Annotated in this window: 110 protein-coding genes (2 of these 110 cut by a window edge); 46 read left to right on the forward strand and 64 right to left on the reverse strand. The window is 38.1% G+C overall.

Features of this window, described 5'->3' with window-relative positions; genetic code table 11:
* The 10 genes from AC1RJ8_RS03770 to AC1RJ8_RS03815 form a co-directional block, all read right to left on the reverse strand.
* Positions 1-1,614, reverse strand: partial view of a trifunctional glycoside hydrolase family 18/polysaccharide deacetylase/glycosyltransferase family 2 protein gene (locus tag AC1RJ8_RS03770; protein WP_493008027.1) — the start only. The gene continues 1,686 nt to the left of window position 1, outside the view; only the first 1,614 of its 3,300 coding nucleotides appear in the window; it begins with the start codon at positions 1,612-1,614; its stop codon lies beyond the left edge, outside the window.
* A 539-nt stretch (positions 1,615-2,153) separates the two neighbouring features.
* Entirely contained in the window at positions 2,154-3,023 is an 870-nt protein-coding gene (locus AC1RJ8_RS03775; RefSeq protein ID WP_492952580.1) for a pirin family protein, read from the reverse strand.
* Between the two features lie 70 nt (positions 3,024-3,093).
* Positions 3,094-3,624 carry a YceI family protein gene (locus tag AC1RJ8_RS03780; protein ID WP_492952581.1) on the reverse strand — a complete coding sequence of 177 codons (531 nt, stop codon included), beginning with the start codon at positions 3,622-3,624 and terminating at the stop codon, positions 3,094-3,096.
* 188 nt (positions 3,625-3,812) lie between these two features.
* The gene (locus tag AC1RJ8_RS03785; RefSeq protein ID WP_029274727.1) at positions 3,813-4,400 is read right to left on the reverse strand and encodes a Crp/Fnr family transcriptional regulator; all 588 of its coding nucleotides are present in this window, start codon (positions 4,398-4,400) and stop codon (positions 3,813-3,815) included.
* A 12-nt stretch (positions 4,401-4,412) separates the two neighbouring features.
* Positions 4,413-4,571 carry a FeoB-associated Cys-rich membrane protein gene (locus tag AC1RJ8_RS03790; RefSeq protein WP_082458743.1) on the reverse strand — a complete coding sequence of 53 codons (159 nt, stop codon included), beginning with the start codon at positions 4,569-4,571 and terminating at the stop codon, positions 4,413-4,415.
* Positions 4,572-4,830: 259 nt separating this feature from the next.
* Positions 4,831-6,018 (reverse strand): hypothetical protein, encoded by a 1,188-nt coding sequence (locus AC1RJ8_RS03795; protein ID WP_492952582.1) that lies wholly within the window; start codon positions 6,016-6,018, stop codon positions 4,831-4,833.
* Between the two features lie 169 nt (positions 6,019-6,187).
* Positions 6,188-7,015, reverse strand: coding sequence for a type 1 glutamine amidotransferase (locus AC1RJ8_RS03800; protein ID WP_492952583.1), 828 nt, complete (start codon positions 7,013-7,015; stop codon positions 6,188-6,190).
* 7 nt (positions 7,016-7,022) lie between these two features.
* Positions 7,023-8,123: a carboxylate-amine ligase gene (locus AC1RJ8_RS03805; protein WP_029274724.1), complete on the reverse strand. Its 1,101-nt coding sequence runs from the start codon at positions 8,121-8,123 to the stop codon at positions 7,023-7,025.
* A 29-nt stretch (positions 8,124-8,152) separates the two neighbouring features.
* On the reverse strand, positions 8,153-9,310 hold the full coding sequence (locus AC1RJ8_RS03810; RefSeq protein WP_492952584.1) for an ATP-grasp domain-containing protein: 1,158 nt from the start codon (positions 9,308-9,310) through the stop codon (positions 8,153-8,155).
* A 113-nt stretch (positions 9,311-9,423) separates the two neighbouring features.
* Positions 9,424-10,131, reverse strand: coding sequence for an esterase family protein (locus AC1RJ8_RS03815; protein ID WP_029274721.1), 708 nt, complete (start codon positions 10,129-10,131; stop codon positions 9,424-9,426).
* A 182-nt stretch (positions 10,132-10,313) separates the two neighbouring features.
* Between AC1RJ8_RS03815 and AC1RJ8_RS03820 the strand changes: the two genes are divergently transcribed.
* On the forward strand, positions 10,314-11,126 hold the full coding sequence (locus AC1RJ8_RS03820; protein ID WP_492952585.1) for an alpha/beta hydrolase: 813 nt from the start codon (positions 10,314-10,316) through the stop codon (positions 11,124-11,126).
* A gap of 4 nt (positions 11,127-11,130) precedes the next feature.
* On the opposite strand, the gene AC1RJ8_RS03825 is transcribed toward AC1RJ8_RS03820, so the two are convergent.
* The 3 genes from AC1RJ8_RS03825 to AC1RJ8_RS03835 form a co-directional block, all read right to left on the reverse strand.
* Complete coding sequence (locus tag AC1RJ8_RS03825; protein WP_492952586.1) at positions 11,131-12,039, reverse strand: hypothetical protein; 909 nt, start codon at positions 12,037-12,039, stop codon at positions 11,131-11,133.
* A gap of 2 nt (positions 12,040-12,041) precedes the next feature.
* Positions 12,042-13,478, reverse strand: a complete 1,437-nt coding sequence (locus AC1RJ8_RS03830) for an MBOAT family O-acyltransferase (protein ID WP_492952587.1) — start codon at positions 13,476-13,478, stop codon at positions 12,042-12,044.
* 131 nt (positions 13,479-13,609) lie between these two features.
* A complete protein-coding gene (locus tag AC1RJ8_RS03835; RefSeq protein ID WP_492952588.1) occupies positions 13,610-14,287 on the reverse strand; it encodes a TIGR02117 family protein in 678 nt (225 codons plus the stop codon).
* Positions 14,288-14,421: 134 nt separating this feature from the next.
* On the opposite strand from AC1RJ8_RS03835, the gene AC1RJ8_RS03840 reads away from it, so the two are divergent.
* On the forward strand, positions 14,422-14,871 hold the full coding sequence (locus AC1RJ8_RS03840; RefSeq protein ID WP_492952589.1) for a VOC family protein: 450 nt from the start codon (positions 14,422-14,424) through the stop codon (positions 14,869-14,871).
* A gap of 3 nt (positions 14,872-14,874) precedes the next feature.
* Here AC1RJ8_RS03840 and AC1RJ8_RS03845 read toward each other — a convergent pair whose 3' ends face one another.
* Entirely contained in the window at positions 14,875-15,234 is a 360-nt protein-coding gene (locus AC1RJ8_RS03845) for a DUF4180 domain-containing protein (protein ID WP_492952590.1), read from the reverse strand.
* Positions 15,235-15,550: 316 nt separating this feature from the next.
* Between AC1RJ8_RS03845 and typA the strand changes: the two genes are divergently transcribed.
* The 5 genes from typA (at position 15,551) to AC1RJ8_RS03870 (ending at position 22,185) form a co-directional block, all read left to right on the forward strand.
* Positions 15,551-17,356 carry a translational GTPase TypA gene (gene typA / locus AC1RJ8_RS03850; RefSeq protein ID WP_057931394.1) on the forward strand — a complete coding sequence of 602 codons (1,806 nt, stop codon included), beginning with the start codon at positions 15,551-15,553 and terminating at the stop codon, positions 17,354-17,356.
* A 513-nt stretch (positions 17,357-17,869) separates the two neighbouring features.
* Positions 17,870-18,796, forward strand: coding sequence for a lysophospholipid acyltransferase family protein (locus tag AC1RJ8_RS03855; RefSeq protein ID WP_492952591.1), 927 nt, complete (start codon positions 17,870-17,872; stop codon positions 18,794-18,796).
* An 88-nt stretch (positions 18,797-18,884) separates the two neighbouring features.
* Positions 18,885-19,799: a lysophospholipid acyltransferase family protein gene (locus AC1RJ8_RS03860; protein WP_492952592.1), complete on the forward strand. Its 915-nt coding sequence runs from the start codon at positions 18,885-18,887 to the stop codon at positions 19,797-19,799.
* 40 nt (positions 19,800-19,839) lie between these two features.
* Entirely contained in the window at positions 19,840-21,027 is a 1,188-nt protein-coding gene (locus AC1RJ8_RS03865) for a serine hydrolase domain-containing protein (protein ID WP_492952593.1), read from the forward strand.
* 114 nt (positions 21,028-21,141) lie between these two features.
* The gene (locus tag AC1RJ8_RS03870; protein WP_215130037.1) at positions 21,142-22,185 is read left to right on the forward strand and encodes a hypothetical protein; all 1,044 of its coding nucleotides are present in this window, start codon (positions 21,142-21,144) and stop codon (positions 22,183-22,185) included.
* 191 nt (positions 22,186-22,376) lie between these two features.
* Here the strand turns inward: AC1RJ8_RS03870 and AC1RJ8_RS03875 are convergent, their stop codons facing one another.
* The 4 genes from AC1RJ8_RS03875 to AC1RJ8_RS03890 form a co-directional block, all read right to left on the reverse strand.
* Positions 22,377-22,937, reverse strand: coding sequence for a type 1 glutamine amidotransferase domain-containing protein (locus tag AC1RJ8_RS03875; protein WP_492952594.1), 561 nt, complete (start codon positions 22,935-22,937; stop codon positions 22,377-22,379).
* Positions 22,938-23,135: 198 nt separating this feature from the next.
* Positions 23,136-23,882 carry a glycosyltransferase family 2 protein gene (locus AC1RJ8_RS03880; protein ID WP_492952595.1) on the reverse strand — a complete coding sequence of 249 codons (747 nt, stop codon included), beginning with the start codon at positions 23,880-23,882 and terminating at the stop codon, positions 23,136-23,138.
* Positions 23,883-24,017: 135 nt separating this feature from the next.
* A complete protein-coding gene (locus AC1RJ8_RS03885) occupies positions 24,018-25,109 on the reverse strand; it encodes a PDDEXK nuclease domain-containing protein (RefSeq protein ID WP_492952596.1) in 1,092 nt (363 codons plus the stop codon).
* A gap of 8 nt (positions 25,110-25,117) precedes the next feature.
* Positions 25,118-26,398: a glycosyltransferase family 4 protein gene (locus AC1RJ8_RS03890; RefSeq protein ID WP_492952597.1), complete on the reverse strand. Its 1,281-nt coding sequence runs from the start codon at positions 26,396-26,398 to the stop codon at positions 25,118-25,120.
* A gap of 174 nt (positions 26,399-26,572) precedes the next feature.
* Between AC1RJ8_RS03890 and AC1RJ8_RS03895 the strand changes: the two genes are divergently transcribed.
* The 3 genes from AC1RJ8_RS03895 to AC1RJ8_RS03905 all read left to right on the forward strand — a co-directional run bounded on the left by AC1RJ8_RS03895 (position 26,573) and on the right by AC1RJ8_RS03905 (position 32,297).
* Entirely contained in the window at positions 26,573-29,770 is a 3,198-nt protein-coding gene (locus AC1RJ8_RS03895; protein WP_492952598.1) for a S41 family peptidase, read from the forward strand.
* 214 nt (positions 29,771-29,984) lie between these two features.
* Positions 29,985-30,734 (forward strand): class I SAM-dependent methyltransferase, encoded by a 750-nt coding sequence (locus AC1RJ8_RS03900; RefSeq protein WP_492952599.1) that lies wholly within the window; start codon positions 29,985-29,987, stop codon positions 30,732-30,734.
* Between the two features lie 6 nt (positions 30,735-30,740).
* Positions 30,741-32,297: a rhomboid family intramembrane serine protease gene (locus AC1RJ8_RS03905; protein WP_492952600.1), complete on the forward strand. Its 1,557-nt coding sequence runs from the start codon at positions 30,741-30,743 to the stop codon at positions 32,295-32,297.
* Here AC1RJ8_RS03905 and AC1RJ8_RS03910 read toward each other — a convergent pair.
* Positions 32,294-33,745, reverse strand: coding sequence for an alpha-L-fucosidase (locus tag AC1RJ8_RS03910; RefSeq protein ID WP_492952601.1), 1,452 nt, complete (start codon positions 33,743-33,745; stop codon positions 32,294-32,296). The genes AC1RJ8_RS03905 and AC1RJ8_RS03910 overlap by 4 nt on opposite strands.
* Positions 33,746-33,909: 164 nt before the next feature.
* Here AC1RJ8_RS03910 and AC1RJ8_RS03915 point away from each other — a divergent pair, with 164 nt between their 5' ends.
* Complete coding sequence (locus AC1RJ8_RS03915) at positions 33,910-34,587, forward strand: hypothetical protein (protein ID WP_492952602.1); 678 nt, start codon at positions 33,910-33,912, stop codon at positions 34,585-34,587.
* 119 nt (positions 34,588-34,706) lie between these two features.
* Here the strand turns inward: AC1RJ8_RS03915 and AC1RJ8_RS03920 are convergent, their stop codons facing one another.
* The 6 genes from AC1RJ8_RS03920 to AC1RJ8_RS03945 form a co-directional block, all read right to left on the reverse strand.
* A complete protein-coding gene (locus AC1RJ8_RS03920; RefSeq protein WP_492952603.1) occupies positions 34,707-35,474 on the reverse strand; it encodes a ThuA domain-containing protein in 768 nt (255 codons plus the stop codon).
* 37 nt (positions 35,475-35,511) lie between these two features.
* Entirely contained in the window at positions 35,512-35,946 is a 435-nt protein-coding gene (locus tag AC1RJ8_RS03925; RefSeq protein WP_492952604.1) for a low molecular weight protein-tyrosine-phosphatase, read from the reverse strand.
* Between the two features lie 2 nt (positions 35,947-35,948).
* Entirely contained in the window at positions 35,949-36,371 is a 423-nt protein-coding gene (locus tag AC1RJ8_RS03930; protein WP_492952605.1) for a hypothetical protein, read from the reverse strand.
* 116 nt (positions 36,372-36,487) lie between these two features.
* Entirely contained in the window at positions 36,488-37,294 is an 807-nt protein-coding gene (locus AC1RJ8_RS03935; RefSeq protein WP_492952606.1) for a S1/P1 nuclease, read from the reverse strand.
* Position 37,295: 1 nt separating this feature from the next.
* Positions 37,296-37,808 (reverse strand): fumarate hydratase, encoded by a 513-nt coding sequence (locus tag AC1RJ8_RS03940; RefSeq protein ID WP_492952607.1) that lies wholly within the window; start codon positions 37,806-37,808, stop codon positions 37,296-37,298.
* 7 nt (positions 37,809-37,815) lie between these two features.
* The gene (locus tag AC1RJ8_RS03945; RefSeq protein WP_492952608.1) at positions 37,816-37,998 is read right to left on the reverse strand and encodes a hypothetical protein; all 183 of its coding nucleotides are present in this window, start codon (positions 37,996-37,998) and stop codon (positions 37,816-37,818) included.
* Between the two features lie 22 nt (positions 37,999-38,020).
* Here AC1RJ8_RS03945 and AC1RJ8_RS03950 point away from each other — a divergent pair, with 22 nt between their 5' ends.
* Positions 38,021-38,182 (forward strand): hypothetical protein, encoded by a 162-nt coding sequence (locus AC1RJ8_RS03950; RefSeq protein WP_492952609.1) that lies wholly within the window; start codon positions 38,021-38,023, stop codon positions 38,180-38,182.
* Positions 38,183-38,361: 179 nt separating this feature from the next.
* On the opposite strand, the gene fumC is transcribed toward AC1RJ8_RS03950, so the two are convergent.
* Positions 38,362-39,759 carry a class II fumarate hydratase gene (gene fumC / locus AC1RJ8_RS03955; protein ID WP_492952610.1) on the reverse strand — a complete coding sequence of 466 codons (1,398 nt, stop codon included), beginning with the start codon at positions 39,757-39,759 and terminating at the stop codon, positions 38,362-38,364.
* Between the two features lie 199 nt (positions 39,760-39,958).
* Here fumC and rsgA point away from each other — a divergent pair, with 199 nt between their 5' ends.
* A complete protein-coding gene (gene rsgA, locus AC1RJ8_RS03960) occupies positions 39,959-40,879 on the forward strand; it encodes a ribosome small subunit-dependent GTPase A (RefSeq protein ID WP_057931375.1) in 921 nt (306 codons plus the stop codon).
* A gap of 88 nt (positions 40,880-40,967) precedes the next feature.
* Positions 40,968-41,921: a Smr/MutS family protein gene (locus AC1RJ8_RS03965; RefSeq protein WP_492952611.1), complete on the forward strand. Its 954-nt coding sequence runs from the start codon at positions 40,968-40,970 to the stop codon at positions 41,919-41,921.
* A 197-nt stretch (positions 41,922-42,118) separates the two neighbouring features.
* Here the strand turns inward: AC1RJ8_RS03965 and AC1RJ8_RS03970 are convergent, their stop codons facing one another.
* From AC1RJ8_RS03970 to AC1RJ8_RS03990, 5 genes are all read right to left on the reverse strand, one after another.
* The gene (locus AC1RJ8_RS03970; protein WP_492952612.1) at positions 42,119-42,811 is read right to left on the reverse strand and encodes a pirin family protein; all 693 of its coding nucleotides are present in this window, start codon (positions 42,809-42,811) and stop codon (positions 42,119-42,121) included.
* Positions 42,812-42,813: 2 nt separating this feature from the next.
* The gene (locus tag AC1RJ8_RS03975) at positions 42,814-43,320 is read right to left on the reverse strand and encodes a hypothetical protein (protein WP_492952613.1); all 507 of its coding nucleotides are present in this window, start codon (positions 43,318-43,320) and stop codon (positions 42,814-42,816) included.
* 71 nt (positions 43,321-43,391) lie between these two features.
* On the reverse strand, positions 43,392-44,120 hold the full coding sequence (locus AC1RJ8_RS03980) for a dioxygenase family protein (protein WP_492952614.1): 729 nt from the start codon (positions 44,118-44,120) through the stop codon (positions 43,392-43,394).
* Between the two features lie 126 nt (positions 44,121-44,246).
* Positions 44,247-44,954 carry a LytR/AlgR family response regulator transcription factor gene (locus tag AC1RJ8_RS03985; RefSeq protein WP_492952615.1) on the reverse strand — a complete coding sequence of 236 codons (708 nt, stop codon included), beginning with the start codon at positions 44,952-44,954 and terminating at the stop codon, positions 44,247-44,249.
* On the reverse strand, positions 44,954-46,066 hold the full coding sequence (locus tag AC1RJ8_RS03990; protein ID WP_492952616.1) for a sensor histidine kinase: 1,113 nt from the start codon (positions 46,064-46,066) through the stop codon (positions 44,954-44,956). Before AC1RJ8_RS03990 ends, AC1RJ8_RS03985 begins: the two co-directional genes overlap by 1 nt.
* Positions 46,067-46,255: 189 nt before the next feature.
* Between AC1RJ8_RS03990 and AC1RJ8_RS03995 the strand changes: the two genes are divergently transcribed.
* The 11 genes from AC1RJ8_RS03995 (at position 46,256) to AC1RJ8_RS04045 (ending at position 60,038) form a co-directional block, all read left to right on the forward strand.
* Positions 46,256-46,555, forward strand: coding sequence for a hypothetical protein (locus AC1RJ8_RS03995; RefSeq protein WP_492952617.1), 300 nt, complete (start codon positions 46,256-46,258; stop codon positions 46,553-46,555).
* 139 nt (positions 46,556-46,694) lie between these two features.
* On the forward strand, positions 46,695-50,171 hold the full coding sequence (locus tag AC1RJ8_RS04000) for a preprotein translocase subunit SecA (protein ID WP_492952618.1): 3,477 nt from the start codon (positions 46,695-46,697) through the stop codon (positions 50,169-50,171).
* A 384-nt stretch (positions 50,172-50,555) separates the two neighbouring features.
* A complete protein-coding gene (locus tag AC1RJ8_RS04005) occupies positions 50,556-50,999 on the forward strand; it encodes an SPOR domain-containing protein (protein ID WP_492952619.1) in 444 nt (147 codons plus the stop codon).
* Complete coding sequence (locus AC1RJ8_RS04010) at positions 50,986-52,170, forward strand: M20 metallopeptidase family protein (protein ID WP_492952620.1); 1,185 nt, start codon at positions 50,986-50,988, stop codon at positions 52,168-52,170. Before AC1RJ8_RS04005 ends, AC1RJ8_RS04010 begins: the two co-directional genes overlap by 14 nt.
* Positions 52,171-52,268: 98 nt before the next feature.
* Positions 52,269-53,210: a hypothetical protein gene (locus AC1RJ8_RS04015; protein WP_492952621.1), complete on the forward strand. Its 942-nt coding sequence runs from the start codon at positions 52,269-52,271 to the stop codon at positions 53,208-53,210.
* A 177-nt stretch (positions 53,211-53,387) separates the two neighbouring features.
* The gene (locus tag AC1RJ8_RS04020; protein WP_492952622.1) at positions 53,388-54,956 is read left to right on the forward strand and encodes a serine hydrolase; all 1,569 of its coding nucleotides are present in this window, start codon (positions 53,388-53,390) and stop codon (positions 54,954-54,956) included.
* Positions 54,957-54,972: 16 nt separating this feature from the next.
* The gene (locus AC1RJ8_RS04025) at positions 54,973-55,632 is read left to right on the forward strand and encodes an SGNH/GDSL hydrolase family protein (protein ID WP_492952623.1); all 660 of its coding nucleotides are present in this window, start codon (positions 54,973-54,975) and stop codon (positions 55,630-55,632) included.
* Positions 55,633-55,854: 222 nt separating this feature from the next.
* The gene (locus tag AC1RJ8_RS04030) at positions 55,855-56,154 is read left to right on the forward strand and encodes a GIY-YIG nuclease family protein (RefSeq protein ID WP_492952624.1); all 300 of its coding nucleotides are present in this window, start codon (positions 55,855-55,857) and stop codon (positions 56,152-56,154) included.
* 282 nt (positions 56,155-56,436) lie between these two features.
* A complete protein-coding gene (dnaG, locus tag AC1RJ8_RS04035; protein WP_492952625.1) occupies positions 56,437-58,416 on the forward strand; it encodes a DNA primase in 1,980 nt (659 codons plus the stop codon).
* Between the two features lie 196 nt (positions 58,417-58,612).
* Complete coding sequence (locus AC1RJ8_RS04040; protein ID WP_492952626.1) at positions 58,613-58,978, forward strand: YraN family protein; 366 nt, start codon at positions 58,613-58,615, stop codon at positions 58,976-58,978.
* Entirely contained in the window at positions 58,956-60,038 is a 1,083-nt protein-coding gene (locus tag AC1RJ8_RS04045; protein ID WP_492952627.1) for a glutaminyl-peptide cyclotransferase, read from the forward strand. Before AC1RJ8_RS04040 ends, AC1RJ8_RS04045 begins: the two co-directional genes overlap by 23 nt.
* A gap of 90 nt (positions 60,039-60,128) precedes the next feature.
* Here AC1RJ8_RS04045 and AC1RJ8_RS04050 read toward each other — a convergent pair whose 3' ends face one another.
* From AC1RJ8_RS04050 to AC1RJ8_RS04060, 3 genes are all read right to left on the reverse strand, one after another.
* Complete coding sequence (locus AC1RJ8_RS04050) at positions 60,129-60,659, reverse strand: DUF4251 domain-containing protein (RefSeq protein WP_492952628.1); 531 nt, start codon at positions 60,657-60,659, stop codon at positions 60,129-60,131.
* Between the two features lie 96 nt (positions 60,660-60,755).
* Positions 60,756-61,391, reverse strand: coding sequence for a hypothetical protein (locus tag AC1RJ8_RS04055; RefSeq protein WP_492952629.1), 636 nt, complete (start codon positions 61,389-61,391; stop codon positions 60,756-60,758).
* 92 nt (positions 61,392-61,483) lie between these two features.
* Positions 61,484-61,822, reverse strand: a complete 339-nt coding sequence (locus tag AC1RJ8_RS04060) for a TfoX/Sxy family protein (RefSeq protein WP_492952630.1) — start codon at positions 61,820-61,822, stop codon at positions 61,484-61,486.
* A 101-nt stretch (positions 61,823-61,923) separates the two neighbouring features.
* Here AC1RJ8_RS04060 and rnhB point away from each other — a divergent pair, with 101 nt between their 5' ends.
* Complete coding sequence (rnhB, locus tag AC1RJ8_RS04065; protein WP_492952631.1) at positions 61,924-62,532, forward strand: ribonuclease HII; 609 nt, start codon at positions 61,924-61,926, stop codon at positions 62,530-62,532.
* A gap of 22 nt (positions 62,533-62,554) precedes the next feature.
* Complete coding sequence (locus tag AC1RJ8_RS04070; protein WP_492952632.1) at positions 62,555-63,757, forward strand: glycosyltransferase family 4 protein; 1,203 nt, start codon at positions 62,555-62,557, stop codon at positions 63,755-63,757.
* A gap of 12 nt (positions 63,758-63,769) precedes the next feature.
* On the opposite strand, the gene AC1RJ8_RS04075 is transcribed toward AC1RJ8_RS04070, so the two are convergent.
* Both AC1RJ8_RS04075 and AC1RJ8_RS04080 read right to left on the reverse strand, forming a co-directional pair.
* Positions 63,770-64,021 carry a hypothetical protein gene (locus tag AC1RJ8_RS04075; protein WP_492952633.1) on the reverse strand — a complete coding sequence of 84 codons (252 nt, stop codon included), beginning with the start codon at positions 64,019-64,021 and terminating at the stop codon, positions 63,770-63,772.
* Between the two features lie 17 nt (positions 64,022-64,038).
* Positions 64,039-64,899 carry a tetratricopeptide repeat protein gene (locus AC1RJ8_RS04080; protein WP_492952634.1) on the reverse strand — a complete coding sequence of 287 codons (861 nt, stop codon included), beginning with the start codon at positions 64,897-64,899 and terminating at the stop codon, positions 64,039-64,041.
* 307 nt (positions 64,900-65,206) lie between these two features.
* Here AC1RJ8_RS04080 and gcvT point away from each other — a divergent pair, with 307 nt between their 5' ends.
* Positions 65,207-66,286, forward strand: coding sequence for a glycine cleavage system aminomethyltransferase GcvT (gcvT, locus tag AC1RJ8_RS04085; protein ID WP_492952635.1), 1,080 nt, complete (start codon positions 65,207-65,209; stop codon positions 66,284-66,286).
* 74 nt (positions 66,287-66,360) lie between these two features.
* Positions 66,361-67,080, forward strand: a complete 720-nt coding sequence (locus tag AC1RJ8_RS04090) for a 2-phosphosulfolactate phosphatase (protein WP_492952636.1) — start codon at positions 66,361-66,363, stop codon at positions 67,078-67,080.
* A gap of 136 nt (positions 67,081-67,216) precedes the next feature.
* Here the strand turns inward: AC1RJ8_RS04090 and AC1RJ8_RS04095 are convergent, their stop codons facing one another.
* From AC1RJ8_RS04095 to gldB, 4 genes are all read right to left on the reverse strand, one after another.
* Positions 67,217-68,134, reverse strand: a complete 918-nt coding sequence (locus AC1RJ8_RS04095) for a hypothetical protein (protein ID WP_492952637.1) — start codon at positions 68,132-68,134, stop codon at positions 67,217-67,219.
* 73 nt (positions 68,135-68,207) lie between these two features.
* Positions 68,208-69,002, reverse strand: coding sequence for a M12 family metallopeptidase (locus tag AC1RJ8_RS04100; protein ID WP_492952638.1), 795 nt, complete (start codon positions 69,000-69,002; stop codon positions 68,208-68,210).
* A gap of 316 nt (positions 69,003-69,318) precedes the next feature.
* The gene (locus AC1RJ8_RS04105; RefSeq protein WP_492952639.1) at positions 69,319-70,089 is read right to left on the reverse strand and encodes a patatin-like phospholipase family protein; all 771 of its coding nucleotides are present in this window, start codon (positions 70,087-70,089) and stop codon (positions 69,319-69,321) included.
* Positions 70,090-70,204: 115 nt separating this feature from the next.
* Entirely contained in the window at positions 70,205-71,239 is a 1,035-nt protein-coding gene (gene gldB, locus AC1RJ8_RS04110) for a gliding motility lipoprotein GldB (RefSeq protein ID WP_492952640.1), read from the reverse strand.
* Between the two features lie 30 nt (positions 71,240-71,269).
* Between gldB and AC1RJ8_RS04115 the strand changes: the two genes are divergently transcribed.
* Complete coding sequence (locus AC1RJ8_RS04115; protein WP_492952641.1) at positions 71,270-71,944, forward strand: porin family protein; 675 nt, start codon at positions 71,270-71,272, stop codon at positions 71,942-71,944.
* A 63-nt stretch (positions 71,945-72,007) separates the two neighbouring features.
* Entirely contained in the window at positions 72,008-73,648 is a 1,641-nt protein-coding gene (locus tag AC1RJ8_RS04120) for an NAD+ synthase (RefSeq protein WP_492952642.1), read from the forward strand.
* A gap of 90 nt (positions 73,649-73,738) precedes the next feature.
* Here the strand turns inward: AC1RJ8_RS04120 and AC1RJ8_RS04125 are convergent, their stop codons facing one another.
* The 8 genes from AC1RJ8_RS04125 to rsmI all read right to left on the reverse strand — a co-directional run bounded on the left by AC1RJ8_RS04125 (position 73,739) and on the right by rsmI (position 80,146).
* A complete protein-coding gene (locus tag AC1RJ8_RS04125; RefSeq protein WP_492952643.1) occupies positions 73,739-74,422 on the reverse strand; it encodes a hypothetical protein in 684 nt (227 codons plus the stop codon).
* Positions 74,423-74,547: 125 nt separating this feature from the next.
* Positions 74,548-74,964 carry an OsmC family protein gene (locus AC1RJ8_RS04130; protein ID WP_086548955.1) on the reverse strand — a complete coding sequence of 139 codons (417 nt, stop codon included), beginning with the start codon at positions 74,962-74,964 and terminating at the stop codon, positions 74,548-74,550.
* A 185-nt stretch (positions 74,965-75,149) separates the two neighbouring features.
* A complete protein-coding gene (locus AC1RJ8_RS04135) occupies positions 75,150-75,899 on the reverse strand; it encodes a M57 family metalloprotease (RefSeq protein ID WP_492952644.1) in 750 nt (249 codons plus the stop codon).
* 140 nt (positions 75,900-76,039) lie between these two features.
* Positions 76,040-76,546: a signal peptidase II gene (gene lspA, locus AC1RJ8_RS04140; protein WP_492952645.1), complete on the reverse strand. Its 507-nt coding sequence runs from the start codon at positions 76,544-76,546 to the stop codon at positions 76,040-76,042.
* Between the two features lie 7 nt (positions 76,547-76,553).
* The gene (locus AC1RJ8_RS04145; protein ID WP_492952646.1) at positions 76,554-77,015 is read right to left on the reverse strand and encodes a DinB family protein; all 462 of its coding nucleotides are present in this window, start codon (positions 77,013-77,015) and stop codon (positions 76,554-76,556) included.
* Positions 77,008-78,636, reverse strand: a complete 1,629-nt coding sequence (lnt, locus tag AC1RJ8_RS04150) for an apolipoprotein N-acyltransferase (protein WP_492952647.1) — start codon at positions 78,634-78,636, stop codon at positions 77,008-77,010. The genes AC1RJ8_RS04145 and lnt overlap by 8 nt, the downstream gene beginning before the upstream one ends.
* A 104-nt stretch (positions 78,637-78,740) precedes the next feature.
* Positions 78,741-79,394, reverse strand: coding sequence for a PH domain-containing protein (locus AC1RJ8_RS04155; protein WP_492952648.1), 654 nt, complete (start codon positions 79,392-79,394; stop codon positions 78,741-78,743).
* A gap of 38 nt (positions 79,395-79,432) precedes the next feature.
* The gene (gene rsmI / locus AC1RJ8_RS04160; RefSeq protein ID WP_057931335.1) at positions 79,433-80,146 is read right to left on the reverse strand and encodes a 16S rRNA (cytidine(1402)-2'-O)-methyltransferase; all 714 of its coding nucleotides are present in this window, start codon (positions 80,144-80,146) and stop codon (positions 79,433-79,435) included.
* A gap of 98 nt (positions 80,147-80,244) precedes the next feature.
* Between rsmI and serS the strand changes: the two genes are divergently transcribed.
* The gene (gene serS, locus AC1RJ8_RS04165; protein WP_492952649.1) at positions 80,245-81,516 is read left to right on the forward strand and encodes a serine--tRNA ligase; all 1,272 of its coding nucleotides are present in this window, start codon (positions 80,245-80,247) and stop codon (positions 81,514-81,516) included.
* 198 nt (positions 81,517-81,714) lie between these two features.
* Here the strand turns inward: serS and AC1RJ8_RS04170 are convergent, their stop codons facing one another.
* The 5 genes from AC1RJ8_RS04170 to fabV all read right to left on the reverse strand — a co-directional run bounded on the left by AC1RJ8_RS04170 (position 81,715) and on the right by fabV (position 86,136).
* Entirely contained in the window at positions 81,715-82,029 is a 315-nt protein-coding gene (locus AC1RJ8_RS04170; RefSeq protein WP_029277363.1) for a seryl-tRNA synthetase, read from the reverse strand.
* Positions 82,030-82,125: 96 nt separating this feature from the next.
* Positions 82,126-82,812, reverse strand: coding sequence for an SIMPL domain-containing protein (locus AC1RJ8_RS04175; protein WP_477607859.1), 687 nt, complete (start codon positions 82,810-82,812; stop codon positions 82,126-82,128).
* 588 nt (positions 82,813-83,400) lie between these two features.
* A complete protein-coding gene (locus AC1RJ8_RS04180; protein WP_029277369.1) occupies positions 83,401-83,853 on the reverse strand; it encodes a cold-shock protein in 453 nt (150 codons plus the stop codon).
* Positions 83,854-84,284: 431 nt separating this feature from the next.
* A complete protein-coding gene (locus tag AC1RJ8_RS04185; protein ID WP_492952650.1) occupies positions 84,285-84,824 on the reverse strand; it encodes a GNAT family N-acetyltransferase in 540 nt (179 codons plus the stop codon).
* A 118-nt stretch (positions 84,825-84,942) separates the two neighbouring features.
* A complete protein-coding gene (gene fabV, locus AC1RJ8_RS04190) occupies positions 84,943-86,136 on the reverse strand; it encodes an enoyl-ACP reductase FabV (RefSeq protein WP_492952651.1) in 1,194 nt (397 codons plus the stop codon).
* A gap of 388 nt (positions 86,137-86,524) precedes the next feature.
* Between fabV and AC1RJ8_RS04195 the strand changes: the two genes are divergently transcribed.
* The gene (locus tag AC1RJ8_RS04195; RefSeq protein WP_492952652.1) at positions 86,525-87,232 is read left to right on the forward strand and encodes a DUF2490 domain-containing protein; all 708 of its coding nucleotides are present in this window, start codon (positions 86,525-86,527) and stop codon (positions 87,230-87,232) included.
* A gap of 85 nt (positions 87,233-87,317) precedes the next feature.
* Entirely contained in the window at positions 87,318-88,208 is an 891-nt protein-coding gene (locus tag AC1RJ8_RS04200; protein WP_492952653.1) for a hypothetical protein, read from the forward strand.
* Positions 88,209-88,383: 175 nt separating this feature from the next.
* On the opposite strand, the gene AC1RJ8_RS04205 is transcribed toward AC1RJ8_RS04200, so the two are convergent.
* From AC1RJ8_RS04205 to AC1RJ8_RS04235, 7 genes are all read right to left on the reverse strand, one after another.
* On the reverse strand, positions 88,384-89,172 hold the full coding sequence (locus AC1RJ8_RS04205) for a hypothetical protein (protein WP_492952654.1): 789 nt from the start codon (positions 89,170-89,172) through the stop codon (positions 88,384-88,386).
* A gap of 91 nt (positions 89,173-89,263) precedes the next feature.
* Complete coding sequence (locus tag AC1RJ8_RS04210; RefSeq protein WP_492952655.1) at positions 89,264-90,154, reverse strand: archaemetzincin; 891 nt, start codon at positions 90,152-90,154, stop codon at positions 89,264-89,266.
* Between the two features lie 379 nt (positions 90,155-90,533).
* The gene (locus tag AC1RJ8_RS04215; RefSeq protein ID WP_492952656.1) at positions 90,534-90,986 is read right to left on the reverse strand and encodes a DUF1572 family protein; all 453 of its coding nucleotides are present in this window, start codon (positions 90,984-90,986) and stop codon (positions 90,534-90,536) included.
* Positions 90,987-91,307: 321 nt separating this feature from the next.
* Positions 91,308-92,039 carry a head GIN domain-containing protein gene (locus AC1RJ8_RS04220; protein WP_492952657.1) on the reverse strand — a complete coding sequence of 244 codons (732 nt, stop codon included), beginning with the start codon at positions 92,037-92,039 and terminating at the stop codon, positions 91,308-91,310.
* Positions 92,040-92,306: 267 nt separating this feature from the next.
* Complete coding sequence (locus AC1RJ8_RS04225; protein ID WP_492952658.1) at positions 92,307-93,959, reverse strand: M1 family metallopeptidase; 1,653 nt, start codon at positions 93,957-93,959, stop codon at positions 92,307-92,309.
* Between the two features lie 74 nt (positions 93,960-94,033).
* Positions 94,034-95,899: a CocE/NonD family hydrolase gene (locus AC1RJ8_RS04230; protein ID WP_492952659.1), complete on the reverse strand. Its 1,866-nt coding sequence runs from the start codon at positions 95,897-95,899 to the stop codon at positions 94,034-94,036.
* A gap of 182 nt (positions 95,900-96,081) precedes the next feature.
* Entirely contained in the window at positions 96,082-97,953 is a 1,872-nt protein-coding gene (locus AC1RJ8_RS04235; protein ID WP_492952660.1) for a CocE/NonD family hydrolase, read from the reverse strand.
* A gap of 240 nt (positions 97,954-98,193) precedes the next feature.
* Here AC1RJ8_RS04235 and AC1RJ8_RS04240 point away from each other — a divergent pair, with 240 nt between their 5' ends.
* From AC1RJ8_RS04240 to AC1RJ8_RS04265, 6 genes are all read left to right on the forward strand, one after another.
* Entirely contained in the window at positions 98,194-99,030 is an 837-nt protein-coding gene (locus AC1RJ8_RS04240) for a DUF6515 family protein (RefSeq protein ID WP_492952661.1), read from the forward strand.
* Positions 99,031-99,268: 238 nt separating this feature from the next.
* The gene (locus AC1RJ8_RS04245; protein WP_492952662.1) at positions 99,269-100,429 is read left to right on the forward strand and encodes an esterase-like activity of phytase family protein; all 1,161 of its coding nucleotides are present in this window, start codon (positions 99,269-99,271) and stop codon (positions 100,427-100,429) included.
* A gap of 25 nt (positions 100,430-100,454) precedes the next feature.
* A complete protein-coding gene (locus AC1RJ8_RS04250) occupies positions 100,455-101,120 on the forward strand; it encodes an HAD family hydrolase (RefSeq protein ID WP_492952663.1) in 666 nt (221 codons plus the stop codon).
* A gap of 44 nt (positions 101,121-101,164) precedes the next feature.
* A complete protein-coding gene (locus AC1RJ8_RS04255) occupies positions 101,165-101,782 on the forward strand; it encodes a DUF2306 domain-containing protein (RefSeq protein WP_492952664.1) in 618 nt (205 codons plus the stop codon).
* Between the two features lie 26 nt (positions 101,783-101,808).
* Entirely contained in the window at positions 101,809-102,360 is a 552-nt protein-coding gene (locus AC1RJ8_RS04260; RefSeq protein ID WP_492952665.1) for a Crp/Fnr family transcriptional regulator, read from the forward strand.
* Positions 102,361-102,424: 64 nt separating this feature from the next.
* A complete protein-coding gene (locus AC1RJ8_RS04265; RefSeq protein ID WP_492952666.1) occupies positions 102,425-102,778 on the forward strand; it encodes a bleomycin resistance protein in 354 nt (117 codons plus the stop codon).
* A gap of 94 nt (positions 102,779-102,872) precedes the next feature.
* On the opposite strand, the gene AC1RJ8_RS04270 is transcribed toward AC1RJ8_RS04265, so the two are convergent.
* Entirely contained in the window at positions 102,873-103,505 is a 633-nt protein-coding gene (locus tag AC1RJ8_RS04270) for a response regulator (RefSeq protein ID WP_492952667.1), read from the reverse strand.
* Positions 103,498-105,513, reverse strand: a complete 2,016-nt coding sequence (locus AC1RJ8_RS04275; protein ID WP_492952668.1) for an ATP-binding protein — start codon at positions 105,511-105,513, stop codon at positions 103,498-103,500. The genes AC1RJ8_RS04270 and AC1RJ8_RS04275 overlap by 8 nt, the downstream gene beginning before the upstream one ends.
* A 146-nt stretch (positions 105,514-105,659) precedes the next feature.
* Between AC1RJ8_RS04275 and AC1RJ8_RS04280 the strand changes: the two genes are divergently transcribed.
* The 6 genes from AC1RJ8_RS04280 to AC1RJ8_RS04305 all read left to right on the forward strand — a co-directional run bounded on the left by AC1RJ8_RS04280 (position 105,660) and on the right by AC1RJ8_RS04305 (position 113,001).
* Positions 105,660-106,058, forward strand: a complete 399-nt coding sequence (locus AC1RJ8_RS04280) for a hypothetical protein (protein WP_492952669.1) — start codon at positions 105,660-105,662, stop codon at positions 106,056-106,058.
* A gap of 312 nt (positions 106,059-106,370) precedes the next feature.
* Positions 106,371-107,777, forward strand: a complete 1,407-nt coding sequence (gene lpdA / locus AC1RJ8_RS04285) for a dihydrolipoyl dehydrogenase (protein WP_086548980.1) — start codon at positions 106,371-106,373, stop codon at positions 107,775-107,777.
* Positions 107,778-108,166: 389 nt separating this feature from the next.
* Positions 108,167-109,714 (forward strand): choice-of-anchor I family protein, encoded by a 1,548-nt coding sequence (locus tag AC1RJ8_RS04290; RefSeq protein ID WP_492952670.1) that lies wholly within the window; start codon positions 108,167-108,169, stop codon positions 109,712-109,714.
* Between the two features lie 502 nt (positions 109,715-110,216).
* Positions 110,217-111,035, forward strand: a complete 819-nt coding sequence (gene thiD / locus AC1RJ8_RS04295) for a bifunctional hydroxymethylpyrimidine kinase/phosphomethylpyrimidine kinase (RefSeq protein WP_492952671.1) — start codon at positions 110,217-110,219, stop codon at positions 111,033-111,035.
* Positions 111,032-111,685, forward strand: coding sequence for a TenA family protein (locus AC1RJ8_RS04300; RefSeq protein WP_492952672.1), 654 nt, complete (start codon positions 111,032-111,034; stop codon positions 111,683-111,685). Before thiD ends, AC1RJ8_RS04300 begins: the two co-directional genes overlap by 4 nt.
* A gap of 110 nt (positions 111,686-111,795) precedes the next feature.
* The gene (locus tag AC1RJ8_RS04305) at positions 111,796-113,001 is read left to right on the forward strand and encodes an MFS transporter (protein ID WP_492952673.1); all 1,206 of its coding nucleotides are present in this window, start codon (positions 111,796-111,798) and stop codon (positions 112,999-113,001) included.
* Positions 113,002-113,573: 572 nt separating this feature from the next.
* Here the strand turns inward: AC1RJ8_RS04305 and AC1RJ8_RS04310 are convergent.
* Together AC1RJ8_RS04310 and AC1RJ8_RS04315 are read right to left on the reverse strand one after the other, a co-directional pair.
* Positions 113,574-114,377 (reverse strand): hypothetical protein, encoded by an 804-nt coding sequence (locus AC1RJ8_RS04310; protein ID WP_492952674.1) that lies wholly within the window; start codon positions 114,375-114,377, stop codon positions 113,574-113,576.
* 203 nt (positions 114,378-114,580) lie between these two features.
* Positions 114,581-115,343 carry the final stretch of an efflux RND transporter permease subunit gene (locus AC1RJ8_RS04315; RefSeq protein ID WP_057931304.1) on the reverse strand. The gene runs 2,432 nt beyond the window's last position, so 763 of the gene's 3,195 nt are visible here — the last part of the coding sequence; the start codon falls outside the window, past its right edge; the stop codon is at positions 114,581-114,583.

The following is a 115,343-nucleotide window of genomic DNA, read 5'->3' on the forward strand; positions in this document are numbered from 1 at the left end:
TGTGCTATGGCCGGTAACTGCCTCTATTAATCGACGGGTAGCATTTAGCTCGAATTTTACCCGTCGTGGCCCAATGGCCGACATATCAGGATGGAAGAAAGTATGGTTTCCAATTTCATAACCATCATTATATTCCTGTCTTAGCAATTCCATATTCTGCTCAGCCATAATGCCAACCACAAAGAAGCAGCCAGGTACTTTTTCCCGTTTCAAAATATTTAATACCTGGGGTGTATAAACAGGGTCTGGCCCATCATCAAAGGTTAAAGCGATTTTCTTATCGGCCTCTCCAAACCTTTTAATTACATATTGCTCCGGAAGTCGGATATACTTTTGATCGGCAATAGAAAAGTTATCTTTGTTTAAAGTGAACTTTACACTACCGGGTGCTGGGGTAGAAATCAGGTCCAGAATTTCACCATCGCCCAAATAAGAGATTCCACCCATATTTAACGAAGCAATTTTGCGTAAATCGAAGGGTTTTTTCTTTAGCGTATCCAAACTAAGGTCGTTAGAAATAAAAGACCATAAGCGTTTGTCTTCCGAACCTAAACGCCATAGGGCTATACCAGCAATATCCCAATCATCAGCCTTGCGGATTAGATTAAAATAGGTTGCCGCATCTGTAAAGTAAACTTCATGTTTAATTCCACTGCCATCGTTGTAAGTGTAGTTTAAATTGGCAGAAGCAGGATTGTAGTTTATTTTGCTTTTGTAATTAACTGCCATTGTCATGGCCTGCTCGTAAGTAACCGGTTGCCCAATGCTATTTTTGGGCCAATCGTAACCGTAGCAAGCCAAAGCAAGGATTACTTTGCCGGCATTAACTTTACTGCAAATATCATCAAGCTTTTCTTCTACCCATTCCTGATGGGAAATATCGCCCGCATTACTTTGTTCAGTATGCTGATCATAAGCCATTAATACGAGGTAATCATTATATTTTTGAAGAATTTCTGGCTTATAATCGTCGTTTTCGGGGGAAATATCTTGAGAAACGATCAATTTTTCGGCATGAAACTGCTTGTATAGATTTTCCATAAAAGCGTTAAAACTATCGCTATTTTGAAGGTTGAGCTCTTCGAAATCTATGTTAATTCCACTATATCCATATTTTTTGGTGATCGCTATAAGATCGTAGATCAATTTTTGCTGAGCCGATTGATCGTTTAATAATCTTCTTACCGCAGCACCATCCCAATGATCTTTATTATAATTTGAAACCACCGCAATAGCCGATTTTTTGCCGGCATGTATTACTTTTAAAGCTGCAGTATCTACTTTATCTACAATAGAATCACCATTTAAAAAGAACGATTCTGTAGCCACCATATCCAAATGGCTGATGTTGCGTTTTAAATCTGATATTGATGATTCTTTACTTGCTGCCCAGCTTACATAAAATGCCATATTGATGCGCTTGCTGTTACCACGATGGCTTAAAATACGGAGTTCGCGATCTTTTTTGATCTTTTGCAGCCTAGATTTTTCGATGGCGAAATCCTTATACTGCTGTGATTTTTTTAACTTCTCTAATTGTTTTTGTGTTAACGGTGTATTTGTGTTGATAAAAGGCAAATTGGGTGCCTCTACCGAAGACAGTGTGTATACCACGCAGATGATTGCGATAATGAAGACTAAAAAAAACGTACGGCTTACCCATGTAAATGTATGCCAGCGTCTTTTGGTCTCAGTTTGAAATATTTGTTTTCCGGACATTTTTCTGTTCTGATTTATTAATCAAATGTCACTAACGAATATGAAGATTGTATGAATGATTAATTGGAATGGTTAAGAAGGTTGATGGTTTGGCCTGTTTTAAAATGCTAATTTATCTCTCTATTTATCAGGTGAATAGGTGGACTTCTGGGCCTTTACATCATTAAGGATTTAGGGTAGTTAAGGTTTTCTTGCATAAGTTAAAATGCGACAAGAGGAAACGAAAAAAGCATTGTCATCCTGAGCCTGTCGAAGGACAAATGTTTTTTGTTTTCGACTATTAAAGGTCTTCGACAGGCTCAGACTGACAACATTTATGCTTACTTAATGATATGGGGTTATTCTGCAAAATGTATCTACAAAAAAAGCCAGCATTTTTTAAAATTTGCTGGCTATTTTTAGCTATTTAATATGATGGATGGACGATTTTCTGTTTACTCTTCTAAATAACCAAATCTGCCCTGGTTATAATCTTCAATGGCCTGATGGATTTCTGCCTGGGTGTTCATTAAGAACGGACCATATTGGACAATCGGTTCATCTATAGGTTCACCACTTAGAACCAAAATCACGCTGTTTTCTAGCGCTTCGACCTTAATCTCTTCACCTTTGTTTTTGAAGTGGATAAAATTATCTGCTACTGCAGTTTCCGATCCGTTGATTTTGATCGAGCCTTCAATCACTATAAATGCGGTATTAAAATGCTCAGGAAAATTAAAAGTAGCTTCACCACCATTATTTAGCCTGGCATTATAAAGTTCTATGGGAGTAAAGGTATTTGCATTGCCTTTTATGCCATTATAATTACCAGCAATGATCTCGATTTTTCCACCATTTTCGGGAAGATCAAAATGAGCCATATCGGCCTGTTTAATTGCCTGATAGCCAGGTTTACCCATTTTATCTTTGGATGGCAGGTTAACCCAAAGCTGAACCATTTGAAAAGGACCTCCAGCTAAGCTGTAGTTCGGTTCATGGTATTCTTTATGTAGTACACCACTTGCAGCGGTCATCCATTGTACGTCGCCCGGGTAAATCACCCCGCTGTTTCCAGCGCTATCGTGATGGGCAACCGCGCCATGATAGGCAATAGTTACCGTTTCGAAGCCTCGATGTGGATGTACCCCAACGCCTCTTGGTTCTTTCCTGGCAGAAAATTCGATCTTTGAGCCATAATCCATTAAGAAAAACGGACTCATGTTGATTTTATATCCACTTGGGAAAAAATTGTGTACCCTAAAGCCATCGCCAACCATATGTGGCGCTGGCGCTTTTAGTACTTTTTCTATTTGTTTTGTTTCCATGATTGGAACCTTTCTGTTATGCGTTTTGCATTTGGCGGATAATCCACGCTTATCGCCAAACGCTTATCACTTATGCATTTTTTACAAACTGTAATTCGCCTAAAATGCGAACTTCTTCACTTACCATTACGCCACCGGTTTCTAATGCCGCATTCCAGGTTAAACCGAATTCTGAACGGTTAATTTTTCCACTTAAAGTAAATCCGGCTTTGGTATTTCCCCATGGATCGGTAGCAATACCGCCAAATTCTGCAGTTAATTTTACAGGTTTGGTTTCGCCTTTAATGGTTAAATCACCTTTAACGATATAATCGCTGCCATCTTTTTCTACTGAATTAGATTTAAATTCGATGTGTGCAAATTTTTCAGCATCAAAAAAATCACCGCTTTTTAAATGGTTATCGCGGTCAGTATTTCCGGTATCAATTGAACCGATGTCACCTTTGAAAGAAATTTCTGCATTTTCAAATTCATCACCATCGGATGATAACTCTGCTGAGAAAGATTTTAAACTACCGGTTACAGTAGTAATCATTAAGTGTTTTACTTTAAATTGTAATTCGCTGTGGGTTGGATCTAATGTCCATTTTGTAGTTGCCATATCTTTTGTTTTTTGAGATGTTTAATATTTACAACACAAAAGTACAGCGCAGGTTTTTACTACAGATTGATGTATGGTAAGAAAGGGAAATAATTGAATGACAGAATGATTGGGTTATTGAATGAGAAATTGAGAGAAGGATCGAATATTGGGATTTAGCCAAGACATTCATTCATTCAAAACTCAGTCTAAGGTCTGAAATGTTTATTGGCCAGTTCCTTTCTCACACGGCTTAGCGATTCGGGGGTAATGCCCAGATAGGAGGCAATCATCCATTGGGGTACGCGAAGGGTAAGGTTAGGGTAAAGTTTTATAAAATCGAGGTATCTTTCTTCGGCCGTAGCACTTAACAACATATTAATTCTTTTCTGCATAAAGCGGATCGAATTGTTGAGTAGTTTAATTTGCATGGGTTGCAAACATGGTACTTGCCTGGCGGCTTCTTCCATGAAATTGTTGGGCATTAACACGGCTTCGGTTGCTTCGATGGCATCGATAAAAAATATTGAAGGCTCATTATTCATATTGTTGCGATCAGAAACCAACCAGTTTTCGGGGGCGAACTGAAGGATATGTTCTTTGCCTTTCGCATCAATTGAGTACGCGCGTAATAGGCCTTTGCCTACAAAATATCCATGTTTAAAATTATCGCCAGTATATTGAACTATTTCGTTTTTCTCGAATTTTTTAACCTTTAAAACAGATGATATGCTTTCGAACTGCTCATCAGTTATCTCTATTTTTTCCTGTAAGTATTTTTGGAACTGATGAATCATAAAGGTGGGATGTTATTTTTTTACGGGCTTAATATCGGAAAAATCTACACCACATTTACAATTACCCCCACATCCATCTTTTTTTACCTGTAAAGATTTAAAAACCAAACGGCCAACATATACCAATGCTACCGCAAAAAGTAAAAAGACTAAAATCGTTTGAATATCCATACTACAAATATAAAGGGTTTTAGGGGGAAGGTGTTCAGATGAATGTAAATTATTGACGTACGGTTTTACCACAGAGGAAACCGAGTTTTTTTACCGAGAATAGGTGAATTATTATTCCTTTCGCTATAATTCATGTATCCACGAACTTTTTGTTTTGCCACAGAACACACTAAAGGATCATATCTGTGTGTTCCTCTATGTCTTATTCTTTGTGATCTCTGTGGTTAGTCTTCGCGCGCTTTGCGGTTAGACTGAAGAACTATTCCTCAATAAAGCCAACCGTACCGCCAACCCAATCGAAATCGGCGTTGTAGCGTACACCAATCATTTTTCCTTTGCTTAACCTTGCCAAATTAATGCAAAGCTGTGGTTCACCACCATCAGGCCATAAGTACATCATCCTTACTTCGGCCTTTACGCCGCCATCTGGTGCCTGTACAGCTGGCTCGTAATTTACTTTTCTTTGTAAAATCCAGTTTTCGGGATCCTTTATATTGGTGATGTCCGTTTCGCTTACATCGATAATTACGCCCATGCCGGCGAAAGAGAATAATGGCTTAAGTACATAGTTTTCTAGATCTTCAGGGATAATCTTTATCTCGTTTAAAAAACGTGTTTCAGGTACAAATTCGCTTTTCAAGAAAGGCATGGTGTATTTGCTGATGCGATAGAACCAGTTGGGGTGTGTTACCCATTCCACGTCCAGCTCCTCACGCGGATCGAAACTGTTTTTAAAAATCTCGGTGTTATTGGCCACTTCATCAAAAATCAGGCGGTTATAAATTCTTTTCAACTGGATCTGTTTCCCATCTTCTTCGTAAAAGAGCTGTTTGCCTACTTTTTTAATGTCTTCCAGTGCCAAAATTTTAATGCCCAACATTTTTTGGGTCACAAAAAAATCGATGGCCGTTTTCTGGTTAGCTGCATCTACATCCATCAGGGCTACTTCTTCTGGTTGATGGGAGCCAATAATGACTTCTTTAAGCAACTTAATATACCCTTGTTCGTTAAAGCCGTTTAAGAAATGATTAACCGAATGGTCTATTTCAAAACTCGCTTGAAAAGTTTTAGCCAAATGATGCTGAAAACCGTATAGAGAAGGGAATCCCTGCATTTCGATCAGCATGGGGGTAAGTTCTCCGTGTCGATTTTTACAAATGCCAAAATCGAAGGTTAAAAAGTGGGGCTGTTCATTTTCATTGGGCACATTCCAGCTTACAGGAATTGATTTTTGCGTTAGTTCCTTAAAGTTAGGTTGCTTTATTAAGTTTATGATTTCTTCACCCGCTGCAATCAACTTTTCTTTTAACGCTTTAGGTACAAAAACAGGCGTTTCTGCCACACGAAAAGGGATTGGTGGATAGCCATTTTGCAATTCGATAAGGAAGTTTTGATACTTCTCTTCGGTAAACTGCTGGTTATATTTTTGGCGTTGTGAGGGTATCATAATTTAGGTATTTGGTTCTTATTCCTGAATCGTCATTGCGAGTTTCCGATCTTTCATCGGAACGAAGCAATCTATTCTGTTCTTAATTATAAAAAAGATTGCTTCACCCCTTGGCTCATACAACGCTACAGTTCGCAATGACGGCCGACTGAAAAATTAACGTTTGATGCTACACCATTTGCAAATCACCAATTGCTTTTTGTAAGAAATTAGGTAAAATAACACTTTGGGTAAGCACAATTCTTGCCGGATCGTCTAAACTGTTCAACATATCCAGGTATTTTTGTTCCCCGTGCATATCAACTATTGCTTTTTTCTTTTCGTCCTGAAGCAAATACATTTTCATGCCTACCGGATCAGCTTCTGGATGGAATTGCGTACCGATGATTTCATCGGAAAAGCGGATCGACATCATGCAGCGTTCTAAATCGACATGTTTACGTTCTTTTTCGATGGCTAATAATTTAGCGCCTTTTTTCTCAAAAGCAGCAAAATCTGGCTCGATCACTTGCCAATCTCTGCTGTCGACCGAAAAGAAAGGGTTGGTGATGCCATTAAAAATTTCGTCTTTTTCTCCATCTTCTGTTAAGGTAATCGGGAAAATACCAAAAGCATTCGATCGTCTTTCGGTTACGTTACCCAATGCATATTTTCTACAAGCCAACTGGAAGGAATGGCAGATCAAAAAAGCATACTTTTTTCTTTCGTCATTTTTACGGTTAAAAGCTTCTATCTGATCTAAGAGATTAAAGAAATCATTTTCCCATTGCTCGCCCTTACTTTCAATCGGACTCCCTGGGCCACCACTAGAAATATAAGCATCATAATCAATGCCTGGTATTTCTCCTTTTTGCCTTAAATCAAATATATCAAAGGTTAAATCGATATTGTTATCGTTTTTAAAACGGGATAAAATTTCCTGAATCCCCCGCATACCCTGATTAGGTGCGCCGTTATTCATGTCAATAACGGCCACCTTTAAGCTATTTTTATCCATTATAAAATTACTTTGCGCCTATAAGTGTTTGAGTAGTAATGTAATCTACTACCGCCTCAAAGTTACCAGTTTGTTGGTAAACTGCCAACTGCCGGTCTGCACCTGTGCCATGCTCCAATATTTTATGCACATAATTAATGTCATCACGGCAGCCTAAATCATCCACCACATCATCCACAAAATCCAATAATTCTAAAATAAGGTTGCGGCAGTTTACTTCCATTTCTTTCCCGAAATCGATTAGGTTCCCATCAATTCCATAACGGGCAGCTCGCCATTTATTTTCATTAATTAGTGCTCTCGAATAGCTGATAAACTCCATATTCTGCAAACGCAGTTTGTACAGTTTGGCGCATAAGGCTTGAAATAATGCCGTAAAAGCCATCGTTTCATCAATCAGCATCGGGCAATCGCAAATGCGGAACTCAACGGTATCGAAAAACGGATGCACACGGATATCCCACCAAATTTTCTTCGCATTATCCATGCAATTGGTTTTGATGAGCAGTTTTACATAATTATCGTAATCCTCGATGCTGTTAAAAATATCAGGAATGCCCGTACGGGGAAATTTATCGAAAATTTTAGTGCGAAAAGATTTGTACCCTGTGTTTCGCGATTCCCAGAATGGAGAATTGGTAGATAAGGCAAAAACATGTGGTAAAAAATACCTCACCTGGTTGGCAATATGAATGGCCAGCTCGCGAGATTGAAAACCTACGTGTACGTGCAGGCCAAAAATGAGGTTAGAACGTGCAGCCTCCTGTAGTTCGTTCACAATTTCATTATAACGGGGATGTTCTGTAATTAACTGCTTTTCCCAATGTGAGAAGGGGTGTGTACCAGCGGCCCCAATCCTTAAGCCTTGCTCTCCGGCGAGCTGTGACACGGTATAACGCAGTTGAGAAATCTCTTTACGTGCTTCGGTGGTGGTTTTACAAATTCCGGTTCCAACTTCTACCACAGCCTGGTGCATTTCTGCCTTAACCTGGTCTTTGTGGATCTTCTGTGCAGCCTCTACAATTTTTTGGTCGTGAGAAGTAAGCTCTCTGGTAACGGGATCAATTACCATATATTCTTCTTCTATGCCCAGCGTAAACTCGTTCATCCTAATATTGATTAAAATTTAAATCCCAATTATTTTTTTGGCGCAGCTTTTTTAGGTTTTGCTGGTGTTTTTTCTGCTGTTGCCGATTTTTTTGGTGTAGCTTTAGCCTTTTCTGTAACGGTAACTTTCTTTGGCGCGGCCGCTTTCGGGGTAACTTTCGCAATTAATGGTTTGCCACTAACCGACGATTTAATGTATTCGCCCCAGGTTAAATTATCTTGTCCGTCTTTTTGTGTTTTAGCCCTTTCAATGGCATAATTTGCCGTAGTTTCCACTACCCAGTCAAAATTTTCCTGACCAACACTTTTAATATCAGCATCGGGGGCAGGATTACAGAAATCAATTGCAATAGGCACTCCATCACGCACTGCGAATTCTACCGTATTGAAATCGTATCCTAAATACTTACATAGTTTTAAGGTGTATTCTTCTACAGTTTTAAGCAGTTTTGCATCTGGCGATTTGCCTTCAGTGGCATAACGTAAGTGATGCGGATTACGAGGGTCATACTGCATAATACGGACATATTTGCCGCCAATGCAATAACACCTGAAATACTCTTCAAAAATGATTTCTTCCTGCAAAAGCATCACCAATTGTTGTGTGCCACTGTGTTTATCAAAAAAATCTTCTTTATCATGAAGTTTATAAACATCTCTCCAGCCACCACCGTCATAGGGTTTCATATAGGCCGGAAAACCAGTGTATTCAAAAATGGCATCCCAATCTAAAGGCATGGTTAAATTAGAAAAAGATTCTCCCGTGGTTCCTGTGGGATGCTCTCTTGATGGAATTAATGCTGTTTTGGGTACCGGTACGCCAATCTGTTCGGCCAACACATTATTGAAAAACTTCTCGTCGGCACTCCACCAAAATGGATTGTTGATTACGGCAGTTCCGGTAATTGCGGCATTTTTTAATGATGCGCGGTAGAATGGTACATCTTGTGAAATACGATCAATGATTACCGAATAACCTAATGGTGCATTCTGAAATATTTTGTCGATTTTGACTGCTTCGGCGGTTATACCCTTTTCTGCTTTTTGATTGATTCTTTCGATTACGGCTTCAGGAAAAGAGCGTTCCTGTCCAAATAAAATCCCTATTTTTTTCATCGTTTTAAATTTGTCTTTCAATGGTGATGAAGCGATCATGAGCAGTGTTGCTGGTTGTACTTGTTTGCTCATGATGGTTTCATTGGTAAACTTTAGTTTAAATGTTTAACTGGTTAATCGGTTAATTGTTTGATAATTATATCCTAAATCGAATCGGGACTTAAGATTGCCGACTTTGGACTAAACTAAAGCTGTGCAATATAATCTGGAAACATTTCCCTCCAGATGGGCCAATCGTGATCAGCATTTTGTCTGATATCAAGCCAATGGTCTATGCCCTTCTTGTTTAAAATATCGGATAAACGCTCATTATCTGGCCTGCACATATCACGATCTGTTGTGCCCAAAACAATTTTCATATAATGCAGTTCGGGGTTACTATTGTTCAGCAGGTAATCAACCGGATTATTGAAATAGACATCATCATTATAAAAACCATCCAACTGGCCAGAAATATCGAAAGCGCCGCTCATACTGAACATATGGCTAACCAGCCAGGGATGCCTGAAGGCGAAATTAGCAGCATGATAGCCCCCGAAACTACAGCCAGCAGTAATAATTTTGCTGTGCCCGGTTTCATGCCTTGCCAAAGGGGCTACTTCTTCCAGTAAATACTTGTCGTACCAGATGTGGTTTTTAACCCTGTCGGCAGGATGAATACTTTTGTTGTACCAGCTTAATTTGTCGACACCATCGGGGCAATAGATCTTAATTTTTCCTTCATTGATAAATCCCTCAACAGAATCTATCAGTTTGAAATCCTTGTTTTCAAAATATCGACCCATGCTTGTCGGGAACAGTAGGATAGGGATACCACCGTGACCAAAGATGAGCATGTCGATTTCGCCACTTAAATTCGGGCTGTACCATTTCTTATGTTCTTCTTTAACCATAATAAAAATTGAATGATTTAAGGTATAAATTAAAATCTACAAAAAGAATAGTTTAAGCAGTAAAATGATGCAGATTAAAGGCGTATTGTAAAAATTAACCCATGATAATTAATAGTTTACGGAGATTTGTACCTTTGCACCCTAATTCTGAGGCGATAGCCATGTGATAGGCGATTTTGATTATGATGTACACCACAATTTTATCGGTAAAAGTTAATACCAGTAACTTTAAAATACCCTCAGCTTATTTAAAGCATGAGGTAGAAATAGATATTTATACACCCGAAGGTATTTTAGGGAATGAGAAAATAGAGCTTCTTTTATTAAATGATGGACAGGATGTGGCCAAAATGGATTTTAGCCGGATTTTGGAAGAAGCCCATCATGGCAAAAGAAACCACAGGTTAATTGTTGTGGCCATTAAAGCATCAGAAGACCGATTAATGGAATATGGTGTTGCGGATGTTCCCGATTTTAAAGGACGTGGAGCGAAAGCTAACCTATACACTGATTTTGTGATGAAAGAGCTTTTACCTTTTGTTAAAAAGAAAATTGCAATGCCGATAACCGGTAAAGTAGGTTTCGCGGGGTTTTCTTTGGGTGGTTTGTCTGCTTTTGATATTGCCTGGAATAATCCTTCTGCTTTTGATGCCATCGGTGTTTTTTCTGGAGCATTTTGGTGGAGAAAAAAAGACCTGAGCGAAGGGTATACTGATGCAGATCGCATTATGCATGCAAAGCTAGAAAGCACCTCTACCAGGCCCGATATGAAATTCTGGTTAATGACCGGAACGGAAGATGAGAAAGCTGATCGGAATAAAAATATGATCATCGACTCGATAGATGATACGATCGATGTGGTTAAAATACTTCTGAATAAAGGTTATAAACGACCTGAAAATGTTTTTTATTACGAAAAAGTCGGTGGCAAACACGATGTTCCCACCTGGGAAAGTGTAATGCCTGCCTTTTTAGATTGGGCATTTGAGGTTTAGCGGATTATATCTTAGCCAAAAGCGCATTCATTTTTAAACTGAGTTTCTTAGCCCCGATTTCGTTAAGGTGATCGCCATCATAAAAATCCTGCGCATGGAATGAACTATCCTGCAAAAGATTAAAGTACCTGACTGTGGAGTGAAAAGTATTCAGTTTTTTAATGGTAGAAAGCGTAGTCTTCAACTGGTTTTTGCTTAAATGCGATACATAAGATTTATAAGCCGGACTGGTAAACAATACCACCTTAATATGTTTATGCTCTGCAAAGGCGATAATTTCATCCAGTAAATGCAGGTTAGTTGGGTATTGCAGATTATCTTTCGCAGTATGTCTTGCAGCGGCAGTTGCGCCACTTTTGACTAAATCTTTGTGGTTAATAGACTTGTAGCTCGATCCCCAACCCAGGTTACTACAACTAATGTCATTTTCGCCCTTTAAGTAGTGATTGTACAATCGACTCAAATTGATATCAAGTTTGTTGCTTAATATTTCAGTACTGTTGAATATTTTATGATCGGTATTGATATCGTAATAAATGCGATAATTTTTTGCCCGCCATGCTTCAGGGCTGTTTTCTAATCGGCCATAAAACGAAAAGTAATCAACAGGAATAACGATATATTTTAAATTGGTCCATTGGTCGCTATATTTTTTTAAAATCTCCAGATCATAGTCGAAAGATTGTGAAATATAACTCGCATTAAAGCTTGATTTAATGTACTTGGGGTTAATACCATAATACACATGGGAGCTGCCCATAAATAAAATGTTTACCTCTTTAGCGTGGTGATCGAGATAGCTTTTTTTATACTCGTAATCGTTTGGAATCCTTCGGATCAAAACTTCGCAAAAAACAGCCAGAAAGATAATTGGAAGCAGAAAGATGGCGATAGATTTAGTGAATTTTTTCATAACTAAAATTGAAAGTAAATGAATTGTTGTTCGGCGCCTGCGAAAAAGAATATCACCAGAACAAGGCCGTAATAAATGCCCCATCTTACTGGTTTTGGCCACGACAAGGCAAATTTGGCAATGGCATATTGCTCCATCCTGCCATTCCATTCGATTAAAATAAATAAAGCCAGTAATAGAAATAGTTTAATTGGCAGTATTTGAGGAATGGAGAAAAATGATTCGGAACCAATGGTTGATATGATATTAAAAGCATGCTGAACAGAATTTGCCCTGAAAAAGATCCAGGTGAAAACGGTTAAACCAAAGGTTAATATAATCGCTGCTAATTCTTTTATACTTGGAAATGTCTTTCCCTGTGCAACGGTATTCAAGTTCGATCGGTTAGTGTTAAAAACAATCGAGGGCATAATATACAAGGCATTTAGCAATCCCCAGATGATGAATGTCCAGTTGGCCCCATGCCAAAAACCACTTACCAAAAAGATGATAAACGTGTTCCGTACTTTTATCCAGGTTCCACCTTTGCTTCCGCCTAAGGGGATGTAGAGATAATCTCTGAACCAGGTGGATAGCGAGATATGCCACCTACGCCAAAATTCGGCAATATCCCTGGAAAAATAGGGGTAGGCAAAGTTTCTTAACAGCTCTATCCCAAATAAACGTGCTGTACCCAGGGCAATGTCTGAATAGCCAGAGAAATCGCCATAAATCTGAAAGGCAAAAAGAATGGCACCCAGCAATAAAGTGCTGCCGGAATATTCACCGGAATGATTAAAAATCATATTGGCATAATTGGCACACTGGTCGGCAATGACGATTTTTTTAAACAAGCCCCATAAAATCTGTCGTAAACCATCAATCGCCCTGCTGTAATCAAAAGATCTTTCTTTTTTGATCTGAGGAAGTAAATGCGTTGCCCGTTCTATGGGCCCGGCAACCAGTAGGGGAAAAAAACTCACAAATAAAGAATAATCGATAAAGTTCTTTTCTGCCGGTATACGGTTCTTATAAATATCGATTACGTATGACAGGCCATGAAAAGTGTAAAATGATATACCAACAGGTAAAATGACTTTTAATGTCCATGGGTTTACCTGAAGGCCAAAATTTGCAATAGCATCAGCGAAAGAATCGGCGAAGAAATTATAGTATTTGAATACGCCTAAAAAACCGAGATTAATGGAAATACTCAGCCAGAACCAAAATTTTTTAGTCCTGTTATTTTTGCTTTCCGTCATTTTTAACCCGGTGAAATAATCCAGTAAGGTGGAAAAAATGAGCAGGAACATAAACCGCCAATCCCAGCAGGCATAAAAGAAATAGCTTGCAGTCAGCAATAATATATTTTGAGATCTTAAACGTTCTTTTCCCAAAACCCAATACAGTATAAAAACTATGGGCAGAAAAGCAGCAAAGCTAAAAGAGTTGAACAGCATAGCGTTAAGGTTAATACTTCGTTTAAGAATAAAATTAACGCTTTGTGCTGTCTGATTAATGCGGCGAGTAAATTTGTACGCAGAATTGCTTAAAGGTGTAAAATACCTGTATAGTTATTCACGGTATTTTATCACTGGTATTTTAAAAAAATACCAGTGTCGAAAATGGTCCACAAACAGCTTCTTTGCCCGCACGCTTTTAATGCTGCATTTGCCCAGGTATTGCAGGTTTTAAAAATGCTGTAACTTCCCTTTGCCTCGTAAAAGGCATCACCAATATCATAATGGATGCTTGATTTAACGTTGACCAAATGTCCGGTTTCGTCTTTTTTGAAACTATTTAAAATGTAATCGATCAGTTGTCGGTATTGCGCCTTGCTGATGATAATTTTCTTACAGCTCGCATCTTCCCGTATATTTTTGTAATAGGTGGTGTGCATGGCAGATGTACTCAGTCCAGAGATCGCCCTTAAGCCGTTACTCAGTTTAAGGTCAGAAAATTCTGGCGTTTCGAGGTAGAATTTTTTATCGCCCCAGCCCAAAGCCAGGTATTGATAAGTGCTATCGGCTTCAAGTGTATTTTGGTAACTGATTTCTTTTGTCCAGTTCATTTCTGCACTAACAGCCGGAACGATGATATCGGTGTGTACGCCGTTAGTCATAATATATATGGCAATTTCTTTAGCGTTTGAAGGATTGGCGTTTATGGTAATGCGTGAGCAACAAAAGGCAATCAGAAAATAAAGCCCAATCAATGCGATAAAAGTAATGCTGCACCTGCCTGCATATTTTAAAAACCTTTTGCTCATTTCGATCGTGTTATTTATTCTTAATGCAGCATTTGAGTTTTGGTAACCCATTCGGCTTCAGATATCGATTTTATTGATGGCAGTATCGAAAAACATGATTTTTTGTGCCTATAACTTATCTCTACCTTCACTATATGATAAAAGGACTGTTTGAAACACATATTTATGTAGAAGATTTAGCCAGGGCGATTGATTTTTACAGTAATACATTGGGCTTAACGATGTGCCATTACGAAGAAGAACGCAAAATTGCCTTTTTCTGGATCGGAAAACCCCAGCAAGCCATGTTGGGGATCTGGGAAAAACCTAAAGACGAAATCGATATCAGGCACTTTGCCTTCAGCTGTGATCTAGATGATGTATTGAATAAATCTGTCAGCTTTCTCCGATCTAAAAACCTGAAGCCCTATAACTTTCTTAAAAGTGGAAGCTGCGAACCAATGGTTTTCGCCTGGATGCCTGCTTTGGCCATTTACTTTAATGATCCTGACGGACATGCATTGGAGTTTATTGCCATTTTAGAAGGAAAGGCAAGGCCAGAGCTAGGCGTAATCTCTTACGGGGATTGGTTAAGCATATCATAAACTTCATCCAGCTAGCTTTGTTAGGGCTTCAGTCGTCGAACCCAAAAAATTGATGTGTTTGCCCTTATTGCTTTCGTAAATAAAATCTTTAATGCTTTTGCTTTGATATGGGGTAAAATCGCCTATAATTGCGAGGCTTACCCGGTAATTTGAAAACTTTTGGAGAATTTCTCCTGCTATTCCATTTTTCAGGTCGAAGAAAGCAGGTGTAATGTTCTGTTCGTGTATCATAATTTTATCAAATCCCTGGTAGTATAGGTTTCCCAATAAGTCTAATCCATCGGCTGCATTATTAATAATTATTTCTTCTGAAAGAACTTCGGCAATATTGGCATTGTTTAACGTGTGCGATTCAATTTTCATCTGTTGATTTTAATAGGCAGGTAAAAGTAATGATATTCATAATATAAAAATTATGCTTTTAACAGGAGAATCTGGTTAAAAATCTGTTAATTATGTTCTACAACTGAATCTAAAACTAAATTTAGTTTAAGCTTGCTCAGGATTTTCTAACAATCCGACGGAAAGGTAAGGGCTGTAATAAAGGTGAAAAATATGGTATTCGCTTTTCTGTTTAAAATGAGATAATTACAACATTATCATCATATTAAATAGTAATAGATATAGTAGAAAATCCATTTCAAAACACTATCTTTGCGCCAAATTTGAGGCGCATTTTATGCAAAAGATTAGAAATATAGCTATTATAGCACACGTTGACCACGGCAAAACTACTTTGGTTGATAAGATTTTACATTCTTGTTCTATTTTTCGTGACAACGAACAAACAGGAGATTTGATATTGGATAACAACGATTTGGAGCGCGAGCGTGGCATCACGATTGTATCTAAAAACGTATCCGTTCAGTACAAAGACGTAAAAATTAACATTATTGACACTCCTGGTCACGCGGATTTCGGCGGTGAGGTAGAGCGTGTTTTGAAAATGGCAGATGGTGTACTTTTACTTTGCGATGCTTTTGAAGGTGCAATGCCTCAAACGCGTTTCGTAACGCAAAAAGCTTTAGCCCTTGGTTTAAAACCAATTGTGGTAGTAAACAAAGTGGATAAAGAGAACTGTCGCCCAGAAGAGGTTTATGAGCAGATTTTCGAATTGTTCTTTAACCTTGAAGCAACTGAAGATCAGTTGGATTTCCCTGTAATTTACGGTTCATCTAAACAAGGATGGATGAGTACCGATTGGAAAGTGCCAACTACTGATATTTTCGCTTTATTAGATGCGGTTGTGGCTAACATTCCACCTGCACCAATCAACGACGGTACTTTACAGATGCAGATCACTTCGTTAGATTATTCATCTTTCGTAGGTCGTATCGCAATCGGTCGTGTACACCGTGGTACAATTAAAGAAAACCAACCGGTTACTTTAATTAAACGCGATGGTAAAATCGTAAAATCAAGAGTAAAAGAACTTTATACTTTCGAAGGTTTAGGTAAAATCCGTACTACAGAAGTAAGTTCTGGTGATATTTGTGCAGTTGTAGGTATTGATGGTTTTGATATTGGCGATACAATCGCTGATTTTGAGGCACCAGAACAATTACCGGTTATCAGCATTGATGAGCCAACGATGAACATGTTGTTTACCATTAACAACTCTCCATTTTTTGGTAAAGAAGGTAAATTAGTAACCTCTCAGCGTATTAAAGAACGTTTGTATAAAGAGATGGAGAAAAACTTAGCTTTAAAAGTTGTTGAAACAGCTTCTCCTGATGCTTGGTTGGTTTATGGCCGTGGTATTCTCCATTTATCTGTATTAATCGAAACGATGCGTCGTGAAGGTTATGAGATTCAGGTAGGTCAGCCTCAGGTTATCATTAAAGAAATTGATGGTAAGAAACATGAGCCAATTGAAACTTTAATCGTTGATGTTCCAGGCGAAGTTTCTGGTAAAGTAATCGAATTGGTAACTCAACGTAAAGGTGAGTTGTTAATTATGGAGCCAAAAGGCGATTTACAACACTTAGAATTCGAAATCCCTGCACGTGGTATCATTGGTTTACGTAACAACGTTTTAACTGCTACTGCTGGTGAGGCAATTATGGCACACCGTTTCAAAGCTTACGAGCCTTGGAAAGGTACAATTCCTGGTCGTTTAAACGGTGTATTGGTTTCAATGGAAAAAGGACAAACTACTGCTTATTCAATCGATAAGTTACAAGATAGAGGCCGTTTCTTCATCGATCCAGGAACTGATGTTTACGAAGGTCAGATTATGGGTGAGCACATCCGTGATAACGATTTAGTAGTAAACGTGGTAAAAGGTAAAGCATTAACCAACATGCGTGCTTCTGGTACTGATGATAATACCCGTATTGCACCGGCAATTAAATTCTCTTTAGAAGAAGCTATGGAATATATCCAGGCTGATGAGTATATCGAGGTTACGCCGCAAAGCATGCGTTTACGTAAAATCTTCTTAACAGAACAAGAACGTAAAGTTAAAGGAAAGCAATTCGCTTAAACCCTAAATCCCCTAATGGGGACTTAAAATATATATCAAAAAGCCCCGATGTAAATCGGGGCTTTTTTGCGTTTAAAGGTTTTATTGGGGTTGACAACTTAATAGTAAGAACCCCTGAATTTGTCAATTGAAGGAATTAGATTCTTAGGCGGTGATAAAAATAATAAGGAAAGCAGTTTCAGTACATTTTTTAATGTTAGTCCTTCTTTCCGCTAAATCCCCGATGAAGAATCGGGGGATACCGCTGCAATAAGGTTTAGAATCGTTAGGGTTGTGCTAATAGGTTGGGTTGGTAATTCGTCTGATCACCAAAGTTGCGGGTTCTAATGGCAAGTGGAGAACAACATCAGACAAGTCGTTGCTGGCCAGTTAAATTGTTAATCAAATGCGCGATTTTTTGTCAATGTATTTTCATAAAACCTATGGGAATAAAAAACTAACAATTATATGGCAATTAATTTTGCGCTCAGCTTTAATTTTGTGTTTTTGCAAGCAAACTAATCATCCCACCTCATGATTAATAAAGGGTTATCCAAAATGGGTATATTTTTATTAAATATGCTCTCTCTTTTGCCGCTATTTATTTTATACAGATTGGCGGATGCTTTTTATGTGTTAATATTTTATGTTTTTGGCTACCGTAGGAAAGTGGTTAAAGAAAATCTTGTTAATGCATTCCCCGAGAAAAATACTGCTGATATCAATGCCATAGAAAAACGTTTTTATAAATTTTTCTCCTCACTTTTTATTGAGGTGATTAAAATGAAAAGCATTTCTAAAAAGGAATTAAATAAAAGGGTAAAATTTAAAAATACCGACCTGGTAGAAGCTTATCTCAAAAATAACGAAAGTGTGCTTTTCTGTTCATCACATTATGGCAATTACGAATGGGTGTGCATGGCTATCGGATTAAACTTTTCTGGCAAACATTACCCAATTTATAAACCGTTGAGCAGCGAAGCTTTTGATAACTGGTTTTTGACGATGAGAAGCAAATTTGGTAACCATATGGTGTCGATGCGTCAAACTTTAAGGGCTATTCAATCGAGTAAAAATGAACCGACCATGTTTACTTTTGGAAGCGATCAGGCGCCTTCAAAAGATGAATCGAACTACTGGACGACCTTTTTAAATCAGGAATCTTCCATCCAGTTAGGGGTTGAGAAAATTGCCAGAAAAACAAACCGACCAGTGTTTTACCTCAAAATAAATTATTTAAAAAGAGGATATTACGAAGTAGATTGTGTGCCGATCTGTTTAAACCCAGCAGAAACTGCTGAGTTCGAAATCACCGAAATGCATACGCACTTTTTAGAGGATATGATTAATGAAGCACCTTCATATTGGTTATGGAGTCACCGCAGATGGAAATATAAACCTGAACAAAAGATTTCAGAAATCATCAAAAAAGATCAGAACATAATGGATGCCATGGCTTAGCTAATCCATTTGTCTAAATATGAAATCTAACATTTTCGTGGCATAATTTTTTAAGGTGCTTTTTAAATTAGCACTTTAAATTTCTGGTATGATTAAAAAGGGGATTTCCCATTTGGGAATATTTTTTTTAGGCGTATTATCTCTGCTTCCATTATCTGCTTTATACATTTTGGCCGATGGAGCTTATTTACTACTGTATTTTGTTTTCGGCTACCGGCGTAAAGTTGTTCGGAAAAATTTATTAAATGCGCTTCCTGATAAAACATTAGAAGAAATTTTGGTTATCGAAAAACGCTTTTACCGATACCTGGCTTCGCTGGTCTTCGAGATTATTAAAATGGGCAATATCTCAAAAAAAGAAATCGAAAGGCGTTTCATATTTAAAAATAAAGCACAGGTTCAGGAATATTTAGATCGGGGAGAAAGTGTATTAGTCTGTTCAGCACATTATGGAAACTGGGAATGGGGTACCTTAGGTATTGGGCTCAATTTTTCTGCAGATCATTATCCTATTTATAAGCCCTTAACCAATCCAGTTTTCGATACTTGGTTTAAAAAAGTACGAAGCAAATTCGGTAACAAATTAATTGCCATGCGACAAACCATGAGGGCTTTGCAGGCGAGTAAAGATAAACCGAGCATATTTAGTTTTGGGAATGACCAGGCACCCTCGAAAGACGAATCACATTATTGGACAAACTTTATGCATCAGCCCAGCTCGGTTCAGTTAGGGATTGAAAAAATTGCAAAACGTACCAACCAGCCTATCTTTTATTTCAAAATCAAGGTGCTTAAACGAGGCTTTTATGAGGTAAATTGTGTGCCTCTCTGTTTAAATCCGGCCGGGACCGCTGAGTTCGAAATTACTGAAATGCACACCCGTTTTTTGGAAGAAATTATCAGGGCAAAGCCCGAGTATTGGTTGTGGAGCCATAAAAGGTGGAAATATAAACCTAAACATCAACTTCTTTTTACCACAAATGAATTGCTAAAGCAGGCATAATTTCCTAAATATTTTATATTTGTTGGGATAACGCCTACCCATGAAAACTTTCAAAAAAATACTCTTAATTCTGATTTATTCATTTTTTTTATCGCTGTTTGCGCTATTTCTTTGGAAGCCCTACCTGTTAAGCGTGTTAAAAAATAGAACACCTGGTGCCGAAACATATAAAATTTTCCCGCAGGAAATTTCGCATAAAAGCGATTCTGCCTTTCATTTTATCAGATCGGCCAGGCGACGGAACGATTTAGATACACTTCATGTCCTGGACGGAAATAATCAATCTATTCCATTGAAAGAATATTTAAAAAATGGGCAGATCAATGTTTTTATCGTGATCAGGAACGACAGTGTTTTATACGAAAAATATGATAAGGGTTATCGTGATAGCACCTTAACCACCATATTTTCTGGTGCCAAAAGCATGATTTCTATTATGATCGGGCAAGCATTAAATGATCATAGCATTAAAAATTTAAACGATAAAGTAACCCAGTATATTCCCGAATTAAAATCGAATTCCGCCTTTGAAGAGATCACATTGAAAAACCTTTTAGATATGAAATCGGGGCTCGAATTTCAGGATGCACTGGGGGGCATTGTTAAGGCATTTTTTTCTGATGAAGCCAAATATTATTATACGGATGATATGAAAGCCCAACTGATGAAAGTTAAACTGGTAAATAAACCCGGCACGGTTTGGAAGTACAAAAGTATCGATCCGATTTTATTGGGTTGGGTTTTGCAAAAGGCAACTGGTAAATCGGTGGCTCAATATTTCGAAGCCAATGTATGGAAACAGATGGGAACACAGTATAACGCAACCTGGGGATTGGATCAGGTTAACGGTTTAACAAATACCGCGAGCCGTTTTCAGGTGACTGCTATCGATTTCGCTAAAATTGGCCGGTTGTATTTAAATAAAGGCAAATACAACGGCAAACAGGTCGTTCCAGAAAGCTGGGTAAATCAATCGATAAATATAGGTTCAGAAAAACCTGCATCGGCAAAAGGCTGGCAAAAATCAGCCCATCACTATCTCTGGTGGATTCCACAAGAAGGCGATAAGGGCGATTATGCTGCTGAAGGCATGCTGGGCCAAAGGTTATACATTGATCCGAAAACGAATACCATTATTGTTCAGTTTGCCGATCATGGTGCAGGGAATTATCCTTACCGGAAAATCAGCAGGTATTTGAGTGCATTGCCGTTTAGTTATCCGAAGTAACCGCAAAGCTCGCAAAGGAAATGGAGCGCAAAGAACGCTACAGACTTTTTCTTTCTTCGCGTAAAACTTAGCGGCCTTTGCGGTTAATTTTTTAAAATAGTACATTGCCGCTGCATGGAAAACAACGATGTAAGAATTTCGAAAAAGAAACCGATTTTTCCGGTAACGCCTGCTTTGCAGAAATATTTACGTACTTACCAGCGCGAAGCGAAATTGCCCATCGGTTATAACGATTTAATGCAGTTTAACGAAGCTTTCCCTTTAATGGATAAGTTTGGTAAAGATTCGCTCTGGGAAGGCCCGATATATGCACAGGATTTAATTGAAACTTTGCATGATGGTTTAAAGGAAATTTATGCAAACTTAAAAGCATCTGGCAATCTGCGGATTGTGGAGCATAAGTACATCGATAAAATAGAATATTGCACCTTCGGAAATACCCATCCATTTCGTATCCGCATTGTAAATCGTTTAAATGATGTTTACGATTATTTCTACATTAAAAAAGCCGATGCTTCGCGTATATATGGCCTGGAAATGGAAGAAATCCTTTCGCCCAATCAGGTAAATTATCTTGTTGATGGGAATACCTTAGTGGAAGAACATATTGCGGGGATTCCGGGTGATGTTTTTACAAAAGGACAATTATACACACCTGAATTTAATCCAACCCGTATTGCAAAAGAGTTTGTAAAGTTTAACGAACGTTGTTTAATTATGCTTTTGGGTGATATGCGGGCGTATAATTTCGTAGTACAGATAACACCCGATTTTGATGATATCCAGTTTCGTATCCGTGCAATAGATTTCGACCAACAGTTTTACGAAGGAAATTTAAAGGTTTATCTGCCCCAGTTTTTTAAAGAGAATTTACCTTATGTGAAAATGAGCATGGAGCAGCTGACGGAGAAAACCGTACTCCAATATCAACAGGAAGAACGTTCGTCGATTGTGCACAGGGTTAGGAGCGAACGCCATCGATTAACTGATCTCCGCGACGTTTCGAACAAAGAAGAACTCACCACACCAGAAAATATCGCGCTGCTAAAACAGAGTATGAGCGATTATTTTAAGGATACAAATTATTTGCGCTGTAAAACCATGACCGATATTATTGAATTAAACATCAAAAATATTATTAGGCAGGTTAAATTGTAAAGTGCCGTGGTGTCAGATGTTAGTGTGGTTGGATGTTACCATGCGACACTGAAAAGGATTAAACAAGGTAATTCTGTTTTATGGAGAATAACGCTCGTCAGATGGTAACATCTGACGGCACCAAATAAATAAAAACGGCTGACAATTTGCCAACCGTTTTTGAGTGAATCTAGAAAGAGCGTCCAAAGTTTTTAGGCGTGCTGCCCTTCGTGAACACCTTCGGCAAATTCCTCTACAATTTTATCATTAAAAGCTGGTAAATCTTTTGGTGTACGGCTCGTAACCAAACCTTGGTCTACAACCACTTCCTCATCCGACCAAAGTGCACCTGCATTGATCAGATCCTGTGAAATGTTTTTTACTGAAGTAAGTTTTCTGCCTTGAACCACATCTGCATTAATTAGGGTTTGAGGCCCATGACAGATTGCCGCAACTGGTTTCCCATCGGCAAAGAAAGATTTTACAAATGCTATCGCATCTTCGTTAACACGAAGCTGATCAGGATTAATAACACCGCCCGGTAGTAGCAAGCCATTATAATCTTCGGCATTTGCTTCAGAAATGGTTTTGTCTACATCAACTTCTATCGACCAATGATCATGGTCCCAGGCTTTTATTTTTCCACTTTTTGAGGAGATAATGTGAACGGTTGCGCCCTCTTCTTTTAACCTTTTAACTGGGTCGGTTAATTCTACTTCTTCAAATCCGCTTTCTGTAAGTACAGCAATAGTGCGGTTACTTAATTGTCCCATAATCTTTAAATTTTTAATAGGTGATGTATTAAAGACAGTTAGGGAAAATTATTGTTTTTAAAAATTTGAGATTGCCATATTAATTAACCCGATCGTCATGCTTCCCGAATCTTCGGGATCAGCATCTTTAAGGTAATAATACTGTCTAGCTGGATAGATTCTGAAACAAGTTCAGAATGACGACCTGCTGGAGATTGGTTAATCGTTGGTTCTACGGTGTTTTACAAAATACAAAGCTAAATTACCTGCAATGATAATATGATTAAAGATATTCGGTACTAAACCATAATATTTGGTGAAGATTTTAAACCGCTCTTTTAAGCTTTCGCGGTGTTTTTTCTTACTCATGCCACCAACCAGGTATTTGGCTACATAACGGTGAACATTAACAATATTCGAGGCTTTTTTTGCTGCTTTGATAATCCAATCAATATCTGAGCTATACTTATAAGTTAAATCGTATGGTGTAATAATGCTGCGGCGGATATAAATGGCTTGGTGGCTAATGTTCATGCCGTATTTAAAGCTGGTCCAATCAAACTCTTCGGGTGCCTCGTGCCTTCTGCGGCCTAAATTTTCCCAGTTATCATTGTACATTTCCGTTTCTCCGTAATAAATATCGGCACCAGGGGCAGAGGCAAAAACATCTTCTACTGTTTGTTCATCATAAATCTCATCACCTGAGTTCATAAATAAAACATAATCGCCTGTTGCTAATGCTAAACCTTTGTTCATGGCATCATAAATCCCTTTATCGGGTTCTGATACAATTTTTGTAATCTGATCTTTATAACGTTCCACAACCTGCAAAGTGCCATCAGTTGATGCGCCGTCTATTACAATATATTCGATTTTTTCATAGGTCTGTTTAAGGATAGATTGAATGGTACGTTCGATATCGCGAACGTTATTGTATACAATGGTGATGACAGTTAGCTTTGGCAAGGGATGCTTTTTTGGATTGGAGTAAATTTAATAAAGATTGTGCGAATTTTCTGCCTCAATATGAAAATGAAATTGGGGAAACATTTGACGTGCAAACCAGAGAATTAAACTAAAATTTATCGTGTTCTTAAGCAGTTAATCCATTAACTTTTTGAGGGTTTCTACATCCGGTAATAAGCCTTTATAAGCAGATGGTAGCACCTTACTGGTTTTGTAGGTAGAAACACCCATTGCTTTGTTAAAATCTCTGAAAGAGAACTCCACCACTTTGTTGTTTTTTTCTTTACATAAAATGATCCCTATTGAGGGCTGTTCGTGAGGTTGCTTTATATATTCATCCAGAGCTGAAAGGTAGAAATTCATTTTGCCCATATATTCTGGCTTAAATTTGCCGGTTTTTAACTCAAAAACCACCAGGCACTGTAAACGGCGGTTAAAAAATAAAAGGTCTAAAAAATACTCTTCTTCTTCTACGATCAACCGGTATTGATTGCCAATAAAAGCAAAATCAGAACCTAATGACATTAGAAACTTTTTAACATTATGTACTATTTCACTTTCTAAAACCCGCTCATCATTTTCGTCAGCATCTTCAATGTTGATGAAGTCCAATAAGTATTCATCTTTGAAAGTCTGCAGTGCTTTTTGCCTTATGTCATCATTAGAAATTGTATTCGAAAAATTGTTTGGCAGTTTTCCGGTTTTTTGAAAAGTCTGGTTGTTGAGATGGTTTTTTAAGGTGCTTAAACTCCAAAATTCAGAAGTGGATTTTTGTATGTAATATCTTTTTTCATCTAGAGATTTTGTGTTTAAAATGATTTCTAGATGGTGTGAAAAACTTAGGTTAAAAAAACTGTTTTCTATTTGGTCCGACACTGTCGGTCTAAATTTAATGTCCTTTAAATCAATGTTTTGTAATTGGCCCGACAGTGTTGGACTAATTAGCGAATGCTCTTCCCATGATTCAAAAAACAAACGCATCCGTTTCATATTCGTTGCTGAAAATCCTCTCAATCCCGGTAGTTCATTTTGTAAATCATTGGAGAGGTTTTCTAAAACTTTAGCACCCCATTTTTCTTCTTTAATTTTAATTGAAATAAACTTCCCAACGGCAAAATACAGCGTTAAAAGTTCTTTGTTTACTAAAGTTGCGGCACGATAGCGACTTTGTAAAATGGCCGACTTCAGGGTCTTAATATTATCGAGATAACTTTTGCCTGGTTCCATGGTAAGTTTTACTTCGGCTGTAAATCAATCAATGTTTCGTAAAGATGGATATGCTCCGCAGCGATTACTTCTTCCGAGAAATCGGTTAAAATACTCAATCTGGCCGCCTTTTGGATTTCTTCTTTATTCGGGCGGTGGTATAGCCATTCAATGCCGTTAGCTAAATCTTCCGCATTTTGATACTCGGCCAGGTAACCGTTCTGCATGTGTTTCACCATATCCGGAATCCCTCCCGTAGTAAAGGCAACAACAGGCGTGGCACACGATAAACTTTCCATCACTGTATTGGGTAGATTATCTTCGAGAGAAGGCGTAATAAAAACATCGGCGGCCGAATAACATTTTGCCAAATGATCGTCTTTATTAATGGTACCCAAAAATGTAGTTTTGAAAGGAAATTCGGGCATTTCTGCATTTTCCTTATTACCGAAAATAACCAGTTCAATATTTTCTTTTTGTATTCCTGCTCTGCGCGAGAGGATTTCTAAAGCTTCGATTAAATAGGGGGTTCCTTTATGTTTGTCGTTTTTTGAGGGCATAAATCCGCTCATCAAAACAAATTTATCAGGATTGATCTTTAAGATTTTTTTTGCCTCCGATTTAACATAAGGTTTAAAAATTTTTGTTTCAATTGTATTCGGTATAACTGTAGTTTTCCGCGTGCCCAACAAACTACTGAACTTTATCGATGCAGCCATCCATTTGCTAGGTGCCACAATGTGAAAATTCAATTCAGTATATGCCTTTTGTTTACGTACCCAGGTTTTATGAGAAATATCATTTTTGCCGCTTATTTTTAAAATCGGGCAGTTGCCGCATTGCTGGTGAAAATTTTCGCACCCATAACGCACGTGGCACCCACCTGTAAAAGCGTTACTATCATGAAAAGTCCATACAATTGGCTTTTCCAGTTCATCAAGCTGGGCTAAAAACTTAGGATTAAGAAAGCCGTGGTTTATCCAATGTAAATGGATAACATCGGCATTTTTAACATCGGGGTGGCTAATTACCGAACGGCCAAACCACTGCAAACTGAAAGGCGTCTTTATTGATTTGCTTAACCATTTTGAATAATATCTTTCGGATAGGATATTGTAAATGGCTTTCGCTTTTTGAAAAGGCGACTTGCTAAAGGTATCTATCTTCGGGTTTTGACCAAATTTATAGTAAACCAATACTTTTGAATCGATTCCACTGGCCTTTAAGGCATCACTTAAGCGCAAACAGGCACGCCCTGCTCCGCCATTTCCATCATAGGTATTTAGGTGTACTACTTTCAAATCAATCAAAAATACATTTTATTGTTTACGAATATAAAATCTGTTGCGTAATTTCATCTTAATATTTTTTATCGCTTTTTTATTGTAGGATGTTCCCTTTAATGTCTAAAATAATAGTCCCAAAGTTTGATGGTTATTTTAAACAAGCCGGGTTAAGGCATCCAAAGCCAAACAAAATAAATCATGATCAAATCGCTGTTGAAATCGCTTGCAACATTCGCATTTTTGTTGCCCATTCATTCATTTGCTCAAGGGCAAACCTACTTTGCTGCATACCCTGCTTTAACGCCCGATGCACAAACAATAGTATTCAGCTATGATGGCGATATCTGGAAAGTACCTGTAAAAGGAGGGGTAGCCTCCAGGGTTACCGCCATGCAAGGGGAAGAAATTAATCCGAAAATATCTCCTGATGGGAAATGGATGGCTTTTTCATCCAATCAGTTTGGTAATTACGACGTATATGTTATGCCTTTAACCGGTGGTGATATTAAACAATTAACTTTTAACGACGCTGCAGATGAAGTAGATAACTGGAGCTGGGATTCAAAAACAATTTATTTCACATCTGGTCGCTATAATTCTTTTTCGAGTTATAAAGTAAGTGTAAACGGTGGTACGGCCGTTCGTTTATTCGATAATTATTTCAATACTACGCACCATATTGCCGAATCGCCAAGTGGTGAACTGTTTTTTAACGATACCTGGGAGAGTTACCGATTTGCAAACCGCAAACACTACAAAGGAGCCTACAATCCAGATATCCAATCGTACAACCCAAAATCGAAAAGTTATAAAAGTTATACCGATTATATCGGGAAAGATTTCTGGACCAGTGTTGATCAAAAAGGGAATGTCTTTTTTGTATCAGATGAGGGCAATGAGGAATACAATCTGTACACTTTTATTGGTGGCAAGAAAACAAGCCTGACTAATTTTGATACTTCCATTAAACGCCCCTTTGTTTCGGCCAATGGAACTACGGTTGTGTTTGAGAAGGATTATCAATTGTACACCTACGATGTAGCTTCGAAGAAAACCGAGAAAATCAATATCAGTACTTCGCGTAACCAAGTGTTGAGTAAAGAGCAGGAGTACGATGTTCGCGGAAATATTTCGGCTTTTGATGTTTCTACTGACGGGAAAAAAATGGCTTTTATTTCACGTGGTGAAGTATTTGTAAGCGATGCAGACGGAAAATTTATCCGTAAGATTACCAACAGTGGTGAACGTGCTTTAGAATGCAAATGGCTGGCCGATAACAAAACAATTCTATTCAGTCAAACGGCAAATGGCTATCAAAACTGGTTTACCATTACTGGTGATGGAAAAGGATCTGTAAAACAGCTTACAAAGGATAAAGCAAATGTACGCGATATTACCTTGAACAAAACTAAAACCATGGCGGTGTACCTGAGCGGCAGAAACGAACTCAAGCTAATGGATCTTAAAACTTTTGATGCTAAAACGTTGGTGACCGACGAGTTTTGGGCCCTACAAAGCGCTGCGCCAAGCTTTTCACCTAATGATGAATATGTACTTTTTACGGTATACCGGAATTTCGAGCAGGACATTATGGTACACAGCATTAAAGGCAATAAAACCATTAATTTAACCAATACAGGTGTTACCGAAACAGGGCCTGCATGGTCGCCAGATGGCAAGTATATTTTCTTTACCAGCGCCCGTACCAAGCCTTCTTACCCAACGGGAATGCAGAATGCGCACATTTACCGGATGGCATTGAACAATTATGATGAACCTTACCGTTCTGATAAGTTTGATGACCTGTTTAAAGAAACCAAACCTGCACCAACTGAAATTAAGCCTGCAATAACTGATAATAAAAATGATAAAAAAGCAAAAGCAGATACAGCTAAAAAGAAAACTGAGGTAAAACCTACGCCAAAACCAGCAAATGTAATTACCATTAATACACAGGATATTTTAGATCGGGTAGAACTGGTTGGCCCTTCATTTGGTGGCCAGTACGGAACTGATGCTTTTGCAAAAGGCGATAAAACTTATGTTTTTTATTCATCTAACCACGAAGGTGGCGCCCCAGGCCTTTACCGCACTACCATTGAGCCTTTTGAAGCCAATAAAACAGAAAAAGTTGCTGATGGGGGCGATTATTCGATTATTTCATCAGGGGATAAATTTTTCGTTTTATCAAGAGGTGCAATCAATAAATATACCTTAGAAGGGAACAAGCTTGACCGCGTAGACCACGGTTATAAATTTACCAGAAACCTGAATGCCGAGTTTAACCAGATGTTTTACGAAACCTGGGTAGGTTTGGATGAAAATTTCTATGATGAAAAATTTCATGGTGTAGACTGGGATAAAATGAGAACACGTTATGCCGCTTATCTGCCCTATGTGAACAACCGCAGTGACCTGAGGATTTTATTGAACGATATGTTGGGCGAACTGAATTCTTCGCATATGGGCTTTAACAGTGCAGGGGCAGAGGAACGTAAAAACCTTACTTACATCACCAACGAAACAGGAATCATCTTCGATAATGAAAATCCTTTAAAGGTTAAACGTATTGCGGCTAAAAGTAATGCCGCCCGTACCGGAACCAATATTTTGGCAGGAGATATTCTTACAGAAGTAAATGGTGTTAAGGTAGATGAAAAAATAGACCGCGATTATTATTTTAGTAAACCATCATTGGATAGAGAAATCACTTTGACCTTTAAGCGTAACGGAAAAGATGTTTTCGTAAACGTACATCCTGAAAGTTCAGGTACTTTGCGTGGAAATCTTTACGATGAGTGGATCACTCAAAACCATAAAAATGTTGATAAATGGAGCAACAACAGGATTGCTTATTCTTACATGAAAAACATGGGTGGTGGAGAATTGGAAACTTTCTTGTTGGATATGGTTGCTCAAGAAGAAAATAAGGAAGCCATTATCCTCGATCTGCGTTACAATACCGGAGGGAACGTACATGATGATGTGCTAAAATTCCTTTCTCAGCGCCCTTATTTACAATGGAAATACCGCGGCGGTAAAATGGCGCCACAAAGTAATTTTGGCCCTGCAGCAAAGCCAATTGTATTGCTTATTAATGAACAATCTTTAAGTGATGCTGAAATGACGGCTGCAGGGTTTAAACAATTAAAATTGGGTAAGATTATCGGTACAGAAACCTACCGTTGGATTATTTTTACTTCGGCTAAAGGATTGGTTGATGGTTCTTCTTACCGTTTGCCATCGTGGGGCTGTTATACCATGGATGGCAAAAACATCGAGAAAGAAGGCGTTAAGCCAGATATCTTCGTGAAAAATACTTTCGAAGACCGCCTGGCAGATAAAGATCCTCAACTCGAAAAAGCGGTGTCCGAGATTTTGAAAGATTTGAAATAAAGTTAATTAAGCGCTCAAAATCGTCATTTCGATCCGATAGCTATCAGATGAACTGCAATGGAGAAATCTTTTCCGCGACTTTAAAAGATTTTTCCACTGCGGTCGAAATGACGATGAAGTTTCAATGTGATATTTTTTATCAGTTTAAACAGTTAACCATTTTAGGCAGTTAACCAAATTTTTCCGTTTCTTTGGGATTGGAATTATTTAAAACATGGCAAATTTATTAACCGACAGGGCTTTTTGGGTAAATTATTGGGAAAGTAAAAAAGGGCTAGCGGTTCAGTTACCTTCAAACTATTTATTTCATCAGCAACTGGCCGATGTTATTCAGAAAGATAATGTTAAAACCGCTATAGAATTGGGTGGTTTTCCGGGTTATTATGCCGTATTCCTGAAAAAATATTTCAAACTTGATGTTACCCTTCTCGATTATTTTGTTCATCCACCGGTTGTAAATGAGCTTTTAGAAAAGAACGGCTTAACCGAAAAGGATATCCATATCATTGAAACTGATCTTTTTAATTACGCGCCCGAAAAGCAGTATGATCTTGTACTAAGCTGCGGTTTAATTGAACATTTTAACGATACTGCTGATATTATTAACCGTCATATCGCTTTCGTAAAACCAGGTGGCACATTGTTTATCACGCTGCCAAATTTTAAAGCAGTTAACGGCTGGTTTCAAAAGAATTTCGATAGAGAAAACTACGATAAACACAATATTGATAGCATGAACCCAGTGTTATTGAAATCTATCTGCGAGCAGGCCGGACTTAAAGAAGTAAAATCTGATTATTTTGGTCGATTTAGTGTATGGCTGGAAAATGAAAGCCAGAAATCGGCAGGCGTTCGTTTATTTAAGAAAGTAGTTTGGCTGACCGGAAAAGTATTTACAAAGATTATTCCATTCGAAAGCAAAAATCTATCACCTTATATTATCTTAGTAGCGAAAAAAATATAACGCGCTATGTCAATCAGTTGGGGGTACTCGCCTAAAATTGAAAAATATATTCCTTTGGCCGATTTTCCGGCAGATAAATACTTAATTGTTGCCAGGCAGGCCATTGAAAATCTGGGATGGAAGTTAAGTCACTTATCAGAAACCGGGATTATTGCTTATACACCATTATCTTTTCAATCCTATAGTGAGGAGATCTCGATCCGTATTATCCGCAATTTTGCCGTAGTAAAAAGCGAATGCGTAGGTATTCAGCTGCTTTTAAATGATTATGGGAAGAATGATGCAAACCTCGAAAAGTTCTTTCATGAATTTGAATACGTGGAGTATCACCTAAAGGATTCGTGGGATGAAATTAGAGTTAAATTCCATGAATTAGTTGCCACTACCGATGGTACTTATTTTGAAAAGGCCCCATTAGCCATTAAAAATAAGATCAAAAATGTTTTCTTCCTGTTTTTTCCTCAAAAGGGTTATATCGTTACCCCAATCCTGGTTGCATTGAATGTTCTGTATTGGGTTTTAATAACGTTTGTAACATTTGTTTACAGGCAATACTTACTAACACAAGCCTACCAAACAGGTTCTAAAGAAAGTTTTGTTGAAAAAATACAAACCTTATTGGTTTATTTTGGTGTGAGCAATAAATTCCTGGTGCTTGATGGGCAATATTGGAGACTAATTTCAAGCTTATTTATCCATGTGTCGTTTTCTCATCTGTTTTTTAACATGTACGCATTAATCTATTTAGGGTTAATGGTTGAAAATAAATTAGGTTGGAAAAAATTCTTAACTATTTATTTGTTAAGTGGCATTTGTGGCGGATTTATCAGTTTACTTTTTCACGAATCGGGTTATATTTTTGGCGCTTCTGGTGCGGTTATGGGCGTAATGGGTGCACTTATAGCACTTTTGCTCAATAAATATTTTGAGAAAAATGCAGGCCGGGCATTGTTGATCAGTACAGTTTTTGTAACTGCGATAATTATTTTAAACGGATCATTATCTAAATCAACTGATAATGCAACACATATTGCAGGCATGATAGCTGGTTTTATAATCTGTTATGTTTTTAGCTTTAAATTACAAAAGCAGCCTTGGCAGAATACTCAATTGCGCTATGCGGGCGTGTTTATTTTATTTATCGCTTTTTCGTTTGGAGTAGCCTTTTTTACTCCGAATTATCAAACGCAACAATACAAGAAGCTAAGGGATAGTTTTAGCGATAACCTGATTTCCTTTAATCAGCTTTTATATTTGAAAGCATCCTTATCAAAAGAGGAAAAACTTAGAGAAGTGAACGATTATGGCATTATCCCCAGCCAGAATAACCTGCAAATTATCAAACAGATGAAGCCTCTTAAGCTTAAAGATCTAGAGGCTTACGATCGTTCGAAGAAAGCAGAAATTGCAAAAAAAATGTCTCTTGCTGTTGCTTTGATGTTAAGGGATATTCAAGCTGATAGCGTATCAAAGTACAGTAAACAAACATCCAAAGAAATATCCAATGTTGCAGAACTCACTTTCAAACTTAGCGATAGCTTAAGCAGGGCAAATCAAAATTAGTTTGTGAATTTATATATCCCAATTTCACTTAAAGTAATACAAACAGGCGATTTGGTAATATTTATTTTTATTTTATTAGTTGTAACAGGGCTCTCCAATTTAATCAAACGTTTCGCGCCGATGCTCGTGCCCTCGTAAACTTTTTTCCATGCATTGTTTTCAAATACCTCAATGGTGTAGCCCTCAATTCGCTGACCCAAGGGAATATACTCTTGTAGGCTAATGATATCAAAGGTTTTCGCTGTTTTTAAATCTAGTTCTAAACTGGCCTGATGAATGTTATCCTGCGTGGCCCAGTAACTTTCCCTGTTGCCATCGAGCAAGGCAGCAACATCATACTTTTTGCCCCGGCCATTACTCGCTTTAATCGATGCATTTTTGGCCAGGTTACGCTCGAAGGTATGTTTAACCATATCGCCAAAAGTTTTCAAAGCAGTTACATCATCATCATGAAGTTGTCCACGGGTATCGGGTGCTAAACCCAGATCTAAACCTGCGCCACGGCCAACACTTTTTAAATATAGATCGAACAGTGTTTCTGGGTTTTTAGGTTTTTCGTTGGCATGGTAAAACCACCCTTTTCTTAAAGGAACATCGCATTCTGCTGGCATCCAGAATTTACCGTTTCGTATTCCTTCAGGGCTTTGCGGATAATTTGCCTGGCCGGGAACGGCTTCATTTTTCCCATCAGGAGCCATTGGTGTAAAGGTTGCCCATGAGGTTGGCGCTGCATGTCCATCTTCATTGCCCACCCAGCGGATATCCAAACCTATATCGCTAAAAATATTGGCCATCGGTTGCATTTTACGGGTAATGGCCCAGGTGTTTTTCCAGTCGTAATAGGTCGTGTTATCTATCGAGCGTTTTTCTTTTGCACCACCATAATAGCCATCACCACCGTTTGCACCATCGTGCCAGCTCATAAAAAGTTCGCCAAAATTGCTATAAAGCTCCTTTAACTGGGCCTGATAAATGGCCAGATATTTATCGGTACCATAAAGCGCATTGTTCCTGTCCCATGGCGAGCAGTATACGCCAAACTTTAAACCATTTTTACGTACGGCCAGCTCCACTTCTTTAACTAAATTTCCTTTTCCTGCTCTGAAAGGACTTTTACTGATATTATAATCGGTCGTTTTGGTTGGCCATAAAGCAAAACCATCATGATGTTTTGCAACTAAGATAATGCCTTTTAATCCACCAGCCTTAGCTGCTTTAATAATTTGATCGGCGTTAAAATCTGTCGGGTTAAATGTTTTCGGATCCGCATCGCCGAAGCCCCATTCTTTGTTTTCGAATGTAGTTGGCGTAAAATGGATTAGGCCGTAAACTTCAATATCATGCCAGGCCAGTTGCCTTTTTGATGGTAGTACACCGTAAGGTTTAGGCGGTGTTTGGGCGTAAATTGCTGTTGTTAAGAATAGAAAAAGAATTAATATGGGTTTCATCATCATTATAGCTTAGATCTAACTAAAGTACAAAAAAATAACAGCTGAAGGAAAAGAGTTAATCAATATTTAACGTCTTGAAAATGTAAACACGAAATTATTTTTACATCTTGATCGTTACATGGATTCACCAAACATTTAATTTCAGTTTACGTTAATTAACTATGAGCGCTTTTATCCAGAATCCTCCCGATGGAGGTACAATGTATACTGAAACGAATCTTAGCCAGCTTTTTCCTGAGCCATTTAATACTATAACTAGTTGCTTTTTTTTGGCTATTGCAGTGTATTGGACAATAAAAATTTGGGGGAATTTTAAACAGCATACTTTTCTGACCATTGCCCTGGTTTTACTTTATATAGGTGGAATTGGAGGCACCACTTATCATGGATTGAGGCGTTGGCCAATTTTTATTATGATGGACTGGATGCCGATTATGATTTTGTGCCTTTCGGCTGGTGTTTACTTTCTTTCGAAGTTAACCAAGTGGTATTTTGCCGTTCTAATTGTAGCGATATATGCCTTCTTCCAGTTTTATGTTCGAAGGCTTTTTAGCAATGGCGATTTTCAGATTTTTATCAATATCAATTATGCTTTTATGGCTGGGCTGGTTTTATTTCCTGTATTTGGCTATTTGATCAAAACAGAATGGAAAAATGGCAAATGGGTTGGCTTTGCCCTAATTGCTTTCATTTTTGCGCTAACTTTCCGCATTGCCGATAAATGGGATGTGTTTACAATTGGTACTCACTTTTTATGGCATACTTTCGGGGCCGTAGCTTCTTTCTGTATGCTGAATTATATTTATTTGGTTAATCTGAAAAAAGCCAGATCTTCATAAATATCTATTCCTGAAACCTGCGGCTCCAAGTGCAAGCAATGTGCTTTCTCAGTTGTTTTATTAGATTTGGATGAAAGGTCGAGCCCGCTGATAATTGTTCAGCGGGCTCAACCTTGATCTTATAATTTTGAATGGGCCTTACTGTAGTCCAGTTTCTTTTGTCCGCCTATGGCATATTCAATGCCTCCCCATAAATGGTTCTGGAATTTACCTTCTGTCCAGCCTTCTTTGGTATGGCCCATACAGGTATAGAAAGCCCTGCCGCCATCAAAATTGTGGTACCAGCTAAAAGGATGGAAATTGCCATTTTTACCGCCAGTATACGATTTCTCGTCTAAGGTAATCAGCACTTTAATATCTGGATTGATATCCTTAAAGTTATATAGCTCATCTTTTCTCATCCAAACTGAATCGGCAAAGAATTTGGTTGAAGGATGTTTTTTGTCTTTAATGATAAATTTAGCTTCCTGTACGGCCGGGTGACTGATGAAATAAGCGCCGGCCAATTTGCCGTACCAAGGCCAATCGTATTCAGTATCCGTTGCGGCATGGATGCCCACATAACCTCCACCTGCCTGGATATATCTTTCGAAGGCTACCTGTTGTTTATTGTCTAAAACATCGCCTGTTGTATTTAGAAAAATAACAGCAGCATATTTTTTAAGGTTATCTTCTGTAAACAGATCGGCATTTTCTGTGGTATCTACATCAAAATGATGTTCGATACCTAATTTTTGGATAACTTCTTTTCCGGTTTCAATAGAATTGTGCCTAAAGCCTTTGGTTTTGGAAAAAACTAAAACTTTTGCCGATTTCTTAGCAGTGGTATAGCTTTGGAATAAAAAAACGGATGTAATTAACAAACATACTGACAGGTACTTTTTCATTTTTGACTTGGTTAGTGATTGATATTGAGCTTTAAATTTAAGAAAGTTGTTTGATAATTTCTCTACACCTTTCTTCAACCTGTCTGCAAACGGGGTTAAACAGGGCATTATCCCAATATGGGTCTGTAACTTCGTCGTTATCAAGGAAAAGTTTAACCTTTTTCCGCTCCTCATTGGTTTTAGCGAGACTTTGAACATCAGCTAAATTATTCCTGTCCATAACCAAAATCAGATCGTATTTAGCAAACATGGAATGGTTAAATTGTTGCGCCCGCTGCTTGCTGATATCGTAACCTAGCGCTTTCGCTGCCGAAATACTCCTGTGATCCGGGGCTTTGCCGATATGCCAGTTACCCGTTCCTGCCGAAGAAATTTCCCAGTTTAAGTTTCGTTCATTAACCAGATGGCGCATAATGCCTTCAGCCAACGGTGAACGGCAGATGTTACCAAGGCAGACCATTAAAATTTTCAATATTATTTGGATTTATATACAAAAACAAATGTATAAATAATTCCCCCTTCTCCTGGGTTTGAAGTACTTTGTGTTAATCTATCTCCCTTTAATGTCATTGGTGATTGTGGCGCATAAGATAAAAAAATCTGATCACCATCCCTTCTCCAGGTTCTAATGCTTGTGTCAGATATCATATCGCAAAGCGCTCCGTTGGAACCTGAAGTGTATGTGCCATCCTGAGAAAAAGAGATCATGGAATTACTCACACAACTGGCTGATCCCATCAGTTCCATATAGTTGGTGCTCGTTTTTTGGCCAATGGTCATTGCCGGGCTAACTGTAACCGATTCGATGCGCCAGTCTTTTTGGGTTAATGTTTTGTCAAGATCTTTTTTGCAGCCGAACGCTAAACAAACAGTTAAAATAAGGATTAATTTTTTCATGGTTTATAATCGGTTTTGGTTTATATCTAATTAAACGAGTTTTATGGTTGATATGCTACAGACAAAAAAAATGCCCCAAGCTTTTAGCATTAGGGCATCGAAGAATATCTGAAATATTATCCGTAGATATCGTTTAACATTTTAGCCAAACGCACACCACCTTTTAGTAACTGGCTGTTGAGGGTTTCAACCCAATCAAAATTGTAGCGGTAGCTTAATTTAGCATCCGGTTTGGTGGTATCATAAATTTTGTTGCAAATGGTGTACGATTCATAAATGCAATCTTTCAAGTTTGTGTTCTGCCAGTTGTAAAGTTGAACAGCCGAAGGATGATTAATTGCTTTCGCATATTCTGTATAGCTTAACTGCTGATACTCGATAAGCTGTTCATCCCAAACCCTGTGGATATTCGATTTTTCATTGAACCATAATACCGAAATGCGGTTACCACCCAAATCCTCTTTACGGGCAACATGCATCGGTTGAGATAAATCGCCAGCCAGGTGCACCAACATGCGTAAAGCCAATTTCTTTTCGGCTGGGGTGCTGCTTACTTTCTTTAATACAGCAATTAGATCAGGTATTTTGTTGTAAAGATTAGGCGATTTTTCAGTTTCTAAAAAGTTGTAAACACCATCCTTGTTGAGCCCCACAGGAAGATTAACAAAATGCCAGTTATACATGTAATTGTAGGTAGAGTCTGATTTGATGAAATCGCCCCAGTTGGCACTCATGGCCAAAGTTTCGTAACCTAAAATGCCCTGAATAGCCTTGCGTGTTTTAGCTTTTAGGTAGCTATCGGCAATTTCGCCAACTACCCGGTGACCAATAGTCCCCCAGGCATTTGCCTGAATTGGTAAATAGGCTAAAAAACCAAAAACCAGCGCAATGGTTAATTTCTTTTTAATGGATGTTAAAATCATTTTATAATTCTTTTTGTATACAGGTAATTTTTTCTTTGAGGATTAATTTGATTTCGCGCTGATCGCTTAAACTTTCTAAGAATAAGGTATCTGCAGATTTCTTTTTGATCAGGAAGTTCTTATCGTATCGGCCAATGCGGTAACATCCCGATATTTTTTGTTTATGATTAGCATGCGTAAAGGTGGCGCCAACAAATAGGGTATCACCTTTAACTACGTAAACACCTTTGGCATATTCTTTCCAAATGCCATTGTTGTAGCAGGAATCTTCGTAAAAATTCACTTTGCTGTGGGTAACCATATCAATATAAACAGAATCGCAGGTAAATTTGAAGTGGTGCTGTGTGTAGTTGCTCAGTTTATTGCTAAAAGCGACAGAATCTTCATTCCAGACACCTTGCATAAAATCTTCACCTTTGCCCTGTATATTAGGCCGCGGACTACAAGCTACATGTAAGATAGATAATGTAAGGATGATGTAGAAATTCTTTAAACCGGGGTGCAGCTTGTTCATTGTATTGTTAATCGATGCTTTTAGGAAATTGATCGTGGATGACAGCATCCTTTTTAACGGTATTGTAAACCAAAATGAAAAGCCCGGCTGCAAAACAAAGACTGGCTATAAAGCTAATGACGCCTACGATAGAATAGTACTTTGAAACTTCTGTATAAGCTAAATGTTGAGCTGAAATTAGTAATGGCATTAAAAAACTGTAAAATAGGTTAATGAGCAGGCCAATACCCGAGCCAATGGTCATTAAAATGGCCTCAACTGAAGATCTTTTTATTAAAAAAAAGCAACAGGTTCCAAATACGATGCAAGGCGATATGATGGATACTAAGCTGAGCAATGTAGAGAGTACTGAATTCATTTTACCTGTGTTTTAATTAACCGTATTGATTAGAACTGTAATTGTTGAAGCTAGCAAAGAGGTTGTAGCATAAAATACTTTCACTTGGATTTGTCACGTTGAGCCTGTCGAAACGCTTAATTATAAATTTATAGCGGGTCCTTCGACAGGCTCAGGATGACAAATTTTATATTTTATAACATCTTTGAAAATTAATTATTTCAAACTGCCAACCATGTCTTCCGGGCGAACCCATTCATCAAACTGTTCGTTGGTTAACAAGCCCAGCTCTACAGCTGCAGCTTTTAAAGTTTTATTTTCTTTGTGCGCTTTCTTTGCAATTTTAGCAGCGTTTTCGTAACCCACATGCGGATTTAAAGCCGTAACCAACATTAAAGAATTTTGTAAGTGTTTCTCAATTTCTGGCAAGTTAGCGGTGATTCCTTCCGCACATTTATCGGTAAAAGAAACACAGGCATCACCTATTAAGCGGGCGGATTGCAAAACGTTAGCCGCAATTAGCGGTTTAAATACGTTAAGTTCAAAATGGCCGCTCATCCCGCCCACAGAAACGGCAACATCGTTACCGATTACTTGTGCACAAACCATCGTTAAAGCTTCTGGTTGCGTAGGGTTAACTTTACCTGGCATAATTGAAGATCCCGGTTCGTTATCAGGAATTACAATTTCGCCAATACCACAACGTGGGCCGGAGCTCAACATTCTTACATCGTTAGCTACTTTCATTAAAGCAACCGCAGTACGTTTTAAAGCGCCAGAAAGCTCTACCATTGCATCATGCGCTGCTAAAGCCTCAAATTTATTTGGAGCCGTAACAAATGGCAATCCGGTTAAATCGGCAATTTTTTTAGCCACTAAAACATCGTATCCTTTTGGCGTATTTAAGCCTGTACCAACTGCGGTACCACCCAAAGCCAGTTCGGCAACCATAACCAAGGCATTTTTAATGGCCCTGATGCTATTGTCGATCTGTTGTACATAACCCGAAAATTCCTGTCCTAAGGTAAGTGGCGTAGCATCCATAAAGTGTGTACGCCCGGTTTTAACAATTGCACTGAATTCTTCAACTTTTTGAGCTAAAGTATTTCTTAGTTTCTCTAAACCTGGAATGGTATTTTCTACCGTAAGTTTATAGGCTGCAATATGCATTGCAGTAGGGTAAGTATCGTTTGATGACTGTGATTTATTTACATCATCATTAGGGTGAAGCACTTTTTTATCGTCAGCTAATGAACCACCGTTAATTACATGAGCACGGTTTGCGATCACTTCGTTACCATTCATGTTGCTTTGCGTACCCGAACCAGTTTGCCAGATTACCAATGGGAATTGATCATCTAACTGTCCAGCAATAATTTCATCACATGCTTTAGCTATTAAATCGGCTTTTTCTGCTGATAATACACCCAGCTCGGTATTGGCAAGCGCAGCTGCTTTTTTCAGATATCCAAAAGCGTGGATAATCTCTTTTGGCATCGAACCTTCTGGTCCGATTTTGAAGTTATTGCGTGAGCGTTCGGTTTGTGCACCCCAGTATTTGTCGGCTGGTACCTGCACCTCGCCCATGGTATCGTGTTCTATTCTGAAACTCATTATATTTTTGATTTTTGTTGTCGCAAATTTAGGTTTTTTGCCTTTTAAAGCGTTGGATTTATGTAAGATATTTAATGGATAACAAAATATATTGTCGAAATATCTGTATTCCTTTTTATTCTCCATCATTAATGTACAAACTTTTATCCTGATTAGCCGCTTCTACCAATGAAATCATATTCATACCTTTACCGCAAATATGCAGGGATTAGTTATTAAATCTACAGGGAGCTGGTATAGTGTTTTGGCCGATAATGGCGAACGCTATGATTGCCGGATTGTAGGAAAATTCAGGATTAAAGGACTTAAAACCACCAATCCGATTGCGGTTGGCGACAGGGTGAAATTTGATCTGGAACGGGATAGTAACCAGGGTTTGATACACGAAATGCTACCACGTAAAAACTACATCATCCGCAAATCGATCAACCTAAGTAAGCAGGCACAGATATTGGCTGCAAATTTGGATATGGCCATGCTGGTGGTTACGCTAGCTTCGCCCCGTACATCTTTAGGTTTCATCGATCGTTTTCTGGTTACGGCCGAGGCTTACGATGTACCTGCAGTTTTGGTGTTTAATAAACTCGATCTGTTTAGTAAAGAGGGTTTAGAAATTCTTCAGGAGTTCAAAGATATATACGAGAATATCGGTTATGCCTGCTATGAAGTTTCGGCTTTAAAAGGTATTAATATTCCGGTTATTCAGGAATTGATTACAGATAAAATTACACTGATATCTGGTCACTCGGGTGTGGGGAAATCGAGTTTGATTAATGCATTATTGCCCGATCGCGATTTAAGAACGGGGGAGGTTTCAGACTGGAGCGATAAAGGGCAGCATACCACTACTTTTGCCGAAATGTTCGAACTGCCACAGGGCGGTTTCATTGTCGATTCTCCTGGAATTAGAGAACTGGGCGTTATTGATATTGAAAAAGAAGAACTAGGTCATTTTTTTAGAGAAATCTTTAAAACCTCGCACGATTGCCGTTTTAACAACTGCAGGCATGTTAACGAGCCTGGATGTGCCGTTTTAGCAGCAGTAAACGATGGTGAAATTGCAGTTTCGAGGTATGAAAGTTACCTGAGCATTTATCACGGAAACGATACTCGTCATTAATTGAGTCAGGGGTCGGAAGTCTGAGGTCCGAAGATATAATCTGATTAAATGCATGGGACTAAACCTTTGCCAAAAAAAAATAAAGAAAATGAAATTTAAACTGGGAGATTTTGTGCGTTTTGTTGATGAAAAACGTGAAGGTTATGTAACTAAAATTATCGATAGCCAAACTTTGGGTGTTACCGATGAAGATGGTTTCGAGATACCTGTTGCGGTGAGTAATTTAACTTCTGTGCATGGCCATGGTGTTGTAGCCGAAGCGTTGGATGCGCCAAAACCCATCCAGGTAAATATCCCCAGCATTAACAAAATCGAAAACGGTATTTATATAGCTGTTGCTACCGATGATAAGGCTGGTAATGTGGTGCATTTTCACCTGCAGAACCATTCTCCAAATATTTTACTGGTAAGCTTAACCACCGAGCGTAAAGAAAAATATGCAGGTGCTTTTCATGGGATAATCGAATCTTACGGCTCTACTTTAGTTTATTCTGCATCTTTGGCCGATCTTGACCTTTGGCCAGAATTTAACTTTCAGGTTTTAGTATTTAGCAAAACTGATGTGAAACCTATCGACCCTTTAGTAATCCGTAAGAAATTTAGGGCAAAAGATTTTAGCACCGAACAAAAGGAATTGCCTCAATTGAGAAATAAGGGCTGGTTAATCCGTTTGGATGACCTGGTTCCGGTAACCATCGATCCACAGAAATTAAAAGAAAGTTTTTTCAAATCTACCGAAGAGAAAAAAACGGTGGCAGCTCCTCAAAAAGAAATCGATTTACATATCGAAAAACTGAGAGATGATCATCATTTTTTAGAAGCTGATGAAATGCTGCAGATCCAGGTCAATCATTTTCAAACCGCCATGGATGCTGCGGTTGTGCATCATTTCGATAAAATCGTTTTTATCCATGGTTCTGGTAATGGTACTTTGAGAGATAAAATCCATAAACTGATCAGTAAAAACCCACATGTAAAAACATACATGGATGCCAGAAAAGAAAAGTTTGGCTATGGCGCTACGGAAGTAGTTTTTAAATAATAGGCTTTTATTTGTGGTGTAAGATGTTACCATCTTACACTGAATCAAATCTTTTTAGATATGCACTAAGTCAGATGGTAACATCTGACTTCACGACGAAACGAAGAAATTCTTTCATTCCATCCGTCATTCTGAACTTGTTTCAGAATCTATTAGTAAATTAAAGATTCTTCACTGCGTTCAGAATGACAAAAAAACTAAAATCCAAACTCCAAAGCCACCACAATCGCATTATTGCTCAAGGCCTCCAAGGCTACCTGTTCAATATCCCAGAGTGCTAAACCGTCTCTTGCATGCATCAAGCGGCCTTCAATTTCGAAAGCCCCATCAATAATAAAAGCATAAAACTGATGATTTGGGCTTTGCATTTTATAAACTGCTTCTTCGCGACCAGCAAAAATGCCTGCACTTAATTTAAAAGGCAATTTCGGGTTCGCAATAATTTCGAGTAGCTGGTTCTGGTTTTTTTCAAAATCGAAACCGAAAAGCATTTCGCTTGCCCGCATTAAAAACATATCGGTTTTAATCCCAAACTGTATGTAGTTAATTAGGTTGTTTTGATAAGGATTGCTGATTTCCAATACTTCGCCCCTCCCCATATTCAACACCTGTACTTGCCCGGTTTCTAAAGCAAATTCTTTTCCATTGGCAACAATATCAATTCCGCCGGTAATGGGCATAAATATCTGGAGCGAATCTTCTTTGCATAGAAAAAAGGTAACCTTTCCGCCAGCAATCGATTCATCATTGCATAAAAATAAGTTACCAAAAGCTTCTCTGTGTTCGCTGTAATATTTCTCAAAATTAAAGGTGCTGTATCTTCTTAGTGCCGAGGTTTCTGTTAAGCCCCGCTCATCGGCTAAAAATATTTTTCCAGGTTTAAGTTCCATCGTTAATCAATGTTTTTTATGGCATGGATACTTACGAAAGGCTGGATCTGAAAAAGATTTGTGAAAACTTCATCTTCATTACTTTCTTTAAATTGCGATACCAAAAGCAAATTATCTATTGTATCGTGCCAAACCAGCGGTTTTGAGAAAAAATTGATGGCCACTTTATGCTTTTCAAGACTGTTAATATCCGAATTGATTAATTCGAATTTAAAGTTTTCAAAAGTCAGGAAACGTCTGCCTAAATTATCCAGTACATCAGGGATAATTCCATTTAACTGGCGCAAATAGCCAGTAATTGCTGCGCTGACCAGAAAATGTAATTTCTCAGCCTCTGGAACATTCAATACCATTTCGGCAAAAGTAGTAAATCGCTCTTCCTGATTATAAAACTGTGCCTGCATTTTAAACTCAGCAAAACTGTCTTCATGTACAAACTTGTCCCAAGCGCTGGTATTGGTTGCATCAATTATTTTTCGATAACATAGCGTAATTACTTTCCTCGACATGGCATAAAATTAAAAAAGACGCTAAGAAATCCTAACGTCTTTATGAAAATAAAACAATTATAAGGATTATGCTATGCTTTTACGTTCAATTTAAATGTGAGTTCGAAACCTGCCGTCAATGTTCCCGTTACGGCTGCAATTTCTACACCCGTTTTATCATCGCTAAAAACATTGTCGGCATTATTATAGGTATAGCCCGTCATACCTTTGCTATAGCCATTTACTAAAGCCAATGATGTTCCTGCACCTTCGGGGAAAGCAATTTGTGTTACATTTAATGATGTGCCGGCTGCATTATAAACATGTACGTGGATGTGTGTTGCGCGGCCACTGTACCAGCCCGGGAAGATTGTGGTAAAAGTTACCAGTCCATTTGCATCAGTGGTTTGCCTACCGCGTAAAAAATGGACTGATTGATAATTTGTGCTCTGCATACCTGTGCCGCCATACTCAGAATAATTTCCCTCTGCATCACAATGCCAGATATCTACTATAGCTCCTGCCAAAGCAGCGCAATTGTTATTCAAGTTGCCAATTGTAATTTTAGCTGTCATTTTGTAACCTGTACGTCCATCGGTAATATCACTGCGAACATATGATGCAGGTACTTTTGTAGGGAAGGGCCCTTCCGTTTCAGTAGGTGCTACAGTACAGGTTCCGTTTGTACTGGTAGTTGTTCCAGCTGTTCCCGAGCCTGATGAAGTTTCATCAGTAACACTACTTTTTTTACATGCTTCAATTATTACAGGAGTAGAGATTGCTCCAATCATTAAACTCCTGATGAAATTTTTTCTTTCCATGCTATTATCTTCTTGTTAGTTACTGATTCTAAAGTCGAAAGATTCTATAAACCAGGCAAGTGTGTATCGATAAGGAGAAGTTTTGTATCGGTCAGTTAAAATTTAGTTAAAAAGTGTTAAGAGAGATTAACTCTTTTTCCATTCATTTATAACATCAGCATAGCTATCACTAACTGGGAGTATTTCTCCGGTTATCAATTCTATTTTTCGGTTATGTATGGCTTTAATTTTTTGTGTAGATACCACAAAACTCCGGTGTATACGTTTGAAACGATCTGCAGGGAGTTTATCCATCATTTTTTTTAGCGGCATTAAGGTTAAAACCATCTTGCTGCCCTGTAAATGAATTTTGACATAATCCTCCAAACTTTCGACAAATAAAATATCAGGCAAATTAATTTTAATAAGCTTGTATTCTGAATGAACAAATATGCTTTCTACAAAATCTGTAGCTTGTTTATTATTTTGATAACTATAAAACTCTTTAGCTTTGTTTACCGCTTTTTTAAACCTCGGGTAATCTATTGGTTTGAGTAAATAATCAATGGCTTCCAATTCAAATCCCTCAAAAGCAAAGTTTTTATATGCCGTAGTAAAAATTAACATTGGTTTATTTTTTAACGATTTAAATAAATCTATACCTGTAATATCTGGCATATTGATGTCCAAGAAAAGAAGGTCTGTTTTATTGTTGTTTAAATATTCTGAAGCCGCAATTGCATCTTCAAATACACTTCCAACTTCCAGGTTATCCGATGCTTCTACATAACTTTTTATCAGGGCTGCAGCTAGTGGTTCGTCATCAATAACTACACATTTTAAGGTTTTAGCCATTATAATTGAATCGTTAAATTAACTGTGAATAGGTTATTGCTGTTATCTACGCTTAAAATGTGCTTATTTTGGTAAATGTAGTTTAAACGTTGTTTTGTATTTTTCAAACCAATACCACTTCGTTCGGTATTGATCTTATCGGGATATAAAGTATTTTGACAAAATAAAATTAATGAATTTTGCCTGCTAAAAATTTTGATGATTAATTTATTGCTGTTGTGATTACTGATGCCATATTTAAAAACATTTTCAATAAAGGCCATTAATATTAAAGGGGCAATTTTTTTATTTTCAAAGTCACCTTCAAGTTCAAATAATAAGGTTGTTTTTTGGGTTAGCCTTAATTTTTGTAAATCAATAAAATCGGTAACGCAATCCAGTTCCTGTTGTAAACTTACAAAATCATGCTTGGTCTCATCGGTTATATAGCGCATAATGTTGGATAACTTCATTATCGAGGGTGCTGTATTTGTATCTTTAATTACGGCAAGTGTATAGATGTTGTTGAGTGTATTAAATAAAAAGTGTGGATTGACCTGGGCTTTTAAAAAAGACAACTCTGCTTGCGCTTTTTCGGCTTCTGCAATCAATGCCCTTTGTGTAGTTAGACTTAACTGTTTATTTGTTTCCTTGGTAAAACTAATTATAATGGTTAGGAAAAAAAGAAAAAGACTTGCCACATCAATTCGTGGGCCGGTCTTAGCGCCTCTTTGGTGGCCGCCTGGAAATGGTTTGCCGTTAAATGGTAGAATTTGTTTCTGATCTGGAGGCATCGGAGGGCGGTCAAATGTGGCCGGTCGCTCAGCAAAGTTCCTGTTTTGAAAAATAAATTTATCAAAAGGCCTGAGTTCTAATATACCGGCCAAAATAATCATCAATCCAAATAAGTATAAAACATATCGTGATTTGTCATATAATTTTGGGAACAAGTAAAGGGCATGTATAAAATAAATTGCTATAAAAATCAGGCAAAAAAGTAAATATTGTACTAATCCCGAAGTCGTAAGGATGTATTTAATGTTTTGATCTGAAACTAAAAGAAGCGGCAGACTTAACAGAAATATAGCGGCAATAACTTGAATAATTATCCTAAAGTTTAATTTCTTAAGCATAAACAAATTAACATATATCCACAAAATTTATTTAATGGGTATCGGTAATTTACGCTTTTGTATGGATGATTCCATCGTTTGTCATTATGATGGAGTTATTATTATATAAAGCTTAGAAAATTGAGGTATGCTTTTTGCGATGATGTAATTTCTTTTTATAAAAGATTAAAACTAGCTTTGCCGCTATTAATGAAACACCTGGTTACCATATCGCTTGTATTTTTTAGCTTAACACATTTGGCAAAAGCCGAACGTGTTGAAGGGCTAAGGATATTAAACGAATATTGTAATGAGCATAATATCAGTATTAATTCAACGGGTAAAGAATCGGTTCAACTTAATGAGGATCGTAATCCATACTTGTTATCGTATACCAAGCTCGCATTAATAGGCACCCAAGCCCCGTTAAAAGTTGCAAAATATGTGAGCGTAAATCAGGTAATTGCTGATTTAACAATCAGGAAAAAACCAAAGAATAACAGCCCCTAGCTTTCTTTCTTAAAAGATCTTTTACAAGATTTTATCCCCCATTTATAGCAATAACTGCCAAGCTGACTTAAAAAAGACAATGGCTTGGTTGTTGTAACACACCATTTTTTTAATAATAAATACGATTTAAAATATTATAATGTTAGGATTTTTAGCGAAGGTTTTCGGAAGTAAATCAGAAAGAGATATAAAGGCTATTCAGCCATTGGTTGTTAAAATTAACGAACACTACAGTAAACTGTCTGTGCTTAGTAACGATGAGTTACGTGGTAAAACCATAGAATTTAAAGAAAAAATTTCGGCCTTTTTAACCGAAATTGATGAGAAAATTTCAGCACTAAAAGCTGATGCAGAGAGCGAAGATTTAGATCTTCACCAAAAAACAGCGATTTATGACCAGGTTGATGCCTTAGGTAAAGAGCGCGATACAGAATTGGAGAAAGTACTTTTGGAAATCCTTCCTGAAGCTTTTGCTGTGATTAAAGAAACTTCTCGTCGTTTAAGCGAAAACGATTATTTAGAGGTTACCGCAACCCAGTTCGATAGAGATTATGCTGCAAGAAAAAACAATGTTAAAATTGTTGGCGATAAGGCACAATGGGCCAATAAATGGGATGCTGCAGGAACTGAAGTTGCCTGGAACATGGTACATTACGATGTACAGTTAATTGGTGGTATTGTATTGCACAGCGGTAAAATTGCCGAGATGGCTACCGGTGAGGGTAAAACCCTGGTAAGTACATTACCAGCTTATTTAAATGCATTGGCCGGACAAGGTGTTCACATCGTTACCGTGAATGATTACTTAGCCCGTCGTGATAGTGAGTGGAATGGGCCATTGTTCGAATTTCATGGTTTAAGTGTAGATTGTATTGATAAACATGAGCCAAACTCTGAGGAAAGAAGAAAAGCTTATGCCGCAGATATTACCTACGGAACCAATAACGAGTTCGGTTTTGATTACCTGCGTGACAATATGTCGCAGACACCTGACCAGTTAGTACAGCGTAAGCAGCACTTTGCAATGGTGGATGAGGTCGATTCAGTGTTGATTGATGATGCCCGTACACCTTTGATTATTTCAGGTCCGATTCCACGTGGTGATGAGCATGAGTTTTATGAATTAAAGCCACGCATCGAACGTTTAGTGAATGCACAGAAAGCATACGTAACGCAAGCATTAAACGAAGCGAAGAAATTAATCAACGCAGGAAACAGCGGAACCGAAGAAGGTGAAGGTGGTTTAGCTTTATTACGTGCATACCGTGGTTTGCCAAAAAACAAAGCTTTAATTAAGTTTTTAAGCGAAAGTGGCGTTCGTGGTTTGTTGTTGAAAACCGAAAACCACTATATGGCAGATCAATCTAAGAATATGCCTAAGGTAGATTCTGAATTGTATTTCTATATAGATGAGAAAAATAACCAGGTTGAATTAACCGAAAAAGGTATCGAACTGATTACCCAATCGGGTGAAGATCCAAATTTCTTCGTATTGCCTGATGTAGGTACTGCAGTGGCAGATTTAGAGAAATCTGACCTGCCTTTAGAAGAAAAAGTCGTTCAAAAAGATGCCTTAATGCGCGATTATTCTGTTAAAGCAGAACGCATCCACTCGGTTAACCAATTGTTAAAAGCTTATACTTTATTTGAGATTGATGTAGAGTACATCATCGATGAAGGAAAGATTAAAATTGTTGATGAGCAAACAGGTCGTATTATGGATGGCCGTCGTTACTCTGATGGTTTACACCAGGCAATTGAAGCTAAAGAGAATGTAAAAGTTGAGGATGCTACCCAAACGTATGCAACCGTAACCCTGCAAAATTATTTCCGTATGTATCACAAACTTTGTGGTATGACGGGTACTGCAACAACGGAAGCTGGTGAGTTTTGGTCGATCTACAAATTAGACGTAGTAGAAATTCCAACCAACAGAAATATTTCTAGAAAAGATGAGCAGGATTACGTTTACCGTACTGTTCGTGAAAAATATAACGCCGTTGCGTCAGAAATTCAGTTCCTTGTTTTTCCGTATTCTCATTACGAAACCGAATATGAGCTGGATAAAGAAGGAAATCCGAAACAAAAAGATGGCAAACCGGTAATTAAATACGATCCAACAGGTAGAGCTGTGCCTAAGCTCGATGCTAAAGGCGCATTAATTCCTGCGGTTAATCCTGAAACAGGGCAACTAGAGCCAAAAGCTGGTCGACCGGTACTAGTGGGTACAACATCGGTAGAGATTTCCGAGTTGTTAAGCCGTATGCTTAAACTCCGTGGAATTAAACACAATGTATTAAATGCGAAAATGCACCAGAAAGAGGCCGATATTGTTGCCGAAGCTGGTCAGGCAGGAACCGTAACCATTGCAACCAACATGGCTGGTCGTGGTACCGATATTAAATTGGGTGCAGGTGTTAAAGAAGCTGGCGGTTTAGCCATTGTTGGTACCGAGCGTCACGAGTCTCGTCGTGTAGATAGACAGTTACGTGGCCGTGCGGGTCGTCAGGGTGATCCAGGTTCATCTCAGTTCTTCGTTTCATTAGAAGATAACTTAATGCGTTTATTTGGCTCAGAGCGTATTTCTGGTATCATGGTACGCATGGGTATCGAAGATGGCGAAGTGATCCAACACTCAATGATTACCAAATCTATCGAACGTGCACAGAAAAAAGTAGAAGAAAATAACTTTGGTATCCGTAAACGTTTATTGGAGTACGATGATGTGATGAACTCGCAACGTACCGTAATTTATGCTAAACGTAAAAATGCTTTATTTGGCGAACGTTTAGATGTAGACATGAACAATATGGTTTTCGATGTTGCCGAAGATATCGTAAGCGAATATAAACAAGAAGGAAATTACGATGGTTTTAAACTGGAAGTAATCAAAAACTTCTCTTTAGATACGGCCATTACCGAAAAAGAATTTACTTCAACCAGTATTCCTCAGTTAACTGAAAGGTTATTCGACGAAGCTGAAGCATTTTACGCACGTAAATCGGAAGCCATTATCCAACAATCATTACCAGTTTTAACCCAGGTTTATCAGGAACGTGGTGAACACATCGAACAGATTGTGGTTCCGTTTACTGATGGTATCCGCGGTATTCAGGTAGCGGTTGATTTGAAGAAAGCTATCGATAATAAAGGAAAAGAAGTGGTTCGCTCATTCGAAAAAACCATTGTCCTTGCCTTGATCGATGATAGCTGGAAAGAGCATTTACGCGAAATGGATGATTTAAAGCAATCCGTACAAAATGCGGTTTACGAACAGAAAGATCCATTGGTAATTTATAAAATGGAAGCTTTCAACTTGTTTAAAAACATGCTTAACGCGGTGAATAAAGAAGTGGTAAGTTTCTTATATAAAGGCGGTATTCCGGTTCAACAAGAACCAGATCAGGTTAGAGAGGCACCAGCCCCGGTAAAACAACCGAAGCTGCAAACTACTAAACAAGAATTTGGTAGAGAAGAACCAGGTATCGAGTTTGGCGATACGCGCGAGGCCGTTCCACAACAGCCAATCCGTAAGGAAGTAACCGTTGGCAGAAACGAACCTTGCCCATGCGGTAGCGGTAAAAAATTCAAAAATTGCCACGGCGCTAATTTATAATCAATACTTATAATAGCTTATTGAGCCCCGACATTTTTTGTCGGGGCTTTTTTATTATGTCATCACATAGATTGATCGTCATTTCGACTGAAGCATGCCGATTTTTCATGGCAGCGGAATGGAGAAATTTTTTCCGAGAAACTGATTTTCGGCCGTACTTTAGAATTTTTGAATTAACCCTAGCCGATTACCTAGTTTAAAAGATTTCTCGACTTCGCTGCGCTGCACTCGAAATGACGAACCGAAAAAAATCTGCCCAAATAATAACTATTTGCTTAACCCATAAAGAATGCCGATTTTTGCAACGATTCGGCATTCTTGTTGTTAAGAAGAAAGGAGATGATATTTTATTCATCTGCTCACTAAATGCCAGGATTTTTACACATGAAAATAATACTAACTTTTATATGCTGTTTGTTTCTTTTTACTGCTGCTTTTGCACAAAAAGGGGAGGTGACGGTTATAAAAGATCCCTTAATTGATAGTTTAATTGCCAAACGTTTGGCAGTTTATAAAACTTCTGGAGAGGTAAAACCGGGCAAACCCATTGTTTCCGCCTATGGTTATCGCGTACAGATTTTCTATGGGTCAGACCGGCGCGAGGTTTTTAACGAACAGGCAAGGTTTAAAGGACTTTATCCTAAATATAATACCTACCTCGTTTATAAAGAACCCAATTATTATGTTCGGGTTGGTGACTTCCGCACGCGCTTAGAAGCGCAACGCCTCATAAACGAACTCAGACCAAACTTCCCGACACTGTTTATTTTTAGGGAGAAAATTAATGCACCAAGTTTAGATACCACAACAAACAATGATCAAAAATAAAATCCAAGAACTGGCCGCCAACATTTTTAACGATGTAGTAGCTTATCGTCAACATATCCATGCCAATCCTGAATTATCTTTCAAAGAATTCGAAACTTCATTGTTCATCAAGGATAAATTAAAAAAATGGGGAATTGAATATACCGACTGTGCCAATACAGGTGTGGTAGGTTTAATTAAGGGTAACCTTCCATCTGATAAAGTAATTGCCTTACGTGCCGATATGGATGCTTTACCTATCCATGAAGCCAATGATAAGCCTTACCGCTCTAAAAACCATGGTGTAATGCATGCCTGCGGACATGATGTTCATACTTCTTCACTTTTAGGAACGGCTCATATCCTAAATCAGATGAAAGATGAATTCGGTGGAACCATTAAATTGATCTTCCAGCCCGCAGAGGAGTTATTGCCAGGTGGAGCGAGTATCATGATTAAAGAAGGTGTATTGGAGAATCCAAAACCTGATTATATTGTTGGTCAGCATGTAATGCCGTTAATTGATGCCGGTAAAGTAGGTTTCCGTTCAGGTATTTACATGGCCTCAACCGATGAATTGTATGTTACGGTAACCGGGAAAGGCGGTCATGGTGCGCAGCCTCACCAAAATATCGATCCGGTATTAATCGCTTCACACATCATTATTGCTTTGCAACAGATTGTTAGTCGCAATGCCGATCCACGTACACCATCGGTTTTATCTTTTGGTAAAGTAAATGCCAATGGAGCAACTAACATCATTCCAAATGAGGTAAAAATTGAAGGTACGTTTAGAACCTTAGATGAAAACTGGAGAGATGAAGCACACAAACGCATGAAAAAAATGGCTGAAGGTATTGCCGAAAGTATGGGGGGAAGCTGCGATTTTGATATCCATAGAGGTTATCCATTTTTAATTAACGAAGAAAAGTTAACGGCAAATGCAAGAACCTTTGCTGAAGAATTTTTGGGTAAAGACAATGTGGTTGATTTAGATATCTGGATGGCTGCTGAAGATTTTTCTTTCTACTCGCAGGTAACAGATGCCTGTTTTTATCGTTTAGGTACTGGTAATGCCGCAAAAGACACGCAATATTCAGTACATACCCCGCGATTTGATATTGATGAAGACGCTTTGAAAATATCAACAGGATTAATGGCTTATATTGCTTTAAAACAACTAGGGAATTAATGATAAGATGAAGGATGTAAGATGGACGTAATTGATTATCCTCCTATTTTACATCTTTCATGATACATTATCCATTTTACCTTTTACATCTACCTTCCATGAAAAAAGTATTTTTGTTTTTACTGCTAACTTCGCTCTTTAACACAGGTTTTGCTCAGGAAATCAACCGTTTTAATCCTGATACAATTAAAACCATTACGCTCGATTCTGCAGTAAATATCAAGGCCGAAAAATTAAATGTAGAAACATTTATCAGAAAGGTAATGTACGATACTTCTTTTTATCAGTCGTTTAGGGATATGAAACGTTATTCTTTCATTGCCGAAAACAGGATTTATAGTTACGATAAAAAGAACAAGGTTGATGGAAAAATTTACCGTAAAATAAGACATAACAATAATGGTCCTTATAAAATGGAGTATCTGGTAAAACAGGATACCGGAAAAATTTACAAGAAAAACGGCAAATACCAACTTTATACCGTAGAGATGTTTGATTACATTTTTATGAATGCCTATAATACTGATTTTGTACCCAATGCACCCAAGCCTGACGGAAAGGGCAGAACAAACGAAAGTTATAAAGACAAGCTTAAAACATTGATTTTTAATCCAGGTAGGCCTGTAAAAGTTCCTTTTATTGGCAGTAAAACCGAAATATTTTCGGCCAATATGCGCCAGTATTACGATTATGGTTTCACTAGCGGTACCTATCTCGATTCTATTCCGGTATACCGTTTTAAGGTTTCAGTTAAACCCGATTTAAGCAGCTGGACAAAAGATGGCATCATGATCAAAGAACTGGTTACCATTTTCGATAAACGAAATTTCAATATTTTGGGGCGTTATGTTGATATGAAATACAGCAACATGCTTTTTGATTTTGATGTGCAGATGAATATAGAAATGGGTTACTTCGGAGAGGATAAATTACCAACCAAAATTACCTATCAGGGTAACTGGGATTATCCTTTCAAAAAAGAAGAAAGAGCAAGTTTTTTAATCGTACACAAAGATTATAAACTCGAAAAGGACAAATAAGGATTGATTGAATTTCTAATACGCGTTTTAAGGTGCCTTTAATATCTAGAGAGTCGTTACCCTGTCCGGGACAGCATGACGATCGAGTTGAGATGAGGAGATGAAAATTAATCATTGAGAATAAATATTAATCGAACTCTGGTTATTATCTTTAAACGATTATTTAAACCGATAAATATGCAACTCTTTTCTTCATTGAAATTTAAAATATCATTTGCTTTATCATTGTTTTTTGGCATTCATGTGCATGCACAGGTGCTCACTTCAAAACAGATCGATAGTGTTGTAGAAAAAACACTCACCACCTTTAATGTTCCCGGAATTGCAGTTTCTGTAATTAAAGATGGTAAAATAATCCATTTAAAAGGTTATGGCGTAAGTTCTATCAAAACCAATAAAAAGGTTGATGAGTATACGCTTTTTGGCGTGGCATCAAATACAAAGGCTTTTACCGCGGCCGCTTTGGGTATGCTGGTTGATGAAAAGAAAATCACCTGGGATACTAAAGTTACCGATGTAATTCCCGAGTTCAAAATGTACGATGCCTATGTAACCAGCGAATTTACCATACGCGATCTGCTTACACATCGCAGTGGTTTAGGTTTAGGGGCTGGCGATTTAATGATCTGGCCAGATTCTTCAACAGTAAATAAAAAGCAATTGATCCACAACCTCCGCTATTTAAAGCCGGTTTCCTCTTTTCGTACCAAATACGATTACGATAACCTGATGTATATTGTTGCTGGCGATGTGGTAGCAAGGGTTTCGGGTATTACCTATGAAGATTTTATTGAAAGCAGGATCATTAAACCGTTGGGCATGACCAAAACGGCAGCTTCCTGGTACCGCTTAAAAGACAAATCGAATGTAATTGACGGCCATGCCCCTTATGAAGGTAAACTGCTTCCCGTAGGACTAAGCTTCGGAGAGATCGCAAATGCCGCCGGTGGAATTTATTCGAACATCACCGATATGAGCAAATGGGTAATGGCGATGATTAATGGTGGGAAATACGGTGAGGCATTGGACAAGAAATTATTCAGCCCTGCTGTAGCAAGAGAACTTTGGACCCCGCAGACCATTATTGCAGGTGGTAATCCGGCAGCTTTCAGTAGTTATGGCCTAGGTTGGTTTTTGAGTAATGTAAACGGCAATTTTCAGGCAACACACACAGGCGGCTTGTCAGGGATTGTAACACAGGTAACTATTCTCCCAGAAATGAAGTTAGGGATTATCGTATTAACCAACCAGCAGTCTGGTGCTGCTTTTAATTCGATCACCAATTCGATTAAAGATGGTTATCTTGGTGTTAAAGGACAGGACAGGATTAAAACCTACAATGATAACAGGCTCAGAAACGAAAAACAGGCCGATGAAATGGTGAGCAAAGTTTGGAACGATATTGCGGCTCAGCAAAAACTGTCGGCCACAAAGCCAGATGCTAAACATTATTATGGCACTTTCCACGATTCATGGTTTGGCGATGTGACCATTAGTGAAGTGAACGGCAAGATGCATTTTCAGGCCAAAAACGCTCCAAAATTGAAAGGCGACATGACTTATTACAAAGGAAATACCTTTATTGTAAAATGGTATGATAGAAGTTTAGATGCCGATGCTTTTGTTAATTTTAGTTTAGATAACAATGCTTTGGCCGATGGTTTTAAAATAGAAGCGATTTCGCCGCTAACCGATTTTAGTTTCGATTTTCAGGACCTGGATTTTAAAAAGACCGATAAAAAATAACCTAACCAATTATACAATGAAAACATTATTTAAAACGAGTATTTTACTAAGCTTTTGCTTACTTGCATTAACATCAATGACATTTAAACCAAAACGGATTATCTTCTTTGGCGACTCGATTACCCAACAGGGTGTTTCTAAAAACGGATATGTAACCCTGATCAAAAAATCGCTTGATTCTACTAAATATGATGTAATTGGGGCCGGAGTTGGCGGCAACAAGGTTTACGATTTATACCTGCGTTTAGAAGATGATGTGCTCAACAAGAAACCCGATTTAGTGGTGATTTATGTCGGTATTAATGATGTTTGGCATAAACAATCTTCTCATACCGGAACCGATTATGACAAATATTTAAAGTTTTATCAGGCTTTGATCAATAAAATTCAGGGTGTAGGTAGCAAAGTGGTATTGGTTACTCCATCAGTTGTTGGTGAGAAAAAAGATGGTACGAATGAGCTAGATGCCGATTTGAATAAATATGCTGAAGGGATTAGAACATTAGCAGCGAAAAATAATCTCCCTGTATGCGATTTAAGGAAAATTTTTGCCGAATACGAAGCGAAAAACAATCCGGAAGATAAAGAAAAAGGAATTTTAACCGTTGATAGGGTACACTTAAATGAAACAGGTAATAAATTGGTTGCTGATCAGTTATTGCCTTTGGTGAAGTAGAACATATTCGTCATTGCGAACTGAAGTAAGGGATTGCGTGGTGGAGTGAAGCAATCTTTTCTGCGTAGCGATAACAGATTGAAAATAAATAGCATAAAAGATTGATTTGTCGTGCCTCCTCGCAATGAGGTACCAGAGATCGTCATTGCGAACCGAAGGAAAGGGCTATGAGAGGGAGTGAAGCAATCTTTCTTAATAAGTAATGAATTTGGAAATAGAATAATGGAAAGAGGAGGGACAGTTTACATTATTACTAATTTTACTCATACTACATTATATGTCGGAGTTACTTCAGATTTAATGTTTAGGATAAAAGAGCATAGAGACAAGGAATATCCGAAATCTTTTTCGGCTAAATATAACATGGACAAACTTGTTTATTTTTGTTCTTATGATTCGATAGAGGAAGCAATTGCAGAAGAAAAGAGGATTAAGGGTGGAAGCCGTAAAAAAAAGATAAAATTAATAGAATCCATGAACCCCGAGTGGAAGGATTTATGGAAGATAGTGAAAGAATGGTAAATGTCGGTTACGTCATTGCGAACTGAAGAAGGGGATTGTGTGGTGGAGTGAAGCAATCTTTCTTGTTTTGGCGTGATAGAATTGAATACAGTATGGCATGAAAGATTGCTTCGTCGTGCCTCCTCGCAATGACGATCTCTGGCACGTCATTACTAACCGAAGAAGGGGATTGTGAAGTAGAGTGAAGCAATCTTTCCTAATTGACGATAACAAATTGAAAATAAATAAAAGCAAAAAAGATTGCTTCGTCGTGCCTCCTCGCAATGACGACAATAACAATATATGATAAACCGCGAAACGATAGATAAGATAATGGATACCGCCCGCATTGAGGAGGTAGTTGGGGATTTTGTGCACTTAAAAAAACGCGGAACCAGTTTAATTGGTAATTGCCCTTTCCATGGCGAAAAAACCCCTTCCTTTCACGTATCAGTAACTAAAGGTATTTACAAATGTTTTGGTTGCGGTAAAGGAGGCGATTCAGTGCGCTTTATTATGGATCATGAAAAATATTCATATCCGGAGGCACTTAAATTTTTAGCCAATAAATATAATATAGAGGTTGAGGAAGCCGAACTAAGCCCTCAGGATGCCGAAGCGCTAAGTGCCAAAGAAAGTCTTTACGTAGTTTCGCAGTACGCTGCTGCATTTTTTGTAAAACAACTTTGGGAGACGGATGAGGGTAAGGGGATCGGCCTGAGCTATTTTAAAGAGCGCGGCTTTAGAGAAGATATCCTGAAGAAATTCGAGGTGGGTTATTCTCCCGACGTTTGGGATGCGATGACACAAAGCGCAATCAACGCCGGACATAGATTAGAGTTTTTAGAAGCCACCGGATTATCGATCAAAAACGATAACGGCAAAATTTACGATCGCTTTCGCGGCCGGGTAATGTTTCCGATCCATAATTTTACAGGCCGGATTATCGGTTTTGGTGGCAGAACGCTAAAAACGGATAAAAACGTTCCGAAATATGTAAACTCACCGGAAAGTGAGATTTACCACAAGTCGAATGTGCTTTATGGTTTATTTCATGCTAAAAAAGCGATTCGCGATTTAGATAACTGTTACCTGGCGGAAGGTTATGCAGATGTACTTTCGGTACATCAGGCTGGAATAGAAAACGTAGTGGCCTCATCAGGTACTTCGTTAACGGTAGAACAGATTAAACTGATCGGACGATTTACCCAGAATATTACCATTTTATTTGATGGCGATGCTGCGGGTATTAAAGCCTCACTCCGTGGTTTGGATATGATTTTGGAAGAGGGCCTGAATGTGAAAATCGTTTCATTTCCCGATGGTCATGATCCCGATTCTTATATGCACCATGTTGGCGCAGGTGCTTTTAAAACCTATCTTGAGGAGAATAGGAAAGACTTTATTTTGTACAAAGCGAATGTGCTGCTTAAAGATGCGGGTAATGATCCGATTAAAAGAGCAGGCATTATCCGCGATATTGTGGAGAGTATTGCCAAAATCCCTGACCCGATCAAAGCATCTGTTTTTATCCGGGAATGTAGTAGTTTACTCGAAATAGATGAGCATATTTTACTGAGTGAGTTAAATAAAATGCGCTCGACAAAGCTTAAAAAAAGCTTTGATAATAACCAGCGGGCCAATCCATCATCAAGTCCAAAACCCTATTCTTCCGGTCCTCCAGAGCCGCTTGGCCCACCAGATGATTTATGGGATGACAGTGCAGGCCCAATGGGTTACGAACAACCCGTAGAAGAGAATGAGCATCAGGAAAAAGAAATTGTGCGCTTATTACTGGCTTTCGGGCACGAATTTGTAAACTGGGATAAAATTGATGATATGTACATCGGTTCATTCATCATGCAAAACCTGAGCGATGTAGAATTTGATGATCCACTTTGCAAAAGAATTATCGATTATTATAAATCAGAAATCGACAATGGCAGATTACCCACATCGAACCACTTTGTTAAACATGAGGATAGGGATATTGCCGATCTGGCCATTACACTTTCAACCTCAGAATATGCATTAAGTGAGAACTGGTTAAATAAACATCTTATCTATGTTAAAGATGAATCGATGAATTTAAAAGCCACTATTTTAGGCGGTATTTTTCACCTTAAAAAACGTAAAGTCGAAAAAATATTGATGAACCTGTTGAAAGAAATTAAAGAGGAGAAGAACGAAGATAACCAAATGATTTTAATGCAGCGTTATGGGGTAATTAAAGGGGTTGAACGAGAGATTTCTAAGTTCCTGGGTTCTGTTATTGTTAAATAAATTACAAATGCCAGGAGCCTTGTAGAGATGTCGTCGTCTCGACTGAAGTGTAGTCCCGACATTAAGTCGGGAGAGAGATCTACAAAGACAGATTTCTCGACTGCGTTGCACTCCGCTCGAAATGACGGCTTTTCAATCATGACGATCGTCCTAGATAAAGAAACTATAAAATTCATTCATTCAATAATTATTAGGGATGGCACTTCACAATGATTTAGGTAAAGAAGGAGAAAGTATTGCCAAACGGTATCTGGAAGATAAGGGATACGAGATTTTAGATGAAAACTGGACACATGGTAAAGCCGAGGTAGATCTAATCGTTTATAAAAACGGGATCATGATTTTTGTCGAAGTTAAATCCCGGAGCTCGGTTGCTTTTGGCGGGCCGGAAGAATTTGTACACAAAGCCAAGCAAATACAAATGGAATTGGCCGCTAATGCCTATATTGAATTAATGAACCATCAAAATGATATCCGTTTTGATATTATTGCAATTACATTTACAAAAAATAAAAATTATAATTTAAACCATATTGAAGATGCGTTTTGGCCTGAAGATTAACCCCATCAAAAGTTTTATATTTATCGGAATCGCGCTTGCATTCGTAAGTTCGTGTAAAGACAGTTCTACCACAACTTACCGTAGTTTTCTTTCTCCATTGACAGGTCTTAATGTGCCGTCAGGAAATGAATTTGAGGTTAAAGTGCAGTTTGGCGCTGAGCAAAAAGTAGATTCTGTAGTTTACTTAATTGATACGATTAAAGTCGTTTCAAAAACCGACACTTCGGCCATTAAACTTAAAACTGAAGGTTTAAAATTGGGTAACCATTTGGTAACAGCTAAGATATTTGGTGCCGGAAAATCTGAAGATTTAACCTCGAACATTAATGTTTTAGCAGCTCAGGCGCCAACGGAATATACCTATAAAGTGATCAAAACCTTGCCTCACGACACCTCTTCGTATGTGGAGGGCTTAGAATATCATGATGGCTTTTTCTACGAAAGTGCTGGCGATTATGGTCATTCCAGTTTACGTAAAGTGGATCCTTCTACAGGGAAAATCCTCCAGAAAGCGGATTTAGATAAACAGTATTTTGGTGAAGGCATAACCGTAATCGGAAACAAAATTATTCAGTTAACTTACCGCGAAAAAGTTGGCTTTGTATATGATAAAGCTACCTTTAAAAAACTAGCTGAATTTTCGTACACTATTGGCAGGGAAGGCTGGGGCCTGGCTTTTGATGGTGAGAAAGTATTGAATACCGATGGTTCGAACACCATCTTTTTCTTAAATAAAGATACTTATCAAAAAACCGGTTCGATTGATGTTTTTGATAATAAAGGGCCCATTCAAAATCTAAACGAACTGGAAATCATCGACGGTAAAATTTATGCAAATGTTTACACCACCAATGATATCCTGATTATTAACCCAGCAACCGGTGCTGTAGAAAGCAAGATCGATTTATCAGGCTTGTTGCCAACCGATTACTTTAAAACTGAAGATGCAAAGGCCAATAATGTGCTAAACGGTATCGCTTACGATAAAGCAACCAAAAGACTTTTTGTAGCCGGTAAAAAGTGGCCACATATTTTTCAGATCGAATTGGTTAAAAAGTAGTTTAATTTATCGATATGTCACATTGAGCTTGTCGAAATGCCTTAATATTAATTTAGATAGGCCCTTCGACAGGCTCAGGATGACAAACTTCTAATCCTTTTTCTTCGGCTCGTCTAAATAACCGTTAAAAATAATAGGTTGTTTATTCATGCTGCTCGCTGTTAATGAGGCATATCCATTAGTTGAGATGTTAATGGTAAACCGATAATTTTCTCTTTTCACATCCTTTGTATTGATCTGGATGGTGTACGATCCTTTTTTATTCTTCGATTCTGTGTAGGTAAAGTCTTTAGAGGTAAATTTAATGCCGCCTTGAGTAGGATCCATCGGAGCAGAGAACGATCTTCCATAATAAGGTAGGTAAGCAACAATACTGTCTTTGGTAACCTTAACATCGTACTGCGAACCCGTCAGGTTTATAGAACCACCACCTTGACTGCCTGGCATCATTGCTAATACTCTACTGATATCGTTGTTCGACATCGGCATGGCGGTATTGGCAACAAAAGTATAATTTTTATCCGCTACAATTTTTACTGTAGTTTCTTTATTGGTTTGGGCAAAAGATTGAAAACCGAGCAAAAGAAAGGCAAGGCTCAATATTAAATTTAAACATTTCATAATGTGTGTTTTAAATGTGTAACAATTTAAAGATGCACAGACTTGAAAGATTCCATAATAGTGCCAAAAATGGAAGGCAGCGTAAATTTAACGATTTTAGTTTTTATATAATGGATTTACTTTTTCCGAATAACTCGATTTGTATAAAGGATTACTTTTCTCCGTTGCAGAAGCCCCCATTGCGGTGAATTTATAGGTGCCCACAGGGAGGTTATTGAGTTCGATTTCTCCGATTTCGTTCGTAATTAAAGTAATTAAACTTCCACCAAGATTTTTACCGCCTTTTACAATTATCCCCCCGATTGGCGTGCCCGCTACCCGCGATTTTGGGTTAGTGGAAGGTACTAAAATGATAAATTTATAATTCCCTGCGCTGGCATTGTTAAATTCTATTTCGCCATTTTGGTTGGTCACTAGTGTAACCGTGTTATCTCCAGGGTTTTTGCCGCATTGTACCACAATTCCGCCAATAGGTTGCCCGGCCAAAAAACTTACTTCGCCTGTGGTTACATCCAGTTTGCCTTTAATGGATTTCATAATGCAAGGGAAATGCGATTCGGGGTAATTGAGTTTACAGTAATCACAATAATGCCCCTGAGGACTTGCAGTTTTTAGTTGTGCCGGAGCAGTTTCTTTAATTGGACTTGTTGGTGTAGCCGTTCTTTTAACCTGCGCAAAAACGGTAATTGAAATACATGACAGAAGTACTGCCATTGCAGCAAGTTTTTTCATAAAATTTGATTAGAAACACAAAATTAATCAAAAAATATGGCTCTTGCTAGTGTTTGAAGACGGGGCGATAGGACAATAGATTGTATATTTGATTATTTCTTTTTAGATGCTTTGGCAAAAGGATTGAAGGCCAGCGCGAGGTTAACCCAGAAATCAAGCTCATCATTCCGGCCCAAAACATCTTCTGATACCGAAATGTAGCCCTTCATTGGTCTACCGCCCATCACCATCTGCTGCCAGCCATCTTTATCTGATAAATTTTCTAAAGTATTCGGGTCGAGTCTCACCATCATGCTGTTCTTAGAAACACCAATACACATTTTGCCGTTTACCATAAAAATAAGTCCGCTAAACATTTCTTTTTCCTCTACATCTTGTAGATGCATTAAACGTTCGGCTACACGAAGGGCTAAGGTTTCGTTATATTTCATTAGCTTAGATCAGCGAGGTTATATTGTGGTTTAAAATTAATGTTTAAAAGATGTTGAACAAAATAATTTCCTTAGTATCTCTAATTCAGTAGATTTGTAACATGTTGTTAAACTGCTATCAGGAAGAATTATTAGAGGCCGGATGTGATGAAGCTGGAAGAGGTTGCCTCGCTGGTCCTGTTTTTGCAGCGGCGGTAATATTACCAAAAGGTTTTGTGTTAGAAGGATTAAATGACTCTAAGCAGTTATCGCATGAGCAAAGAGCCTCTCTGAGACCCATAATAGAACAGAAAGCTTTAGCCTGGGCAGTAGCTTCTTGTGATCATGAAGAAATCGACCGCATTAACATTTTAAATGCTTCTTTTTTAGCCATGCACAGGGCGATTGAAAAATTACATACTCAACCACAATACCTGGTAATTGATGGCAACCGATTCAAAACCTATCCGCAAATTCCACACAGCTGCATTGTTAAGGGCGATGGTAAGTATTTAAATATCGCCGCCGCTTCTATATTGGCGAAAACCCACCGTGATGAATATATGACCAATCTGCACGTCGATTTTCCGCATTACAATTGGCAACAGAATAAAGGATACCCAACTATTGCACACCGTAAGGCTGTAATAGAAATCGGCTTATCGCCTTTTCACCGCAGAACTTTTAATGTGAGCGACCCTCAGTTAGAACTGTTTTCAAAAAACGCCTAAAATTTCGTATTTTCACAACATTGTGAAAATTCTGTTGATTACTAAGCGGGTTCCCTTTCCGCCAAATAGTGGTTATCCTATCGTGGTTTATAATACCATAAAAGGTTTGCTGCAGCTTGGCGCAGATATTACTTTGTTTAGCCTCAACCCCACAAAAGGACGGATTGATATCGAGGATATCTACGATCCTATTTTTGAACAGATTAAATATCATACCTACGATTTAGATACCGATGTAAATGTATGGTCGGCTTTTTTTAATATTTTCACTAACGAATCGTACAATGTTTCCAGGTACTATAGCGAAGATGCTGCCCGGCAGTTAGAAAATCTCCTACGAGAAAATGTGTTCGATATTATTCAGTTTGAGGGGCTTTTTGTTGTTCCTTATCTGGATGTGGTTAAGGCAAATAGCAATGCAAAGCTCATTTATAGGGCACACAATATCGAATTTACCCTTTGGGAACGTCTTTCTCATTCAGAAAAGTTTTTAATCAGGCGTAAATACCTGGCTTTTTTGGCTCAGCGGCTTAAAGCGTATGAAACCGATCAGATTAACCGTTTCCACCATATTTTTGCCATTTCGGAGCCCGACCGCCAAAGTATATTAATGTTCGGCTGCGAAATTCCAATGTCGGTTTTTCCCGTTGCCATCGATTTAGAAAAATATAAAGTAGATAAAAGTAAAACCAGTTTTCCTACACTTTTTCATTTGGGTGCAATGGATTGGCGTCCAAATCAGGAAGGACTAGAATGGTTTTTGGATGATATTTGGCCCGATATTGAAAAATTAAATAAAGACCTTCGTTTTTATATCGCAGGAAAAAACATGCAGAAACATTTCTTCGAATACGACTCAGAAAATCTGATTGTAGAAGGAGAAGTTTTCGATGCGGTAGAGTTTATGAATTCCAAAGCAATTATGATTGTTCCTTTAATTTCTGGCACAGGGATGAGGGTAAAGATTATTGAAGGCATGGCTATGAAAAAATGCATTATTGCCACCACTACTGCCGCAGAAGGAATTAACTGCAGGCATGGGCACGATATTTTAATTGCCGATTCTGCAGATGAATTTTACCGATCGATTTTACAGTGTATCATTAACCCTAAAAGATGGGTAGAGATAGGAGAGAACGCCCGCAAAACAGTAGAAAACGACCATGGTGTTCATTTAATCTCCAGTAAAATGCTGAAGATTTACGAAGAATTGGTGCGTGTATAATAGGTCGTGAACTTATCGGCTCAGACCCCTTTCTCTTACAAATTCATTAAAATATTTTTGTTCAATTTTCTCTTCAGCGGATAAATCTTCAAAGTTCATATCAGACATACCGATCGGAGAATAAAATTTCCATTTCCATATAGGGCGATGTTTGATGAACAACTCTTTATCCCCAAACTCATCGTGAACATAAACACCACAGAAAAATCTAAAAATAATAGAGATTCCAGTAAAGGAAATAAAAAATATGATTTTGCTTTTCATCGCTAAGAGTCTTCGGCTTAAACACAATGTTTGTTTATTTTATCTTTAGCATAATCTGCGCCAAATTCTAGTGCTTTATTCCAGTTATGGCAAGCAAGCTCTTTATTTTTTAAGTTAAGCATTGTGTTACCGAGATTATAATAAGCGCTTTGTTTATCTTCTGAATCTGTATGATCAAAAGAGAGGATTTTTTCATAATCAGCAATAGCACCTTGATAATCTCCATTTTCATCCTTTAATCCTCCTCTATTAAGCAGTGCGGCTGTAAAATCTGGAGCTATTGTGATTGCACTATTGTAATCTCCTAGTGCAGCTTTCCATCTATATAATTCATTTTTTACAATTGCTCTTGAGTAAAGAGAATCAACTTTCCTCGGGTTTATATTTAAAGTTAACGACCAATTGATAATCGAACCGCTTAAATCACCATTTTCATAACATACCAGCGCTTTGTCGAAATAAAAGCTTTCTTTTTCGCTTGATAGATCAGGAAAACTTTGCTCGTTAGGGTCGTACAAGCCACCATAAGCATCAAGTTTAGCGTCGAATTCGTAACCTCTTTTGTACATATCGATTACCCAGTAAAGAAGGTTTTCTGAGGTAATTGGGATTTCATTAGTTTCTCCGCTAATTTCCGATAAGCCTTCATAACTGTTTATTTCTGATAGGGTGTATGGGTAATGCGATTTTATGAAATCACCTAGATTGATAAGGTTTTCCTTTTTGTCAGAAATAAAGGTAAAATCCATTTTAGTATAACTATTTTCCTTAACTCCACTTTTTAACATATTTGTGTGTACATCCCTTGCTCCTGTTACTTCGTTTTGGAAGTTGTCTGCAAAGTTTTTCCAGGTGAAATAACTATTAATTTTTTTCATATGCTTTTATTTATATCCAAGTGATTGGTGTGTAAATTATAACTATTTATTTGATATTAGTGTTAAGTTTTAATGAAAGTTAGTTGATGCTGTGTTATTTGAGGACAGATCTTTTAATAGATGCTGAAACAAGTTTAGCATGAAGGATGGATAGAAAAATCATCCAAAATCTCCTTAAATTAACCTCAAAATTTTGTCTTTTTCTTAGTACTTTTGCACCCCAAGAAGAATAACGAATAAAGCCGTCATAATTCACAGCATATCAGCTATACTGGCTTCATTATCATAAAAAAAATAAAATTTACGGATGAAAAACACCGCATTAACAGAAAAACACATCGCTTTAGGCGCTAAAATGGTTCCATTTGCAGGTTATAATATGCCTGTTACTTACGAAGGTATTAATGCCGAACATGCAACTGTTCGTAACGGTGTAGGTGTTTTTGATGTAAGCCACATGGGCGAATTTATTCTTAAGGGTGAAAACGCGTTAGATCTTATTCAACGTGTAACCAGTAACGATGCGTCCAAACTATATGATGGAAAAGTTCAGTATTCCTGCCTGCCAAATAAAGATGGTGGTATTGTAGATGACCTTTTGGTTTACAAAATAGATGATAAAACCTATATGTTGGTGGTTAACGCATCAAACATTGAAAAAGATTGGAACTGGATTCAACAATTCAATTCGAAAGATGTAGAAATGCACAATATTTCAGATCAAACCTCTCTTTTAGCCATTCAGGGCCCAAAAGCAGCAGATGCTTTACAAACATTAACTGATGTTGATTTGGCATCAATGGAGTATTACACTTTCGTTAAAGGTACCTTTGCTGGTGTTGATAACGTAGTTATTTCTGCAACAGGTTATACTGGTGCTGGTGGTTTCGAAATTTATTTCGAAAACCAATATGCTGATCAGATTTGGGATGCTATTTTTAAAGCAGGTGCACCATACAACATTCAGCCAATTGGCCTAGGTGCCCGCGATACTTTGCGTTTAGAAATGGGTTTCTGTTTATACGGAAATGATATTGATGATACGACCTCGCCTATTGAGGCTGGTTTAGGCTGGATTACTAAATTTTCTAAATCTTTTACCAATTCGGAGGCATTATTGGCACAAAAAGAAGCTGGTATTCAAAAGAAATTGGTTGGTTTCGAAATGATAGATCGTGGTATTCCACGTCATGATTATGAAATTGCCGATGCCGAAGGAAATATTATCGGTAAAGTAACTTCTGGTACCCAGGCACCTTCTTTGCAAAAAGCAATAGGTATGGGCTACATTACAAAAGACTTCACTAAAGAAGGAACTGAAGTTTTTATTTTAATCCGCAATACGCCAATTAAAGCTAAAGTGGTTAAGTTTCCTTTTTATAAATAGATAAAGTATTAAGTATCAAGTATCGAGATGGATTTGTCTTGATACTTGATACTCTAGTACTCGATACTCAACATATGTCAAAAAAAATAGAAGTTTGCTTAACTCCGGCCTTGATCGACTTATACGATATCGAGCAGAGTATTGTGGTCGTGATCGACATTTTAAGAGCCACTTCATCTATTACCTATGGGATAGATAATGGTGCTGAAGCGATTATTCCCGTAGCTCAGGTAGAAGATTGTTTAAACTATCGCGATAGCGGATTTTTATTGGCAGCAGAACGAAATGGAGAGGTAGTTGCAGGCTATGATTTCGGTAACTCGCCATTCTCCTATACCCATGAAAAAGTAAACGGAAAAACGGTCGTTTTAACTACTACCAATGGAACCAAGGCCTTACATTTGGCACAGAAAAGAGCCTATCAGGTTGTAATTGGATCTTTCCTGAATTTAGATGCGCTTTGCAGCTATTTGAAAAGCCAGGATAAAAATGTGCTTTTGCTCTGCGCGGGTTGGAAGGATCAGTTCAATTTAGAAGATACCCTTTTTGCTGGTGCTGTGGTAAATAATCTCCGTCAGAATTTCCAACATTTTGATGACTCTAGTGTGGCTGCAGAAGATTTGTATACCTTAGCAAAAGCAGATCTGAGGAAATATCTTCACAAATCATCACATAGCCATCGCCTGGCGCAGTTGAATATAGAAGAAGATGTTGTTTTCTGTTTGCAGTTAAATCTTTGCAAAACCATTCCGGTATTAGAAGGGGAGCGCTTGGTGGCCTTAAAAAACCTATAATATAGTCCTCGTTTATAACGAAGATTAGTGACAACCACATTTCTAAAGTGTTGCAATAATCTCTTATTGACGATAAAATCGTCATTTTCCTCCATCCTCGTTACAAACGAGGACGATGTACCGTAGCCTTAAAAAATTAAAAGCTAAAATTTAATCCCAGCAATACTGCATTTTTTCTAAAGCTGGCGCCATTAAATTGAGTTTCCTCTGTTGGTCGACTATTAAAATAAGCTTTATCTACACCAGAGTAAGTGTTGATGTTATTGATTTTATAGTCAACTTCTACCCGTAAACTTTTGTTCAGTGGTACAGCCAGATTGATATCGCCACTTAACGAAAAGGAATTTGCCTTATGCGTAAAGCTTACGGGTTTTGCAAAATCAGGTATTAAATTCCAGTTTGCTTTCGCCGAATAAGTATAAAAACCGCCTAAAACTGTAGCGGCTAGACTGAATTTCTGCATTTTAAAAACAAGTTCTGCTCCAAAATCGAATCCCTTATATCTTGCTACATACGTAGAGTTTAAGCCTTTGCTGTCAGGGTTATTTGCACTTTCTAACAGATGGAATTTTTGTTGATTATACGAAAGTCCAACAATTGGATTGATGTTAAAATTGCCAAATTTTAGCAGTTGGTAACTGAGCTGTAAATTGGCATCGTATAAATAACCTTTATCTGCGTTGAGCAGATCGAAATAAAAGGCACTTTGCCGGTTATCTTCTGCGTAATCGGTATCTTCCGCTTCGCCCTTGGTTATGCTGCTGTATTGGTTAGTGGCTTTAATGCTAAGCCGCTCAGTAATATTGTATTTAATGTCCAAGCCAAAACTAGGCCCTTTAAGATTTTTCCAGATTAGTTCTGATAATACATTCGGACTGGTTCCGGCCGCATTACCTGCAATAGACCAATCAAATCTTGATTGTTGAACGCCTGCATAAGGCTTTATCTCCCATTTATGGAGACTATCTTGTGCAGATGCAGTTTGGCAGAATAAAAGGAAGGTTAAGCAGGCTAAAAATGGTTTTACAAAGGAAATCCGCAAAGCGATCAGCATATCTGTTTTTATTTTATCACATCAAAATACACATAGTGGTTATTTAAAACCACTATGTGTAATAATTTATTTTCTAAAATGGATATACTGAAGCGATAAATGATTTATCAGTAGGTGATAATACGGTATTCCATCCCACCTCGAAATCACCGATGGTTAATTCATTTGGAACCGAATAGTGCATGATCGAATATTTATCATAAGCGCTATAATTGGTCTGTGTGGTACTGTATTTTGCAAATAAGTTATTGTCTACATCAGCCTGGGTCCAGTAATTTGGCGCTGCAGCATAATAGGCATAAACAGCAGGTTTATCCCAAGGAATAGCCACTAATGGATGTTGGTGCTCATGGATTAATCCTAATGCATGACCGAATTCGTGTATGACCACGCGGCTATATTCAGAATCTGCTGTAGTTGCAGTTAACCAACCATAGTTCATAGTCGCACCGGTGCTAGGCGTTGATTTTCCAATGTACGACCAAGATCCATCCCCACTTACAAAACTTACCCTGATTTTAGCGGTATTATCGTTTGTTACAAAATTGAATTTGATGTTGGCATATTGTTCCCAAGCCTTTGCATATTGAATTACTTTAGCTCTAATGGCTGCTGTGCTTCCATTTAAACTTACCTTAATTGTAGTTCCCGGAGTCCATTTAGTTGACTTTAGAACGGCACCTCTTGGGGTAGTTCCATCTAATGATCTTTCTGTACAGACCTGGATATTGCCAAGCGGATTAACAGCTGATATTTCTGGTTTTTCTAAATCTGCAGTTTCAGTTGGTCTTTCTTTTTTACATGCGAATAATACTGTAGTTAGCGCCAGGGCCGTTAATAGGGTTTTATTTAATTTTAAGAATTTCATGTTTAGGTTTTTTTTAGGTAAAATTAATGATCTGTATTTGACTTGGAAATCAAGTTAGAAGATCGTAAAAACAGGAATTCTTCTTCTTTGAAAAAGAATAATCAGGTTGAAAAACATAGATAGACATTTAGGTTAATTGCCTCTGCATTTGCAAAGTATAATCCTAAAGTAAAATAATATTATCTCAACACCAAGAGAATTGTAATATTTTTATTGCATAAGTGTATTTTTTACACTCATTTATTTGTTTAATATAAACTATTTTGTTGTAGTTTAAATATTACATATAGCGAGAATACACAAGTGAAGCCACTTGTTATTTTGTAATTAATTCAGAAATGGTTGGGCTGTTTTTAATCGTAATCAAGGCTTCTTCGTGTGCCAGCCAATAAATGTCTTCTGCACGTTTCATATCGAATGTACTAATGGCTCCTAAACCTTTTGGTTCGATTAATACGTTACAGAATTTTGCTTTTCTTTCCATATCGTGGTTGATAGACATTATACCGGCACGACCCATTAAATTGGTAATACCGGTAATTTTATCAACTGGCTTAAGGTGGTTGCAGGACGAGCCTATAATAAAATCGCAGTCATCCATTAAAGGTTCAACCGGAAAATTATTTAAAATGCCGCCATCCACATACATCTGGCCATCAATCATAATGGGTTTAAAAATACCAGGTATGCAGCTAGAGGCATGGATAGCCCTAATAAGCGGTCCTTTTGTAAAATAAACCAATCGGCCTTCGCTAAAATTTACAGCAGCAATGGTTAAAGGTATTTTTAGCTTCTCAATTGAATCTGCCGGAAAATATTCCTTTAAAATCAGAGAAGTGTTTTCGATATTGATTAAACCCAGAGAACCCACTGCAGGGCGTACGAAGCGCCAGAGTTTCGTTTTAAGAAAAATGTTTAAGCCTTCTTCCGGATCTATGCCAGCGGCAAAAAAGGCCCCAGCTATTGCTCCTGCACTTGTTCCGCTAATGTGACTAAAGGTTATGCCCAAATTGCTAAAGGCCTTTAAAACCCCTAAATGTGCTATTCCTCTAATGCCTCCACCTGATAATACAATGCCAACTTTCATAGGTTTAATTTGGATGATTACTTTATAAAGTTCAACTGATCGATTTTATTGCTTAATTGTTGTATTGTTTTACCTGCGGACTTAAACTGATAACTAAAAACTGCAAACTGATAAACTATCTCTGTTGTTTCGGTTTGTACTTCGATTGATTTAAAATTTTCTGTGCATCGTTATCTGCCATTAATTGTTGTAAAGTAACATCAGGGTGTTCTTTCATATATTTTCTTACAATTTGCCAACCCATCCATACACCCAATTTTGGTGCTGAATCTCTATTTTCACCTAAACCTGGTGTAAAAGGTCCTTCAGATAAAAATACCTGGATTTTTTGATAATCGGTTTCATACAGGTAATTGTTCTCCAAAAAATATGCCCAAATATCTCCTTCGAAATTTTGTGCCCAGCCTAATTGTTGTTGAGTATATCCGATTTTGGTAGAATCGCTTAAGCTTTCAGGTAAAACCTGATCTAAGAAATATAAAATCTTTCCCTGGAAGATCATTTTAGACAACAGGGTCCTGTTGTCATCAGGCTCTGCAAAAAGTTCTTCGTGGGCGTATGTTTCGGCCACACGGGGCACAATATATTCAGGTGTAAATCTTCTCGATAGGTATAAGGGCACACTTTGTACAATAGCCTTATAAAATTTGCTGTCTTTACCCAAAAACATATCCAAACCAATACCCAAATAGTTATCGCCTACTGGCATTTGGTATGCAAAACCTGAAGCAAAAGAAATAAATTTAGGAATCTTCGCTTTCGGATAATAGTATTTAATGTATTTAAAAGTTTCTGTCAATCCTTCTTCCTGTACTTTTAGGTTTGGAAAAACACTATCAACCTCTTTGCTTAAATCGGTATAAGCCTGGTCGCGGTACAAATTGGCCAACGATTCGGTGTTTGAGTATTTACTGTCCAGAATCCGGTGGATAAAATCGTCATAAAACACACCATATTTCACACCAAGCTGTTTATCTACCTCAATGACATTTTTGTTTTTTCCGGCAAATAGCTCGTTATCAAATCTTTCGATTTTAATGTTTACCTGTATATTACTTACATCTGGCCTGTTGCTTTGCCTACAGGAAATAAATGTGATGGCAAAAAGAAAAATTAGATAAATTTGCCAGTGTTTTACGTTATACATCATGTACAACAAATATATATAAACACCTATAGCATGAAAAGAATATCGACCATTTTAATTTTGTCTCTTTTAAGTATTGGCGCATGGGCGCAAAATTCTCCTTTAACCAGTTACGGTTTTAGGTTAGGTTTAACCGCTACCCCAACTTTTGGTTGGATTAAACCCGAGCAGGGAAAAACAGACGGAATAGCTTTGGGCTTTTCTTATGGATTAATTGGTGATTTTAATTTTGCCCCGAATTATAGTTTTTCTACGGCGCTAACCATCACTTCGATAAATGGTAAAAGTACAGAGGCGAATGTTCTGCCTTATTATAGCGCCAGTAGTAGCACTGCCCCGAAAGCTTACGATTTAAAATATAAACTACAATATGTAGACTTGCCTTTAACAATTAAACTAAAAACAGTTAAGGCTGATGGAAAACGTTGGTATGGTCAGTTTGGATTGTCTAATTCGATCAACATCAGCGCTAAACAAGATGCTGTAACAGGTGGGACGGTTGTTGGCGATAATCTAAACGTATCCGACAACATTAAACTTTACCGTGCCGGATTAATCATCGGTGGTGGCGGCGAATTTGATATTTCGGGCAATACCAGTATCGTAGCTGGTTTAACTTTTAACAACGGTTTTACTAATATTGTAACAGATAAAGCCAGGGATGTTAGAAATCATTATTTGGCACTTAATTTCGGTGTATTCTTTTAATCTAGATATTTGTCTTGATACTTGATACTCACTACTAGATACTCACTACTTGATACATTAAACATGAAAATAGCGCTGGCACAACTCAATTACCATATCGGGAACTTTGAGGCAAACACGAAAAAAATAACCGAAAATATTCGATTGGCGAAGGATAAAGGCGCTGATTTAGTTGTTTTTGCCGAGCTTGCTATCTGTGGCTATCCACCAAGAGATTTTTTGGAGTTTGATGAGTTTATTGTATTGTGTGAAACTGCTGCTCAGGAAATCGCCAAACATTGTACAGATATTGCCTGTATTGTGGGGCTACCTATTAAAAACGAAGTACTACAGGGAAAAGATCTGTTTAATGCAGCCTATTTTATCGAAGAAGGGAAAGTTAAAGCCGTGGTTAAAAAGGCACTTTTACCTACCTACGATGTATTTGATGAGTATCGTTATTTCGAACCTGCCACACAATTTAACTGTATCGATTTTAAAGGTAAAAAGATTGCTTTAACCATTTGTGAAGACCTTTGGAACATCAATGATAATCCATTGTATGTATCAAACCCCATGGATGAGTTGATTAAGGAGCAGCCAGATGTGATGATTAATATTGCGGCGTCGCCTTTCTCTTACACCCATGATGATGAACGCATTAAAGTATTGGGCGATAATGCAAAAAAGTATAACCTGCCTGTATTTTATGTAAACCAGGTTGGTGCGCAGACCGAAATTATTTTTGATGGTGGTTCTTTGGTCTTCGATGCTGATGGAGCCGTGAAAGCAGAGATGAAATATTTTGAAGAGGATCTTCAGGTTTTCGACCTGGAAGAGGTTGAAAATGTGCGTAATAAATATCCCCAATCGGAAAGATTGACCGATATTGAGCAGATTCACGATGCGTTGATTTTAGGCATAAAAGATTATTTTAAAAAATCTGGCTTCAGCAAAGCCGTTTTGGGCTTATCTGGCGGGATCGATTCTGCTGTGGTTTGTGCCTTGGCTTGTCGCGCGTTAGGCCCAGAGCATGTTATGGCCGTTTTAATGCCTTCTAAATTCTCTTCCGACCACTCTGTTCAAGATGCTTTAGATTTGGTTAACAATATTGGCTGTATGCACGAAATTGTGCCAATTAAAGAAGTTGCAGAAGCTTTTGATCATATACTGGCGCCGGCTTTTAAAGGGCTACCGTTCAATCTTGCTGAAGAAAATGTGCAGGCCCGTATCCGTGGCATTATTAATATGGCCATGAGCAATAAGTTTGGTTATATTTTATTGAATACTTCGAACAAAAGCGAGTGTGCTGTTGGTTATGGCACTTTATACGGAGATATGTGTGGTGCTATTGGCGTAATAGGCGATGTATACAAAATGCAGGTTTTTGAGCTGGCAAGGTACATTAATAAAGAAAGGGAAATTATTCCGATCAATACCATTGTTAAACCACCATCTGCAGAGTTGAGGCCCGATCAAAAAGATTCTGATTCATTGCCTGAATACGAAATTCTCGATAAAATATTATATCAGCACATCGAAAAGAAACAGGGTTCTAAAGCCATTATTGCGCAAGGTTTTGATGAGGCATTGGTGCTGCGGATTTTGAAAATGGTAAACATTGCAGAATTTAAACGCTATCAAACACCACCTATTTTAAGGGTATCGCCAAAAGCATTTGGTATGGGTAGAAGAATGCCTATTGTAGGGAAATATATGGCTTAGCTTGTTGGAAGTTGAAAGGTTGTAATGTTGGAAGGTTTGGAAAATTAAATTGTTTTAACTGTGAATCGAAAACTGTCAACCGAAAACTATTTAATTGGCCTCTAGTCTGGCTAGTGCTAGCTTCTTTATGTCAGCTTCAGAATCGAAATTAGCAATATGGGTTAAGTTAGCCTGATTATCCAATTTGCCAACGGCAAGTTTTCTTACTTCTTTGTCCTGGTCAAAACAGGCAATGTGAAATAAATTTGCTTGATTATTTAAGTTACCAATTGCAAGTTTCCTCACTGCTACATTGGTATCAAAACAGGCAATGTGAAATAAGTTAGCCTGATTGTTCAGTTTGCCAACTGCAAGTTTTCTCACATCTGCATTAGTATCAAAACTAGCAATGTGAAATAAGCTTGCCTGATTATTTAGGTTTGCAACTGCAAGCTTTTTCACTGCGACATCGGTATCAAAACTGGCAATATGAAATAAGTATTCTTGATTATTTAGTTTGCTAACGGCAAGCTTCCTTACTGCTGTGTCTGTATCGAAACTAACAATATGAAATAGATTTGCTTCGTTATTTAACCTGCTAACAGCGAGTTTTCTTACCGCCACATCAGTGTCAAAACTGGCAATATGAAATAAATCGTCTTCAGAGGATGTATTGTTGATATTGGGGCCTTCAGTAACAGCAACTGTGCTAAATGTTTTTTCCTTTTTACTGCTAAAAGAGACGCAACTGCTTAAGAATAAAACAGTGCTTAAGAATAGGAGAGATTTTTTCATGTTAACTTAGCTTGTAAAGCTAAGTTATACAATTAATTTTATATTGTAATAAACAACGAATAAGTAGTCATGCCGAAGTACGAAGGCCCTGTTTTAGGGGCGAGATACTTCAGCATGATAATAGGCTATGCTAAGGTTGCATCAACAGTAATCGTTGTGTTTAATAATTTAGAGATTGGGCAGTTTTTCTCTGCATCTGCTACCAATTCATCAAACTTTTCTTGTGTTAAATTAGGCACAGAAGCGGTTAGGGTTAAGTGTGATTCTACAATTTCACCTTTAGATGGATCCAGGTTGATTTCGCATTTAGTTTCCAATTTATCCGCTGTAAATCCTGCTTCAGTTAAGTTAGCAGATAATTTCATGGTAAAACAGCCTGCATGCGCAGCAGCGATTAATTCCTCTGGATTTGTGCCAACACCTTCTGCAAAGCGAGAATTAAAAGAATATTGAGTATTATTTAAAGTGGTACTTTGTGTAGTGATGTTACCATTACCTTCTTTAATAGAACCTTGCCATACGGCTGTTGCATTTCTTTTCATGATTGGATTTTATTTTTAGATTGTTTAACAGCTAAAGATAAAAATATGTTTGTTTAATGGTGGTAATTCTTTGTTAAGAAATCCTTGTTAAAATCATTTCTAAATCTTATTTCAAAAAAGAAGCTGCTTCAAAGAAACAGCTTCCATTGCATTACGATCTTTTTAGGTTATTTATCTGATTTTAATTATAAAGGGTACAATACTGCAGTAGCCTGCTTGTCTTTTGCTGACAAAACTGTAGCACCACTTCCACATTGTCCGCCGTTCATTAATGATAATGCGTCGGTTCCTCCAACTCCAGGGACATTAATGGTTGTAGATTGGTTGGTGTGCTTAAATGAAATGGTATGTCCAAATTCATGTGTTATGGTTCTTTGTCGCTGTGCAAAAGAATTGTTCTGGATCAGGTTCTGGTTAATCCAAACTGTATTGCCAGCTTTGCCATTAGACGTTGATAAATAGGCCTGCCCACAGGTAGAACTTCCTATTGTATTATCTACTTTAATTAGAATGTCATAAATAGTGCCTGTTGTAATCACAAATTTGATTTTAGAATTAGGCACTGTATTCCATTGGTTAATTGCAGAATTGATTTCACTGATCATCCCGTTTATAGAAGGGTCAACTTTAACGCGAATATTAGTGCTATTGGTTACAATATTTCCGTTGTAATACTGTTCGGTTATCGGTTTCCCATTATCAGCAGGAACTTCCATGGTTTTGCTAAATACGATATCGCCGTCTACAACGTAATTATTGCCACTTTCTACAATCTGTGCATCTGTAAATCCAAGATTTTTGATGTAAGCAAGAACTTTTTGGTTTTGAACGGTTTCGTTTTCCGGTTCAGTCGTGATCTCATTTTTCTTCGAGCACGAGATCACTACTACTGAGAGCAATGCAATCAGCACAGTTTTTGTTAATAGGTTTTTCATAGTTTAGGTTTTTGGTTTAGATCGTAATATGCTGCAATTGAGTATTACATGAATAAATATAATACAAAAAATACAAAAGTGTATTTTTAATACATGTTTTTTTGTATTTTTAATTAGCGGTCATCAACCTGGCTTTTTGCCTAATCTATTTGTTGTTTTAGCCTATTACTTCTAATCGACTGGAAAAGCAATATACCTACACCAATCATGATCGAAATATCAGCAAAATTGAAAACACCCGTTTGGAAGATATAAAAATCCATATGCATAAAATCGGTAACCGATCCGTGTACAATCCGATCGTATAGGTTGCCAATCCCGCCACCTATCAGAAAACACAAAGCAATTTGCATGCTCATTGGTAAATTGCGTTTGGCAAAGAGGAAATATAACCCGTAACCCAAGAACAGTAAGGGTAAGCCTGTTAAAATAATAAGCCTAAAAATATAGGGCATGTTATCGCCAAGGCTTAAAAATGCCCCGCTGTTTTCTACTTTGGTTAAGGTAAAACGGTCTTTGATAACGCTGATATGTTCGTAATCGCTAATCTCGGTACGCACAATTTTTTTGGAAATCTGATCGCATCCAAAGTTTAAAGTTAATAACAAGAGCAATACCGACCAGCGGAGGTTTTTTATTTTTTGCATAATTTTTTTATCTGATAATATCGGCATCAATCGGTATATAGCCTAAATGCCTGCTTAAAGACATGATTTGCCCTTTGTGATGAAACTCGTGGGTAATAACATGGGTAAACAACTTTAATGGATTTATTTTTAAAATCTCTCCATTCCTGTCTAATTCAACTTCCTGCAGCTCATTTCCTTTAAATTTTTCGATAAATAAGCCAATATACTCATCTACCTGATTAAAATAGGTTTGGCAGTGATGTAGGGTCTGATAGTTTTCGAAAGGTAAAAACTCTTGTTCAATGCCTAAGGCTTTTTCACCGATCCACGCGCAATAGGTTTGACAAATATGAACCAACAAGTTTCTGATAGAGCCTCTGCCGAATGAACTGTTGTTAGTTAAGAAATCGTGCTCGGAAATACTCCCTATATAAGCTAAAAGGGTATTTCTTGATGATAAAATGAAATCGTATTGTTGTTTAAACATGGCTTGGTTTCTTGATCCATTTTCTAAACGGAATAATCAAGGCTAAGATAATCGCTAAAACACTCAATATTTTTGCAATAATATCGCCGCTTTTTACATAAAAGGTAATCTCGTCGTTTAGGTTAATGTTGGCCTTTATTGCAGTTCTCGTCCACCATTTGGTGCTTTGTGTTACGTCGCCACGTTGATTGATGAAGCAAGAAATGCCTGTATTTGCAGAGCGGGCCACATCGCGGTGGGTTTCAATTGCCCTAAGTTTGGCGTACATCATGTGCTGGTCTTTGCCTGAGGTATTTCCCCACCAGCCATCATTAGTGATAATAGCAATAAATTGTGCCCCATCTTTAACCGATTGTGCAACCCATTCGCCCCATAGGCTTTCATAACAAATAACAGGGGCAGCGCCAATTCCACTTTGCGCATAAAGTACTCCCGGTTTTTCCTGCCAGCCCCATCCGCCAACAGCTCCGCCCAGTTGTGCGAAAACCCCATCTAAAAATGAAAACACTTTAGGGAAAGGCATTTTTTCTACCCCTGGTACCAGTTTGGATTTATGGTAAAACTGCACATTTGCTGAGTTTTCAACCTGCATGGCCGTGTTAAAATTATCCCAATACTGGTTGCTTTGCGGATCGTACTTTGCCGAAAGTGTTTTTTTGGTCTGGTAGATTTTTATGCTTTCAATTCCGGTAATCAGTGTTCCGTTTTTGTATTTGCTTAAAAAACTTTGGAGGGTATAAAAATCAGGGTTAGATCTGATGCGATCTTCGTCGGCACGACTCGGTATTGCTGTTTCTGGCCAGATAAAATATTCGGTATTGCTTTGCCCAACCGAATCGGAAAGGTGTGTTAAAATTTTGAGCTGTTCAGAAACTGGTATGCTTTCCAGTTTTTGGTAGGGATCGATATTCGGTTGAACCACCACCACATTGCTTGGTGTCCCTTTCTGTTCGGCAGTAAAGTATTTGGTTAATGAAATGCCGATGGGAATAATCACTATCAAAGTCCAGATTCCAGCGGTTCTAAATCTTAAATAACCCGTTTGTGATTTAAATTTCTTGTAGGCTTCAAAAGCTAGGATATTGCTCACTAAAATCCACAATGAACCTCCGTAAACGCCAGTATAATCATACCATTGCGCCAGCTGATGCATCCCTGCTAAACCATTACCTAAAGTCATCCAAGGGAAGGCTAAATCCCAGGTTTGCTGCAAATATTCTAAAGCGATATAAAAGGCAATTAAGCCCAGGTACGCGATCTTTTTATTTACGTATTTGCCCAATCGATAGTATAACCAAAAAGCAAAAGTCATTAAAAGCGCACCTAATCCATAAGGAATTAAAGAAACTGGGAGGGCTACTGCCGGACCATTATACGCACTTATAGCATTGTACACCCAATAAATTGATGCCGTATTCCAAACTAAAAAAGTTAAGCCTGCGGTCAAGAAAATTCTTTTTCCCTGTTTTTTTTCAGCATTACCTGAAATAGAATTGAGCGCAATGAACAAAGGCACCAGGCCAATTAACAATAAGGGTGTGGTAAAAGGCATTGGTGGCCAGGCTAGCCAAAGTAAAAATGCACTTAAGAGGGCGAGGAGGTAAGTTTGTTTCTTGTTCATTTTAAGTGCTGGCGCAATATTGTCATCCTGAGCCTGTCGAAGGGGTAATTAATTATAATCTGGCGTTTCGACAAGCTCAACGTGACAACTTGAGGGGATTAGTTTTACAAACTATCTAAAATATTTGCTTTTTTAGCTTCGTATTCTTCCTGAGTAATCAGGTGTTTATCGTACAAAGTTTTAAGCTTGCGTAATTTTAATGTGGTTTCGTCTTCTGGCTCTTCAACTACTTCAGCAATCTGAATAACGGGTTGAACGGGTTCTGGAGTTGGTTCGTAAGCAGGAATTTCGGCAATGGGCTGAGCATTTAAATTGATTGGAGAAGCCGTTGCACGGTTTTCTTCCAGTTTTTGCTGACGGAGCATTTCCTTATACTCATCCAATTGCTGGTTTGCAGCCTGGTGCAATTTACGTGCCTGTACTTTCGGAATAAATTCGGTTACGATATTTTCGCCATGTTGTGGTACACAGATAAATTTAGAACCAAAAAATTCTTCCTTAAACGAAACCTCTTTAATGCTTTTCCACGAAATATCTTTGAAATTCATGGTTAAACCTAAATTACCTGGCTCGCAATAAAAAATACGCTTGTTCGAAATTGCAATACTATCTGGCAACAAGTTTACCGCTGGTTTTTTCTGTACAGCTAAGTATAAAAGTTCTTCACCTGTGGTTAAAAGGTCGTTTAATTTTCCAATAACTTTTTCAACCGCTTTTGGGTCTTGCTCGTCACTCAGAAATCTATCTATGCTAATCATAATGTTTTTAAAATTGGTATGTTGTTTATTTTCTGATGCTAATCTTCAGCATCTTCATATTTGTTTTTGCTTTTAATGTTGGGTTTCCCCGCTATGCAAATTACAAATTCTCCTTTTAAAGTATTGTTTTCAAAATGTGATTTTATTTCTACTAAAGTTCCGCGTACGGTTTCTTCGAACATTTTGGTCAACTCTCTACTTACCGATGCCTGCCTGTCGGCGCCCAGATATTGTGCAAACTCCTCTAAAGTTTTTAATAAACGGTGCGGACTTTCATAAAGTATAATGGTGCGGTCTTCTTCGGCCAATTTTTTGAACTTGGTTTGTCTCCCTTTTTTTACCGGTAAAAACCCTTCGAAACAAAAGGCATCGGCAGGTAAGCCCGAGTTAACCAGGGCAGGTACAAAAGCTGTTGCTCCTGGTAAACACTCTACGGCAATATCATTTTTAATGGCTTCGCGTACCAGGAAAAAACCCGGATCGGAAATGGCAGGTGTTCCGGCGTCAGATATCAGCGCTATTTTCTGACCTTCATTTAGAAACTTAATAATCTCTGAAGTGGCCTTATGTTCGTTGTGCTGGTGGTGCGAGAAAACTCTTTTATCGATGCCAAAATGTTTGAGCATCGGAGCGCTGGTACGGGTATCTTCAGCGAGGATTAAATCGCATTCTTTTAATATACGGATCGCCCTAAAGGTCATATCCTCCAAATTGCCTATTGGCGTTGGTACGAGAAATAGTTTGCCATCCATATTTCGGTTTGCAGTTTACAGTTAACGGTTTACAGTTTTTTCCAAACTCCTTACCCCAAACTCCAAACTCTTGCTATCTTTGCTTAAAAAATTAAATAATGCTGCAAGTTAACTATATCCGCGAAAATAGAGAGAAAGTTTTAGAACGTTTGAGTATCCGTAATTTTAAACAACCAGAACTGGTAGATGAAATCATTAAAATTGATGAGGACCGCCGTTCTACACAAACTTCCCTGGATAATATTTCTGCTGAGGCGAATGCAGCTGCCAAACAAATTGGCGATTTAATGCGTACGGGTAAAAAAGAAGAAGCCGAAGCGATTAAGCTCCAAACGGCTTCTCATAAAGAAAATATCAAAAATTTGAGCGATAAATTGAATGAGTTGGAAGCCACTCAACATAATTTAATTGTTCAATTGCCTAATTTGCCATACCATTTGGTAAAACCAGGATCTACAGCAGAAGAAAATGAAGTTGTTTTAACGCATGGAGCGCCTGCTAAATTACCAAATAAGGCTTTGCCGCACTGGGAATTGGCTGCGAAATATGATATTATCGATTTCGAATTGGGTGTAAAAATTACTGGCGCTGGTTTTCCGGTTTATAAAGGAAAAGGAGCAAAGTTACAACGTGCCTTGATTAATTTCTTTTTAGATCATGCTACTGAAGCAGGTTATAAAGAAATGCAGGTACCTCATTTGGTTAATGCGGCCTCGGGTTTTGGCACCGGACAGTTACCGGATAAAGAAGGACAGATGTATCATTCAACTGTTGATGATTTATATTTAATTCCAACAGCCGAAGTTCCGGTAACCAATTTATACCGTGATGTAATTGTTAAGGAAGAAGATCTTCCAATTAAAAATACCGCTTATACGCCTTGTTTCCGTAGAGAAGCGGGCTCATATGGAGCACACGTACGTGGTTTAAACCGTTTACACCAATTTGATAAGGTTGAAGTGGTGCAGATTACGCATCCTGATAAATCTTACGAAACCTTAGAAGACATGAGCCAATATGTTCAGTCTTTATTAAAGGAGTTGGGCTTACATTACCGTGTGTTACGTTTATGCGGTGGCGATATGGGCTTTACTTCTGCCATGACTTACGATATGGAGGTTTGGAGTGCCGCGCAAGAGCGCTGGTTAGAAGTTTCTTCTGTATCAAATTTCGAAACTTATCAGAGTAACCGTTTAAAATTACGCTTTAAAGGAAAAGAAGGGAAGGCACAACTGGCGCACTCATTAAATGGAAGCGCATTGGCATTACCGCGTATTGTGGCATCTATTTTAGAAAACTACCAGACCGAAAACGGAATTAAAATTCCGGAGGCTTTAGTGAAATATACTGGTTTTGATATTATTGATTAGTCTTAGATAAATCGTCATTGCGAGGTACGAAGCAATCTTAATGCGCTAGAACAATGATGAAGCATCAAATTAAGAATTTTATAAAGGGTGAGATTGCTTCGTCGTTCCTTCTCGCAATGACGATATTTCTCATAAAAAAAGCTTTGCATTGCTGCAAAGCTTTTTGTTTTTATATAGATAGATGTGATGCGGTATTGATTATAAAATCAGGATCAACAATAAAATGATGATAATGATTGCACCAACTGAAAGATAAACACCACCAGAAACTGCGCGGGCCTGACCTTTTAATTCTCTTAACTCGCTACGTAAAGCTTTACGTTCTGCTCTTGTTAAGTTCGATTTATCCATGTCTCTGATCTCTTCAACACGGGTTTTAATTCTTTCCAATTTCACTGCTTGTTCGGCAGTTAATTCTGTTGGGTTTTTCGCAGGTTTATCAGCTGCCTGAGCTGAATTAAAACTAATGCCTAAAGAGAAAACCAAGGCTAACGTGTAGATGAATTTTTTCATAATATCTAATTTTTTAGTGTTCAACCACTACGTAACAAAAAACCTACCAAAAAGTTCTGGTAGGTTTTAAAATTATTGATTTGACGGTTAAAAATCTTATTTGATCTCGAAAATGGCATTTACTGTAAAATTCAGCTTAATTTTCTTGAAATCAATTTCAGGAGCGCCAGCGGCATCGGCCATTTCAGCTTTCATCGCATAATTTCTGTAAACAGGTTGTATTACATTGTCTCCACCGTCTTGTATCTCAATTACACCACCTAATTTATCACCTAAGGCCTCAACCATATAAGCTGCTTTCTCTTTCGCTGCTAATAAAGCTTTAATTTTAAGCTCTTTTTTTAAGGTTTCAATTTTAGAATAATCGTAGCTTTCAATATTCGTATTGGCAATTCCTTTGGCATCTATCGACTCCAATATTGCATTAAATTTATTTAGATCGCTAACTTTCAAGCGATATTGTTTACTGGCTAAGAAATCGGGGTTTTTCTTTTTTTCTGTAGCATAGTTCCAGCTGCTTAAATTGCTGATAGTCAAATTTTCTTTTGCAATGCCTGCTTTTTGTACCGCTGCAAATAATTGTTTCTCTAACTCGGTAATGTCTACTTTTTTCTTTCCGTTTAAGTATTCTTTAAGTGAAATACCGATATAAATAATATCTGGTGTTACTTCTGTTTCTGCAGTTCCGCTAACATTAATTTTTCTGCGTAAATCTACTTGTTGAGCCATCGCTGATGATAATCCTAAAAATGCAACCAGTGCAAGTGCTATTAACTTTTTCATAATGTATTTTCTTTGTGTGTACTGTAATGATGTAAGCCGTGCACAAATTCCACACCGAGATTATCATTTTTTTTATTTTTTTGGAAATGAGCGCCAGTATTTCAGGGCAAAACCTGTCCCGCTATACACTTTAGCCCCGAAGAAAAATCGGGGGCTGCCGTTGTTATCGGGTTTATTAACAAAGGATTATGCTGCTGTCAAAAAATATCTATCAAAGGTTAGCAATTGCTACAGGAATAAGGTTTAACCTGAAAAATATTGTTCTTTTTATCGTACAAATATTCAATCCGATATTTCATCCGTTCATAAAAGCTATTGTTCTAGCCACCTAAACCCGACAGAGCGGATAGCCCGGAATGGAAGCGCAGCAGAATGAGGACTAATAGCGATGGCGGGACCGGATTGGGCCATGCACACTGAAACCTGATTTTCTAAAATAAATAGAAAGAGAGTAAAATTATGCGCAAGGTTTTATGCTTAAATAGACGGAATTATATATGGTTATAAAACCTAGCGCAGCAGAGTTTTCTGCAGAATTTTAATCATATTTTGCAATTAGGAATTGCAAAAAGAATTGAATTGTGGTTGTTAAACCTTTGATACTTTAACAGCAGTTGGTCCTTTTTGACCCATTTCTACTTCGAACGTAACTTTATCACCTTCTTTAATCTGGGTGATTAAACCGTTTGCGTGAACAAAAATACTGTCTTGTGTTTCAGTGTTTTTAATAAAACCGTAACCTTTACTGTCGTTAAAGAAAGTAACTGTTCCTTTTTTAACAGGATTTTCATCGATGATGTCCTCTTGTCTTGAAATACCGATCTGAATATCTTCTGTATTAATTACTTTCTTTTTCTTCGGATCTGGTGGAGTAGAAGAGATGTTTCCGTTTTCATCAACATAAGCCATCATATCTTCAAGCGCTAAACCTTTTTTTGCATTAGCCTGACGTTCTTCTTTTTTCTCTTGTTTGTCTTTTTGTTTTTTTAATCGTTTTTTTTCGTTCTCTTTTTTACTGTATGTTGCCTGAGATTTAGCCATATTTTATTTAATTGTTTTGTTTTGAAAGGTGAGTGGAATGGAGAATTATACAAAGATAACAATACTAAAGCATAAACACGATTTTATTCGGTTATGCTCTTGTCATTTGGATGCGAACCACAGGTGATTATAAATGTGTTTGCCACGGAAGCACAGATTTACACGGAATTAATTTTTTTTCTAATTTAAGTGTCTTTGTTGCCACTAGTTTTTTCTTTTACCACAGATGAAGTGGATGAACACAGATAAGGAGGGCGTAGTATCTGTGTTGATCTGTGAAAATCTGTGGTTAAAACTTAATAAATTAGCTGCTTATTGCATTACAAATGCAAATCTCGGCCATCCTCGTTACAAACGAGGACGATTGAATGTTTATACCTTTCCGTGGTTTCCGTGGCAGACTCTTTCTGTAAAAATCAAAGGTTAAAACTTTAAGATGCTTTATTAACCCACTTTTCTTTATCCACCTGATAAACAAAATTCCATTTTAAGGGCTCACCGTAATAGGCTACCTCTAATTCAGCGATTTTAAGGGCGCCTAACTTTGCTGCCGCTTTTTGTGAACGGAAATTAGTAGCACCGATATGTAAAACTACTTTATCTACAAATTGAAAAGCATAATCAAACATTAAAGTTTTTAAGGCCTTATTATGCCCCTTGCCCCAAAACTCGCGGGCAATAAAAGTGTAACCAACAGCAACTGAATGGTCTGTTTCATCCAATTCGTAGTATCTGGAACTGCCCACAATTTTGTTGCTTTCTTTTTCATAAACGATAAAAGCACCCTTCGATTCTATTGCCCCTTTAAAGAAATTTTCGAAAACCGCTCTTTTATAACGGTCTTTGTTGGGGTGCTGCTCCCAAATCAAAGGATCGGAAGCTACTGCAAAAAGGGCTTCAAAATTTTCTTCTTTTAAGGGAACTACGGTAATTAAATCGTTGGCTAATGTAGGCTGTAAATCGAAATTCATATGGCTTGAATGTAAAAACGGCTGGCTACAGGGCCAGCCGTTTTAATGTAATAGTATTGTTTAGGCGAGGTAATAGATTTCTCCATTGCGTTGCACTTCAGTCGAAATGACGCTCTTACTAACCTACTAAACCTTCAATTTCTACTACTTCCTGGGCATCTTTTTGATAATCAACTTTATCAATTTCGAAACCAAATAAGCTTAAGAAATCAGATCTGTAACCAGGTAAATCACCTATTGAAGGTAAAGTTTCGGTTGTTGCCTCTTTCCAAAGTTCTGCAACTTTAGCCTGGATATCTTCACGCATTTCCCAATCGTCGATTCTGATTCTGCCTTTCTCATCAACAGGAACAGGGCTGCCGGTATATAAGCGATCAGCATATAAACGCTGGATCTGCTCAATTGTACCCTCATGGATACCTTCTGCTTTCATTACTTTGTACAACAATGAAATATATAACGGAATTACCGGAATTGCAGAACTTGCCTGTGTTACCAATGCTTTATTAACCGATACATAAGCCTTGCCGTCAATATCTTTTAATTTATCGCTGATTTTAAAAGCAGTTGCTTCTAAATCATCTTTAGCTCTGCCAATGGTTCCTTTACGGTATACGGGCTCGGTTAAAGCTGGGCCGATGTACGAATAAGCTACTGTTGTGGCACCTTCGGCAAGTAGATTTTCTGCTTTTAAGGCATCAATCCACATGGCCCAATCTTCGCCACCCATTACAGCAACGGTATTGGCAATATCTTCTTCGGTAGCGGGCTCGATAGAAATTTCGGTCACATTACCGGTGTGGAAATCGACGGTTTTATTGGTATAAGTTCCACCGATAGGTTTTAAGGTAGATCGGTGAAGTACTTCTGTATCAGGATGTTTCCTAACTGGCGATGCCAGGCTATAAATGACTAAATCAACCTGGCCAAGATCAGCTTTGATCAATTCAATTGTTTTTTCTTTAATTTCTTTAGAGAATGCATCGCCATTAATGCTTTTTGCATATAAACCAGCAGCATGGGCTTCTTTTTCAAAAGCGGCACTATTGTACCAGCCTGGTGATGCAGTTTTGCCTTCAGAAGGTGCTTTTTCGAAAAATACGCCAATTGTAGAAGCGTCAGACCCATAAGCAGCAGCAATACGCGAAGCCAAACCGAAACCGGTTGATGCACCAATTACCAATACTTTTTTAGGACCATCTATAGCTCCTTTAGATTTTACATATTCAATTTGATTCTTTACGTTTTGTGCGCAACCATCAGGGTGTGCGGTTAAACAGATAAAGCCCCTCATTCTAGGTTCGATAATCATTTTTGTTCTATTTTACGTTTTGTAATGTTAAAATGAGCGCAATTTTTAAGGGTATTGAAAATACCGTAATGCCCAAATCTTTAACGAAGATAAATTTTTAATCGCTTAACGTTAAATGAATTTTAAATAATGAAGGTATTTAACCGCAAAGGGCACAAAGCTTTTCGCAAAGAAACGCAAAGGCAGTTATGTTTTTTACCACAGCGGACATGGCTTTACATAGAGAAACATGGGCGCGCAGTTGTTGGTAATTGTACAATGAACTTCAAACGCTGGACTTAAACTTCAGACCTCCGATCCCTGACTTTCTAACTAATTAACAACTCTTTTTTCACTTTACTGTTTTTCTTTTAATTTAGCGGCACACAGATAAAACCGGTTTCCGCTTATGAAAAAAATATTATTGTCTGCTGTGATGCTGCTCATCATGGTGTCTGGAAAGCTTTATGCGCAAACGCAACATCAAAATTCGGGTTGGTTTATGTTTTTAAATAACACCAAATTTAATGATAAATGGGGGCTTCAGTTCGATGTTCAACTGCGTTCGGCAGATGATTGGGGTTATCTGAGAAATACTTTGGTGCGTCCGGCTTTACAATATTTTATTAACAATAAGCATAATGTAGCCTTAGGGTATTTATGGCAAACTTCACATACAGAATCGGCAGGGAGCCCTGATCTTACCTTGCATGAGCACCGCATATTTGAGCAATACATTTATAGCCATAAAATAAAATCGGTTTTTGCCAGTCACAGGCTGAGGTTAGAACAACGTTTTATTGGCCGAACAGGTGAAGATGTGTTTTCGCAGCGCTTCCGTTATTTCGTAAGGTTGATTCAACCTTTGCAAAAAACTCAACCAACGTTTACAAAAGGACCATTTTTGGCTTTGCAGAATGAGGTGTTTTTAAATCTTCAGAATAAGGATAAAATTAACAATAGTGTTTTCGATCAGAACAGGTTATATCTCGCTGCAGGTTACCGTTTTTCGAAACAGTTTGATCTGGAAGCTGGTTATATGAACCAGGCTACCCATGGTGTTTCGAACAATACGGTAAATAATATTATTCAGTTGGCTGTTTATACCAGGTTTTAATGTTTTAAAGTCATTTTTTGTACAACAACTCTTACAAAATGTTAAACCTGTTGTAATTGATTGGTCTTTTTGCTCAATTTGCCGCGTGAAAAGATTTACCATCCTATTTTTAGCACTCTTGTTTGGCAAGCGGATGCAGGCTCAAGAGATTCAGAAGTCTTCAACTGATCATACCCCAACCTCAAAAAGTTTATTTAATCCTGAGCATAAAAGGAATTTTTCGCGTAAAGGCGATTTCTTTTTTCATTGGGGATACAACAGCTCGTGGTATGGGAAAAGTGATATCAGGTTTCAAGGCCCGAACTACGATTTTACTTTAAAAGATGTAGTTGCACACGATAGACAATCGAAATTGAGCTGGGATTATTTAAATCCTGGACTTATCACCGTACCGCAATACAATATCCGCGCAGGTTATTTTATCAAAGATAACTATAGCATCTCAATCGGTTGGGACCACATGAAATACGTAATGGACATCCCACAAACAGTAACGATTACTGGTCACATCGGGCCAAATATTTCTCCAACCAATACCCCTACAGGTAATTTGGCAGGCGATTATAACGGACAAAGCATTAATGTTAAAGAGAGCATGTTAACCTACGAGCATACTGATGGTTTTAATTATGCAAATATCGAAATTGAGCGTTATGATGATATTTGGGTGGCTCCGGGAGGCAATACTTCCTTAACCTTAGAAACCGGCTTGGGTGGAGGATTAATGGTGCCACGTTCAGATGTACGTTTGTTCGGACAGGGCAGAAATAACCACTTCAGTATTTCGGGTTATGGTGTTTCTGCAAAAGTTGGTCTTAAGTTTTATGTGTGGAAAAACGTTTACCTACAAAATACCACTAAATTCGGCGCTACCAATTTAACTAATGTGCATACCACTGGCTGGGATGAGTACGACAAGGCCAGTCAGAAGATTAACTACATCGAAAATATGTGGCTGATCGGGGTTCAGTTTTAAGATATAAGAGGAGGCTTAGACCTCCTTTTTTGTTTTGGGTGTGACCAGTTGGTGTTGCTGCATTACAATTTTCCTGCAGATTGAAAAGATCAACGCAGAATATTGTTTTCGGCTTATTGATTAAAATAGCTACGGAACCACCGAAGACACGGAGAATGTTATACTGTTTAATTTTTCATTCTGAGCTGCTGTCTTTTATTTTGGCTAAATACTGCATTACAGCATCTTCTGCCTTTTTGTTCTGTTTGATGTTTTCAGTATAAAGATCAATTCTCAGGTTTTTATAAAGTGCTATCGCATTTTCTAACGCAGTAATTAAAGATGTCTTATTGTATTCGGCAACGGTACCTTTAAGTAAGCTAAAATCTCCGGTAGGAAGCTGCGATTCTACTTTACGTACACCCCTCGGTAGGTTGTTGTTTTTGATGTGCAGCAGAGGACCAAACACTACCATTCTTAAAAAGCCGAAAAAATCCAAGGCTTCAAGATACTCGCCTCTGCCAATTTTTAAGAGGGCATAATGCATCCAGGTCCAAAGGCGGTCTTCAATCCATTGATAATCTGGGTAGGGAAATTTAGCTTCAGTTTGATCGAGGATTTGCTGTAATTGATTGTCTCTGTCGATTAATAGTATCGGATTTTCTACTCTTGAAGCAAATTCATCAAGGGTTAAAAACTTAATGTCAACATGCAGCAATGGCTTGTCGTAAAGGCAGATCAATACGCGCGGTTCGCCAACATGCTCTCCTGTAAATGCAGAAATTAAATCGCCAAGAAGGCTGGCATATTGCAGCATTTTCGATTTATCTGTTGATCGTTTTTCTTTGGTAACCAAAATGAGGTCGAGGTCTGAAAATTCGTCGATTTCATTGCTGAGCCAGGAGCCGCCCACGGCTAAACCGATAACAGATTCATCGCTTTCTAATATTTTGGTTGCGTTTTGGGCAAAGAGTTGCTGTGTCATGTATTTAATTTGTTGATAACTAAATAGTTAATAAGTTTTAAAACTTCCTAAGTTAGTAAGCGTGTAAAAATAATTTTTAATAAATAAATTTCTATTGTACAAGGTTAAGATCTCTCTTCATCATGATAAGGTCACTTTGCATATTGTTAAGTTTAAAAAAGTTGATCAGCTCTATTAATCTTTTCTCATTATCAAAGTTTAAACTATAATTTAATTTGCTCTGGCAATTCGAACACAACCTTAATATACTTTTATCAGTTTCTAACATGCTATTAGTACCGTTCATTACACAGGATGCATAGATGCAATGCTTTAAACCGAAGATATGACCAATTTCATGTGAACTGATTTTTAACAGGCGCATTAGGCTTAATTTATAATTTTTCTCAGATAAGGGGCCGTTCTGTAATCTGAAAACAGAACTTACAGCTAATCCTTCTTGATAAGATGCTAAACCGAATACATAATTCCATTTTGGATCTGGGTATAGATCCATTTCTGTTATGCCCATAATGGCAATTGCATCTTTTGCTTTTTCTTTAGCAATTACAGTATCTCGAAGGTAAGTAGCCAATAATTGCTCATGCTGTTGCGGACCAATTCTTCTAGCGCTTGCTGGAACAGCCTCATCGCCAGACTCTTTTAGAATAACGGTTTTGATCTGAAAAAATATTTCCAGGTATGCTCTACAAGCTTCAATCTCTCTTAATTTAAGGCCAGTGAAACTGCCGATTGGTTTTAAATAGATAGTTTGTGCTGTTTTATTTGGTTTAAGTGGCTTTGAATTTCTAAATTCTGCTAGCGACTGTCCAGTTTCTTTGTGGCTAAATAGCCAATCGCCAGCTTTGGGTTTCGGTAAAGCAATGTCATTTTCAGAAACTGCAGCAAGATGAGATGATCGTTGGCCAGTAGAACAGGAAGTAAAAGCTATAACCAGTACAAAGAAATAGAATGCAACTGTAATCTTTATCAATGATCTCATGATGATTTTTTCCTATAAAACTTGGTTTTTACCATGACTATTACAAAAGCGAAGCAAGAAACAAATAGAATATTTAGTAAAAGATTGAGCGGTTTAAACCCAAAATTTTGATAGCAATTATCGCACTTTCCAGAAAAACTGTCGTAGAAAGTAAAAGGGAAACCATATTGATCAAAACCGTCAGATGCAGCTTCTAGCTTTAATGTTGCTAAAGTAGAAATGATCAATAACAAGATGGTTAGGTATATAACGGCTTTGGCTATTTTCATTAATGTATTTTATAAAAAGATTGCTTCACTCTTGCGCACAGTCCTATGCTTCTGTTCGCAATGACGATCTACTAGCATAGATTGCTTTTCGCTGGTCGCACAGCATCTGGCTACAGTTCGTCATCCAATAATCTTCGGTGGTAATTGATCTGCCCTAAGTGATAGGCTAAGTGTGTGGTAAGGTGAACCAGGAAGAATTCGGTTGATGTTTTCTCCTGAAATACCAGCATTGGGTATTCGCTATTGAGCTGTTCTTCGGTTATTTTATCCAGCGTTTCGTTAACCACTATTATAGTTGCTTCAATCATGTTGATAAGCTGCTGTTTTGGTACATCTTTTAACGAAAATTCCAATTCGCGATTGCGAATATAATGGCTGCCACCCAAAGTTGCACCGATATAAGTATTGAGGTTTCCGATTAAATGCAGGCAAAGGTTTCCTGCCGAGTTTGCAATGCTTTTATCTAAAATCCATAAGTTCGCGTCGTTTTTGTAGGACTCGATTTCGGATTTTAGTTTGTTTAAATCCCGGTTGAAAAGTGTTTTTAAGGTTTCGGTAAGCATATGCGGATTCTTAAGGGATTATTTGAGATATTGTTAGGCGAATATAATAGTTTGAAGCTGAAAAGGGATTTTTCTACCCTATTACGCTATCGACCTATGTATATAAACCCGATAAAATTAAAAGTCAGATCCTTAGTCGGGTTGAGGACTTGAAATGATTGCAGAAAAGATGCTGATCTGTAGCGCAGCGGAAAGCTACGCAGTAAAACAAGTTTAGCATGACGATCGCATTGGGAGATAGTGCTAAAAAATGAGCTCCAATTCCATAAAAAAAACACCTGCAATTTCTTGCAGGTGTTTCTCTATTAAAAAGGCTTTAATTTATACTTTTCTTACACCACCTGAGCCAACAACAGTTTTATCGACACTTGGGTTGCCTGAATAATTTACGCTTCCTGATCCGCTGATTACCGCTCTAATGCTTTCGCTTACGGCGATGTTTACGGTTCCTGAACCACTGATGGTACTGGTTAAAGTTTTTGTAGAAAAAGATTTACCGGCAAAGGTACCTGAGCTGCTGATTACTACTTTTGCATGATCTGCACCGCCTGTAATGTTTATTGCACCAGAACCACTAATTACACCATTGTAGTTGTCTACATCGGCGGTTGCTTTAATGCTTCCCGAACCGCTTACAGTTGTGGTTAAGCTACCTGTGCTGATTTTTCCGTTAACGCTTAAGCTGCCATCACCACTTACGGTTAAGCTGGCCAACTCTTTTGCTGTTACGTAAGCGGTGATTTTTTTTCCTTCGTATTTTCTAGTCCAGCTAGTAATACTGGTTTGGGGGCGGATAACCAAAACATTGCCTTTTACCTCGGTAACAATTGAGGCCAATGCATCTGCATCGCCTTCTAAACGGCAGCTTTCGCTATTGCCCAGCGTTACAATCACGTTTATTGGGCCTGCTGCAGCAACTCCATTGAAGTTTTTTACCTCTCTGTCGTCGCCATTATTTTTTGAAGTGTTGATGCTGATCTGATTTTTAGCAATTACATTAATACTAGAGGTTAATGTTAAGGATGCCAATAATATTGCAAATACTTTTTTCATGGGTATAGATTTTATTTTTTTTAGATAAATAATGAGCTTTTCTTATAAGACGATGGTTTTGTTGAAAAGTTGCATAAGATGAAATTTAATTCTCTTTATCAGTGATATTCGGCCATGCTCAAAAATGAAGCTGTATCATGAAAGTAATTTCTCTTCCGGTTTTGTCATGTTGAGCCTGTCGAAACACATAAAAGCATATTTAACTAAGTCCTTCAACAAGCTCAGGATGACAAATTCTATATTTATGATATAGCCGCTGGGATTTAGTTACTCTTTTTTTGTATTAATGTAAAACAAAGGATCGTGTTTGAAATTATTATCGTTTATGCTGGCATCCACTTTAACTGTTTTCCAATCGTTTGTAGGCTTAATCAAGGTATAAGTGCCTGTTTTTAATGTTACACGCACAGGCATATCAAAACCTTTAACATCGGTTATCCAGCGATAAGATAAAGTGCCATTGTTGATTTTATATTCTAAAACAGGGATTTTGGTAAAACGTAAATACTGATCGAAAACTTTATCAAGTTTAATCCCGCTTTGTTTGGCGATGTAATTTTCGATCTGAGCAGTGGTCACCGTTTGATGGTAAAATGTCTTGCTTAGCCCGCGAAGAATCTGTCTGAATTTTTCATCGTTATTAATCAACTGGCGAATGGTACTAATCAAATTTGCACCTTTTGGGTACATATCGCCCGAGCCTTCTTTGTTAACACCGTAAGGGCCAATAACCGGAATATCGTTTTGGATAATTTTCTGTAATCCGATTACATACTCGTCTGCAGCCGCTTTGTTCTCAGTACACTCGGTAAACAATACCTCTGAATAATTGGTGAAACCTTCGTGAATCCACATGTCGGCGATATCTTTTGAGGTAATGTTATTACCGAACCATTCGTGGCCGCTTTCGTGGATGGTGATGAAATCCCACTTTAAGCCATGGCCGGTACCGCTTAAATCTTTACCTAAATAACCTGGTTTAAACTGATTGCCATAAGCTACTGCACTTTGATGTTCCATGCCTAAATGTGGTGCCTGAACCAGTTTGTAGCCATCTTTGTACCATGGGTAAGGACCAAACCAATATTCGAAACATTTTAGCATAGGTTTAACATCGGCATCCCAATGTGGGCGGGCTTTGGCACTATCGGTCTGCAGCGCCCAATAATCGATGCTGAGTTTTCCATTTTCTCCATCGTAACTGTCTTGCCAGTGGGCATATTTACCAATGTAAAAGGTTACATCGTAATTGTTGATGGGATTAGCGACAAACCAATTGTATTGTTTGTAACCATCAACTTTATCGACGGTATTTCTCAGTCTTCCATTAGATATTTCCTGCAAAGTTTTAGGAACACTAATGCTGATTAACATACTATCTACCTCATCGCTCTGGTGATCTTTATTTGGCCACCATACACTTGCGCCTAAACCCTGGCAGGCCACAGAAACAAAAGGATTGCCGGCTTCATCTTTTTTGAAGATAAAACCGCCATCCCAGGGTGGTGTTTTTGCTACAGTAGGATTACCAGAATAGAAAACGGTAAATCTATCTTTGCTTCCTTTTTTAACTGCTTTAGGAAAGGTTACAAAAACCGCATTGTATTCTCGGGTAAAAGGTAAATTGGCACCCTTATATACCACTTTATCTACTTTTAAGTTATCAAAAAGATCGAACTGTAATTTGGTGAAATCTCGCGTTGCGGTAAAAGCAAATTCATTGCTTCCGCTAACTGATTTCTGGTCGATATCGATCTTCACATCTAAGTGGTAATAGTTAATATCGTAGCAGGTACGCAAAGGGGTAAGTGTTCCGCGGAGGCTGTCGGCCCTTGAGTTTACCTGGTTTTTGCCGAGTAGTTGTGCCTGCGTAGTTGAAATGCCGAGGGCTATGGAAAGGATGAATAGTAACTTTTTCATTTGTTATGTTTTCTTGATCGTTTAAAACGATTGGTAATTGCACGCTCGTTAGAAACGAGCGTGAGCTTATCAAATTATTTTATCACATCAACTTCGATAAAACTATCGTTAAATACAGTTTGCGTGGCTTTAATATAATCGGCTTCGGTTGCTTTATATGGGTTTTCTACAAATTTCTGTGGATTGCGTGCAAATAAAGGGAATGCTGTGCTCTGCACCTGGATCATAATCCGGTGACCTTTTTTAAAGGTGTGTAATACATCCTGAAGCTGAAAGTTCACATCCGTTTTCTGGTTGGCTACCAAGGCCTCAGGTTTTTCGAAACTATTGCGGAAGCGGGCAGGCATAACTTCCGAACGTACCATTTGCCAGTAATTGCTCAGAATGATATTCTTGTTTGGTATATACGGGTTGTTAGGTTCATCGGCTGGATAAACATCGATCAGTTTTACAATAAAATCTGCATCGGTACCTGTGGTTGCAATTTTAAGGTGCGACATAATTTCGCCACCCAAAGTAATATCGTTATCCAATACATCGGTTTGGTATACCAATACATCTGGTCTTCTGCCTGCAAAACGTTGGTCTTCACTCATGTAATTGTGTGGCGTAAAGCCCAATGTTGTAGTTAAATCTTCGGTATATGGAACTGGCTTTAATGGATCGCTGATGTAATTTACTGAGCCAGCTGCAGCTGGTGCAGTCATGCTGAGCTTACCATCGGCACCCAGATATAATTTTTGTTTAGTCGCCTTTTCTGTTGGCCATTTGGCAAAAGTTTCCCATTGTTTTTTACCGGTATCGAACATATAGGCTTCAGGCAGGCCAGAGTTTTTATCCCCATTGCCCTTTAAAAAGTGATTGAAGAATTTAGCTTCAATTTCTTTCTGGTAGAAGGTAGCAATGCTATCACCGAAATACACATTGCTATGCATGGTATGACCAGTTTCGCGGCTCCATCTTCCATGCCCAAATGGTCCCATTACAATCGTATTGTAGGCATTAGGGTTTTTCTTTTCGATGGTTTTATAAATGTTTAGTGGGCCTGAAAGATCTTCGGCATCGTACCATCCACCAACAACCATCACCGCAGGTTTAATGGTATTGTAATGTTTTAATAATCCACGTTTTTGCCAAAAATCATCGTAATTTGGGTGGTTAACGGTTTCTTGCCAGAAGAAATTATCCTTATAATATTTGTCTGCATTGCTTAAAGGACCTAAATCTAAAGCAAACTGATAACCATCTTTTGTTTTTGGAAGGATTAACTGGTTGTTGTACCAGGCTTTGGAAGTAGTATCGGTTTTCTGCACGCCAAATACCGGAAAAGTCATGAAATAACTCTGCAAAAATGATCCGTTGTGGTGGAAATCATCAAAAAAGAAATCTGAAATCGGCGCTTGTGGCGATGAGGCTTTTAAAGCAGGATGATTGCTCAAAATTCCTGCGGCAGTGTAAAAGCCCGGATAAGAAATTCCCCACTGGCCAACTTTGCCATTGTTGTTTGCTACGTTTTTAACCAGCCAATCGATGGTATCGTAAGTATCAGAACCTTCATCAACATCTTTTTTGCTTTTTTTGTTATCGATAACCGGGGTCATATTGGTCCAGGTACCTTCGCTTTTCCAGCGACCGCGCACATCCTGATACACCATAATATAGCCCTCTTTCATCATCAATTCTGACGGGCCTAATTTTGCAGGAAATTTATCTTCACCATAGGGGGCAATGCTATAGCAGGTACGTTGCATGATCATTGGGTATTTTTTATCCTTGGCTGCATCTTTAGGTGTGTAGATGGCGGTAAAAAGTTTAGTTCCATCGCGCATTGGGATATAAACTTCTTTTTTGGTGTAGTTGGCTTTTGGATATCCTGCATCACTTTGTGCAAAAGCAGAGGATGCTGAAAGCAGGATAATCATTAGTTTTAAGTATTTCATTTTATTATAATAAGTTAGTTATTTATGTGTTTGGTTCGTGATGACAAGAACAAAGGCACTATAGTATTATTTTCGTCATTGTGAAGCACGAAGCAATCTTAATACCATGCCTTTAAGATTGCTTCCCCGAAAGTCGGGGCAGGCTGTCGGCTGAAAGAGCCTTCTCGCAATGACGGATTTTATTATTTCAACACCGAAACTGTAATAAACGAGCTGTTGTGCACATCGTGATAAATTTTGTGTGTAGCTTTTTGAAAATCATGTGGTTCTGCCTGATAGATATCCATAAATTTCTGGGGATTGCGATCAGCTAAAGGGAACCATGAGTTTTGAACCTGAATCATAATTTTATGGCCTTTTTTAAAAGTATGCGCCACATCGGGCAAAGGGTAATTTACTTTTGTGATGGCGCCCGGAACAAAAGGCTCAGGTTTTTCGAAACTGTTGCGGTATTTTCCACGCATAATTTCTCCGCGCACCAGCATTTCGTAACCGCCCATAATCAGGTTTTTAGGGTTAGGTTCTGGATTTGGCGCATCTTCTGGATAAACATCAATCAGTTTAACTACATAATCGGCATCTGTTCCAGTAGTCGAAACCACCAGGTTGGCCAAAACAGGACCTGTTAAGGTAATATCTTCTGTTAAAGCATCAGTTTGATAAGTTTTTACATCCGGACGGCGGGCAGCAAAACGCTGGTCATCGATCATGTACTCGCGGGTACGTTTGGCCTGAATGCCATCCTGGTAAGGTACAGGATTATTCGGATCGCTCACATATTCATCCCAGCTATCGGTTCTGCCCACTTTTTCGAAGCTGAGCTTCCCATTGGGCTGTAAATACAGGTTTTTATTTTCTACTTCTTGTGGTGGCCATGTTTTGAACTTTTTCCATTCGTTACTTCCGGTTACAAAAATATTGGCTTCTGCTGCATTAAAATCGCCTTCACCTTTTAAATAATGTTTAAAGAAAGGCAGTTCGTATTGCTCCTGGTAGTCGATACTGGTGGTTTTGCCAAAAGGGATATCGCCAAAATAAGAGCCATCACTACGTACCCAGCCGCCATGGAACCAAGGTCCTGCAACCAGAATATTGTTGGCGCCAGGATTTTGTTTCTCAATTGCTTTGTAGGTATCAAAAGTTCCATAGGCATCTTCTGCATCGAAAAAGCCGCCCACCACCATCACAGCAGGCTTTACATTGGTTAAATGTGGCGTAATTAAACGTGCTTTCCAGAAGGTATCTAAGTTTGGATGTTTAAATAAATCGTTCCAGAATTTAATGCTGTCTGCAAAGTATCTGTCTTTTAGGTTTTTAACCGATCCGGCTTCTAAATAAAAGCGATAATTGTCTTGAATGGGGAACTGAAAACCTTTAGGCCCTTTATCTGGTGTAATCGGTTTAGGTCTCGGCACGCCAAAATTGCCCATAAAACTGAAAGCATCCATTAGGAATAATGTACCACGGTGGTGGAAATCATCCCCCATAAACCAATCGGTAACTGGCGCCTGAGGCGACACGGCCTTTAACGCAGGATGTGCATTTGGCAATGAAGTAGTAGAATAAAAGCCAGGGTACGAAATGCCATAAATTCCGGCATTGCCATTGTTGCCTTTCACATTTTTAACTAACCAATCGATGGTGTCGTAAGTATCCGTACTTTCATCAATAGCTGTTTTAGATTTTTTTCCAACCAGTTGAGGACGGATATCGGCAAAAGTGCCCTCACTCATCCATCGGCCTCTTACATCTTGATATACAAAAATGAATCCCTCACGCATCATCGCCGGAAAATTACCCAAACTCAGCTTATATTTATCTTCGCCATAAGGTGCAACGGTATAAGGTGTGCGGTTAATTAAAAATGGATATTTTTTGGTTTGATTTTTGGGTATATAAATGGAAGTGAAGAGTTTAACCCCGTCGCGCATGGTGATCTGGCGTTCTATTTTAGTGTAGCTTTCTCTAACATATGCCGAATCGGTTTGCTGGGCTGTTAATTCATTAGAAATAAACAGACAAAATAAAAGACTGAAAATTCTTGTAAGGTTCATTTAAGCTAGTTTTTAGGAATAAAATTTAAATATAGGTGATTAGTGATTGATTAGAAAAAATAGCCCGTAAAAGGTTTGTTAGCAAAGATGTAATGATGTAAAATGGTAGATATATGATGTATTTTGTTATTAAAACCCTGCATTCGTCATCACTTTATCAAAATTTAGTTAAATAGTGTTAAGGGATAATCTTTTGGGAATTTTCACCGTCATATACATAATCGACATAAACACAAAATAATGAATAGGTTATTAAATAAAGGACTGGTTGTTTTCGCTGCAGCAGCGATGATTGCAACCTTGAGTATTGAAAGCGTTTCGGCACAGCGGCCAAGTAGGAGTGGAGGTTCTTCTGGAGGTGGTAGATCTGGTTCGATAAGCCCATCTAGGGGTGGTGGTTCTATTTCCAGACAACCATCCATGCATGCGCCAAGTAGAGGTAGTTATGCACCGAGTAATGGCGGTCGCCCGCCAAGACCCAATTACGGCTATAACAGACCAGGTTATCGCCCAGGTTCAGGGTATGGTAGGCCAGGTTATGGTTATCGCCCGGGTTATGGAAGGCCTTATTACAGACCGTATTATAGCTATTATAATTTTTATAGGCCGTTTTTAGGTTTTAGGATTGGCGTATTGCCCTATGGTTATTATCCGTTTTATTATGGCGCCAATCAGTTCTATTATTCGGGCGGATTGTTTTACCAACAAAACAACAGCCAATATGAAGTAGTAACCCCGCCAGTTGGTGCCGAGGTTCCGAATTTACCATCGGATGCTAATTTGGTTACTATTAATGGTGTTGATTATTACGAATACAAAGGTGTTTATTATACCCAAAAAGAAAATGCTGATGGTAAAACCGTATATGTGGTTGCGGGAAAAGACGGTATTTTAAATACAACTGATGGTCCGGTTGATACACATAATATAGGTGATATTATTAATCAACTGCCAGAAGGATGCAGAGAGGTAACCATTAAAAACGAAAAGTATTTTGTTTCGCCCGATGATGTTTATTATGAAGAAATAGTAGATGGAACAAATATTACTTACCGCGTAATTGGTAAGTTGTTTTAATCTTAATTTATCAGTGTCAGATGGTAACATCTGACACCACTTATAATTCTAATAGATGTGCAGTTGGATGTTACCATCCGACTGTTTTTGTTTTATATCCGAAAGAAATTGAACGGATAGTGCCAGATGATAACATCTGACACCACAGGAAAAAATAGCTTTCTTAATGTTCTCAATCTCTTAATGATAGACTTTTTGCAGCAAAAATTCCATATTTTTACGACCTAAACATTTCGATTTGAAACCTGTAGCGCAGCTCTTCCTTGTTTATTCAGTTCTTGTCATTGTGCTTTCATCTTGTTCTGCAACTAAGTATGCTTTGATTAAGCAGAATGAAACCAGTATTTCGTCTGTAAAGTTTCTGGATGAATACATTATGCCCTTAAACCCGATTTTCCAAAATACGGTTGTTGGTGGTTTATCGGGGATTGATTACGATGTAAAGCAAAACCAGTATTACATGATCAGTGATGATCCATCACAGCATAGTCCGGCGAGAATTTATACCGCACAGATTGATATCAAAGAAAATAAGATCGATACCGTTCGGGTAACTGGTGTTACTTATATCTTACAGGAAAATGGGAAACCATACCCTAAATACGGTACGGATAAAACTGTTAAACCTGATGGCGAATCGATTCGTTATAACCCCTTAACCCAAAAATTACTTTGGAGCAGTGAGGGAGAAAGGTTATTTAAGGATGGGGATACTACAATAGTTCAGCCTAGCTTAACCTTCATTTCTACAGATGGGAAGTTCTGCGATACTATTCCAATGCCTAAGGGTTTTCATTTTACAAAAACCGAAAGTGGGCCGCGCAAAAATGCTTTATTTGAAGGTTTAACTTATGCCGATCAATACAAAACATTATATGCAAGTTTGGAAGAACCGCTTTATCAAGATGGACCTCAGGCTGCTTTTGAATATGATAAAGCCTTAACACGGATTTTAAAATTTGATGTAGCTACAAAAAAAAATATTGCCCAATACGCTTATAATCTGGATGCAATGCCAGTTAAGCCTACCGTTGAAAACGATTGGAATGTAAATGGAATTTCCGAAATACTAGCCATTAACAACCATACGCTTTTGGTAATGGAAAGGGCCTGGGCAAAGGGGCACGATGATCATACCTTTTTAAAACTTTACCTGGTTGATTTAGGGGGTGCTGAAAATGAAATCGGTAATCGCGCTTTTGTACAAAACCCTCCAAAACCATTAACCAAAAAATTGCTTTTCGATTTCGATTCCTTAAACCGGCATATCGATAATTTTGAAGGCGTAACCTTTGGGCCAAAATTGCCAAACGGACACCAATCGTTAATTTTTTGTGTAGATAATAATTTTGGTAAATCTCAGGTACAACAATTTTTCTTATTTGAGATCATTCCCTAAGAATTGTTCCTGTTAAAAATTTATAATGAGTAAAATAAAAGCATTACTGTTTGATTTAGATGGTACATTAATTGATTCTGAAAAGTTTCATTTCGATTGTTGGAATAAGTTTTTGTGTGAATACGATGTTACGTTGGATTTTAAGGATTGGTTAACAAATTACGCTGGAATCCCCTTGCCCAAAAATGCAAAAACTATAATAGACAGGTATAAAATTGAAGAAGAGTTAGAAGGTTTTATTAACAGAAGAGAAAAGATAACTTTTGATGGTTTTAGAACAACTGATATTCAGTTAATGCCCTTTGCATTAGAGTTTATCAAGTTTGCTTATGAAAAAGGGCTCACGCTGGCTGTGGTTACGGCTAGTCCTAAAATTGATGTTGAAGCCGTTTTTGAGCGGAACGGTCTGGCTAAGTATTTCAGTTTGTTTATTACCCGAACAGATGTGAGTAAATCTAAGCCTGATCCCGAAAGTTATAATCTTTGTGTTGAGCGATTGGGTTTTGAAAAAGATGAGTGCCTTGTTTTTGAAGATACTTTAAGTGGGGTTAAATCTGCTCTGGCTGCGGGCATAACCTGTTACGCCATTCAGAGCAATGTACGGGCGCATCAAAAATTAAAAATAGCCGACGAGTTGTTTCTCAGCTTTGCCAATGCTAAAGAATTTATGCTGCAAAAGGAATTGATTTAGTTCTTGAAAATTAACTAGCTTAGTATAAAGAAATAGGACTTTGTATGGTAAAAAAAGGATTATGGGTTTTATTTGCAACCTTCGCATTGCTGATTGGACTCTACCCAACGATTTACTTTTTGATCGATAGGAAATTTGGGTTGTTAAATTCAAAGTCGGTTGAGTTGTTGACCAATACTTTCTGGAACATTGGTTTTTATATGCATATCATTTTCGGAGGAATCGCTTTATTTATCGGTTGGACACAGTTTAGTCCGAAAATGAGAAATAGGCGCATGGCACTTCACCGAAAACTGGGTAAAGTTTATGTGGTCGCTGTACTGTTTAGCGCATTAGCAGGTATTTATATTGGCTTTTTTGCAACAGGAGGATGGGTTTCTTCCGCTGGATTTATTTGCTTAGGCATCATTTGGTTTTACACTACTTTAAAAGCTTATTTATACATTAAACACGGTGAAATTGAAAAACATCAAAAAATGATGGTTTATAGTTATGCAGCCTGTTTTGCTGCTGTAACGTTGAGGGTTTGGCTGCCAATTTTGACAATGGTTTATAGCGATTTTTCAAAAGCGTACCTGGTTGTCGCCTGGTTATGCTGGATTCCGAATTTGATTGTTGCCTATTTAATCACCAGAAAACCGCTAATCAATAAATCATTTTGATCCCCATCCTTTGCAATAATTAGTTTATGATGTCAGCCCAGGAAATTTTAGCCAGTGTCGGATCATTTTCATCTCATGATTTGCTTCTTTTTGAAGAAAAGACGGTGCGAAAAATATTTCGCAAAAATGATATGCTGTTGCGCGAAGGTGAGATTTGTCAATCTGTCTATTTCATCCTTTCGGGATCTTTTGTTCAGTTTCAGTCCGATCATACAACCGAAACGATCATCGATCTACACCTGCACAAAGAATGGATGTACAACCACCCAAGTTTGATTGAACAAAAGCCATCAAGTACAACGATTAAAGCATTTGAGGATACGGCAGTGGTTGAATTGAGTTTAAGTAACCTGCATGATCTGATAGCCAGGTCGCAGTCTTTCTTAAACCTGGGAAGAATTTTTGATCAAGCTAATCACCGGACTTACCTTTTCGACAATGCATTAAGTCCTGCACAAAAATATAATTATATTAAAAATGCCAAACCACTCATTGTACAGGTTTTTCCGGTTAAAATGATTGCTTCATACCTTAAGATTGCCCCTGAAACATTGAGTAGGGTAAGGGCAAATCATTGAATTTCCTGATTTGGATCAAGTGCAGCTTTTCGGAAAAATACCGATTTTTGAAATAAAAAAAAATATGCTAACAGATATTAACCCAAAACTTCCCATGCGTGATAAAGCAATCACCAGAGATTTTTATGTGAATAAACTAGGCTTTAAAGACATTGGGAGTGCAGATTTTAAAGATTACCTGATGGTACAAAAGGATCAGGTTCAGATTCACTTTTTTCTGTTCGAAACACTTGATCCAAAAGAAAACTACGGCCAGGTTTATATCCGTACAAACGATATTGATGGGCTGTACAAATCTATGCTCGAAACTAAAAGCATTCATCCCAATGGAAGCTTACAAACAAAACCATGGGGGCAGAAAGAATTCGCAATGCTTGATCCAGATAGCAATTTACTCACTTTTGGGCAAGAGATTTAAGAGGGGTTCATTGGTCAATGGTTTATGGTTCATTGCTAAGCGCTGATTGTTTAATAGCGTAATCTACTCCAAACGCCAAACTCCCAGCTCTAAACTAAATTAGCAACTGTTCGGTAGCGATATTGATTAATTCAATAGAATTTTTAACAGCTAATTTCTGCATCATATTACGACGGTGTGTTTCTACTGTTAGTGGACTTAGAAAAAGCTCATCTGCTATGCCAGCGGTTGTTTTTCCCTGTGCAATTAATTGAAGGATCTGTTTTTCCCGCTTGGTGAATTTTGGTCGTCCTTTTAAATCATTTACTGAAGGCTTGGCAATAATTTCTATAACTTCTCTACTAAAGGCCAGTTCTCCTCTAAGCGCAGTTTCAATTCCGTTTTTTAGTTCCTCTACCGAGGCATTTTTTAAAATGTAACCACTTGCCCCATTTTGCAGAATCTGCATGATGATACTTCTTTCGGTATGGTTGCTAATGGCAATAACGACTGTTTTTGGCGATAATTTTTTAATCTGCGCGCATAATTCAATACCATTACCATCAGGTAACATAATATCGAGCAGTACAATATCTATTTCGTGGTTATTTAAAAAGGAAATTAATGCGCTGCCCGTCTGGAAACTGCCCACTACATGCATATTTTCGAGGTTGTTGATTAAGGAAACGATTCCTTGTATAACGATCGGATGATCATCAACAACAGCTAATTTAATGATGTTACTCATAACTGATTGGGATTTCGATATTTATAGTTGTACCATTGCCAGGATGCGAATCGATTTCGAAAGTGCCTTTAAGATAGGCTACTCTATTTTTAATGTTTTCTATTCCTAATCCTTTTTTATAGGTTGAGGTATTAAATCCAATTCCATCATCTTCAACCGTAATGTAAAACCGGTTTTTATTTTCGCTGCATTGTAAAACTACTTCAGAAGCCTGAGCATGTTTTAGTGTATTGGTCAGTATTTCCTGTACAACCCTGTAAATAATTATCTGTTCTTCAAGTGCAATATGTTTAGAAATATTTAGTGCTTGAAAATCGATATGCATATGTTTGCTCATCGCCGATTCTGCCAGGTCTTTTAATGCCGTTTCCAATCCGAATTTTAATAACGTTTGTGGCATCATATTCCGGGCAATGTGCCTTAATTCGGTAACTGAATTATCCAGCTGACGAACAATTCTTTGTAGTTCTACATCATGCAATTGCACTTCCCTGTGTTTTGCCCAGTTGGATAAATTAATTTTTAAACCCGATAACATTCCCCCCAAACCATCATGCAAATCCTGTGCTACCCTGTTCCTTTCTTTTTCTTCAGCATTGAGCATGGCTTTGCTAATTTCCAATTGCTGTTGTTGTTGTAACTCGGCCACTTTCTGTTTATAATTTATTGTTCTTTGCGCTGCAAGCTTTTTATAGCCTCTGAAGTAAAAGTATAATAGGATAACACTGACTAAAAGAAAAAAAGACGCTGCGATTAATAGAAAATTTGTTGTTTTATTGTTCTTAATAATTAATGCATTTTGTTTCTTTTCTTTATTTAAGCTGGCTATTTTTTTTTGGTTCTCTGCATTTTTATATTTAATTTCTAATGCATTAATATCTTCTTTGAGTTTACTTTCATTTAGGCTGTCGCTTAATGCTTTGCTCTTTTTTATCCAATTATAAGCCTCTTTAATGTCGCCATTAGCATAGTTTACTTCTGCAAGCGCTTCGGTCATTTTGAGCTTATTCGTTGCTAATGTATTTATTTCTGGCTGATCGACAATCTGCAGCAAGATTTTTTTAGCCAGGGCAAAATTTTTCTGTTTAAAAAGAACTCTGTATTTCTCAAATATTACTTCCTGCAAAGAATAATTGTCACTCAGCTTTTCCGCCAGTTTAATAGCTTTGTCCGCATCTAAAAGGGCAAGCGAATATTGTTTGGTGTTAATAAAATAGCGCGTAGTGCTTTTGTAATAGTCGAGCCAAAATATTGTCATCGGGTAGCCTGTAGCCACATGCGCTGATTTATCCAATATTGTTTTAGCCAGATCCAGGTATTTTTTGGTGTGACTATAGTTTTTTAAATGATAATAATTTCCTGCGGTAGTTAGGTAAGCATTGATAAGTAGATAATATTTATCAGGAGAAGTAGCTTTTAAGGCATTTAGCCCCTCTTGCAGGTAAGGTGTTGCTTTTTCGTATTGGCCAAGGTTTGTAAATATCGTTCCGATGGAGACGTATTCTGTACCTAAAAAGTCTTTGTCGCCAGCCTTTTTAGAAAGTGGTAAAACACGGTTGATCAGTATATCGAGCGTTGTTTTAAGATCGTCTTTATGCTGTTGAATTAAGGCATAGTTATGCCATACCATCGACCTTAACCGATACACGCCCTTTGTATTAAACTTGCTCAATAACGAATCGGCGTGGATGAGTAGTTTTTCAGCCTTTGCATAATTCCGGTCCTGGTAGATCAAAGACTCGTACCAGTGTGACCTGGCCACAAGCAAAGGATACTTTTTGCTCCAGGTTCTTGCCTTGTTCAAATATGATACTGCTTTGGTACTATCATGATCTACCCAGAAATCAGTTAGTTTAAAACCCGCTTCGGCTTTAAGGCTATCGCGGAAGCTTCCATTTAAGATGCGACTTAAACTATCGGTATATTGCTGGTCGGCTGGTTGCAGCTGCGCTAGGCTATTCAGCGAATAGAAAGTCAGTAATGCCAGAAAGAGGATATAATTTCTCATTAAACTAAAAATGCACGCTTTATTTCTCAACCAGAAATTAAACTCAGAATATACCTGAAATCAGGTAGAAAAAAATGGTATTATCTGATTATTGTAAAGCAAAGTGCTCATTTGTTTATTTGTAATTCTATTTTTTAAATCTAATTATGAAAAACATCAAAATTAAAACATTTGTACTTTCTTTTTTTGCCTTAGTGTTGTTTACAGGTTTAATGTCGTGTAAAAAAGATGAGGGCGAGTCGCCATCAAAATCTTCACACAAGGTAGTTTTTAAACTCGAAGCATCGGCAGGCAGCAACATTAGCACGGTAGTTTACGGCTACGATTCGCAGATTACCACCGCAACGAGCCTTAGTGGAACTACCTGGACAAGTCAGGAAATTACGGTGCCAGCAGGAACCATTTCTATAAACATTGCTGCAAATGCTTTAGGGGCCAACGCAAATTCTACGCTCAAAGCACAAATCTATGTAGATGGAGAATTAAAAAGAGAAGGTACATCTAGCGGTGCAATCTTAAGCGCATCAGCATCTTGGGGATTATAGTTGGTTAGTTAGTTCACTGGTCATTAGATTATTGATGATGGCCTTTGAGGTTCATTAGTCCATTAGGTTTATTTGAGTTAAATCAAAACATTTTATAGTCTTAAAGTAAAATGTTTTCATACGCTCATCAACCTATGGACTTTTGAACTTTTGCAGCATTATCCTGTTAGGCCTCATATTGAACCATCAGCCAATGCTATAAGCCAATAACTTATAAACCAAAGACTAATAAGGCGATTTCTATTCCCTAATGGACTTTCAGCTTTCCGCCTTTTTTCCCTACATTTGGCTAATCAAAATTCTCAAAAAATTATGCAATACGATGTCGTTGTTATCGGTTCAGGGCCGGGCGGTTATGTAGGCGCAATCCGTTGTGCTCAGTTAGGTTTAAAAACTGCAGTTGTTGAAAAATATAAAACTTTTGGAGGTACTTGCTTAAATGTAGGTTGTATTCCATCTAAGGCTTTATTAGATTCTTCAGAGCATTTTCACAACGCTGCTCACACGTTTACTACCCATGGTATCAACTTAAAAGATTTAAAGGTTGATATGAAACAAATGATCGCCCGTAAAGACGATGTTGTTGCCCAAAATACAGCTGGTATCACTTATTTGTTCAAGAAAAATAAAATCGATTCTTTCGAAGGTGTTGGTTCTTTTGTTGATAAAAATACCATTCTGGTAACGAAAGCCGATGGTTCTACAGAAACCTTATCTGCTAAAAACGTAATTATTGCTACGGGTTCTAAACCAACAGCTTTACCATTTTTGCCAATCGATAAAAAACGCATTATAACCTCAACCGAGGCTTTAAATATTAAAGAAGTGCCAAAAACGATGGTGGTAATTGGTGGTGGCGTAATCGGTTTAGAGTTAGGTTCGGTATATGCCCGCTTAGGTACAAAAGTATCTGTTGTTGAGTTTTTACCGTCTATTATCGGTACTATGGATGCTGGTTTGGGTAAAGAACTTCAACGGGTGTTAAAGAAAACTTTAGGTATGGAGTTTTACATGGGCCACAAAGTTACCGGCGCTACTACTAAAGGTAAAACGGTAACTGTTACGGCTGATACCCCTAAAGGTGAATCCATCTCTTTAGAAGCCGATTATTGTATTGTTGCTGTTGGTCGTACGGCTTATAGCGAAGGTTTAGGTTTAGATAAAATCGGTATTACTGTTGAAGAAAGAGGTAAAAAAATCCCGGTTAACGAACATTTAGAAACTTCTGTTAAAGGTGTTTATGCTATTGGCGATGTAATTACCGGCGCCATGTTAGCACACAAAGCAGAGGATGAAGGTACTTATGTTGCCGAAACAATTGCCGGTCAGAAACCACATATCAATTATAACTTAATCCCTGGTGTGGTTTACACTTGGCCAGAGGTTGCTTCTGTAGGTTTAACCGAAGAGCAGTTAAAAGAAAAAGGCGTAAAATATAAAGCAGGTTCATTTCCTTTCAAAGCCAGTGGACGTGCAAAGGCGAGCATGGATACCGATGGTTTCATTAAAGTTTTGGCCGATGCTGCTACTGATGAAGTTTTAGGCGTACACATGATTGGCCCACGTGCTGCGGATATGATTGCAGAAGCAGTTATTGCAATGGAATTCCGTGCATCTGCAGAGGATATTGCACGTACCTGCCATGCACACCCAACTTATACCGAAGCACTAAAAGAAGCAGCACTTGCTGCAACTGATAATAGAGCCATACATATTTAATTATTAAACAGCCGTTATACTGAACTTGGTTTAGTATTTGCCTGTTGAATAAGATGCTGAAACAAGTTCAGCAAGACGCGTAGAGAAAATCCCGGTATTTGTGCCGGGATTTTTTGTTTTAGCGCTTCTACCGTCATTTTGAGCGGACCCGATAGCTATCTGGTGCAGCGAAGTCGAGAACCCGAAAGCCCAGCGGAGCTAAATCAGCCTAGATAGATCTATCGCTCGGGACTACGTTCCAGTTGAGGTGACGACGGGTTTCGCTTTACTCTTTCTCCTTTACTCTTTTTGCTTTGGTCTTTATATTTTCTTAATAAAATGATAACAAACAGCGCCTATAAAATAGCGTTGTGTGCTTCTATTTTTGCGGTTCAGATATTAAACAAACCATGAACTGTAAAAACTTATTTGGTGCAATCCTTATTGCTTCATTGGCATTTACTGCCTGCAAAAAAGATCCAACTGATGACCCGATTGTAGATCCTCCGGTTGAAGCTATCGTTCCTGAAAAAATCGACAGCTTTAAAGAAACGGCTTCTATCGATTTAGGAAGCGAATTTGCTTCAGAAATTTCGGCTTACGATCCCTTATCCAAGAGATTGTTTGTAGTGAGCAATGATGGTGGCACCAAAGTGGATATTGTTGATATGAGTAAATATCCAACCGTTACAAAATTGCAGACTTTAACCTTTGCGAATAATGCGGGCATTAACAGCGTTGCAGTAAGTAATGGTTTATTGGCAATCGCCTTAAATGGTGCTGATCCACAGGGAAATGGCGATGTAGTGGTATTAAAAACGTCAACTTTAGAAGAGGTTAAAAAAATTACCGTAGGTGCCATGCCCGATATGGTAACTTTCAGTCCTGATGGAAACTATATTTTATCGGCTAACGAAGGTGAACCAAACCTTGCATATACTGTTGACCCTAAAGGAACCATTTCAATCATCAATATAAAAGATAACTATTCGGTAAAAACATTGGATTTCGCCGCTTTTGAATCGCAAAAAACAACTTTACTTGCCGGTGGTTTCAGAATTTACGGTTTAAATGCAAGTTTTACACAAGATATCGAACCAGAATATATTGCAATAAGCAGTGATTCTAAAAAAGCATACGTTACCCTACAGGAGAACAATGGTGTTGCCGAGGTAGATATTGTTGCAGGAACGATTACAAAAATTAATCCCTTAGGCACAAGAGATATCAGCCTGGCCGACAATGCCTTTGATGTAAGCGATAAAGACAGTAAAAAAGTTTTAGGGACGTGGCCAATCAAGGCTTTTTACCTACCAGATGCAATCTCATATTTTACGGCTGGTGGTACTGCCTATCTTGCCTTGGCCAATGAAGGCGATACCAGGCAAGATTATACACCAAAAGATGCAAAAGAAGAAGTGCGTGTAAAAGATCTTGTTTTAGACCCGGTTAAATTTCCTAACGCAGGAACGCTACAGTTAGATGCTAATTTAGGAAGGCTTACGGTAACAAATACCGCTGGTTATACTTTAGTTGGTACTAATAAAGTATATCAGGAATTATATTCAACAGGTGGAAGAAGTGTGAGCATTCTGAATGCAAATACTGGGGCTTTGGTGGCCAACATTGGTAAAGATTTAGAGCAACATGTAATTGATGCAGGTAAATATGATGATGACCGGTCTGACAATAAAGGTGTAGAGGTAGAAAGTGTAACCGTTGCGCAGGTAAATGGTCAAACTTTAGCTTTTATTGGTATGGAACGTGCAGATATGATTGCTGTTTATGATGTAACTATACCGGCCTCACCAAAATTTGTTCAACTATTCTCTACAGGCGATGCTCCTGAAGGTTTACTGTTTGTTAAACCAAAAGATAGCCCCAATGGAAGAAGTTTATTAATTGTGTCAAACGAAGCAGATGGTACCGTTCGGTTCTATCAGCCCGATAAAATATAGTCGCTCTATCCCTTTATTAATTATTATGTTTTAGCCCCGATGAAAATCGGGGTTTTTGTTTTTTCTCTTGTCGTCATTTCGACTGAAGCTCACCGGTTTTTCATCGGTGGCGAAATGGAGAAATCTACGAAGGGCGATACATCAATCTTCTTTAGAAGATCTCTCTCCCGAAAGTTCGGGACTGAGCTACAGTCGAGATGACGATTAACGCAAGAATGTATACTTTTATTTTCTCAAGATTAAGCCCTATATTGCGCTACAAAATAAAACTTTAGGGGTGCCTTCAAATAAGTTGGCTGAGAACATACCCATTTTGAGGTTAAAGGTAGAAAGGTAGAGGGTAATGTCCTTCAGCCTTAAAACCCTCCAACCATCAACCTCAAATGAACCTGATCCGGATAATGCCGGCGTAGGAAATTAGTTTGTCTGCAAAAATTGCGTAAAAATGCATACTGCATTTGAAGACTCCTGAAGTTATACAACAAAATGAAGTCTTTAAGCAATGAATTATATTAATGTATTAACAATAGCTGGTTCGGATAGTGGAGGCGGTGCGGGCATCCAGGCCGATTTAAAAACCTTTTCTGCTTTGGGCTGTTTTGGTACCTCGGTAATCACAGCTGTAACGGCACAAAATACAGTGGGGGTGCGTTCAGTGCATGGCATTCCGGCAGAAATGATTAAAGATCAGTTACAGGCGGTATTGGAAGATATAGCGCCAGTGTCCATTAAAATCGGCATGATCAACCGTGCAGAAGTGGTGCAGGTAATCGAAAAGCAATTAAAAAACTATAATCAAGATGTTCCCGTTATTTTAGATCCTGTTATGGTAGCCACCAGTGGCGATCGATTAATCGAGCCTGATACCGTAACCCAGTTAGTTGGAAAACTATTTCCCTTGGTAACATTGGTTACCCCTAATATTGATGAGGCCATTATCCTTTCAGGGCAAGAGATCCATAACCTCGATGGTATGATTGCTGCGGGTAGAAAAATTATCGAAAAAGGTGCAAAAGCAGTTTTAATAAAAGGAGGACACTTAATAGGCCCAATCATTTACGATGTTTTTATCACTGGGAACGATGCGCCTGTGGTATTAGAAAGTGTCTTTATTGCTTCTAAAAATCTACATGGAACAGGTTGTACACTTTCATCCGCCATAGCCGCTGAAATGGCCAAGGGTAACACCTTACTTGTCGCAATTAAAAATGCGAAAAACTACATTAGCCAAGCGCTACAGGCCGGTAGTGAGGTAAAAACTGGTAAGGGCAACGGCCCATTAAACCATTTTTTCGAACCTTTAAAATTAATTATCCAATGAAATGGAGCACACAGGCATGGGAAAGGGTACAGCCCATTTATGCCAAGATTTTAGCAATGCCTTTTAATACCGAATTAAGCAATGGCACGCTGCCTATAGAAAAGTTTATCTTTTATCTGGCACAAGATGCCTATTACCTTTTGGAGTTCGGCAGAACTTTAAGCACCATTAGTAGCCGTATGCAGGATGCAGATTTAGTGATGGCCTTTGCGGGGTTTTCTACAGGTGCGATTTTTGCGGAGCGTAGTTTGCACGAAAGTTATTTTGTAGAATTTGGTCTAGCTAACGAAGTGCAGCCCACACCCTCTACACTTCTGTATACCAATTATATTCTTAGTCAGGCCGCGTACGCCAATGTAGAAATTGCAGTAGCGGCTGTTTTACCATGCTTTTGGATTTATAAGGCAGTGGGCGATTATATTTTTGCAAAGCAAAATGGCGACCATAATCCATACAAAAGGTGGATCGATATGTATGCAGGCCTAGAATTTGCTGCTGCGGTAGAAAAAGCAATTGATATTACGGATCAACTGGCAGCGCAGGCAAATGCAGTAACTCAACAAAAAATGCTAGCTGTTTTTGAAATGGCAACCCGTTTAGAATGGATGTTTTGGGATAGTTCGTATGAACTGGAAAAATGGAAAATCTAAGATTTTAACCCGATAAGTTCTAAATTTTTTGATAAAATGTTAAAAACTTGTCGGTATTTCCAATAGATTTAAAGAACTTTGTAGCTCAATCTATAATTTAAAACATCATTTTGGAAGAAAGCACGCAAGGACAGGAAATTTTAAGTAAACAAGAAGATAAACCTGTATTAGCGCAAAGCTCTCCGAAACAAGTACGATTTGCCATATCTGCCTTTTACTTTATGCAGGGGGTGTGCTTTGCAAGCTGGGCCAGTAGGATTCCAACTTTTAAAGCTTCGATGGGCTTAAATGATGCAGAGTTAGGCTCCATTCTTTTTGCTTTACCTGCAGGACAGATTATCACGATGTTTTTTTCGGCAAAACTGACCACTCATTTCGGTAGTAAAAAAATGCTTGTAGCAACTGCACCGCTTTATGCAATTGCATTAACTTTTTTAGCATTGGCTACCACTGGCTGGCAGTTGGCTGCTTTTTTGGTTTTATTTGGCATCACGGGTAATCTTTGTAACATTGCCTTAAATACGCAAGGCGTTGCCGGCGAAAACTATTACGGCAAGCCCATTATGAGTTCTTTTCATGGAGCCTGGAGTATTGGGAATTTAACCGGTGCATTAATAGCGCTTGGTTTGGTTAACCTTAAACTAGGGATGTATACCCATTTTTGGATTATTGCCCTGATATCTTTAAGTAATGTGATGCTTAACCGGAAAAAGTTGCTAAACTATAATAAACCAGATGCCGTGGTGGAGAAAACGAAGTTATTTACCATGCCGCAGGGTATTTTAGTGTTATTGGGTGTTATCGCATTTTGTAGTATGGCCACTGAAGGAACAATGTTCGATTGGAGTGCTATATATTTTGAAGATGTAGTGAAGTTGCCTCATAATAAGGCGATTATAGGTTATGCCTCCTTTATGTTTATGATGGCAAGCGGAAGATTTTTAGGTGTGTTTTTAATCGGTAAATTCGGGCGGAAAAACCTCCTTCAGATCAGCGGAGCCATTATATCGATAGGGATGGCACTTGCCGTAATATTTCCAAACCTAATTGTCGCTATTTTTGGTTTTATGCTTATTGGCCTGGGTGTTTCGAGTATCGTACCAATGGTATACAGCATAGCTGGTAACAATAAAAAAGTGCCTGCTGGTAAAGCGATAACCATGGTTTCGAGCATTGGTTATTTTGCATTTTTATTTGGTCCGCCATTAATAGGCTATATTTCGCAACTATCGAGCCTGCGTTATTCTTTCGGGATTATTTCTGTTTTTGGTTTGCTGATTACTTTCCTGATTACAAAAATAAAAGCCATAAACTAATATTATGGAGCTAATCTGCTGTTAAAAATATATTTATCATTTAGAGCGTAGCGCCTGTACATAACAGAAAGTTCCTTCCCGTTTTACGTTTCGCTGCCTCGTACCTCGTTGCTGCAGGGTAACGCTGCAACCGGGGCTAGTTGGTCATAGCCGTATTTCATTTTACGGGTTGCAGGGGGCACAAACCCTTGTTTCTAAACCCGACTGGAGCGAACACGAAGTGCAACGGAGTAAAGCGTAAGGCGGGACTGCAAACCGCCAAGAACCACAATCCATTCTTTTTCCTTATAAAAAAACTATCGATTTCAATTGAAGCGCAAAGCCTGTGCTAAAGAAGAAGTTTCCTCCCGTTTTACGCTTTTACGCTTCGCTGCCTCGTACCTCGTTGCTGCAGGGTAACGCTGCAACCGGGGCTAGTTGGCTATAGCCGTATTTCATTTTACGGGTTGCAGGGTGCAAAAAACCTTGGTTGAATATCAGTATGCATTTGGCCATTGTTTTGTAGCTACTAACTGGTCAGCATTTTCCGGTTATAAGACCCTGAAATAAATTCAGGGTGACGCTTGTGTATGCTATTCTTTCTTCACCAATCCATGTTCTTTTAGGGCGGCGATAGCCAGTTCGATTAACCTTAAATTTTCGTCCTGATGCCCATGCTGTACCTCAACATTAATATACGGAATATTATTTTGCATGGCATAAACCGAAAGCGAACCATCATTGGAAACAAATTTAGATTGAAGAATTACATTCACATTAGCCTTTTTTAAGCTGCTGAACAACCTTGGCTCGGTAACGTAAACAAGATCATCGCCATCCATCTGAAAGTTGATGTAAACCGAATCGGCAGTGCTGGCTAAATCATAACCTGGTAAATAAGAAGAAATCCCAAAACCACCATCGGCATTGTTATGCAAGGTTAAAAAATAACCCATGGCTTTTGGATCGTAAAAATCGACAATTTGTTTGCCTGCATTAAGTATCGCTTTTTCAACTTCGTTAGAGCTGAAAAAGTCTTTTTTTAACCTGGTTTTTACACCTACTTCAGTATAAATGGCATTAGGGTCTATACGATATTGATCATCCATATAGGTGAAATAATAATCTCTTACGCCGCCATATTGACTGTCGATGAGTTCGCCGCCGCTCCAACGGATATAATCAAAACCTGCTTTTACACCAGTATCTTCATTATCATGTACGACTAAAAATTTAATGCCATTAGGTTTGTAACTGTACTTTACCAGTGTGATATCTAAGTTGTAAACCTTAACGAAACTCGAATCAGTAGTCATCGCCGGAAAAACAGGAGGGTGTTGAGCTTTTACTAAGAGGGTAGTGCAGATCAGAAATAGGCTAAAAATGAATTTAAACATAATCCCTAATATACAATGTTGCAACATAATTTGTTTGAAGACAACATTGTATAATTATCTGGGCATCAAAAGTTATCAGTATCGGCTGGTGAAAAATGAAATGGTTCGTGAGGACACGAACCATGGCGGCATTACGTTTGAAACTCCACAAAAAAGCCCCGATTTGGGATCGGGGCTAAAATGATTGTTAATCTGGGTGTTTATTAATGTCCGTGATCTAAATCGTATTCGTTTACATCTTTGTGATCGTATGGTTCAACCATTAACTCATCGATTGTTTTTCCTTTTTTGTTAAAGCCTAATCTTTCTAACATTCTGTCGAATATTAAGTATACCACTGGCACTACAATTAAGGTTAAGAATAATGAACTGGTTAATCCACCAACAATAACCCATGCCAAACCATTTTTCCATTCGGCGCCGGCACCGCTTGCCAATGCAATTGGAAGCATACCGAATACCATGGCGATGGTTGTCATTAAGATTGGGCGTAAACGTGCGTGGTTGGCCAATACAAGCGCTTCTTTAGTCTCTTTACCTTCAGCTTTTAAGTGGTTGGTAAAATCGACGAGGATAATCGCATTTTTTGCAACCAGACCCATTAACATAATTAAACCTAAAATGGTGAAGATACCGATTGAGTTATTGGTTAAAGCTAAAGCTAACAATGCCCCGATTACCGCTAAAGGAAGTGAGAACATTACCACCAACGGATAGATGAAACTATCGTAAAGCGCAACCATAATCAGGTAAACCAAAATGATCGAAGCCAATAAAGCGATACCCAAGGTACCAAAACCTTCGCTCTGGTTTTCCTGATCACCCGCCCAGCTATAACTTACGCCAATTGGGGCTTTAAGTTTGCCATTTTTTTGCAGCTCTTCCAGTTTCGCCTGGAACTCAGCAACCACGGTTCCTGTTGGTCTACCGATTGATTGTGCCTTAACTGATACCGAAGTAGATTTA

It is taken from the genome of Pedobacter sp. GW822-FHT03F06 (assembly GCF_058801365.1).

Coding starts and splice junctions, on each gene's coding strand:
- AC1RJ8_RS04210 (WP_492952655.1), bottom strand. CDS start 90,154: ATGAGATCATTGATAAAGATTACAGTTGCATTCTATTTCTTTGTACTG.
- AC1RJ8_RS03900 (WP_492952599.1), top strand. CDS start 29,985: ATGGCAAATTTATTAACCGACAGGGCTTTTTGGGTAAATTATTGGGAA.
- AC1RJ8_RS04025 (WP_492952623.1), top strand. CDS start 54,973: ATGAAAACATTATTTAAAACGAGTATTTTACTAAGCTTTTGCTTACTT.
- AC1RJ8_RS04300 (WP_492952672.1), top strand. CDS start 111,032: ATGAAATGGAGCACACAGGCATGGGAAAGGGTACAGCCCATTTATGCC.
- AC1RJ8_RS03820 (WP_492952585.1), top strand. CDS start 10,314: ATGATGTACACCACAATTTTATCGGTAAAAGTTAATACCAGTAACTTT.
- AC1RJ8_RS04080 (WP_492952634.1), bottom strand. CDS start 64,899: ATGAAAAAAATTAATAGTTATTTCACCTGGAAAAACTTTGCAGACAAC.
- AC1RJ8_RS04230 (WP_492952659.1), bottom strand. CDS start 95,899: ATGAAATACTTAAAACTAATGATTATCCTGCTTTCAGCATCCTCTGCT.
- AC1RJ8_RS03870 (WP_215130037.1), top strand. CDS start 21,142: ATGGAAAACAACGATGTAAGAATTTCGAAAAAGAAACCGATTTTTCCG.
- AC1RJ8_RS04205 (WP_492952654.1), bottom strand. CDS start 89,172: ATGACACAGCAACTCTTTGCCCAAAACGCAACCAAAATATTAGAAAGC.
- AC1RJ8_RS03810 (WP_492952584.1), bottom strand. CDS start 9,310: ATGAGCAAACAAGTACAACCAGCAACACTGCTCATGATCGCTTCATCA.
- AC1RJ8_RS04040 (WP_492952626.1), top strand. CDS start 58,613: ATGGCACTTCACAATGATTTAGGTAAAGAAGGAGAAAGTATTGCCAAA.
- AC1RJ8_RS04000 (WP_492952618.1), top strand. CDS start 46,695: ATGTTAGGATTTTTAGCGAAGGTTTTCGGAAGTAAATCAGAAAGAGAT.
- AC1RJ8_RS04255 (WP_492952664.1), top strand. CDS start 101,165: ATGGTAAAAAAAGGATTATGGGTTTTATTTGCAACCTTCGCATTGCTG.
- AC1RJ8_RS04100 (WP_492952638.1), bottom strand. CDS start 69,002: ATGAAATTCTTAAAATTAAATAAAACCCTATTAACGGCCCTGGCGCTA.
- AC1RJ8_RS03830 (WP_492952587.1), bottom strand. CDS start 13,478: ATGCTGTTCAACTCTTTTAGCTTTGCTGCTTTTCTGCCCATAGTTTTT.
- AC1RJ8_RS04005 (WP_492952619.1), top strand. CDS start 50,556: ATGAAAATAATACTAACTTTTATATGCTGTTTGTTTCTTTTTACTGCT.
- AC1RJ8_RS03825 (WP_492952586.1), bottom strand. CDS start 12,039: ATGAAAAAATTCACTAAATCTATCGCCATCTTTCTGCTTCCAATTATC.
- AC1RJ8_RS03920 (WP_492952603.1), bottom strand. CDS start 35,474: ATGAAAAAGTACCTGTCAGTATGTTTGTTAATTACATCCGTTTTTTTA.
- AC1RJ8_RS04030 (WP_492952624.1), top strand. CDS start 55,855: ATGGAAAGAGGAGGGACAGTTTACATTATTACTAATTTTACTCATACT.
- AC1RJ8_RS04115 (WP_492952641.1), top strand. CDS start 71,270: ATGAAAAGAATATCGACCATTTTAATTTTGTCTCTTTTAAGTATTGGC.
- AC1RJ8_RS04225 (WP_492952658.1), bottom strand. CDS start 93,959: ATGAAAAAGTTACTATTCATCCTTTCCATAGCCCTCGGCATTTCAACT.
- AC1RJ8_RS03800 (WP_492952583.1), bottom strand. CDS start 7,015: ATGGATAAAAATAGCTTAAAGGTGGCCGTTATTGACATGAATAACGGC.
- AC1RJ8_RS04155 (WP_492952648.1), bottom strand. CDS start 79,394: ATGATTAGCATAGATAGATTTCTGAGTGACGAGCAAGACCCAAAAGCG.
- AC1RJ8_RS03860 (WP_492952592.1), top strand. CDS start 18,885: ATGATTAAAAAGGGGATTTCCCATTTGGGAATATTTTTTTTAGGCGTA.
- AC1RJ8_RS04020 (WP_492952622.1), top strand. CDS start 53,388: ATGCAACTCTTTTCTTCATTGAAATTTAAAATATCATTTGCTTTATCA.
- lnt (WP_492952647.1), bottom strand. CDS start 78,636: ATGAACAAGAAACAAACTTACCTCCTCGCCCTCTTAAGTGCATTTTTA.
- AC1RJ8_RS04120 (WP_492952642.1), top strand. CDS start 72,008: ATGAAAATAGCGCTGGCACAACTCAATTACCATATCGGGAACTTTGAG.
- AC1RJ8_RS03975 (WP_492952613.1), bottom strand. CDS start 43,320: ATGTCGAGGAAAGTAATTACGCTATGTTATCGAAAAATAATTGATGCA.
- AC1RJ8_RS04175 (WP_477607859.1), bottom strand. CDS start 82,812: ATGAAAAAGTTAATAGCACTTGCACTGGTTGCATTTTTAGGATTATCA.
- AC1RJ8_RS03795 (WP_492952582.1), bottom strand. CDS start 6,018: ATGATACCCTCACAACGCCAAAAATATAACCAGCAGTTTACCGAAGAG.
- AC1RJ8_RS03970 (WP_492952612.1), bottom strand. CDS start 42,811: ATGGAACTTAAACCTGGAAAAATATTTTTAGCCGATGAGCGGGGCTTA.
- AC1RJ8_RS04090 (WP_492952636.1), top strand. CDS start 66,361: ATGTCAAAAAAAATAGAAGTTTGCTTAACTCCGGCCTTGATCGACTTA.
- fumC (WP_492952610.1), bottom strand. CDS start 39,759: ATGAGTTTCAGAATAGAACACGATACCATGGGCGAGGTGCAGGTACCA.
- AC1RJ8_RS04050 (WP_492952628.1), bottom strand. CDS start 60,659: ATGAAATGTTTAAATTTAATATTGAGCCTTGCCTTTCTTTTGCTCGGT.
- AC1RJ8_RS03835 (WP_492952588.1), bottom strand. CDS start 14,287: ATGAGCAAAAGGTTTTTAAAATATGCAGGCAGGTGCAGCATTACTTTT.
- AC1RJ8_RS03945 (WP_492952608.1), bottom strand. CDS start 37,998: ATGCCATTACTAATTTCAGCTCAACATTTAGCTTATACAGAAGTTTCA.
- AC1RJ8_RS03790 (WP_082458743.1), bottom strand. CDS start 4,571: ATGGATATTCAAACGATTTTAGTCTTTTTACTTTTTGCGGTAGCATTG.
- lspA (WP_492952645.1), bottom strand. CDS start 76,546: ATGCAAAAAATAAAAAACCTCCGCTGGTCGGTATTGCTCTTGTTATTA.
- AC1RJ8_RS03935 (WP_492952606.1), bottom strand. CDS start 37,294: ATGATTTTAACATCCATTAAAAAGAAATTAACCATTGCGCTGGTTTTT.
- rnhB (WP_492952631.1), top strand. CDS start 61,924: ATGTTGTTAAACTGCTATCAGGAAGAATTATTAGAGGCCGGATGTGAT.
- AC1RJ8_RS04260 (WP_492952665.1), top strand. CDS start 101,809: ATGATGTCAGCCCAGGAAATTTTAGCCAGTGTCGGATCATTTTCATCT.
- gldB (WP_492952640.1), bottom strand. CDS start 71,239: ATGATGTATAACGTAAAACACTGGCAAATTTATCTAATTTTTCTTTTT.
- AC1RJ8_RS04015 (WP_492952621.1), top strand. CDS start 52,269: ATGAAAAAAGTATTTTTGTTTTTACTGCTAACTTCGCTCTTTAACACA.
- fabV (WP_492952651.1), bottom strand. CDS start 86,136: ATGATTATCGAACCTAGAATGAGGGGCTTTATCTGTTTAACCGCACAC.
- AC1RJ8_RS04270 (WP_492952667.1), bottom strand. CDS start 103,505: ATGAGTAACATCATTAAATTAGCTGTTGTTGATGATCATCCGATCGTT.
- AC1RJ8_RS03985 (WP_492952615.1), bottom strand. CDS start 44,954: ATGGCTAAAACCTTAAAATGTGTAGTTATTGATGACGAACCACTAGCT.
- AC1RJ8_RS04220 (WP_492952657.1), bottom strand. CDS start 92,039: ATGAAAAAAGTATTTGCAATATTATTGGCATCCTTAACATTAACCTCT.
- serS (WP_492952649.1), top strand. CDS start 80,245: ATGCTGCAAGTTAACTATATCCGCGAAAATAGAGAGAAAGTTTTAGAA.
- AC1RJ8_RS04235 (WP_492952660.1), bottom strand. CDS start 97,953: ATGAACCTTACAAGAATTTTCAGTCTTTTATTTTGTCTGTTTATTTCT.
- AC1RJ8_RS04075 (WP_492952633.1), bottom strand. CDS start 64,021: ATGAAAAGCAAAATCATATTTTTTATTTCCTTTACTGGAATCTCTATT.
- AC1RJ8_RS04130 (WP_086548955.1), bottom strand. CDS start 74,964: ATGAAAAGAAATGCAACAGCCGTATGGCAAGGTTCTATTAAAGAAGGT.
- AC1RJ8_RS04135 (WP_492952644.1), bottom strand. CDS start 75,899: ATGAAAAACCTATTAACAAAAACTGTGCTGATTGCATTGCTCTCAGTA.
- rsmI (WP_057931335.1), bottom strand. CDS start 80,146: ATGGATGGCAAACTATTTCTCGTACCAACGCCAATAGGCAATTTGGAG.
- AC1RJ8_RS04265 (WP_492952666.1), top strand. CDS start 102,425: ATGCTAACAGATATTAACCCAAAACTTCCCATGCGTGATAAAGCAATC.
- AC1RJ8_RS03875 (WP_492952594.1), bottom strand. CDS start 22,937: ATGGGACAATTAAGTAACCGCACTATTGCTGTACTTACAGAAAGCGGA.
- gcvT (WP_492952635.1), top strand. CDS start 65,207: ATGAAAAACACCGCATTAACAGAAAAACACATCGCTTTAGGCGCTAAA.
- AC1RJ8_RS04180 (WP_029277369.1), bottom strand. CDS start 83,853: ATGGCTAAATCTCAGGCAACATACAGTAAAAAAGAGAACGAAAAAAAA.
- AC1RJ8_RS03965 (WP_492952611.1), top strand. CDS start 40,968: ATGAAATTTAAACTGGGAGATTTTGTGCGTTTTGTTGATGAAAAACGT.
- thiD (WP_492952671.1), top strand. CDS start 110,217: ATGAATTATATTAATGTATTAACAATAGCTGGTTCGGATAGTGGAGGC.
- AC1RJ8_RS03895 (WP_492952598.1), top strand. CDS start 26,573: ATGATCAAATCGCTGTTGAAATCGCTTGCAACATTCGCATTTTTGTTG.
- AC1RJ8_RS04275 (WP_492952668.1), bottom strand. CDS start 105,513: ATGAGAAATTATATCCTCTTTCTGGCATTACTGACTTTCTATTCGCTG.
- AC1RJ8_RS04125 (WP_492952643.1), bottom strand. CDS start 74,422: ATGAAAAAATCTCTCCTATTCTTAAGCACTGTTTTATTCTTAAGCAGT.
- AC1RJ8_RS03815 (WP_029274721.1), bottom strand. CDS start 10,131: ATGGTTAAAGAAGAACATAAGAAATGGTACAGCCCGAATTTAAGTGGC.
- AC1RJ8_RS03805 (WP_029274724.1), bottom strand. CDS start 8,123: ATGAACGAGTTTACGCTGGGCATAGAAGAAGAATATATGGTAATTGAT.
- AC1RJ8_RS04185 (WP_492952650.1), bottom strand. CDS start 84,824: ATGAATTTCGATTTACAGCCTACATTAGCCAACGATTTAATTACCGTA.
- AC1RJ8_RS04105 (WP_492952639.1), bottom strand. CDS start 70,089: ATGAAAGTTGGCATTGTATTATCAGGTGGAGGCATTAGAGGAATAGCA.
- AC1RJ8_RS04045 (WP_492952627.1), top strand. CDS start 58,956: ATGCGTTTTGGCCTGAAGATTAACCCCATCAAAAGTTTTATATTTATC.
- AC1RJ8_RS04195 (WP_492952652.1), top strand. CDS start 86,525: ATGAAAAAAATATTATTGTCTGCTGTGATGCTGCTCATCATGGTGTCT.
- typA (WP_057931394.1), top strand. CDS start 15,551: ATGCAAAAGATTAGAAATATAGCTATTATAGCACACGTTGACCACGGC.
- AC1RJ8_RS03785 (WP_029274727.1), bottom strand. CDS start 4,400: ATGATTCATCAGTTCCAAAAATACTTACAGGAAAAAATAGAGATAACT.
- AC1RJ8_RS04055 (WP_492952629.1), bottom strand. CDS start 61,391: ATGAAAAAACTTGCTGCAATGGCAGTACTTCTGTCATGTATTTCAATT.
- AC1RJ8_RS03865 (WP_492952593.1), top strand. CDS start 19,840: ATGAAAACTTTCAAAAAAATACTCTTAATTCTGATTTATTCATTTTTT.
- AC1RJ8_RS04240 (WP_492952661.1), top strand. CDS start 98,194: ATGAATAGGTTATTAAATAAAGGACTGGTTGTTTTCGCTGCAGCAGCG.
- AC1RJ8_RS04250 (WP_492952663.1), top strand. CDS start 100,455: ATGAGTAAAATAAAAGCATTACTGTTTGATTTAGATGGTACATTAATT.
- AC1RJ8_RS04215 (WP_492952656.1), bottom strand. CDS start 90,986: ATGCTTACCGAAACCTTAAAAACACTTTTCAACCGGGATTTAAACAAA.
- AC1RJ8_RS04280 (WP_492952669.1), top strand. CDS start 105,660: ATGAAAAACATCAAAATTAAAACATTTGTACTTTCTTTTTTTGCCTTA.
- AC1RJ8_RS04010 (WP_492952620.1), top strand. CDS start 50,986: ATGATCAAAAATAAAATCCAAGAACTGGCCGCCAACATTTTTAACGAT.
- AC1RJ8_RS03950 (WP_492952609.1), top strand. CDS start 38,021: ATGAGCAGGCCAATACCCGAGCCAATGGTCATTAAAATGGCCTCAACT.
- AC1RJ8_RS04145 (WP_492952646.1), bottom strand. CDS start 77,015: ATGTTTAAACAACAATACGATTTCATTTTATCATCAAGAAATACCCTT.
- AC1RJ8_RS04095 (WP_492952637.1), bottom strand. CDS start 68,134: ATGCTGATCGCTTTGCGGATTTCCTTTGTAAAACCATTTTTAGCCTGC.
- AC1RJ8_RS03840 (WP_492952589.1), top strand. CDS start 14,422: ATGATAAAAGGACTGTTTGAAACACATATTTATGTAGAAGATTTAGCC.
- rsgA (WP_057931375.1), top strand. CDS start 39,959: ATGCAGGGATTAGTTATTAAATCTACAGGGAGCTGGTATAGTGTTTTG.
- AC1RJ8_RS04310 (WP_492952674.1), bottom strand. CDS start 114,377: ATGTTTAAATTCATTTTTAGCCTATTTCTGATCTGCACTACCCTCTTA.
- AC1RJ8_RS04060 (WP_492952630.1), bottom strand. CDS start 61,822: ATGAAATATAACGAAACCTTAGCCCTTCGTGTAGCCGAACGTTTAATG.
- AC1RJ8_RS03995 (WP_492952617.1), top strand. CDS start 46,256: ATGAAACACCTGGTTACCATATCGCTTGTATTTTTTAGCTTAACACAT.
- lpdA (WP_086548980.1), top strand. CDS start 106,371: ATGCAATACGATGTCGTTGTTATCGGTTCAGGGCCGGGCGGTTATGTA.
- AC1RJ8_RS03940 (WP_492952607.1), bottom strand. CDS start 37,808: ATGAACAAGCTGCACCCCGGTTTAAAGAATTTCTACATCATCCTTACA.
- AC1RJ8_RS04170 (WP_029277363.1), bottom strand. CDS start 82,029: ATGAAAAAATTCATCTACACGTTAGCCTTGGTTTTCTCTTTAGGCATT.
- AC1RJ8_RS03905 (WP_492952600.1), top strand. CDS start 30,741: ATGTCAATCAGTTGGGGGTACTCGCCTAAAATTGAAAAATATATTCCT.
- AC1RJ8_RS03980 (WP_492952614.1), bottom strand. CDS start 44,120: ATGGAAAGAAAAAATTTCATCAGGAGTTTAATGATTGGAGCAATCTCT.
- AC1RJ8_RS03990 (WP_492952616.1), bottom strand. CDS start 46,066: ATGCTTAAGAAATTAAACTTTAGGATAATTATTCAAGTTATTGCCGCT.
- AC1RJ8_RS03845 (WP_492952590.1), bottom strand. CDS start 15,234: ATGAAAATTGAATCGCACACGTTAAACAATGCCAATATTGCCGAAGTT.
- AC1RJ8_RS03910 (WP_492952601.1), bottom strand. CDS start 33,745: ATGAAACCCATATTAATTCTTTTTCTATTCTTAACAACAGCAATTTAC.
- AC1RJ8_RS03775 (WP_492952580.1), bottom strand. CDS start 3,023: ATGGAAACAAAACAAATAGAAAAAGTACTAAAAGCGCCAGCGCCACAT.
- AC1RJ8_RS03915 (WP_492952602.1), top strand. CDS start 33,910: ATGAGCGCTTTTATCCAGAATCCTCCCGATGGAGGTACAATGTATACT.
- AC1RJ8_RS03855 (WP_492952591.1), top strand. CDS start 17,870: ATGATTAATAAAGGGTTATCCAAAATGGGTATATTTTTATTAAATATG.
- AC1RJ8_RS04290 (WP_492952670.1), top strand. CDS start 108,167: ATGAACTGTAAAAACTTATTTGGTGCAATCCTTATTGCTTCATTGGCA.
- AC1RJ8_RS03885 (WP_492952596.1), bottom strand. CDS start 25,109: ATGGAACCAGGCAAAAGTTATCTCGATAATATTAAGACCCTGAAGTCG.
- dnaG (WP_492952625.1), top strand. CDS start 56,437: ATGATAAACCGCGAAACGATAGATAAGATAATGGATACCGCCCGCATT.
- AC1RJ8_RS03780 (WP_492952581.1), bottom strand. CDS start 3,624: ATGGCAACTACAAAATGGACATTAGATCCAACCCACAGCGAATTACAA.
- AC1RJ8_RS03930 (WP_492952605.1), bottom strand. CDS start 36,371: ATGAAAAAATTAATCCTTATTTTAACTGTTTGTTTAGCGTTCGGCTGC.